We start from the raw sequence: 115343 nt of genomic DNA, 5'->3' as shown, positions 1-115343 counted from the left end.
CGCGCCGAAGTTAAGCACGCTATCGCGTATTTGCAGTTGATGGACAATCCCCATAATGATTCAGCGTTTTTGCGCGTGGTGAATTTTCCTACGCGTGGCATTGGCGCGCGCTCGATTGAACAATTACAAGACGCAGCCAAGCAATACAATATTTCACTGTACGCTGCTGTGCCTTACGTCGCGGGTAAAGCTGGTTCTTCTCTAGGTAATTTCGTTAAATTAATTGAAGGTGCCCGTTTTGAAACGCAGAACTTACCTTTGCCAGAGATGGTGCAGGTGGTGCTCGATCTCAGCACTTTGATTACGCATTATCAGAGCGAAAAAGAAGGCGCAGACCGCATCGAAAACTTAGAGCAATTGGTGAATGCGGCAACCTTGTTTGTAAGCGAGGAAGGATTTGGGCATGATGCGCCCGCATTGGCGGGGCCAGCCTCCAGGCCAGCAAATACGTTAATTGCGAATGATCAAGGTATAGAAATCATTGATGCTGATGCAGCATTGCCGACCGTGATGTCACCGCTGTCCGCATTCTTATCCCACGCCTCATTAGAAGCTGGTGATAATCAAGCGCAAGTTGGACAAGATGCCTTGCAACTGATGACTGTGCATGCTGCAAAAGGCTTGGAGTTTGATGCGGTTTTCATCGGGGGTTTAGAAGAAGGATTATTCCCGCATGAAAATAGTAGCCAAGAAGAATCTGGAGTAGAAGAAGAGCGTCGATTGATGTATGTCGCGATTACACGTGCACGTCAACGTCTGTATATGACTTTTTCGCAAACGCGGATGTTACATGGTCAAACGCGTTACAACATGCGCTCACGCTTCTTTGATGAAATGCCCGAAGAAAGTCTGAAATGGCTATCGCCAAAAATTCAAGCTACATGGTTTGCACGTCCAAAGTCAGCTTGGGACGAAGCACCTGAATCAGGTGCAAATGCGATTGCGCAACAGATCAGCAAGCATCAAACAAGCACTGGCTGGCGGATTGGCGAAAATGTCGCCCATGCAAAGTTTGGTGAGGGGGTGATTGTGAATATTGAAGGTAGCGGCAGTAATGCGCGCGCGCATATTAACTTTGGAAAATTCGGGATGAAGTTGCTCGATTTGAGTATCGCGAAATTAGAAAAATGTTGATGTTTGTGGCGTCGGTAATAGCTTAAACATCAATATAAAGATTAAGCTCAATAGGCTGCATGCCTTGCAGCCTATTGTGAATAATCATCAGTAACTTAAATGCGATAAGCAGTGGTCGTCATGACTTTCGCCATTGCTTGCATTACTACTTTGACTGGCGCAGGTAAATCTACTGCACCTAAGTCACCAGCCGCAGCGCCATGTGCAATTTCATCGACCCGCATTTGCTCAACGATCGCACGTGATTTTTGATCCAGCACTGGCAGATCTTTGAGATGGCTAGCAAGATGTGCTTCCACTTGTTTCTCTGTTTCTACCACAAAACCTAAGCTGATCGCGTCGCCGCAGCGTCCGGCAATCAGGCCGCAAGCATAAGCGCCTGCATACCAGAGAGGATTGAGTACGCTGGTATGTGAGTTGAGTTGTTTCAAGCGTTCAGCGGTCCATGCTAAATGATCTTCTTCTTCAATACTTGAGCGCGCAAATTGTCGCTTCACATCCTCTGATTTTGAAAACACAGCTTGTGAGTCGTATAAAGCTTGCGCGCAAATTTCACCAACATGATTCACTCGCATCAAGCCAGCGCTATGCTTCTTTTCCTCATCCGATAGGCTATCGTCAGCGAATGCTTTAGCAGGATTTGCCCGCGACGCACGCGCTTGACCTGAAATCACGCGCAAGGCGCGATCAAAATGAGTGATTAAACGATCAGTAGTATTGGGAAACATGGTGACCTAGTAAGCGTAGTAAGTAGATAGACCAGAAAGCAGCAATTGTAAGTTGATTGCTTCAATTGGCGCTCAAATTCAAGCTAAAAAACTTGCGCCAAGACAATGCATTGCGTTAACAGAAAAATTATACTGAAGACAGTTTTTCTGAGCGTTTTTGGTGCTTTGTTGTTGCAATGCCACATAAAATTTGAATATGTTCTATAATAGCGCAATTCTCTTTGCCCAAAACAGTGCAATTTGTTCCAATGCCACTAAGCATACGAGGCAAGAAGTCGCCATATTTTTGATAATAAGGTGCTTACAAGAGACAAGAGAGACAAAATCTTTGGTTGATATTGGGAGGTAATTTACCAATGAGTATCAAACCAAGAAAAGTTTATTAACCTTTGGAGAGTTTTTCGATGAAAAAATCACTTATCGCTTTCGCAGTATTGGGTGCATTTGCATCTGCTGCTTCTGCACAATCTTCTGTAGTGTTGTACGGTGTAATCGATGCATCTGTATCTCACATGTCTAATCAAACAGTAGCTGGTGGCAAGAAGTTTTCTTTGGACGCGAGCAACTTGTCTTCATCACGTTGGGGCCTGAAAGGCACTGAAGATTTGGGCAATGGTTTGAAAGCAAATTTCAACTTGGAAAGCTCTTTGAACGTCGACACAGGTACAGCAGGTAACTTGTTTGACCGTAACGCATCTGTTGGTTTGTCTGGTAGCTTCGGTACAGTGAATGTTGGTCGTCAAACAAACTTGGCATACGACACATTGATCCAAGTTGATCCATTGAACGTAGCACACGTTGGCACTAACCCAAATATCGCTTTGGGCGCATTGAACAACGTTGGTTTGTTCGGTACACATGGCACAAGCGTTGGTTCTTCTTCTCCAACACGCCAAAACAATTCTGTAAAATATGCATTCCCATCCGTATTGGGCGGCATCAATTTCGGCGCAATGTATGGCTTCGGTGAAAAAGCTGGTGACGCATCTGCAAGCAGCTACGCTGGTGCATCTGCTGGTTTCAGCCAAAATGGTTTGACAGCTGTGTTCTCTTACGCACAGTTGAAAGATGCAACAAATAGCTCAACAATTCGTTCATACACTGGTGGTGCGAAGTTCGTTGTAAATTCTGACTGGACTGTAAAAGTTACTTATGCAGAAAACGAATTGAACACAACAGGTCGTACAATCAGCGTTTTTGGTACAGGCTTTGACTATGCTGTATCTCCACAAACAACATTGACAGCTGCTTACTACGCTAACCGTCGCTCTGGCGATGTAAAAGGTAAAGCAGATCAATTCGTTGGTGTTGCTAAATACGCTTTGAGCAAACGTACAGCATTCTACGGTTCTTTCTCTTATGCTAAAGCAGATACAAAAGCAGCTAAAGACCAAGAATTGGGCTTGTTCATCGGTGCTGGTAACAAGACAGCAACGCGTACAACAGTTGGTGTATTGCACTCATTCTAATCCCTCGGATTTAGTTTGAAAAAAGACTGCTTCGGCAGTCTTTTTTTTTTGAACTATTTGACTATCTTTCCTTCTAAGCTGCGCCCTATTTTTTGCTGACTTTTCTCTAGTCTGCATTTCTTTTATTTGTGTTGTCCGTTTATTCAATCAGATCGACTATGAAATTTTTCCGCGTATTGTGTTTCGGTGCTTTACTGTTTTCGACTACGGCACATGCTGGTTTTCAGGCACATCAGTTGCAGAAAAATGAAGTCGTGAAGTTAGATGGCAAATTAGATGAGGCAGCATGGAAGTTGGTGACACCTCACACTAACTTCTTTCAAACGCAACCATTTGATAATGTTGCGGCGCATTTGCGTACAGAAGTGCGGGTGATGTATGACGATCGTTTTTTGTATGTGGGTGTGACTGGTTTTGATAATGATCCAAGTCAGATTAGAGATTCGTTTGCACGTCGAGACAAGATTAGTATTGATCAAGATTTTTTTGCCTTATATATAGATCCTAGTAGCGGTCACAAAGCAGCGCAGGTGTTCTATGTCAATGCGCGTGGCGCTTTGATGGATGGCATTTATAGCGATACTTCTGGTGACGACACTGCGCCGGATTATGAATATTCTGCCAGCCCAGCGCGTTTTGACGGTGGATGGAGCGCAGAATTCAAAATCCCGTTTTCTTCAATTGCTTATGACAAGCATTCGACCACACCTTGGAGTTTACTGGTATTGCGTAATATGACGCGCGATCAGCGTTATCGTATGTATAGCGGTGCGGTTACGCGCGCAACCAATTGCAATTTGTGTTTTTCGAACACGATTGAAGGCATGCAGCATTTGCCTTCGGGAATGAGCTGGAACATCACGCCACAGTTAGTTGCACGACGTGCGCAAGATCAAGTCGATGGCAAGCCCAAGCTAGCCAGTTCTACCAATGACGTAAGCTTAGATTTTAAGCTACGCCCGACCTCTGCCATCACTATCGATGCGACCTTGAATCCGGATTTTTCGCAGATTGAATTGGATTCGCCGCAATTATCAGGCAACACCCGTTTTGGTATTTTTGTTCAAGAAAAACGCCCGTTCTTTTTAGAAGGTGCGGATATTTTCCGTACCCCACTCAATGCGATCAGTACCCGTACGATCGCTAATCCTGATGTGGGATTGCGTTATACCCAACGCGATGCAGATAAAGATTTCAGTATCTTAACTAGCCGAGATACTGCTGGTGCTTTGGTCTTAGTGCCGCAAACTTATTTTACAGGTTACGCCACCAGCCAGGTTGCATCGACAGCGACCGATGCGCGCGCGAATTTCCGTTTAGGTTCCTTGTCATTGGGTGGTGTGTTGACGGATAGACAGTATGCACAAGGTGTTGGTTATAACCGAGTCGCGGGGCCTGATTTTGTGTGGCAGATTGACCGCAACCAATTGATGCGCGCACAAATTTTGATGAGTACGACAAATGCGCAAATGAACGGACAAGGTAATCTGGCACGGGCTAATACGACGAACGGCCACGCTGCTTATTTCGATTGGTCTCGCGGCAATGATGCCTGGGGTATGTCGGTCAACTTGAGGGATTTCAGCAAGGATTTTCGTGCAGATAATGGATTCTTTTCGCAAGTCGGTTTTCGCAGCATCAACTCCGAAGTGACCAAAAAATTTGGTCGCACTGGTATATTGAACGAGTTCAATACATACATCAGCGCAGAATATAAACTCGATAGTGAAGGCAATGTGCTGTCGAAGATACTCACGCCAGGTGTTCGTATTGCTGGGCCGTTTGATAGTTCTGCATACTTGAACTTGAGTCCGACTGTGCGTAGCCGCGTCAATCAAGATGGTGAATTATTTTCGATTGGGCGTGTTGCAGGTGGATTTGCTGCCAGTCCGGGAAAACAGATTGCTAGAATTGCGACGGATTTCACGGTCGGCGATGTCATCGATATCATGGCGAATCGTTTGGGCCGTGGTGGCTCTTATTCCATGAGTGCGAAACTTCGACCGATTGATCGCCTTGAGTTAGAGCCCAGTTTCGCGACCAATTGGATAGATCGGGATGATCAACAAAGTGGACAAACAAGCGAGCGCACCTACAAAGAAACTGCCTTGCAAATTAATAGTATTCTGCACTTGAGTGCGAAAGATACGATTCGGATGATATTGCAAGACGCCAGCACCAAGCGCGACCCTAAAGCCTATCAACAGGCGGTTGCTTCACATAGTAGTCGTAGCGTCAGTTCATTTGTATATACCCACCGTGCAGGCGTTGGTAGCGCTGTTTATCTGGGTTGGACCGTGACGAAAACAGATACACCAGGCTTCGTTGCCAAGCGCAAACAAAGCGAGTTATTCACTAAGTTTTCTTGGCAGATTTAATCGGACTCTATACTAGGAGCGAGTAGATCGCACTTAAAGATGCACGCTATTCGCTCTGGTCTTACGCGGCATGATCGTTATCGCCTCGAGTCGCCTTCCATGTTTGTACACCACGCCATACTTGTCTTTCTACAAGACAATCTTGCGGGAAATGCTGCATAAAATCAGCGCGCATCGCCGTCGCAAATTGTGCAAGATAGCGTTCGTAGTCGGTGAGTGATTGCGCTTGATAGCATGTGCGAAAGTGATTCTGCTCGATCTGGGCAAAATGGATTTGCACAAAGCATTGGGTCGCCCAAATTTCCGGTATGTGCTTATCTCGCATATAGTTTTCGAACTCTTGTGCCTGTGATGTTGGCAGCTTTACGCTGACCTCGTAAAAAATCATGGATACATCCTTCGCCATCAAAAATTAAGAAAAACAAAATACTGTTAAGAATTGTCAAACGCATCAAATACAACATAAGCGTTGCTTTTCTGTATCTTGCCACACAAAAACATGCATGTCGGCATTTCCCCTCGCAATACTTGAGCCTATACTAAATTTACGCGATACATGAGTTAGTCTACTGGATCGCATGTTATGTAGCGATCAGGTATCAGATTTTGCAGCTCTCAAAAATAAGGAGGATGGAAAATGGGTAGATTGAAAGCAGTCAGCATGTATAGAGCAATGCTCGCTCTAGGTTTAGTGGGTTTGGCAGGAACTAGTCAAGCCGTTGATTTCACGTATTCGGGTTTTGGTAATATCACTGCAGGTAAAGTCTTTAGCGCGTCCGGTTTAGAAGTGGGTTTTCCTGATAATAATAAATGGAAGTGCCCTTGTTATATCGCCGATTATTCTCATGGTAGCGTGTATGAATCACGCTGGTCTTTAAAGCCCGAATCTCGCTTGGGTTTGCAAGGAACCGCGACCTTTACTGAGAATTTATCGTTCACTGGTCAATTGATGGCGCGCCATGCTGCCGGTGATGCTGAGCTTGGCGTTGAGCTCGCTTTCTTGACTTATAACCTCAGCCCAAAATGGACACTGCAAGCGGGGCGCAAACGTTTACCGCTATTCTTTTATTCTGATTTCCAAGACGTTGCCTACGCCTATAATTGGACGCGTGTGCCACCGGATGTTTATGGTTGGCCAGTCGTCAATTACAACGGCGCAAACTTGACCTTCCGCGACGATATCGGCGGTTGGGCGGTAAAGTCTAGCGCTTACTTTGGTAAAGAAAATGCCAAAGAAGTTGCGATTGCGAAGCTAGGTGACCCTTCACGGGTGGATGTGCAGTGGGACAATATGTATGGCATCGATCTTGAACTCAATCGAGATTGGTTCACGGTGCGCGCTGCAGTGAATAAATCCAAGCAGCGACGTTTGCGTATGGGACCAACTGGATTGGTACAGTTCTCACCTGATATCAGCTACGGTAAACATTCGCCGCAAACATATAGTTCTTTGTCGATGAATGTCGATAAAGATGATCTAGTTGTGAGAACAGAATTTTCGAAAATTGATCAATCTTCGCAGCGTGGTAGTTACAGTGGCTACTTGATGGCGGCGGGTTATCGTTTCGGGAATTTCTTGCCTATGATGACTATCAGTCGCTTTAATTCTTTTGATGGCGTTGGTAAAGCGATTGAAGTTGATCGCAATATCGGACTGACTTTGCGCTATCAATTGAGTGACAGTAGCTTCCTTAAGTTTCAACTTGATCGTAGCCGTTGGGATTTCTTAAACGGCACCGATAACACGCGCAAGTTGGCAACGGTTTCTTATGACTTCACATTCTAGAGGAGAAATATCATGCATTTTTCCTTTTCTAAACTATGCGTAAGTGCTGCGATCGTCGGTTTGTTCGCTAGTAGCGTTGCGATTGCCGATGTGGTTGTGATCGTGAATCCTGCGAACTCAGCAGCGATTGATGAAGAGCAGATTGCAAAAATCTTTTTGGGACAAACCAAAACTTTCTCCAATGGCAGTGAAGCAACGCCGATTGATCAAAAAGAAGGTCCCTTGCGTGAAGAGTTTGGTAATAAGCTGCTCAAGAAAAATCCATCGCAGTTAAAGGCACAATGGGCAAGGCAGATTTTTACTGGTGGTGCCAAGCCGCCTAAAGAAATGGCAAGTGATGATGAGATTTTGAAATTCGTTGCGAGTACGCCGGGCGCCATCGCTTATGTAGATTCGTCTAAAGTGAACAAATCCGTGAAAGTGGTGAAGCATTAGCGCTGTGTGCAAATTTAAAACCGACATGTGTTTGCGGCGGCCATAGTGCTGCCGTTTTTTTATCCGCTAGAGTTGTCGTATTCAGCTATTTATAGCGAAGTTTCTGCACGTAGTAATTCCACCAATCTTCGTCCAGCGCGGCCTAAATTTTGATTGCGGTGGTGTACCATTTTAGGGATGAAACGATAACGCGAATCTTCGACAAATTTAACTTCAACCAATTGCTTCTCTTTTAGTTCTGTTTGAACTAAAAAACTGGGCATCCAGCCATAACCCAAGCCCATTAACAAAGCTTCTTTCTTGGCGAAAAAGCCGTCTAAGTAAAACACACGTTCGCTGCCGAATATGTGTTGATCATTGCTGCTTTGGCTGGAATCTTGTACCGATAGTTCCGTATGTTCTTGTAATTGTGCGAGGCTGATATTTCGCATTGCGGCAAGCGGATGTGAGGCACTCACACACAAAACACACTCGATTTCTGACAAATTTTCTGCACGTAGATGTGGATGTGCAACATAGTCTTTGACGATCATTAGATCAGCTTTGTCGGTTTCAAAGCGATGTTGTACACCCTGCAAAAATTCGACCTTCACTTGGACACGGGTTGGTGCGCCCTCATCGGCGAGATTCTTCAGCGCTTTGAGTATCGATTGCAGCGGCAAGATGCCATCAATGATGACTAAGAGTTTGGCTTCCCACTCTTGATTCAGTTCTTGCGCCAATACCTCTAATTGATTCGCTTGAATCAGCAGACGCCGACCTTCTGACAATATGACTTCACCAGCCGATGTGAGCTTGACGCGATATCCATCACGATCAAGCAAGCTTAAACCTAGTTGTTGTTCAAGTTGCTTGATTTGGTAGCTGATGGCTGATTGGGCGCGATGTAAACGCAGAGCTGCTTTGGCGACGCTGCCTTCACGTACCACGGTATCGAGTGCCAATAAAAAATTCAGATCTAAGCTCATGAGATTGCAGAAATGGTGGTGAACACAATCAAATAATTAGATCATGTTGTGCAAAATATTACGCTTTTTTTGTTTAAGTGTGTTGGTTACAGTGACAAGAAAATTCACTAACGCGGTGTTGGTGAACATAATTTGAATGGAGACCGACGATGACACAAGCAAATCCACTGAAGCTCAAGGGCATAGAATTTACTGAATTCTGTGGTCCATCCGCAGACTATCTAGAAAAATTATTTTGGGCTTTTGGTTTTTCGAAATTGCGTCAACATGCATCGAAAGCGATTACCTATTTCCGCCAAAATGATATTCATTTCCTTATCAATAATGAGCGTCAAGGCAATTCCGCCGCATTTGCGCAGAAGCATGGGCCATCAATTTGCGCTATGGGGTGGCGCGTCGAAGATGCGCAGTTCGCCTTGCAAGAAGCGGTGAAACGTGGTGCACGCGCGGTAGCGGATGCAGACAAGGATCATGCTTACCCAGCAGTGTACGGAATCGGTGATAGCTTGATCTATTTCATCGAGCCCAGCACCAGTGGTTTAACGATCTATGAACGCGATTTCGTCGCTTTGCCGTCGCCCTTGGTACAAGCGGATAAAGGATTCCTCTGTGTTGATCACTTGACCAATAACGTCCCATTTGGCGAGCAAGAAAAATGGGCGGATTTTTATAAGACTATTTTTGGTTTTACCGAGGTGCGTTACTTTGATATTCAAGGCGCTAAAACTGGCTTGACTAGCTACGCGCTGCGTTCTCCGGATGGCAGTTTCTGTATTCCGATTAATCAGCCGAAGAATGAACAAGATCAAATCGCCGAATATTTGCGCGATTACAACGGACCTGGCGTGCAGCATTTGGCTTTTTTGACCAAAGATATTTTGCACTCACTAGACCAATTGCAGGGCAGTGAGATTGAGACTTTGGATATCGATGACGAATACTATCAAGATGTGTTTCAACGTGTTCCGAATGTGCGTCAAGATCACGCCCGAATTGCGCAACATCAGGTCTTGGTTGACGGTGATGAAGACGGCTACTTGCTGCAAATTTTCACTAAAAATATTATTGGCCCTATTTTTATCGAGATCATTCAACGTGAAAATAATCTGAGTTTTGGTGAAGGCAATTTTGGTGCCTTGTTCCGCTCTATCGAAAAAGACCAAGAACGTCGTGGCGTAATTTAAGGAGTATGAACATGACATCGCTATCAACATCAGCAAGTTCCGCATTCGGATTGCAGGGCGTACATCACGTCGCATATCGTTGCCGCGACACCAAAGAGACAGTGGAGTTTTATCAAAGAGCTTTAGGGATGGAATTTATGCTGGCGATCTCGGAAGATCGCGTGCCATCGACAAAAGAAGAAGATCCATATATGCATGTGTTTTTGGATGCAGGAAACGGCAATGTCTTGGCTTTTTTCGAGATTCCGAATTCGCCACCTATGGGACGTGATCCGAACACCCCAGCATGGGTGCAGCATCTGGCGTTTAAAGTCGATAGTTTGGCTGGATTGATGGCGGCAAAAACGCATCTGGAGAGCTTAGGCTTGGAAGTCATCGGGCCAACGAATCATGAATTATTCCAGTCGATTTACTTCAATGATCCGAATGGGCACAGGATTGAACTGGCTGCCAATACTTCAACGCCAGAGATGTTGCAGCGCCTAAATCAATTGGCACCGCAAATGTTGGCCGATTGGACGGCAAGTAAGCGTACCGTACATCACGCTGCATGGTTACATGAGAAGGAGTTTGCTCAATAGGCGGGGCGAGATCATGAAAAACGATGCTGAGGAACTCAAGAATTGAGTTAAACATTACCCCAAGCATCAAGACATATCATCAGGCATCACGAGGCATCATTAAGCAAAGCGGAAGAAATTCAGCTTTGCTTTTTTTGCATGTGCGCTTCGATGTGGGCTTGAATTTGATCTTTTCCATTGATGTTCATCGGTGCTGTGCTATTCGGTTTCGCGTTTGTTGTTTTGTATTCTTAGATCTTCAATTTTCCGTAAATCGTCTGAAAAATTCCTGCATAATTGTTCACGTAAAAAATACGCTGAAACCCATCCAGATCGCACCTAAGTTCAGCACTGTTTTTTTCAATATAGCTACCTTAACGAGAGAGCATTGACAGTGATGCCGATCAATCCATCTATGAGCGTCGAAACCGAACAAGAAATTGCGCTATTACGCGAGCGGAATTCTTCGCTGAACATCTTGAGCGAATTTGCGATTGCCTTGTTACGCTTGCGCACCCGAGAAGAAGTATTGTGGTACACCGCGAATGAAGTCGTGGGTCAAATGGGTTTCGCGGATTGTGTGATTTACTTGTGGGATAGCCATAAGCAGCTACTGATTCAACAATCAGCATTTGGGCATAAGCTTGATGTGCAAGGTGTGATCAGCAACGCGCTCGAACTGCGCTTAGGCGAAGGAATTGTCGGACGTGCAGCATTGCGCAGAGAAGTAATTATCGTCAACGACCTCAGTGGCGATGCTGGGTATGTGGTCGACTTGCAGGAATCAGGCTCAGAGTTAGCGATACCGATTATTTATTCCGACCAATTAATTGGTGTGATTGATAGCGAAAATCTCGAGAAAAATTTTTATACACCCGATCGCATTAAGATATTAACGGCGGTAGCATCTATGGTTGCTGCGAAATTGGCACAAACCAATTTGATTGATCAGCTGGAATCGTCGATCAGTGAGTTGGAATATGCAAAGAAACTGCAAAGCGTACTCTTTAATATCGCTGCATTAACTTACGAAGATGAGAATTTCTTCACGGTGTATGAGCGTATTCATCATTTGATTGCTGAATTGTTGTACGCAAAATCCTTCTTTGTCGCGGTCTATAACGACGAAACTCGACGAATAGAATTCCCCTATTTTGTCGATGAGCGTCATCCAGATTTGCCGGCTGACATTGGCCCCATCGATACCGAGATGCGCGGTATGTCGGCATGGGTGATTTTCAATAACACTTCACTTTTGCTTAATCGTGAAGAAATCGTTGAGCGCATAGAGCGTGGCGATTTTGAATTGCTCGGTACGATTGCAGAATCTTGGCTGGGAGTGCCAATCAACGCTGGCGATGATTTAAAAGGCGCCTTAGTGGTGCAGACTTATTCGCCTTTAGTTGAATATCTCGAAAAAGATAGAGAGCTACTGAGCTTCGTTTCGCGTCATGTGTCGAATCTATTGAAGCGCAAAGTGACAGAAAAGAAATTACAACATTTAGCATTGCACGACGCCTTGACGGGTCTGGCAAATCGAACTTTGTTTCTTGATCGCGTTGCGCACGCATTGAAAAAGCAAGATCGCCAAGGACAAAGACTGTGCGCTGTTTTGTATATGGATGTGGATTTATTTAAGACTATCAATGACCGCTATGGACATGCGGTTGGTGATGCGCTGTTGACCCAGTTTGGGCGTTTGTTGACTCAGCAAACGCGTCAGCTTGATACAGTGGCACGGCTCGGTGGTGATGAGTTTGCTCTGTTTTTAGAAGATATCGAGTCGCAAGAAACTGCGGTGCAATTGGCTGACCGCATCATTCTTGCCTTGCAGCAGCCTATTGCCGCAAACGAGGTATTGATCATTTGCTCGACCAGTATAGGTATTGCGTTTGCGACTGACACTGCGATTTCCGCGAGCGAGATTATTCGTCGCGCTGATGCTGCTATGTATCAAGCCAAGTCTGCTGGTCGTGGCCATTATCAACTTTACGATCCTTTATTAGATCGTGCCAATGTGCGTGATTTGGTATTGGGTGAAGAAATTCATACGGCATTAAGTGAACAACAGTTTGTCTTGCACTACCAACCCGTGATGAATGTTGCGACTGGCGTCGCAGTTGGTTTTGAAGCGCTGTTGCGTTGGCTACATCCTTTGAAGTCTTGGATACCACCTAATGAGTTTATTGATTACGCTGAGAAGCACCGTTTAATCGAGAAAATTGATCGCTATGTTTTGCGCCAAGCATTACAACAAATGCGTGCATGGCGCGAGCAAACTGGGGTTTCACCCAAGGTTAGTGTGAATATTTCTGGTCGTCATTTTGCAAGCCCAGAGTTTATTGATACGGTATTGGCCTTGCTGCATGAATTTAAGATTGAACCGAATACCTTAGGCATAGAAATTACTGAACGTGCGGTCATCGAAAAATTTGCGATTGCACAGAACAATATTCAAGTACTGCAAAAAAATCATGTACGCGTTTTGTTAGATGATTTTGGTACTGGCTACTCGTCGCTCAATTATTTACATCAATTGACCTTAGATGTAATCAAGATCGACCGTACTTTTGTCAAAGGAAGCCGCGGCAGTAAGCAAGATAACCCCATAGTTAATAGTATCGTGGCATTAGCGTCGGCAATGAATTTAACCGTTGTTGCGGAAGGTGTAGAAACGCAAGATGAGTTAATGGTATTGCGCGATGCTGGATGTGATTTGTGCCAAGGATTTTATTTTTCAAAAGCCTTACCAGCGGATCAGGCAATTGCTTATTTCTTGACACATCAAGATTTGAACACTGCGGCTTCTCACTAAACGTTTGTGGCCAGCCAAGCTGGCGCTAGTTTGGATGCGTAATGACTACCGATGTCATGCTGATAGCACCCATCACTAATTCTTTGTTGACGATAGCGATTTGGTCCCCTTCGCGTTTCGCTCCCAGTACATAAAGCAGCGGTAAATAATGCTCTACTGTTGGTACCGACAATTGCGCATCTTGACCATATTGTGTGTAATTAACGACGCTGGCAAAGTCTTCGCGCAGTATTGCTTCTTGGATTTGTGTGTCAAAGCGTTGCGCCCAATCGTAACCATCAATCCGCATATCCAATCGTCGCAAGTTATGCACGATATTGCCGCTAGCGATGATCATGATGCCTTCGTCGCGTAAGCTCGCCAATTGTTTGCCTAAGCGAAAATGAAAGTCTTCGCCTTCGTGCAGATTCAAACTCAGTTGCACGATGGGTATATCTGCAGCTGGATACATTTTGATTAAAACCGACCAAGTGCCATGATCCAAACCCCAAGTGTGGTCTTGATGTACATGCATAGGCCCTAATAATTGGCTGATTCGTTGCGCTAGTTCAGGGCTGCCCGGTGCCGGATAGTTTGCCGCAAATAGGGCAGGTGGGAATCCACCGAAATCGTGAATGGTTCTTGGCTTCGACATCGCAGTAACCGCCACATTGTTGGTCATCCAATGTGCAGAAATTGCCAAGATTGCTTTTGGCTTAGGAAATTGTTTGCCTAGTTGTTCCCACATGGCAGTAAATTGATTGTCTTCAATCGCGTTCATAGGGCTGCCATGACCAAGAAAAATAGCAGGTTGAATCGGCGTTTGCATAAGAATTTCCTAACTAGATAAGTGGTCGAGACGATCGCGCAGCATTTCTACGAATTTCAGTTTAATTTGCAGTTGCAGTTGCAGATGAGGTTATTTCACATGGCTTCAATGCCCAGTCTGCAGCAGCACGAGCGTGTAAGCTAGTGGTATCAAATAGAGGTACTGCGACATCACCATTATGAACCAATAGAGAAATCTCGGTGCAGCCGAGGATAATTCCCTCCGCACCACTTTCAATTAGCGCAGACATGATGCGCAAATAATCTTGGCGTGAAGACTCGCGGATGATACCTAAACAGAGTTCATCGTAGATAATGCGATGGATAATTGCGCAATCTGCCTCATTCGGGATTAATACTTGTAAGCCATGTTGTTGACGCAAGCGGTCTTTGTAAAACGCTTGTTCCATGGTAAATCGGGTGCCGAGTAAGCCGATTGTTTGTAATCCTTGTGATCGAATTTCGCTTGCCGTTGGATCTGCAATGTGCAGCAAGGGGATTTTGACCGCAGCTTCGATAGCTCCCGCGACTTTATGCATCGTGTTGGTGCATAAAACGATGGTCTCTGCACCGGCACGCTCTAGTGCCTGTGCTGCTTGTGCCAAGATTTCACCAGCGGCGTACCAATCGCCTTGCCTTTGCAGTACTTCGATTTCGTGAAAGTCGACACTGAACAAAATGATCTTTGCTGAGTGCAAGCCGCCTAGTGCATGCTTTACTGCTTCATTAATTTGACGATAATAGGGAATGCTTGATTCCCAGCTCATACCACCAATTAGACCAAGCGTTTTCATTGATTGTCCTCAATTCTCTAATTTCTGCTTTGTTCGTATTGATCATTGTTGTAGAAACTTTGATTCTCCGTTTCAATCAAGCACAAAGTAGACGTCGAATTTGTATCGAGCTTACTTGAGCGTGACACGTTTCTTGATAACTTCCTTGAGATCACTAGCATTTCCAACCGCACTTTCTTCTGCCTGAATATGTAGCTCTGCTTGTTTTTCATTTTTAGACCAAATTACTTGTTTTAGTTTTCCTTTGGGCAGCTTTGGGTGATTATTCACCCGTAATTTGTCGCGATTAAAACTGGCGATTTCAAGTGAGCCACTGATTTGAAAGATGGCATAGCGACCCGATGGTGAAATACTAAACTCGGTACATTGGCAAAGATAGCGTTTATCAAAATAAAGAAATTTAAAACTTTGATTACTGTGCCAGCGGCCAGACACATTAATTTGTTTTGATTCTTGAAATCGATAGCCGTGTCCGAGATCTTTGTTGGTTTGGGTGAGTACTTGTGCGCTTGTCACCGTGCTGATCACACTCAGCGACAGCAATGCTGCTAACAACTTAGCGCTACTTTTATTGAGCTTGTTCGTCAATTTTTGGTGAAGTTGATTCAATCTGCAATTCATTCCGCCGCCATTTTTAATGTCATAGGAATAAATGCTAAACCATGCATTTCTTGTTTTTCTGCGGTGGGAACGAAACCAAATTTGCGATACATTTTTTCTGCAAATAGAGAGGAGTTGACAGTAAATATTCCCGGATTCCCATTCGCCAGTGCATACGTTTTGACGTATTGCCAGAGTTGCGTGCCATAGCCTTGCTGATGATGTTGAGGATCAACAAATAAATGGTAAAGATGGGCATTGTCACGAATACCGATGGCACCGACGATTTTTTGATGATCGTCAATTCCCAGCCAGTAGCGAAATTGGCTTGATTGCAAGCGTTCTGCCATAGCCGCAGGCGTAATGCTGGCAAAAAACGGTTCTGCTTCGCGGCCATCGGCGTGAATGGTGAGATAACTGATAACGCGATGAACTAGGTGACTCAGCACTTCGGCATCTTCTAGTACGGCGGGACGGATCAACATAAGCGGTTTTTTTAAACGGGACTGTGTGATTATGCGGCAATACTGATAGACGTTGTTAAGAACTCAGAATTTGCATTTAATCATAGACCACTTGCGCTATTTCAGGCAATCTTAGCATCACTCAGTACAGGTGATACTACGATGGTTTTTACGGGAAGAAGTCTATGTTGGGCTTAACACGTCGGCGCTATATTTTATTAGCTACTTGCATTTATGCGGTATTCGCTTGTGCGTGGATATTTCTGTCCGATCAACTACTGACGATGCTCACTGATGTCAGTTCGATGCTTTGGTTGTCTACCGTTAAAGGTATCTTCTTTGTGGTTGCAACGACTACGTTGTTTTATTTTGCGATGCATGCAGTACCAGTTGGTCGTGATCGACGTGCTTTTACTTTATCCAATAATTTGGCGGATGAACATCATTCATTGCGGCAATCGCCTTGGTTAGTGTATGGACTAACCTTGGCGCTTACCGCCGGGATGTTTGTCTTGCACCAAACCGTAGCACTAGGAGTTCATGGCGAACCCATGTTGATTTTGTTTATTTTCCCAATTGTATTGAGTGCGATGTTAGGCGGATTGTGGTCAGGATTATTGTCTACCACATTAGCAGCGACGGGAATCTATCTCTATGTATTAGACCCAAGAGGCAGTTTTGCGGTCAAGGATTCTACCGATCTCTTTCAATGGTTAATTTTTGTTGTGAATGGACTTGCCGTTAGTATTTTGAGCGAACTGCTGCAACACGCAATGGCAAAAGACGAAAAGCATAGGCGCTTACTTGATGCCATCGTTTCGGGAACTTCTGATGCGGTTTATGTTAAAAATCTGCAAGGTCGCTATGTCATGGCAAATCAGGCGATGGCGAATCATTTAGAAATACCGATCGAAGACATTCTTGGTGCGCATGATAGTGAATTATTTGATGTAAGTTCGACAGAATTCATTACGGGTAATGATCGGCGTATGCTGGCCAGTGGCAATCAACAAGAGCATGAAGCACACTTGACTACTAAAGCTGGAAAGAAATTGGTGTTTTTGGCGACCAAAGGTCCTTTGATCGATCAGCAAGGGAAAATCTTTGGTGTATTTGGTATTTCACATGAAATCTCTGAATTGAAGCGGATTGAGCAAGATTTACAACTCGTTTTGCAAGAGGCGGGTGATGCGATTTGGATTACTAACGCACGAGGTGAATTTATTTTTGCTAATCCATCTGCATGTAAGGTGACTGGTCACAGCCTTTCGCAGTTACAAATGATGTCGATTCCGGATTTACTCGATGATATGACCAAACTGAAATTGGAGGCGCATTTAAGAGAATTAGCGGTAGAGAAATTCATTCGGCGAGATTGGCCCTTATTGCGCAGTGATGGCAGTTTGGTACAAGTCGAGATGATCACTAAACGTTTGCCAGATGGTCGATATGTCGCGTTCGGACGTGATTTAAGTGAAGTACAGTTAGCGCAAAAAGCCTTGGTTGAGCGTGAAAAGCAATTGGCGCGCGTGCTAGAAGGAACAGACCAAGGATATTGGGATTGGAATCTAAAAACCAATCAATTTGAGGTCAGTGCTCGCTGGGAAACGATGTTGGGTTATGCGCCAGGTGAAATGCAGATTTCGCCAGAAAAGTCGTCTTTGTATATGCATCCCTTGGATTATCCTAAGGCATTAAAGTCGCTACAAGACCACTTGGCTGGCAAGAGTAGTTTGCATGAGTTGGAATTACGCATGTTAACCAAAACCGGCGAGTGGCGTTGGATTTTGACGCGCGGCAGAGTGGTGGAATGGGATGAAGCAGGAACGCCAGTTAGGATGTCGGGCACGCATACCGATATCGCCGAGAAAAAAGTATTAGAGCAAGCGCAGCGCGATGCGGCGACGGTATTTTCTAGTAGCTATGAAGGCATCATGATGGTGGATATTCATGGCTTGATTAGCAAAGTCAATCCCGCCTTCACACGGATCACTGGTTATTTTGATCAGGAAGTGCTTGGCAAGAGCCCAAAGATTTTGGCATCTGGCCGTCATCCTGCCGAGTTTTATCAACACCTATGGCGCGACTTAATCAAAAATGATTTTTGGCGGGGCGAGGTTTGGAATCGACGCAAGTCCGGTGAGGAATACATCGAATTGTTATCAATATCGGCAGTACGTGATGAGCTTGGAACGGTATTGCACTACATCGGTGTTTTTTCAGACATCACGCAATTAAAAGCGCATGAAGATGAACTCGATAAAATTGCCCATTACGACACCTTAACGGGTTTGCCAAATCGGCGTCTATTGAGTGATCGCTTAGGGCAAGCATTAATTCGGGCGCAAAGAGATCAAAGTTTGTTAGCCGTCTGCTTTTTAGATTTAGATGGATTTAAGTTGGTGAACGATCGGCATGGTCACCATATTGGTGATCAATTATTGATTGGTGTGACCGCGCACTTACGCAATGTGTTACGCGCCAACGATACCTTAGCTCGCATAGGTGGTGATGAATTTGTGATTTTGTTGTCGGACATTAAAAACTCGATGGAATGTATGCAAGTGCTAGATCGCGTCTTGCTAGCTGCTAGTCATTCAGTTCGGGTTGATGACATCGTGCTACAGGTCACGGCGAGTGTGGGGGTGAGTTTATTCCCCGACGATAATGCCGACGCCGATAGCTTGATGCGACATGCGGATCAGGCCATGTATGTGGCAAAGAACGCGGGCAAAAATCGTTACCATTTATTTGACCCTGAGAGTGACAGAAAAGCGCAACTTCATCGTAGCTTCCTTGAGTTGTTAAACACGGCGCTAATAAATCGTGAATTTGTTTTGTACTATCAACCAAAGGTCGATTTGCGTGATGGTCGCGTGGTTGGTGCAGAAGCGCTGATTCGTTGGAAGCATCCTGAGCGAGGCATCTTATCGCCAGCGGAGTTTTTGTCTTATATTCACGGCAGTGCTCTCGATCAGAAATTAGGTGAATGGGTGATCCAAGAAGCCTTGACGCAAGGTGAGATTTGGCATCAACAAGGCTTAGCAATTTCGATTAGTGTCAACATTAGTGCCGATCATCTTTTGCATAGAGATTTCAGCACACATCTGGCATTTGCTTTGTCACAGCATTCGGCGATGCCGGCGCACTGTTTCGAATTGGAAGTGTTAGAGACGGCTGCAATTGTCGATATCGAGCAAGCCGTCGATATCTTGCAAAGCTGCCGTCGCCTCGGTGTGCGTTTTTCTTTGGATGATTTTGGCACTGGTTATTCTTCGCTGACTTATTTGCGCAAATTGCCGATCGATACGCTAAAAATTGATCAAAGCTTTGTACGCGATATGCTGCATGATGCTGAAGATCTAGGCATCGTTGAAGGTGTGATCCGTTTAGCCAATGCGTTTCACCGTGAGGTCATCGCGGAAGGCGTCGAGACCTTAGCGCATGGTGCAGCCTTATTAAATTTAGGTTGTCATTTAGCACAAGGCTATGGTGTTGCACGACCAATGCCAGCCGAGCAATTGAAGGCGTGGTCTGAGCAATGGCAGGCCGAACAAGCATGGCTTCCGCTGTTACCAGATTTGCTGAAGGCTTCTTAGAACAGCGCAAGTGTCGAGAAATCGAGTAGCATGTCGGTTTTATGAAAATCTTAGGCTAGTTTTGTGCGCTAGCGATTTGAGAGATTAATGGTAATTCCCCCTTGATCTATGCACGTGCGGCCTGATATGTGTCGTTATAGGCGAATATAGATCGTCGCAATTTGTTGAAGAAGAAAGTGATTATGTCTGAAGAAAAAGAGAAGCAAGCCGAAGCCGCAAGTCCATTTTTGGAAGAGAAGGCATTTAAATCTCGTACCGTTTTGGTGTTCGGTACGATCAACGATAAATTAGCGGCAGAAGTGAGTAAGCGTTTGATTGCTTTGTCCGCTGAGTCGAACGAACCAATTACTTTATTGGTGTCGTCACCTGGTGGTCACGTTGAATCTGGTGATGTGATTCACGATATGATCCGTTTCATTAACGCGCCAGTGCGTGTGGTTGGTACCGGCTGGGTTGGTAGCGCAGCGGTGAACGTGTTTTTGGCGGTACCGAAACAACATCGCGTTTGTTTGCCAAATACGCGCTTCTTGATTCATCAACCTAGTGGTGGCGCTGGTGGACAGGCGACAGATATTGCGATTCAAGCACGTGAAATCGTCAAGATTCGTGAACGCATTGCTGCTTTAATCGCCAAAGAATCTGGTCAGACTTTAGAACGTGTGACTAGCGATATTGAACGTGATTATTGGATGACTGCGGTAGAAGCGCGTGATTATGGTTTGGTGTCGCGAATTATTGTGCAACAGAGTGAATTAGATGCTTAATTAATTGATCACTGAGTTGCTGAGCGATGTAAAGAAGGTGCAGACGATGTCATCGTGCTGCACTTTTTTTATCTAATCAAGTTGGATTAGCCAGCAACATTCGCTGCTTGTTTAATTGCGGTGACTTCGATTTCAATCTTCATGCGCGGATCAGCTAGACCTGCAGAGATCATCATCGCAGCAGGGCGAATCTCACCAAAATATTGCCGTAGCACGGGCCAGCATAATTCAAATTCACTGGCATCAGGCACCACGTAATTGACACGCACCACATCGGCTAGCGTGGCGCCCGCTTGTGCAAGTGCTGCTTGGATATTCTTTAAGCATTGATCAGTTTGTGTGTAGATATCGTCGGCAATCGTCATATTGCTGTAATCAAATCCCGTGGTACCTGCAACAAATACCCAGTCTCCATGCACAATCGCGCGTGAATAGGCGATTTTTTCTTCAAAAGTCGATCCTGAACTAATTCTTTGTCTGCGCATGATGTTTTTGCTTTCTCAATCAGTTTCGTTTTACTTTGTCAGTGCCTTATTGAAGCGCTGAATCAATTCATCCGGCACTTGCAAACTACACATCAGAAATCGTTCTGGACCTTGCGGCATACCTAGCGGTTTAAAGATATGTAGTTGTTCACCACCTGGTATGGTTTTAATCATATTGAGCGCTTCATCTTCAGGTACAAAGATAAAGTCAGCGCGGCGGGCGACCAACATCTTTGCCATGTTTAGAGATTCTGCAGTGGTGTTGACGACCACCACGCGCGAGCGTTCAATTGCGTCATCAATCACGCTTCCATACGATGCCGCATCTTTCTTTAACATCCTGATGCCGGGTATGCTAAGTGTGCGCAATAAATCCATGGATTTTTCGGGTTGAAAATCGCGGTGAGCAAGCATGACTGAAGGTCGGTCTGTATCATGAAAAATTGCCTGACTAAACTTGGCATATTTTTGTCGATCTTTATTTTTAAACATACCAACTGCACAGACGGCTTCATCATTCGCTTCAACCACACTGAGTTGGCGCTTGAATGGTGTTTCCACCCAGACGTAAGAAATCCCTGCATGTTGCATTGCTTGCGCGGTTGGAGTGATGACTAGTCCGGTGATTTTTCCACGGGAATCACGATAAGAAATAGGGTCACGAATTTCGTATAAAAGCTTCAGCGGTTCCGCAGCAATGGCAGCGTTTGTGATCCCTATGAAACTGAAAAATGCGGTGGAAAAAATACGGCGGAGTGTCATTCTATGGCAATAAAAAAATAAAAAATCACCATGAAATATTTCGTGGCTAGCGAAGCATACGAACTTGTCACACGCTTGTCAAAATCAATCACAATCATTGATATAAATGATTAGTCTCAATGATTAGTATCTATGAAAAGACTATGTGATTACTTTTACGATACTGCTAGATTTTCCTAGCGCCCTATCGGTGTCAAGAACGTGGTGGAATAGCATAAGTGGTCACAACATGCGCGACCAATTCATCGCTACCATCCGAATACAAACTCACTTCACCCACCGCTAAAGTTTTGCCGACTTTTATCAGCTGACAATGCGCAAGTAGGTCTTTATCTGCGCGTGGCTTGCGTAAGAAATTGATACTAAGGTTGGTGGTCACTGCCAGCGGTACGATGCCGATTTCGGCTAACAAAGCAACGTACATTGCGACATCGGCGACCGCCATCATGACGGGGCCAGAAACTGTGCCACCGGGGCGTAAATGACTTTGATCAATGGTTTGGCGCACCGATGCGCCACGCTCTGACACCGACTCAACTACCACGCTACTTTGTGGAAAATCGCTACGCAGAAATTCTTGCAGTTGCTGAACATTTAATTGTGGCATGGTGATTCGAAACAGAATGAAATAGGCTACAGCCTAGCATAATCAGCAAAGATCGCTGCACAGCTGTTCCTTAAGTTTAACTAAATGTAGCCTTGAATATTAATCGCTGTTATATGGCGCGGGTTTCGGTAGAATTTGTCACATCAATTTTGGTTTGTTTCATTTCACTTTTGCGCTTTATTGTTGATTGAAATTTGTAACTGCATATAGAAATAGGATTTGGACTATGACATCTACTCTTAAGCCCACCCGTCGTGGCTTTTTGCAAACTCTTAGCAGCTTGACTGCGGGTCTTGCTAGTTTAACCAGCCTGCAAGCGGCCGCGCAAACTGGAGCGCAAGCCAATAGCGATAAACGTCCAGCTGGTGCGAAGTACATGGGTGACTTCGCCGCGCCGAAATTGAATAAGGTGAAAGTCGCGATTATTGGTGTCGGTGCGCGCGGTTCAGGTCATGCGGCACAATTAGCCACAATCGAGGGCGTACAGTTTGTCGGTGTTTGTGATGTGGTCGAAGCGCGGGCAAAAAAATCCGCAGCAGTAGTCAACAAATTTGGGCACACGCCAAAAGTCTATTACGGTGATGAGAATGGTTGGCGCACCATGCTAGCCGAAACCAAACCAGATGCGGTGTTTATCAATACGCCTTGGAGTTCTCATGCGCCGATGGCGATCGCATCGATGCATGCTGGCGCCCATGCATTTGTGGAAGTGCCGATTGCAACGACACTGAAAGAAATGTGGGATATCGTCGATGCATCAGAAGCGACCGGGCGGCACTGCATGATGATGGAAAACGTCAACTATGGTCGAGAAGAATTGTTGTACTTGAACATGGTAAGACAAGGTGTGCTCGGTGATTTGCTACACGGTGAAGCATCGTATATCCATGCCTTACGTTTTCAAATGGAGAATGGTGATTCAACTGGTTCATGGCGCACTTTTGAATACGCGAAACGCAATGGCAATCTATATCCTACGCATGGTTTAGGTCCGGTCGCACAATATATGAACTTGGCGCGCGGTGAAGATAATTTTGGTCGCATCACTTCGTTCTCATCGCCAGCCAAAGGTCGTGCAGCGTACGCCCAGAAATCAACAAAGCTGACCACGCCAAAATTTAGAGAACTCGATTTCAAAGGCGGCGATCTTAATACTTCGATTATCAAGACGGCTTTAGGTAGAACGATTATGGTGCAGTGGGATGAAACCACACCACGCCCATACTCTCGCCACAACACGATTTGGGGTGTGAATGGCGTATTAGCTGGCTTCCCAAATCGTATCTCAGTCGAAGGCATCACCAGCAATTATCACAAGTGGGCAGAGGGCAAAGAATGGGAGGCGATTGCAGCAAAATATGAGCATCCTTTATATCTGCGTATGGGTGAACTAGCGAAGAAAATGGGTGGACATGGCGGTATGGATTTCTTAATGCTGTTCCGCATTATTGAATGCTTACGACTGGGCGAACCGATGGATCAAAACGTCTACGAAGGCTGCTTCTGGTCAGCGGTTGGCCCATTGAGTGAAAAGTCGGTAGAAGAAGATGGCAGTTCACAAGTGTTCCCTGATTTCACCCGGGGAGATTGGAAAACAACTAAGCCTTTGAAAATTATCCTTTGATAGAAAGCTCTGTACAACTTACTGCATGATTGAAATTTGTGCAGAGGGCTCTAATATTGAGTACAGAAATGGCAAACGCACCGTTGAATTTCTTAACGGTGCGTTTTTGTTTGTGTATTTGTATTTTATGCTGACTGGATTGACTGAATCTACTCAAGTACGCCGCGTATGGAATAGCTGAATGTACCGAATTTTTCGTGCTTCTGTTTTGTTGACTTCACTAAGTCAATCAATTCTTTCTTGGTGAATACCGCTTTTGCCTTCACACGAACCTCACTGCTGTTCCAAAAAAAATTCACCTTGGAAAGGCGGATAGTGCAGTCGAAACGATGAGGACTATCAACTTTGCATAATTGAGCACCCCGCTTTAGATCATCTGTCTTTAGTTGAAATTCAAGTTCTATAGGATGCTTGAAATCCATCGCTGAAGTCAGTCCATCGGTGGCGACGTCATTTATTTGATTGCAGGCGGACAGAAAGTTAAGTGAGCTGAATAGAAATACGAATAGAAAGTAATGTCGCGATTTCATTTTATGCTGTCCTTTGATGTTGATGTCATTTACATGTTTCGCGCCCTAATAATTTATCAGGGAGTAAAACTAAACTCCTTTTTTTGCGAGATTGAGTAGCTAAACGCACCCTCAGTATGATATTTCTCTTTAATCGAGGCGATTAGACGATCTAGCTCTTTTTGAGAGAATACAGCTATTGTTGTGACACTTACCTCCCCGTACTCAATGACATTGCTTTGTCCAGAAACCGTGACCTTGCACTGGTATACATCCAACCCCTCGATTTTGCATATTTTTGCCGCTATAGCCATGTCTTTCGTCACTAACTTGAGTTCAAGTTCTATGGGACGGCTTAAATCAAGTTTTACAGTACGACTGAGTTCTGCTTGTGGAAGCACATTTTTGTCTTGGGTTTCAGTTTTCTTATCACATGCAGACAGTAGGCTAAGTAAGCCGAATAGACATACGATTTGAAATGGGTATAACGATCTCATCTTACTTCGCTCTCAATTTTGCAATGTATTCTTAATAAATAATTATTTTACTATCTAAAACCTTGATCATCTTGAAATTCTTTGATCATTGCGTCGATAAACACACGGGTTCGCGCTGGCATTAAGCGCCTGCCAGGAAATACTGCCCATGCGTCAAATTCGGGTGAGTGCCATTGCGGCAAGACACGAATCAGACTGCCATCATGCAAATGGCATTGGGCGAAATGCTCAGAAATTAAGGTGATACCTAAGCCAGCTAAAGCCAGTCGTTTGAGCATTTCAGGTGAATTGGCAGTGGCGATTCCGGGTGGTACACCTTCCCAACTTTGAGCTCCATTTTTTAGCCGCCACATCGCGGGTTCACCATTGCGTGCCAGTAGGCGCAGGGTTTGATGTTCCATCAAAGCTTCTGGCTCTTGTGGCTCACCATGCTTTTCTAGATAGCTAGGAGCAGCATAAATTGCGGCAGAAAACTTCGCCAGTCGGCGTGCTGCCAGCGAGGCATCGTCGGGTAGGCTGCCCATGCGTATCGCTAAATCAAAATTCTCGCCAATCAAGTCGACCCGCCTTGGTGATAAATCTAACTCCAAGGTGATGGCGGGATATTCGCGCAAAAAGCGACTGATTAAGGCGGTCATCGTTTCATTGGCAAAATCGGCGGGCATCGAAACACGTAATCTACCACTCGGTTGGACCTGTCTTTGTTGGGTGAGCGCCAACGTCGCATCGACTTCAGAACTGACTTGCTGTGCATGCGCCAGCACGGCATTGCCAAAATCGGTTACCACAAGTTTTCTAGTTGTACGCAGGAGTAAGCGCTCGCCTAGTTGTGCTTCTAGCGCGGTGATTCTTCGCGACAGGGTTGATTTTGGCATGCCTAATTTATCTGCTGCGCGACTAAAACTTGTCTCGGCAACGACACGTGCAAATAGGAGTAAATCATTTGGATCGAGATACATGCAGCCTCCGAAATAATAGAATTGTTCTATCAATGGAACAATCATATCCATTTTAAGCTCTTCTGCATTGAATATGGAACATATAAAGTGACAGCACATTCACTCAAGTGTGCAGTTCTAAACCAGTGTCACCTTATAAAGGAGCAATACCATGAACATTTTGCAGATCAATTCTAGTGCCCGTGTAGCAGGTTCTCATTCCACCAATTTAGCTAATCAAGTGAGCGCACGCTTACGTGAACAGCACAAGGACGCAAACTTTGTGTTACGCGATCTGGCCGTGACGCCACAACCAAGTTTGGATGAAACAGCGTTGCAGGCACTGTTCACACCAGCCGATCAGCGTACGCCAGAACAAGCTGCGCGCGTTGCTTTGGATGATGCTTTGATTGCCGAAGCACAAGCTGCGGACATCTTGGTGATTGGCGCCCCTATGTACAATTTTGGTATCTCATCGCAATTGAAAAATTGGATTGATGCGATTTCTCGTGCGCAAGTCACTTTCCGTTACACCGCAAATGGCCCGGAAGGTTTATTGAAGAATAAGAAAGTGTATGTGGTTTTGACGCGTGGTGGTTTGTATCGCAACACGCCTAACGATACGCAAATGCCTTACCTGAAAAATTTCTTCGCATTTCTCGGTATGACGGATGTTGAATTCATTTATGCAGAAGGATTGGCGATGGGCCCAGAAGGCGAACAACGTGCGATTAGCGATGCGCAAGCACAAATCGAAGCAGCATTGGCTTAAACTGCGTTAATTGCAGGACTCTTGTACTAATTTTGTACTTATTTTGTACTTCATCAGAAAAGGATGTAGCAGATGAACACCTCGATTCAATTAGAAACAGTCAACTTATCACGCGCAGTCGAGCAATTGGTAGTTGGTCAAGCGACTTCTGATGGCGCAGGTGTCAAGCTGACACGCGTATTGACGCAACCCTATCAGTACCGTCTTGATCCTTTTCTGATGTTAGATGCATTTGGTAGCGACAATCCTGATGAATACATCGCTGGTTTTCCCGACCATCCACATCGTGGTTTTGAGACGATTACCTATATGCTGGAAGGGCGCATGCGCCACCGGGATAGCGCTGGCAATGAAGGTTTGTTAGAAAACGGTGGAGTGCAATGGATGACCGCAGGTCGTGGCGTGATCCACTCAGAATTGCCAGAACAAGAAAATGGGCGCATGGAAGGCTTTCAGCTATGGTTGAACTTAGCCAGTAAAGACAAAATGACGCCAGCTTGGTACCGTGATTTTAAGAGTGCAGATATTCCTGAATTCACGACCCCAGATCAGGTTATGGTGCGTGTGATTGCAGGACAAAGTCACGGTGTACAAGGCGCAATGCAAAGGGCAAGCACTGAGCCGATTTATCTTGATGTGCAGATGCCAGCAGGCGCAAGTTTTAGCCAACAGATACCGCCTGATTTTAATGCCTTCATTTATGTGTATCGCGGCAATGTTCGCATTGGTGAACAACAAGTGCCTTTGCAAAGAATGGCGATTTTAAAAAAATGGCCAAGCGCAGACGGTGTCAAAATTCAGGCGGACGAGGCGGCTAAATTTATCCTCATCGCGGGCAAGCCACTTGGCGAAACAATCGCGCAATACGGTCCGTTTGTTATGAATTCGCAAGAAGAAATTTTCAAGGCGATTGATGATTTCCGTCAGGGACGATTGGTTGCGGCAGAGCCCTAGTTTGGTCAAATAAAAAGCGTCGATTTGGAGTAAATCAAATTGACGCTTTTTTGTTTTCTATCTAGCTGAAATTGCCCGCCACTGCAGAGACTTCTTTGCCATCGCTAACCCAATATTCGTGGCTGGCGGAATAGTAGGTAATGAGAACCTTTAATTCATGTTCTGCTAATTTCTTGTCAAACGCCAGTGCGGAACTAGGATCACTAATCGAAATGGCGAGCAAAGATTCACCAGGCATGATTTTTTGTCCTACTAAAGGAGCTGCTCGCCACACTAGATTATTATTGGGACCAAAAACCGCTTCTAAGGCGGTTTTTGCATCGGCGACAGCTTGACCATCCAGATAAATTTCAATTTTCTTGATAATGGCAAAACCCGTTCCACGATTACGTATCAACACTCGAAATCCTGTCTCGTCTAACTGTTTGTTCCAACTAATGAGTGGGAATCCCAAGCCTTGGCGTTGTGGTAGCACGCGCTGACGTAGTGGCAGTTCACGTCGAGATTTCAGATAGGAGTAACCTGCGAGTATGCCAGCGACAAGAATCACCACAGAAACAATAAATGGTAGATTGCCTTGAGATAAGCTCGCTAAGTAAGGATCAAAAAGTAGCAGGAGTGTGAAAATCACCAACGGTGGTATGACGATAGAACACACTATCCAGAGGAAGTACTTCTTCACAAAATTTTGTATTTCACAATACCTTGCGAACAGATACGCTAACAAAATTGCTAGCAGTACAAAAAGTGTCAGCACCAATTGCAAATACCAGCGATTGACGCAGACAAACTTTTCTATCGTTGATGAATTATCTTCAACGATTTCTTGTGGGCGATAGTTTTTAAGTAAGCACACAGCTATTTGCTGACTCTGTAAGCAAGATTGTTCAAGGTCTATCACAGGCTTGGCAAGATTATCGAAATTTGGTGACCAAAAACCAATTCCCCCAAAGTTATCTCCGGCATACAAAATGTCATCTTCTAGCTGTTGCCAATTGCGATTGTCAAAATGAAGTACAGGCAGTAAATGGCGCAATAAGTCGCTACGGTCTGCTCCATGCAAGCTAGTCTCGCCTTCGATTGCACGACGCAATTGTTTTTTCGAATCTGTACTAGGTTCATTTAAAAGAACCAGAATTAATTCGCGCAAAGATGCTTTGTCTAGCTTATTGTTCGAACCACGGGAGTCACTTTTTTTGCGCAACTTGACTAGGTTACTTAATCCAAAAGCGGCAGACTTATTGCTTGGGTTATTGACGAAGTTATCTTGTGAAATGAGAAGATTAATTAAGACATCGTCATTCGCTAATTCTTTGCGTAAGGCAAAATAGAATTCATTAAACAATAAGGCAGAGTCCGCATCTAAGGGGTAGTTGGGGAAGTAAATCGTCACGCCATCACCACGTGTAGGTCGAGACGAGATACCGAAACTAGCATACGGTTTGATGCGTGAACTAATGTCATTGAGCGGTGCTCGTAATAGTCCTGCAATGTTTTGAATGAGCTTTTTTAGTACAGCTTGTTTATTTTCACGAGAGAATTTTCTCCAATCTCCGCTCCAATCATTTTTCTGAATCAGCCAGTCAACTTTGGAGTTGTATTGGCGGGCAGTGCGAATGAATTCATTATCTTTGGAGCTGCCATTACGGATGTCAAAAGCATGTGCTCCAAGTTTTAATTCGCCTACATTGTCGACAGTTAAGCCGTAATAGGCGACACGATTAAGTACGCTGAAGTTGACCGTTTGCGTTTTCTGTTGATTTTTCCAGTAAGGATAAAAGCCATAAACAATGCCGTTAAACTCATCGAGTGCGCAACCGCAGTCGCCGCCTTTAAGCGTGATGTTGTTAAGCTTTTCTGGAATACGCTTCTTTGCAACGTTTTCGATCGCGATCGCTAGATAAGAATGGTAAAGCTGTTGTATGAGGTTTTGCGCTTGAGTGACACTGTTATCGTCACATAAGCCAACTTGCAGGCGGAACTGATTAAGCTCAGTAAAAATACTTTCGAGACTTTGGGGGAGTCGATTCCGCCCATCAGGCGCTTGTGCTTTTAGCGCCTCTAGTTCTTTTTGTAGCAGCGCAAAGTCATCATCGCTCATACGTAGACTACTCACGTAGGCGTTATTGCTTGGTGAGTTGAGTCGACAGGCACCGATTCCCATGACGATCTTCGACACCGCAGCACTACGAAATAAATCAATCTCTGCATAGTCAACGTCTTTGATTTGCTCTAACAACTTGACGATCATCGCGGGTACGCCAGTATTTTGAATGTTACCTTTGAGTTCGTTTTTTATAGTCGCTAGTGATTGCTCGGTCAAATGAATATTATCGAATACCCGTGCGGCTTCAGCCACCGCGCGTTTCTCATCGTCGGTGAGAAATAAAGCGTCTGTGTTCAGCTTTTCTTCCAAAAAGCTATCAAATAATTCTCTATTTTTAAAGTAGATCGTACCCTGTAGACGTAATTCATCAATCACTGCGACAGGGAAGTCACTGACTTCTTTTAGTCTCTTTAATGCATCTTCATTGACAAGGTACCCATCAAAATCCGCTGCATTACGCGCAATCAAGGGCCATATTTGTTTTAGTAAATATTCCCTGCCACCCATTGCTTGCGCAGTTGCTGAACGTAAGGCCTCTGAGGAGTTAAATTCTTTGTCTTTTAGTGTTGTGAGAACTTGTATGATTTGATCTTTTCCACCCAAAACATCTAAGTCAGCTTGATTCAAGTTGTAGACAAAATAGGCGCTGGTATCAACAAAGTTTGGGGCAGATCTAGGGGCAATTTTTCGCATACCACGAAAGCGATTGACTAGGTCAATTAGTTCTTTGTCTGTACCTTGTCGTCGAATTTGGAAGTCTTGGTTCTTTGTTTTCTCCGGTTGCATGAAATCCCAGGCTTCAAATTCCGGGCTAAGTAGAATACCCAGCTCAGCACGATTCTTTTCGCCAAAACGGGCGATCCTGTCTACATTCTTTGCTAAGCTTGGCGCATAGCCTTCACCAGTATAAACCTTGAAACTAAAGCCAAATCGTTGTAGCCACGAGAGAGTAATCGGGCCAACAATCCCATCATCTAAGGGTTTGCCCTTCAATGCATAATCGTGCTGCCAATCGTTGAGATCTTTATAGATGCTCTCTAGTTGTTTTTGCATTTGCAGCACTGTTTCTTTGCTCAGTCCTTTGAAGTCCTCTTGTCGAATATTTTTGTTATAGCCGACCACGTTGACCGTTTTACTGTTCATATTGCCTGTATCTTTGCTGGTCGCAGTCTTGTTCGGTGAGACTTTATCGATCTGCGTCGAGATACTGTTAATCTCAATTTGCGCCCAACTCTTTTCGGCACTGAATGGTAGAGTAAAGAGTAGACACCAGAGTAGAGAGGTCCGGCGACTCCAATGCATTGCTGGAATCAATGTCGAAATTTTTCTGGCAAAGTCTCCGGCATACAAGCGCGAACAATCTCGCAATGTTCGCGATAAATGATCAACACCAGATAATAGTGGAGCGTTGTGTAAGTGTTTCACAATGTTTTCCCATCCTTCATTAGTTCTCTACTGATACCACGTAGCAAATCGTCCTGTGTAATTACAGGGTGATCTCTCTTCACTGCGCGAATTGCGGCATAGCGAGCTACATTTAATAAGGCACCGCCCGCTAATTCATAGCGTTCAGCGAGTTCTCGAAAATTGACATCACTGTGCAATCGTTCTTGGTTGATAAATAGCTTGTTCCATAGCCGTTCGCGCTGCTGAGCATCGGGCATCGCAAAATAAACTTCACTTTGGAAACGCCGTGAGAATGCGGCATCAATATTGGCTTTTAAGTTAGTCGCCAGAATTACCACACCAGGAAAATCTTCAACCCTTTGCAATAGATAGGAGATTTCTTGATTTGCATGGCGATCATTTGAATTACTGGTTTGGGTACGCTTGCCGAAAAGAGAGTCAGCTTCGTCAAAGAACAGAATCCAGTTCTTGTTTTGTGCTTGGTCAAAAACACTCGCGAGATTTTTCTCAGTCTCACCTATGTATTTGGAGACCACCATAGACAAATCGATACGATAGACATCGGCTTGCGTCAGTTTTCCAATCAAACTCGCCGTTAATGTTTTTCCTGTTCCGGGTGGACCATAGAATAATGTGCGATAGCCAGGCTTTAAAGATTTTTGCAGTCCCCAGTCATTCAAAATATGTCTAGAGTGTGTGAGCCATGCAACGATATGTTCTACTTCTTCCATCACCTCTTGATTGAGTACCAAGTCATCCCAATTCAATGCGGTCTGCATCAGTTTTGCCGGAAAGTTCGCGCTAAAATCAGGTTTGTGGCGTTCACCTTCGATCAATCTTTGAAGATATTCATGGCTTATCTGTAATTTTGAGCTGAACAGAGGCTCATCATTTGCTTGACTTTCGAGTCGCAAGATACCTTGTCTAATAAACGGATGCTCATCCTTGAATAGATTCGCTACATGCAGGCGTTTTTCCAAACTGCTACCAGCCAAAATGAAGGCAGCGGTTTCGCAAGTCGGCAAGAATCCTAAATGCGCTTTGCCGCGCCAACCACCAATTTCACTGAAGGGACGTGAAAGTGCTGAGTTTTGTAGCGAGAAAAAATCGAGCGCTTGTGGCCTCAAATGTGGCACCAAAGCCAGCACGAGCACAATGCGTTCAAGGTAGGAAAAATCAAATTCTCGAACAACTTCTGCATATGCGGTCTGGCTAGAGGAAAGGTCTGGCGCCGGAATCAAGCTCTGTAGATCCTTGTCACTTTCATTGTCTTTGAAATAGGCGTCAAAACGCGCATCGCAAACGCGGCTAAACCAGGCAATTTCTTGTTCTAAACATTCAGTATTTAGCATATCGATTTATTTCTCTGAAAAGCGATTAGCGCCATGTCACGTGAAGAGGCGCGAGCATCCATGGGTACTTGATCATGGCGAAACTCCACGGCAAGCGATCAAGTAGCATGTCGAAGCTTCCTTGTCTCACCTTGAGGTGCCAGCTATCCTCTATGTAGTTGAGATACCCTTCGCGTATTAAAAATGTCTCACGTAGCCCTTGTATTGAAGTCTTGCCAATGGCACTCCAATGTGTAATCACACCAGACAGCATTTGTTGGATGACCTCTTTCTCATGCGCGCTTAACTGTATTCCATTTGAAATCGGAACAACCGCGGGAATGCCACACAGCAGCTTATTTAAGGTCAACATAAATTCAGGTGAAGCTTCTTCACCTGTAACAATGTACTGTGTTAAGTGCACTGCTCGTTCAGCAGCCTGCCTATCAACGAATGCTCCGTCTTTTGTCAACGAGAGTAGTGAAAACAATCGTTGTAAATAAGGCGCGACGATAACCAAGCCAGCATTTTGTAGAAAACTACCTTGTAGAATTTGCTCGTCGTCTCCTGAAACCTTATTCGTATTCGATGATGTTCGTTGGTCGAGTAAATTGGGTTCGGGTGACCTTGCTTTTTCTTTTCTCTCTGCTATTTGCATAGAGATTCGAGTTTCTAACTGATGATCGAAATTTTTTAGTTTTTCTATGCAAGCCTCAATGGATTCGAGTTTGAAAGACAGTTGCAATTGTCGAATCAGCTGCGCTGTGAACTGCCTGATATCGAGTGGAATAGGATTCGCCAAACTTGACACGTAGATCGCTCGCCAACTGACTTTGCTTAAGTGAATCAAATTTTCATGCAATTGAATCTGCAACGCGTTCTCTAAGCGGTAGATTAGCGTTGGTAAATGTTGACTGAGACTGTTGTGCATACGTCTGAACAAAGCATCCAATTGACTCTCGCTAGCAAGCTCACATAGTCGATTAACACACAGTCGACTAACCGCGGAGTGACTTTGTAAAACCTCTTTGAGGTCTTTGAAGTGGTAAGTCGTCTGCGATAGCAATCGATGTAGTGCTTTCTGGAAATCTGCTTGCTCTCGGTAACCGATGCTTGTCTTGGTCTGTAAAATCACAAGGCAAATTGTTTCCAAGTTTTGCAGGGTAGTTGGTGTTGCAATCAATGAGCGATCATGCTTGCTGAGGCTAACTGTGTCAATTTGTGAAAGATCTAGATTGGCTAGCGCCTTCAATGCAGCTCTCAATGATGTTTGTGAACGCAAGATACGCTGATCGATTGTTTTCTCTTGGAGTGGCAGAGCAGGAGTGTTGTACGTAGTTACTTGTAGCACTTCCTCTAAAGAGGACTCTACCTTGTTGACTTCTGAATTGCAGAACGCATACGCATAGGCATTCCAAAAGGAATGCAGTTGATCTGCATTTAGCTGCATTAAACAGCTTGTTACCAAGTCATCTTGCTGCTTTGTACTGAGCTGCAAAACCTCTGGTTTTGTGGTCGATGCAGAGGCTTTAGGTGAATGGTCGTGCTGCTCGAGTCCTAACTGCGCCAGATTCGCGAATGGTCGTGTTTCAATGTCCAAGTAGTCGTTCTTATTCGATCTGTTGGTATCAAGTTCGTGTAGTTCTTGAGCGCCTTGCGCTGTTTGGTCTAGTGAGTCCGCGTCTTCAAACGTTTTGAACATGTTGACTGCATTTATATGTTCAAATACGTATTGCCAAGGTGGTGATTGAGACACATCCATCTGATAGCTGAGATGACTTAAAATCACTTCAGTATGTTTGCGATCGGTTGCGTAGATCGAAGAGATGATGAAGTCTGCTTGCACAGTAATGTCGCGGCGATGCAAAGCCATTTCAAACACGCCAGCAAAGGCTGAACGTAAACTGTGTCGTTGGAAATCTGGATATGTTTGGTATCGCCTCATTTTTGAGTCGAGCAGATCCCAATTCAGCCACAAGCCACGCAATAGTTCTGCTGAATTTGGCGCGATACTTTCAAGCATATCGACAAGCATGTTGATGGGAGTATGCGTAATCAAATGTTCGCGCAACTCTTGTTTTACTAGATATTTCCGCTGCACCTCTGCTAAAAGATGTTTATGACCCTGCAGAATTTGCGGCCAAATTTTCTCTAAGCTGATTATTCGAGCATGCAAAACAGCATCCGTTAGCTTGGCTGGAAGTGTGTCAATCTGGTGTGAAGACAGAGTATCAAATTGCCCTTGTTTTTGTTCTGACTGATGCAGCGTTGGTGCGTTGGACTCGATCTGAGTCGTTGTAGCGCCTTGTGTTGATTGCTCAATTGAATAGAGTAGGCGTAAGGGGGATTCCCAAACTTGCCTAAGTTGTTGCGTTGAATCGCTGCACGCTATCCATTTATTTAATTCTTTTAAATCCTTTTCTCCGATCTCAAAATATTGCTCACTTAGTTTGAGAATCTGTTGCGTCAGGTGTAAAGGCAGCGAATCCCTAAGTGATGACAAAACAAAAGGCAGGTCTTCTTGTTGAAGATTAGTGAGTAACGCAGCGATGGTTTTAAATGCATCATGGTACTTTGCAGTCAGCTCTTGCTGGTCATTGTTGGAGAAAGGTGTATCTCGATTTATCGGATGATTCGTCGCAGTGTCTTCGATGATTTTCCTTTGACGAAATACAACCTGCTGTACTTGGTGAATAAGCCACTGCTTCAATAGCAGCAGTAGTTCTGGAGGCTGCATTTTTCGACGCAGATCAGCTGGAAGAAGAATCTGTTCTTTCGATAAACGCGTCTTTAGCGCGAATAACTCGTCATTTTCCGGTAATAGAATTTGTTGTGTGAGACTAAGTTGGAAAACTGACTTAACTTCCGACTCTACGAAGCCTGATACTTTATTAGACAGACTACTAGCGTCAGTGCTTACTGATGAGAGTAAAGCGACTAATTGCTTGGTATCCTGCAATAACAGGTGAATCAGAATATCGGTATAACGCGCTTGTGGTGAATCACTTTGGATGGCGATGAGTTGTAACTTATGGTGAAGATCATTTTCATTGATGGTTGAATGAAGTCCCGCCGAAATATCTGTTGAGATAAAAAGATGGTCGATTTGTATACGCTCAAGTAGTCGCACAATAAATCGATGTAATTGTGCGGCTGAAATCTCTTCTCTCAGCTGTGCTTTTAGCTGAAGCATGTGTGATGTGGATCTTACACATTGTTGGATGAGTTCCGATTGAAATGCTTGCCAGTTTTCGTTGCTAGAAAATGCTGCTAGAAAGTTGGCTTGTAGCTCTGAAGTATAAAGAATCTCTGAACTGTTCTTAGCCGTCGGATTTGAGTCGTTCGTGGACCGCTGATAATATTCATCGATCGCTAATTTTAATGCTAGAGCCGATGGCGCAAAGTTCTTTTCACCAATCTGAAAAGCGTGCGCATCTAGCGCTCGTGCTTGTGCATTTAGTGAATCTAGATTGATACTCTCTCCATCACGAAGCGCGTCAAGCGTGCATGCAAGTAAGTGTTCCGGGATCGGACTTGATTGCACAGCGACTTGTATATTTTTTAGCAGCAAACTGTAGTCGATCTTATGATCGGTATCTTGATGTAAAACCCACCAGTGCAGATACATATGCAGTTCACGTAGCTGCAAATTTAAGTCGGAGACAGAAAATTTTCCCGCACGCCAAGCATGAAAGCCTCTTAATAGGGGATGGTTTGGCGCGATCAATGAACTTTGTTCTAGGTCAGTAGATGTGGTCAGAGGTCTCGATTGAAATTTATTGCCTATCTTTTTCGGAGTTGGCTTGATTTGATTTTCTTGCTTCAATACAGCGACAAAGTAGGGGAGTGCCGTATCCTCGATTTCTTCTAAGATAGATTCTTGAAAGCTTTCTCTCAAATCGCCAGGTATTCCCAATAAGCTGGCAATAAAATTCCTAAATTCGCTTACTTGCAGAGATGTTTCGGACAGCGCTAAATGCTTAATTAATTGCTGAAACAAATTTTCCTTATTGGGTATGGTGTGGGCTATCTGATTCCCAGATAGCATCCGTTTTAAGCTACTTTCTATGGCACCATAAAAACGATCGAAGTACTGGTACTGCTCTTGGAGCAATTTTCCTATATTGGGATGCAACACTTGTGTGAGAACCGCACTTTGTGTCAGCGACATTTTGTCGATGATATCTAATTTTTGTGATCGTGTTAGTTCGATAAAATGAGATCGTATTTCTCGTGACTGATCGATACTGAGATTGATGAAGAAGGGTTCAATTGTGTGTGGATTCTTGTGGCCGAATAGTTCAAGAAAGTGCTTGCTCGGTATTTTTTTAGGCGTGATGTTTTGTTCCAGCTTGTTTGTCTTTATCTTATCGAACGACGCGATCACTTTTTCAGTCGATATGTCGGATGAGAGTGAACTTTCAGTCAGATCTCCGGAGAGCGCTGACTGCGGTTTATACCATTGCTCAAACTCGGTGCTAGAGAGTTGATTCGCTGGTACGACCCAAAGATAGGCAAATAGCGCAGTATCATAGGCGCGCCGTTCAGTTGTACTTTGAATAGCATCTCTCAGTTGTTGAGATCGATATGCCTGAATGCATGCTGTAAGTTGCGGATGTATTCGCAGTAAGATTTGAACTTGATCGTTGAAGTCGAGTAATTGCCACCAACGACGCCAATGTACACGAGAGATCGCCTCAAATGCTTCAGCATGTTCGTCTAGAAGTAGATGAATTGCATTACTGATTAACCGAGGATCATCACTTGTGATGCAAATCTTGGATATTTGATTGATAGCGTCTGCAAATTTCTCTTCATGCTGCTTCCTTACTAATTTTTCGGGACGAACATTATCGTCTTTATGTATATCTTGTTTGTATTCGCCAAGGTTCGCGGCCAAATGTGATTTAAATCTTTCGAACATCGATGTTGGAATCGCGTTCGCTGGTGAAGACAAACAAGTTACTATAAATGCGTCGAGTTCCCACTGGTTTTGAAGTTTACTCGTAATGTTTTTCGTTGATAGACTAGATTGAATAAACCATGCAGCGTCATTGTGAATGACGCTGATGAGATCAAGACAAGCAAAGGTAGGGAATTTTTCTAACCAAGTAGGCCAGTAATTCGTGTGTAATTGCCGAATGTCGTTGGCGCAAAATAGTATTAACGAAGCCCAGTCCGACTCGAGCGCGGAAAAATCTCCATGCTGAAAAGCCAGTTTGTGGACTTCTGTGAATGCAAAGCGACTTGTTGTCATTGCCTGCTCAGCATTCCTAGCATTTGCAATCTCGGCACGGTATTGTTCGGCCAGCTCGTTCGCTAGTTGTGTGGATTGATCTTTTTGTTCAAAGGTGTCTCTGCCAGCGTTGACAAGGTCTGGGTTAGCTAATTTTTTGCTTATCCGTTCCAATACCTGCATTAACGCGACTCGCGTTGGCGTTGAGATCGCTGTATGGGTTTCTATGAAATATTGGTACTCAGTTTTTATCGTAGTGAGACTGCTTCCTTGAAATGCCATCCATGATTGTGCAATCTCTGCAAAAGAATTGCTACGATTTTGTATCGACGGCAAGATAAATTGCCAGAGCTTCTCTATGGCGGCTTGTTCTGAATGCTTGGTTTGTAAATGTAAAAACTCCAGTCCAAGCCAATCTAACATCAGTTCTCGCTCTTCTCTGGACCATGAGCGTAAGGCCATGTTGGTGATTTTAAATAAATCACCAACGTCGAACTGTTTAAGTAAGCGATTTAATTGGCGATTATCTCTGGTGATTTCGTGTAGAGGTAAAGGCGCACTTTTGGCATGTATGATTTCATGGAGCAAACGTTTATGCGCATGCTTTGCATCAGAAAGTCTTTCCCACTTTAATTGCCCAGTTTTGAGAAAATGCAGGAAGTCGGTATGTGCGTTATCTACCTGCTCTAGGGATGAGTTTTGTGCGCCTATTTTTGTCAGTGCTTGTCTGAGAGAATTACTGAATTGCTCATGAAGGCGTCGGACTAACTCGCGTTCAGATTCAGCGACGAACACGCTACCTAAATCAATTTCTAATGATTCAATTCGTCTAACCTGCGACGCTGAAATTTTGAACTCGCGACTAAGGTCTTCCATCACCTCGTCAATTATCGGCAATAAGCGCATCTTGACCCATTCGGCCCATACACTTGCATCTGCCTTCTCATCGCTGAAAGACAGATCAAATACCAAATCATGTATGCGATTAATGCGACGCATATTTTTATATCCAATAACGATTAGGCTGAGTTGGACGATTCTTGTTCAAGAAAGCAATAATTTGATCGGCACATTGGTCTATCAGTGTTGCATCGCCTTGATAAGCATTTAAGGTGTACTCTTGCATTGCCTTACTCCACTCTTGGTAGCGTTTCTCAAATTGTGCAAGAAAGGCGAAATCCAACCAAAAGAATTCTGGCATTAGGTGCGCAGGCAAATGTTGTGCGATTAAATTTTCTATCCAAATACGCGCCTTGTTTTCTGCGAAACGCGCAGTAAATCCAGGCAAAATTATGCTGATTCGATGCGAGTAAAATGTCGATTCGACTTCACGTTGATGTGTATCTCTGTGGGGACGGAGTAAGATATGCTCAACCAGATGGAAGCCCTCGATGTCGAGACTAATTTGTATCAGTGCTTCAGTTAAATTCGATAGAAAGACTTCAAGTTCGCCTTTTGGCAGTAAGCAAATTGGCCAATATTGTTCCACTGGCGTGCCCATGTTTTGATGATTAGATACTCGTAGACATAACCAAACATGGTGTTCGCCGCTTGATAGAGATTGATAATTTTGCCAATCAACGCCGTATTTCAATAGGGATTCACAGATTGCACTATGAGGGAATTTAAACTCATAATCTGCCCCCTGTCCCTGGTCTGTCGATGATTTTTTCGGAATTGGATTTAATTGCTTTGTTCTCAGATCAAAAGGAAAACTAATTTGCTTTTCTAATAGTGCCTTGTAGCGAGAATCGCTGATAAATTGGTATTCTTCTTGTAAGCCATGAATTAAGGAAGGGGAGTGATGTTCTGCTGTAGCAGCTACACTTCCCATAAGAATACGTAAGCGTTTCTGCAGCGAAGATTGATTGTTATTGCCCCAAGCTTGTTGTAAATTACTTGCATTACCACGTTGGCTACTTAGCTCACATAGGTGTTCAAGCAATTGTATTTTGCATCGAATGAGTTGGTGCTCGACCCGGTTACGATGGTAGCAGTCATTACGTTTAAATTCTTCGCTTGGAAATTGTTCGCCATACATTGCCAGTAGTGTATCGAGCACGCGGTTGCGGCGATCTTCAAATGCATCTTGCTCACGCAGGATCTGCGCTACTTCTTGTGGCGTAGCGTTCTGTTGATAGACGGAACGAATCGCGGGTATTTGTTGTTCATCCAAAAATTGCGAGAAATAACTACGATCAAGTTGCGGATTGATTGAGTAAATCTGGCGTACTTGCTGTAATGACGCTAAATAGTTGGCCATTAATTGTTCGAATGGATATAAATAGGCTTTCAATTGACGTGCACGTGCGTGCACTTCTGCTGGTTCTGATTTAGGGACGCCAAAGTGATTAATCCCATAAATCGCAGGGGTATCCTCGCCAATCGAACGATACTCAGAGAAGTCGCGCACGCTAGGTTTAGGTAATTCAATGAGTTTGTGAAAATCACTTCGATTTCGGCGAAACGCTTCGTACTCAAATTCATATTTCTTTAGGTGTAAACTAACTTGCTCATGAAATGCGCGAATTTCCCTCTGTGAATCATGCTTCAAGTAGTTGTTGTTTAATCGCGCTGCTAATTTGTCTTCGTCGTTTGGATTACTGTTGATGCTTACAAGCGCAGTATTTCCTTGAATTAAATTTAAGGCATGGATTTGTTGCGCGTCGCTAGGGAATTGTAGCGTCGGGCAATTTGGGTCACTGTGATTGAATTGTAGATGTTCATGTATTTGACCTTTGTCGTCAACAAGCACTAAAGATCGCACATTTTTAACGCCAGGAATATGACGTACTAAAGTAATTAGTTTGACGACGTCAATATCATAACTACCGTCTAAGAAGCTCGCTTCATCGATAAACCCGCGCTCAGTTAGTGGGCCAGTGAATAGCTGCTCCCAATCTAAGCCCTTGCGTAGCGCTTCCTCAAAGCGCATGATTTGGCTACCTGATGAGACTAATTTTGCACAGCGAAAATAGATATCCGCATAGACTTCGGCACATGCTCGCCTATCATCTATTTCGATTTCGCCTGCAAGTCTAAACATTTGTGGTTGGACGATATGAATCGCTGCCAAATCACGCCCTAGGTTGCGTTGTACCGATAATAATTCAATCACTTGCGCTCTAAGGTCTTCGTATAGTTCCGATGAAGCCTTTTGATTACGATTGATCAGTGATTGATGTGGCTTTACAAAGACAGTTAGCAGTCCAGCAAAGCTATGTGGATTTTTGTTCGAGCTAATCCAGACGTCTTCGACATCGGGTAGGTGGTCGTAAATGAGTTTGCAATAATCAAGATCTGTGACTGCTTGATTTGGAAAAATCGACTGTGGTGGATAAAGTGCTTGTGCTTGAAAATTGATGTTGCCTTGCTCGTCGCATAAAAAATCAGCTACATCAAAGTCAGTACGATAAACCAAGTCTGTGATACCGTAGCAAAGTAATTCCAATAAGGTGACACCCGGATCATGGTAGTTATAATCCGTCCACTGTTTGCCCGAAAGTTCTTGCAAAAGAGCGATCCCACGACGGCGCAGGCCATCGAAATCGAGCTGATCGGGATCAGCCTGTAGGCGTGGAATCGAATGTGGATTAGACACCGGTAGTTGCCTCTTGCAATTGTTGATGCATATTTTGTAGTAAGCGGTGCACTCGGTTATACGGCATCTCACCCAAGACCTCGAGAATCAATCTGAGCTGGTTTGGACTTAAGGTGAATACTGCTAATTCATGTCCTTGTGCTGATGGTGAAAACAGACTAGATGCTTGCTGATTTAATTCGCCGATGAGTTCAAAAACTTGTTTAAATGGACGCTCTGCTAAAGCCTCCAGAATCAAGTTTCCATTCGCTAAGCTAAGTGATAGCCTGATGTTTTGTTGTGCCATTATTTTTTTACCTTCCCTTTGGCATCGTATTGAGGTGAAGGTTGACGTAAAGGCTTTTGATCACTTTCTAGCATCAAAGTATCTGCCCATAGCTGTGTCATATGATATTTAATCCAAACATCGTCACCATAGCTACAGCCAACCCGCATTTGTAACTTAAATTCAAAGGGCTTACCGTTGTCCTCGTTGATCCAACGTAATTCGATGCGGCTGCATTTATTTCCAAAATGGGTTTGATGATGATTTATGCTGCCATTTGAATTAAACGCATTGAGTGCAACAGCATGCGTTAACGCATAGCGTCCTTCACTATCTTTTCCGCCAACGCCGGCAATAATTTCCCATGCTTGGCAACCGGTCATCGCTTCGCTTATGTCGTACCAATTACCATCTGCTGGCACTGCTAATTCGCCAGCGCGGCCTATTCTGCCGTTTGATGCAACCCAGCCTGCGACATCAAGTTCGTATCGCGGATTATTCTGACGAATACCGATAGCGTGACGATGAATGCCATCGAGCCCAGTTGTACTTGATAGCGTCAGTAACGATTGATCTCGATGATCTTGGATGCTTAGATTGTTGTTGGATTTGTCTAAGCCTATCGACCAAAGTGGATTTCCAATGTTGATATCTTTATAGAAGCTCATTAATTTGCCATCGCGAAGTTGGGCGACTTTAAAACCTGCTTCTGGCGTTTTATCAAATCCCTCATCCAACATGTTCAACATGGATTCAATCAAATCAGAAAAATCTTCTTCCGTTGGCATTTTTCCATGTTGGAATTGTTCCTGTAACATTTGTCTTGTGCGTCGGGTCATGGTTCTTTTCTCACCGGAATTATGAAAGTTGAGCCTACTTTTAGTTCGTTAATACCAATCGCTTTGGCTGGCTTTTGTTCGAAATGTTCGTTCACCACTATCCAATGTTCATTCATAGGAACGGCGATACTCCATGGATAATTAGGGCGTAAATTTTTTTCTTCGCGAATCGCTTTGGCATTGTCACGTAAGTCGTAACGCAGATTTTGCGTATCACCGAGTGGTGCTATTTGTAGTAGCGAGACGCCAGTAACTTCGTCTACGTATTCCAAGTCGTGCAGGAATGCCACAACGTTATGTTGCTGTATGGCCCAACCAAAATGTTGGGTTTGACCTCGTTGTATCCATGGAGATAAGTAATCACAAATAGCTTGATTGATCTCTTCGACATAACGTCCTGCGAAACGACTATTTGAATAGGCTGATTTTAGTTTGACGGTACAACGTACTTGAATTTCTTCGTACGTAGGATTCTCCACACTGATCGTCACATCAGCAGGAGCAAATTGTTGGATGTAGGCTTGAATTTCTTGGATTAAGTGCCCACTCAAACTAGGCTTCTGATTCGCATGTCCACCTAAACTTAAATGAGGAATAGGCACAATTAAGAGTTGTCCAGGACAGAGTCGATGATGAGGATTCTCTGCCGAGCATAAATGGGGAAAGCACTTGATTTTATATACTTGAGGGAATTGTTCGAGAATGAGTTGTTCATAATCGGCAGCCGTTAGTGCACGATTCTTATGTTTGAGTCGTTCGCTCGCCCGGATACGGAATTGTTGTGTGGTTTCTTGATCTCGTCCATTAAAGCTGCGACGTAGTTGCAGGATTCTACGCAGTCCAGGAACTTGGGTTCGACTACGTTGAATACTGAACGCTGCCAAGCTTGATTCGTTTTTTTTACCTGAATCAGGGAGGTAGTTCACCTTGATTGCTTGCGCAAACACGCCATATAAACTGCAGAACCGCTCTAATCCAAACTCAGCGGATACTGCAAGCCAATATAAGCCCGACGGCATGACAGTATTATTCTGATCGATCTCATCCGGGATTTGAATCTGAACGATACCACTGGTCATAAAGCCAAACGTGGAGTCGTCTAGAATATTCGCTGGTTGCATTTTGCGCCAACGATTTGATGATAAATACCACCAACATAAACCAGTGCTCGCCAACTTCGTCAAAGGAAGCGAATCTTCTCGGAGATAAAAATAGAGACTTAATGTTGCCCGTAATTGTGAAGCAGTGAGACCGATAAATAAGTTTCCTGCCGCCGGATATCGCGGTACCAAGGCTATGCGCTTCATATCACTATGACTCATTGCTTCCCAGCCTAGCGGATGCAAGTGCATAAATTGCTCGTGCCGACCATCGATATTTGTTAGTTGTTTTTGGTCAAAGCTAATTTTAGAAGTCGCTTGATAATTCAAAGTAATTCTACTGATTTGCGGCGTGTAGGGCGTATTTGGTAGCGCTTGAATCAAACCTAGCTTTTTGTTGCGGGCGTTATGTGTCAGAACGTGGGTCAGCAATTGAGGATACTCTTGATGACCAAATGCACCATTTGGTGAATCTAGACTGATTTTAAACATGCCATTCATGGTGGCAGATGTGTAAGCGAATGGCACCGCTCCGTCAGCTTTTGCTATGTTACTTATTTTGAATAAAGGTACCAGTTGGCTTAAGCTCCATGAACTTTCGTAATTCACCTGGTTGGATGCACTGCCATCAGGACGCGTTTCAAATTGAAATAAAGGGATAGCTTGCGTTGCGTTGTTCCATTTGCCGTCAACTAAGACAGAAATCTTTGCCAATACTGAATCTGCTTTCAGTGGCGTTTGGTAGGCGCGATAGTGACTAGGAAATCCACCTAAGTTATTGGGTAGACCTGTCCATTCCACGTCGAGAGAAATATCTTGCAATTGTTTATCTGCGACTTCTTCGCTTCCTACAACTAGATAAGAGCCAATTTCAGGTAGTGGACCAAACGGTAGGAATGGTGACAGAGCACTGAGTTGCCCAATTTGATTATGCAAAATCAAATTTCGACAGCCTTTTACCTGTGTACTTATCTCGATCTCTTGTACAAACCAGTTACGCAAAATGTCGTAAGGATAGGCATATTCATTTTGTGTCATCTCACACAGCATGACCGGCAAATTGGTCTGAAATGATTCACCGTGCGTATGGGCTTGGTAGGCACAAATAGCCGGTGCGCTAGCAGGTAAAACAAAGTTTAGCGCTAGGCAATTGGGCGGTATGTCTGCATTAAGCTCATGATATTCAGGGCGGTACTCGCCAATTGACAACCATCCTTCTGAGGTAGTTAAGGAAATCTTAAACATCCCTCGCAAAAGTTTAATAAACACATCACTTAAACGAATGCTGGTCGCGGGCTTGGATGTATTTTTCCGCTTTTGTTGAGCATGCTCGGTGATTTCCTTAATGCTTGATTCTATGGTGTACGCAGCATTATCACGGAAGCGAAATAGCACGCGCACCGCTCGTTCACCTTCTTGCATTTGTAATACTTTGCTCGCGATCGCAAAACCAAAGCGTGTAGCACGCGCCCCCGATAGATGCTCGCCAGGCTTAGGGGCGCCGAATAGCGGAAGTGGCGGCAGTTTTTCGTGATCAGTAGGGGGGCAATCGTCTGGTAATACTTCGATGGCTTGGTGGTAACTCGATTTGGTAACAAGAAGACGATTTTCTTCGTGATTTTTGTCGAAGTAGATGCTGTGTAGGGAAACCACTTTGGCATCATTGAGTTGGGTCGAACTTTCTGCTTGGTAGATGATTTCATTTTGATCTGCATCGACACCAGCGACAAATTCGTTGGTTTGATCGATCAACATTTGCTTGGTATTGGGATTTGATTGTAAAACCAGATAAGCACTATCAGGGATTTGCGCACGTGCGCGCATGCCTAAGATTTGTTGATAGTAGAAATCGATATGCTTGTCACCAAAATGATTTAAACGTGTTTTCAATTGTTCGAATAGACGGATAAATGCAATCAACAAGCTTTGTGCTGGATCGTGTTCCTCACTAAGCATAGTTACTGGCAACAATTCCCGAACACCGTTTTGTAGCATTCTGAGAGCCTGATTGAAAGTGTGAAAATTATGTCGAACTTCTCCCAAGCTTAAATTCTTGCCTTCATTATTGTTAAGAGGTCGATCCTTTGCCGGTGTTGTAGGCCAATCGCTTAGCGATTTAAATTGGGCACTAAATAGAGCCGAACTGTACGGAATCAGCACGCGCGGTGTCGCTTCGCATAGTGTTTGTACTTCCCATTTGAGGCCGCGCAGTATGCCTTCTAGTAAGCGTTTACTTTGAACTGCAGCGTTGCTTTGCAATACACTCAAAGAGAGAAGATATTGATTCAGTAGGCGTGCTAATAGCAGTGGTGAATCGAGCTGGTCTCGATAACAGACATCAATTTTCTTAATGATATCGTCCCGAAACCAATCTCGATACAGCGGCTGTGATTGTAATCTTGCTTCAAAGTGTTGAGCGTGTGTAGCGGTATCTATCGCCAAAATATTTGCCATCAGAATGCATTCATCAGCTAAAAAAAACTGATTCCAATTGCCATCCACACGCAAATCTAACTGATGAAACTTCACTAGACGTGCATATTCACTCGCTAAGCTGAGTAATTGCTCGAAACGCATTTCGTTGAGCTGGAAATAGTCTCCTCGTAACGCCTTTAACTGGCGTTGCGATTGACTTCGACCATCGCTAATGATTATTTGAGGTTTCATTTCAAGCTCGAATCTGTCTACAGTTGTACATCGGTACCTTCACGCAAATAGAATGGATAAACGATGTTATGACGCGTGTTTGTGCTAATCACACGATAGACAATGGTGAAATTAATCTTTCCCTCATACGATTCTGATATGTCACTTAGTATCATTTCTAATTTCACACGTGGTTCGAAAAATAGAATCGCTCTAGTGATTAGGTCTTTGAGCAAAGTGATAGTGCTCTCGTCGATATTTTCGTAAACATGGTGTTTTAAACCGCAACCAAAACTTGGCTGCATTACACGTTCGCCGGGGCTGGTAGAGAGCAAGATCAACAAGCTTTGCCGAATATCTTCCTCTGCGCTGACCATACTTACTTTGCCACGCTTAGAAAACTCTGGAGGAAAACTCCAACCAGTGCCAAGAAAAGAGGTATCGCGAGTCATGTTATTGTCCTTATCCACCGACGATTACGGTTGGAAAACCAAATACGACATTGCCGCCGTGTGCAGTGGTATCGCCCATACGAGCCGACGGGCGGCCGCTGATGAATACAGTAGCACTCCCTTTGACAATCGTATCCGGAGGGCCGACGCATACACACATATCTCCCACCACAGCAGCTGGTAGTCCACCGATCAGTACGTTGGGAACACAGGGGCCAGTGATCGGGCCGCCAACATGGGGAACAGGAGGCACGGCTGGCGTTACCATCGGGCAGACATGCATGTCAGTGATTCTGGAAGCGGGTGGCATGGTAGTTTCCTATGGGGGACTGTTGACTCAATTGATCATGACCATGGCACCTTTGACAGTCGTTTGGCCAGCCGCAGATAATTCGGCGCTCGCTGTTCCCTTTGCTGTCAAACTGATGTTTGCTGTACTGCTAATATTCAATCCAGTCGTGGTGACATCCATTTGCGCTGCTATCTCAACATTTTGCACCGCTGAGATAGCGACCTTTCCTAGCGCTTTGATAGTGATGTCTTTTGGACTATCAAGCAAAATACCACTAGTGCTTAATTCGACTTTGTTATTTGTTTGGTCTTGCAATAAGATGGACTGATCCTGATCGCTAATGACAATTTTGTTGTTTGCTGGCGTGATGAAAGTGATGACTTTATTTCCATCATCGAATTCCATCTTTAGCTTGCTACGCGTTACAAGTGCTTTGTAGTTATTTTCTGCGGTGAGTTCATAAGGAGGGACATGCTTGCTGCTGTACAGACTACCCAGAATGACAGGGCAAGATGGATCATTATTGAAGAATCCTAAGACGACTTCATCACCGATCTCTGGAATGATAAAACCACCAAACCCAGAGGATCCATAGAAACTGGCAAATCGTGCCCACACGCCAACTGTGCTTGCGTTCATTAAGGGGATTGACACTTGAATCTTGTACTGGCCTTCGGGGTCAGCATCGAGTTTCAATACAATCCCAATATGTAAACCACAGATGCCTGCAGTCCAGCCAGCTGCTTCTGGTGCTTGAATTTGATATTGATCTGTGAACCAATAATTAGGCATACCAAATTCGACTTCAGTGACCCAATTGCCATCGGCAATTCGATGAATCACATTACTAGCAATAATATTCCCGTTGAAATGTTTGCCAACTGCAGCAAGTTCAATCAAAACACCGGGTTTGGCCAGCGCACTTCCTTGAAATTGCATGTGACCACGGATGCGAGATAAGGCCGCTTTAGTTTGTTGCGCTTTACTCCACGCTGTAAGTGCTGCACTTTCGAGGGGCGCAGCAGTTTGCAAGCCAAAGTCGGCGATACCTAATACCTCAGCTAGTTTTTTCGCATCGAGATCGCCTTGACCTGTAAGCGTTTCGGCTTGTGCTGTTTGCTGTACGATAGCGAGTTGAGATAAATCCCAACTCGTGCTGGTTACCGAATTTAGCTGAGAACGAGAATCGAGTTCTGCTTGAAATTCAATTAGATCCATTCCATAAGTTAACTTAAGTACGGGGCTTCCGCTACCAACAGGCGCTTTGACTGTCACTTTTCCAGCATCAACGATGACGAGAAAGCCATTTACTTCCGCTCGTGTCATCATGTAATCCCAGTCGGTTACGTAGTACTGGACTAGTTCCTTGTATGTCACTGAAGTGGCATCAACGGTCGGAGTTAGACCAGGGTAAGCGCTGATGAGACTAGAAATAATCTGGTTATCCGTTTTGTTGACAAAATTTGCGTTCTTTCTGGCGACCGTCATTGCTAAAGCTTTGTCGCGGCATTCGATAATTAAACGCGCATAGTTGTCACCACTAATTTTGACCGCGTGTGAAATAACAATACCTGTGAAGATCACCGAGGTTGTATTGTCATAGCCAGCGCTAATGACGACCTCCGTTCCGGGTTTGAAGTTGCCGGCATCCGCAATTGGGAAAATTGCATTTGGCATGTCGCCATCTAATAAGGTAATCGTTGCGGAAGGAATTCGATTGGTACTATGGTTAGTTTCCACCGAGACGATTTGAATAATGTCAGGGATGGGCGCGCCGTCACAAGTGATGGTTAGACTAAGAACACCAGAACTATTAGTTAAAGGTGAAATCGACATATCAGTTCTTTTCTAAGCTTGTATTAAGGGAATCATCAGCACTTAAGCTAATGGTGGAAAGCGCAAGCTGATGCCTGGCTGTAAATTCCGAAAAGAACTTAGTCCATTGAATTTTGCGACTGCTTTGTAGTAAGCACTGTCGCGATAAATGCGTTCGCACAGTAAGGGTAATGTGTCCCCAGCTTTCACGATCACTAAATGGGTAAGATCTGGTGAGTTGTCACCTTCTTCTTTGACGATTTGTTGAGGGCTAATGTATTCAACAAAATTCAATGAAATCTTTGCTCGCAGAGGCTCGCCGTTTGGTTTAAATAAGGTGTAGTCAAATTTAAGTCCTTCCGCTCTACCGTAAAAAACAAGACTTCCCCATAGAACCTGCACAATTGGTGCTTCGTGATTGTCTCCAACATAGGTATAGACTGCATCTCGTAGGGATTCGACCTGTTGTTTCACTGTTTTATTTGTTCCAGGCACAACACCCGTGCCGTCCAACACGAGTTCTTTTAGGCTTAATTTTTCTGGTTGGCTGGCATGGAACTTGGCCTCACTTCCAGCTTGTCCCAAGGTTTGATTTTTGGAATACTTGATACTGTAATCGTGCCCATATCCTGATGGATTAATTAAGGCTTGAAAAACTGGTCGCGAACTATCAACGCTGATAGTCCCGTCTTTAGAGACACTACAACCAGATATCTTTAATAGTGTTTTTTGCCCCGACACGACTAGCGCTCCCGACGTTCACGCAAGATGCTTTGCATTAATTGGCGACATTCCGCCAAGATCTCCTCTTTGATGACTTTCTTATCGAGAAAGGCATCGTCATCTTTATCAATTGGACGATTTACTATCGTTGTTTTGATAACTAGTTCTTTTATTTCGATGGACATAGTCAGGTTCGCTTATTTGCTACGTTTGGAGTACGTATAGGCAAAGGTCATCTTCTCGATTGCCACTTCATTTTTGGTTGCGTTAAAGCCCTCGATATCCCACTTAATTGGATAGGCATTAATGAAAGCCCATGCGCGAAGCACAGTGCCATCCGCGCCATTTAATTTAACGACGATGGTTTGCGGTACGATCAATTTCATAAAATCGCCCTCCAAGGTATCTTTGCACCATTTGACAAGAGGAGAATTCAGCATGGTGATGCCGCGCTTCAACTCAAGATTAGGATGCTTGATACTCTTCGGTAATTGATGAACAAAACGATTTTCACCGCCTTCGACCACCGCTTCAGTTTCCATTTCAAGTGCAATGCCAGACACTTCGCTGAACGAAGCATCTGGCACCTGCGAACCATTGCCAAAGGTGACCGTAAAATAAAACGCGGGAGGGGGATAACCCCCCTCAAAAAATTCACCTGCCATTGCGATGCTTATTTGTTCGCAATCGTTAAGCCTTCGTGAACGATCTCAATAGATTCAATCGCCACTTCATTGCCTTCCGATTTCAAATCAGTACTAGAAATTTTTGTTGGCCATGCATTGGTTAATGTCCAAACCATCGTGTCATTACCCTCTTCATCCAACAAACTAATAGTGACCGGTACGCGTTTGATCGTGTTTAATTTGATTTGGTTAAGCCAATCCCAGAACTTGTTATCACCTTTGAATACGCCTTTTTTCATCGTGATATTGCCGTATTTTTTCATGCCCGGCATTTTGATCACGGAGAAAACTGGGCTATTGCCATGACGGTATTTGATTTCTTCGGATTGGACATCCAAGCCAGAAACTTCTTGGAACGACATTTCGTTTGAATCCCATTTCACACGGAAATAGAATTTCGGCAAAGGCCACACATTTGCTGATTGTTTTGATCCATCATCTGCCATAACAAACCTCTTTAATAAATTAGTTAAAAAGTGGAGCTACCTCGGTCTTGTTGGACGCCTAGATGCGCCATCAGACCCTTAATGTGATTAGTTGCTTCTATGATTTTTGCATTTGTTGCTGGAAGGTGATCTCAATAAACTCAGCCGGACGACTGAGTGCAACAAGAATAGTCACGCGCAAGATACCTTCTAGAATATCTTCAGATGTCATGGTTTCACCCAATCCAACATGCACACTGAATGCATCTTCAGGACTAGCACCAGCTAGGCCACCGCGTTTCCAAATGCTCGTTAAGAAGTTGCTAGCCATGCTCTTGATTGTGACCCAAGTGCCACTCACATTTGGTTCGAATACATAGGCCTTGGTTGCTAAACGTAAAGATTCTTCCAACATAATCATCGTGCGGCGGACGTTGATGTAGCGCCAATCCAAGCTATTACCATCTAAAGTACGTGCGCCCCAAACCAAAGTGCCTTCACCAATAAAGCTGCGAATCGCATTGATGGATTTACCAGCAGTCGTTACGTTTAGATCTTCTTGTTCATCATGGGTAATGTTCACTGCAGGAGAAATTACAGACGCTAAACTAACATTCGCTGGTGCTTTCCAAACGCCACGATTGTTATCAACCATGGTGTACACGCCAGCCATCGCAGCAGCAGGTGGCAACAAGTTCAGTTTTTGTTTGATAGCAAGCAGGATGTTTGCATAAGTCGGACTGACAGAGAACAAGATTTTATGTAGTTCATCGTCCGATAAATATGTTTTTGCATTGGGGTCGCGCGTTGCATCTCCTACTTGATTCAAAATGCTCTTCAAATCATCAGGCGCGTTGTCGCCACCAGCTTCCGCCAACAGTAGGCTCTTTAGTTGACTTAAATCGCTGAAACTAGAGAAATCCAAATCGGTTGTCGCGATGATTGAGGTGTTGAGCCAAGGATAATAAGCAGCAGCGTAATTTAGATAGTTAGTACCTAAGTCACCACGGAAAGTGACAATCACATCTTCTGGTGGATCTTTGCGATCTTTGTAGCCGTTATGCACATCAAGAATTGCAAAGCGATTTTTTTGTGTACCACAATGTTTCAGGCTGTATTGTTGGACTGCAATACAATCGCCTTCTTCCAACGCGACGGCGTCTGGGATGACAACCATGGTTGGTTCTTGTTCTTTTAAGAGCAAGTCTACGCCGAGTTGTAATTCACTCTTCTTGATGCCTTCGTCGGTATAAGAACCGATAGAAACGATATAGCATGGTCCGCCGCCATTTTGAAAAAACAACTGCATGCTACGGAATAGATAAAAGCGCTGCGTGTCAGATTTGCCGCCTTTACGTTTGACGACATATTCTTTGCCCGCACTTTTGAAGTTACTGACAGCGTCGTCCGCTGACTTTTCAAGAATCTCAAATTGATCGTCCGGCGCTCCACCAAAGTAATTCTGGAACTCGGACATTGAAGTAATGCGCCAAGGTTTATTGGATAAAGAAGTGCCTTTGTTGTCGGCAAATTTGGTGTAACCAATAAATGCCGGCACTGCAGTCGCGACTTCTACGACGGAGTTGGGGAAGGCATTTTTTTCATTGATATAGACACCAGGGGTTTTAAACGCGCCAGCCATATGTGTTCCTTTGAAAATTATTGATGAATATAAATCTCCGCGACGACCAGTGTCTGTCCGCCCGGAACTCCTTCTTTGCCAATTTGATGAATACTGGCGTTTGGCAATCGCCGCATTAACACTCGTCCATTGGCACCCTCTTCACGCAGCTGAAAGCGTTGTGTTGGTATGCTTCTCATCGGAAACGGCACTTTTGATAAAAAGGCTGTTCCCGTGTTATTTACTAATTCAGTCGAGCGCTGAAATAACAACTCGTCTTCTTTACTGCTACCATCCAAATTAAAAATCTCAACAGTTTTTCTACCGATCGCTCCAGTAAAGAAATATTTCCAGTGCAAAGCCTTGGCCTTTAACTCAATTTCATAGCGCGTCATACCTTGCTTGAGTACATGTGCAATTCGTATATAAAACTGCACTTGCATTGCATGCCTAGCGGTATCAACTAAACCTGCGGATCTAGATAGGTTGACCGCATTTGTATCCAATTGAGTAGCCGTCAGCCTTACTGAATCTTTGTTTTCAAATCGAATTGGTTTATCTAATTCCCATTTTGTGTAGGAATTAAATGCTGGGTCACTCGCTGTCACCGAAAAAGTGAGATTCAGCGTTGCCAGATCACCGTTCATTTCTGCTGATGCATCTCCTACAGAATCTAATCGTTGTTCTTGCCAAATCTCAAACCCCGACACGCTTCGTCTAAGTAGCAAGTTTTCTTGCTGCATGATGATCGCGCTGTCCTTATCTGGTGTAAAAACGAGCCCCATTCGATCTGGGTGTGCATCACCTTCAAAATATTCATGTTTGACTGCTAGCGCAAACACAGGCAAATAACGTGCCATAGATCAGCCTAACCAAGTAAGTTTTGGTTGGGGTCGGTGATCATTGGAACTTGACCAATGATGGCACCTGCATCAACCGTAATCATGCGAATTCTGTACAGGACAGAAGGTAGGTAGCGGCCGCCCATCAGGCTCCACAAATTGTTTAAATCAGGAATCTTGAGATTCTCCATGTCCAGTATCAGTTTTTCGATTCTGTTATCTAAGCCGGGACTGTTCTGGCGATCGAATATGGCTTGTTGCTGAAAAAAGCTAATTGCTTGCGAGATAGTTTTGAGTGCTTCGGAATAATTTCCTGCGCCAAAGTTGGCGGACATCATCACATACAGATTCAGATATAAGGGATTGCTGTGAATTGCTTGTCGATCATTGCTACGATGTGGAAGCTGTGCTCGATACGGCAAATTATCTTTCTCAATATTTACTAGAGTTAGAACTAATTTGTTGTTTGCGTTGGCAGCGGCTGAGCCATCTAGTTCAACTAGATTTGAGACCACCACAACATCTTCAGCTAATTGGAAATTGTTTTTAAATTGCTGGTTGAGTTGTAGTGCGAGATGGCTAATTGCTGCATTGATCATAGTTTTTAGGTCTTCGATGTCGATATTTTTTTGTGGTGTCAATGATCAGCTTAGTAAAAATGGCATTCTTTATTAGCCGTAAAAGATAGAATAATCTGTATACTAGATTAGCATGTAATTTATTAAATAATGAAGGTATGACTGCTGAAACAACAACAGCCAATCTGTCATTTTTTGATTGACTTTTTTAGCTTTGCAGAATGAACTGTCAAAAGAACTAAAGAACTAAAGAACTACTTCTGTCCTTGAGTGCGATTGAAGTGTTATCAGTTAGCTTTATTATTCGTTCTGGCATCGTTACGTGTAAAAGTCGAACGATATACATGTAACTTTATTTTTACTTAAATTATTTCGCCAACATTCGTTTTACTTTCAGCCTTTCGGAGAACGAGCCCAGTTGGCGTACTTCCTATAACAGTGTTTTGAAACCATAAGGTGGTGCCAACGTTACAGCTACAGTTTCGTGGAAGTCGTAAATATTTGACTTGTCACCACCGAAGTAAGCTGCTGTTGCAAAACGTATGCCAATCACTGCAAATAGGTCTTTTGTATGACGAGATTGTTATTAAGCTTCTTGATGCGCTTTTGCATTGATGAAGCTGAATTGGATGCGCAAAAGAGTACAATGACGCCTTAACAGCAATTGGTCGTTTTCATGTCCCACGGTCTCAATCAACCTCAACGCGATGCAGTCAATTATATGGATGGTCCATGCCTGGTTTTGGCAGGGGCGGGTTCGGGTAAAACGCGGGTGATTACGCAAAAGATTGCTAATCTGATTGAATTGCATGGCTACGACGCCAAACATATTGCAGCGCTAACTTTTACCAATAAAGCCGCGCATGAGATGCAAGAACGTATTGCAAAGCTCTTAAAGGAACCAAAGCAAGCAAAGCACATTACGGTTTCTACTTTTCACTCACTCGGTGTCAAAATCCTGCGACAAGAAGCACGTGCGCTTGGACTGAAAGATAGGTTCTCTATCATGGATAGCGACGATTGCTTTTCCTTAGTCCAAGACTTGGCGATCACCACCGACAAGCAATTGATACGCCGGATTCAAACCGCGATGTCTTTGTGGAAAAACGGTTTAGTCAGTCCCGAACAAGCGCTAGCCCAAGCGCAAGATGAGGATGAAGCACAAGCGGCGAGAATTTATGCAAGCTATGTAGCGACTTTATCTGCCTATCAAGCGGTTGATTTTGATGATCTGATTCGTTTGCCTGTCGAGCTATTTCGTCATAACGAAGAAGTGCGCGATAAGTGGCAGCGTCGTTTGCGTTATTTATTGGTCGATGAGTATCAAGACACCAATACCTGCCAATACGAGTTGGTGAAGTTACTTGTTTCCGGCATAGGAAAGAAACCGATGTTCACAGCGGTGGGCGACGATGATCAGGCGATTTATGCTTGGCGTGGTGCGACCATCGAAAATCTGACCACTTTACAGGTTGATTTTCCAAACTTACGCATCATTAAGTTAGAGCAAAATTACCGTTCGAGTACGCGCATTTTACAAGCGGCGAATTCGGTGATTGGAAATAATCCCAAGTTGTTTGAAAAAGCGTTGTGGTCAGAACATGGCTTGGGTGATCCAGTCAAAGTCATGGGGATGCAAGACGATGAGCAAGAAGCCGCACAAGTAGCGATGATGATTTCGGCACATCGTTTTGAGCGGCGCGCAGCATGGGCTGATTATGCGATTCTGTATCGTGGCAACCATCAAGCACGCGTGATTGAGCAAGCGCTGCGTAAAGAGAGAATTCCCTATACGATTTCTGGCGGTCAGAGTTTTTTTGATAAAGCCGAAATCAAAGACATCATTGCGTATTTACGTTTGATTGCAAATGAAGAAGATGATCCAGCTTTTATCCGAGCGATCACCACGCCACGTCGCGGCGTAGGGCAAGCAACCTTAGAGGCGCTGGGCTCGTTTGCCGGACAATGGCAATGCTCCTTGTTTGAAGCGGTGTTCAAAGGTGGCATCGAAGCCTTGTTAACCGAACGCCAGCTAAGACCGTTGCGTGAATTCTGTACCTTCATCAACAATGTTGAGGCGCACGCCCATCGTGAAGGACATGCCGAGCAATTGCTCGACGATCTGATGAAAGAAATTAATTACGAATACTATTTGTATGACAATTTCGATGATCGTGCGGCACAGGCGAAGTGGCAAAACGTGATCGACTTCACCCAATGGCTAAAGCAAAAAGGCAATGGCGGCAAAGATGGCACCGACGATCATCGCAGCTTGCTCGATTTGACGCAGATGGTTGCCTTGATGAGCATGATGGAAGGTAAGGACGAAGATCCCGATGCAGTGCGCATGTCGACCTTGCATGCGTCCAAAGGATTGGAATATCCGCATGTATTTTTGGTTGGCGTGGAAGAGGGCATCTTGCCGCATAAAGGTGATCCCGACGCTCCGGTCGAAACGATTGCCGCGCGTATCGAAGAAGAGCGACGTTTGATGTATGTTGGTATTACCCGCGCACAACGTAGCTTACATATTACTTGGTGCAAGAAGCGCAAACGCGCTGGTGAATCGGTGCATTGCGATCCTTCCCGCTTTATCAAAGAGATGAAGTTAGATGAAGGGGACGCGGTTCCCACGGATGATGAAGTCATCACGCCGCAAAATCGTCTAGCAAATTTAAAAGCTTTGCTCAGTCGCCCTAAAGAATAATTTGGTACGACTTAACATCAATCCTAGATTGATCCTAATTAGTAAATCTGGCAAATTTGCAGCGATGTCGCATCATCAACCCTAGCAAAATTATCGCAAGATTTGTCAAATCACTCCATGCTATTGTTCTCGTCATTGCAGATGCTTAGACGGGAATAAGATGACAGCCGAACTCACCACCATTAGCGCCCACCGCGCCAGCTATGAACGACGTTTTCAACGCGTGATTGACTACGTCCATGAGAATTTAGATCGTGAACTCGATCTCATCCAATTGGCTGAAATTGCTTGCATGTCGCCTTATCACTGGCACCGTATTTACCAATCGTTTTACGGAGAAAGCTTGACCGCAACGGTGAAGCGCTTGCGTTTGCAACGAGCGGCGGCTCTGCTGGCTAAAACAGAACAGCCAATCGAGCAAGTAGCACGTGCCTGTGGCTATCCCAATTTGCAATCATTCACACGTATTTTTTCTAGTGTATATGGCATGCCACCAGCAAAGTATCGTAAGCAGGGCAGCCATGTGCAATTTTCTGCCTCACCAACCATTAGGAGTAGCACGATGTTTACAGTCGTTATTAAAGAAATCGAAGCTTTGCATTTATTGGGTTTGCCGCACCAAGGTGATTACATGGGTATTGGACAAGCGTTTGACCAGTTACAAGGAATCGCAGCGAGTCGCCAGTTATTTGGCCCGCATAGTCGATCAATCGGTATCTATTGGGATGACCCATCTTTGGTAGAAGAAGCGCAATTACGTTCTTATGCTTGCTTGGTGGTCAGTGCAGAGCAACAAGCAAATCAAGCGAAAGCACCTTTGCAAGCTTATGACATTGCTGCGGCTAAATGCGCTGTCTTGCAATGTCAAGGACCGTACTCAGATATGCACGCTGCGTATGAATGGCTGTTTGGTGTGTGGTTGCCAGCATCCGGTTACGAAGCCGCTGATGTGGCCGTGTATGAAGAATATTTAAATGATCCGCGCGAAACTTCGCCGCTTGAATTGCGTACGGATATTTATTTGACCCTGCGAGTGGATTGAATCTGAACAGATTGCTTAGGACGATGTTGAATCTATGTTCTGTATTAAGGCGGAAAAAAAGCGTAGATCACGCGATCTACGCTTTTTAATTTATCACTTTAATCTAATTAACAAGCTGTAGTAGTCGCTACAATCGTTGGTGCAGCGCCTACTGCGGCTTCTGTATAAACCACCGAGCAAGTGCCAGCAGTCTTGGCAGCTGAGCTTGCACTAATTGGAGAGATCGTAGTAGCAGTCGCAGTTGAAGTGATGGTGTAATCTGTTGCGGTAATACCTGCACCAGCAGCAATTGTTGCTGCACTTGGATAACCATTGACAACAGCAACCGAAACGCCCTCTAAGGTGACGGTTGCAGGTGCTGGACTTCTAACCAAGAACGTACCATGCACCATTGCTGAAGTTGCAGACAGCGAGCCGCGCGCAGCATTCACACTCGCTGTTCGAGCATCAGCACCCAAATCCGCAAAACGTGGCAATGCAGTTGCCGCCAAAATACCCAAAATAACGATCACAACGATCAATTCAATTAAGGTGAAACCCGCTTGTTGTGGACTAATTTTTTTCATCATATTCTCCAAGTTCTCAATGCGAATCTATCGTCGTTCGCATATTTGATGTTACGACAGTTTATTAAAAAAATGCATTTTTCAAAGGCATTATTTGCTTCAAATCAGCGTTTTTAACGGTTTATGACAGTTTCTTACAGTTAGGCGCCATTGCTTTAAAGCATTTTATTCATTATCCACCGAATTTCAGCTAAAACTCAACTGAAACTCGTCAAAACCGACGAATTTATTACCAGAAATGCACACATGGAGAGCGCCAACTTGGGATAACACCCGCGCTCAGTTACTCGCCAACTGGCGTGCCAAGCGCATGCCACCGACGCCGACCATCTTCCGCGTTCTTGTATGTTTGATTTTCGCAAGAGGTTTTGCTGCCGGAGTTTGTCCTATATCTGTGCTGTTTTTGCTATGAGGATCAATCGTAAAAGCAGCTACCGCATCGGTTAGTTTGCTGGCTTGTAAGCGCATGCTTTCTGCCGCAGCGGCAGCGTGCTCAACCAAGGCAGCATTTTGTTGTGTAATCAAATCGAGTTGGCCTAGTGTTGCGTTTACCATTTGTATGCCATCGCCTTGCTCAACGCTGGCATCCGTGATTGCATGCATATTGGCATTCAGGTTGACGATAGAGGCGACAACTCGCTGCATAGTGTCGCCAGCTTGTTGCACTTGACGATTTCCTGCTTCAACTTGTTTTACTGAATTGCCGATCAGTTGTTTGATTTCTTTTGCCGCCGCTGCAGAGCGCTGTGCTAGATTGCGCACTTCGCTCGCTACCACAGCAAATCCACGTCCTTGCTCACCAGCGCGAGCCGCCTCGACTGCTGCGTTCAAGGCCAAGATATTGGTTTGAAAAGCGATACCATCAATCACCGCGATGATGTCATTAATTTGTTTTGATGATTGCTGAATACCTTCCATCATCGTCGTCATTTGTTTGACTGCGACACCGCCATCTTTGGCAATATCCGAAGCGCTGATCGCTAATTGATTGGCTTGCTGTGCGCTTTCGATATTCTGTTTTACAGCGATGGTTAATTCTTCCATCGAAGCTGACGTCTCTTCTAATGAGCTTGCTTGTTGTTCGGTGCGTGTTGATAGATCCGCGTTGCCATTCGCGATCTCTTCCGACGAGCTAGCAATTTGTTCGGTACTAGTGCGAATGTTTTTGACTAAGCCAATTAAAACCAAGCGCATTGATTCAAATTCCGTAATCAATAGTGCGACTTCGTCTTTTCCTTTGGATTGGCTCGCCACACTTAAATTGCCATCGCTAATGCGATGCACCGCGTTAGTTAATTGGCGCAGTTCACGTGCAAATGCGATATAAAATCCGGCCAACAAATAGACCGCAACAAAAATCACTGTCGCAATTGCGAACAACATCGCATTCCGATTCCACACATGGTTTTGCAATCGTTGATCGAGTTTATGAGCGATAAATCCAGCAATCGTGTTACTCAAATCGCGCCATTGATTGATGGTTTGTTGGCCTGCTTTGAGATAGTCATTGCCACTGGTTTGGTTGAGTGTACTTAGAATCTCGCTTTTGGTTCGTTCAAGAAACGCTAAATGCGCAGCGCTGACGGCTTGCTGTTGCTCATTTAGATTTTGCAAACTTGGATGTGCTCTTAACACTTCCTCTAATTGTGCTTGTACCTTGGGCAGATCGCGTTGGCTGAGCATCACATTGGCGTTGATTAAGACATCTTCGTTCGGCTCCAACAAACCTGTATCAATATAAGGCGCGCCGCGCGCAGCGGTATCTGCCAGCACATTGCTTAATTCCGGCAAGGATTTGCTGTACAAACCAATTAAATAATAGGTATCAACTTGTGGGTCGAGATTTAAATTGCTGTGGTCGGCGATTTCGGTTGCGATTTTTTGTAGCTGCCCTAATAGTTGATTGTGCGCGGCATAAGTCTCACGCGCTTTGGTGTTTTCGATTGCCTTGCTGAAGTTTAACCAAGCTTCTTGCAGCTCTTGCAAAGCTTTATTCGACACCAAATCGGGATGCTGCTGTAGTTGCTGCAATAGTTGTTGCGATTGCGGCGCTAAAGATTCGCGCAAGTTGAGTGCGGCTTGCTTTGCGCTGGCATTGCCCGCCAAGCCTAAATGTTGGAGGCCGCGATGTTCTTGTACTTGCTGGCGAATCTCTTGCAATTGGTGCAGTTGTTGCAATCCGAGTTGTTCGGTCTCGGTTAAGCGTATCGCTTTGTTGAGTTCGGCAATAAACAAACCAGACACAACTAAGGCAGGAATCGCGAACAAGCAAGCAACGATTAAAAACTTAGGTAATAGTCGCAAACCTCGCATAAAAGTCACGGCAGGTGAGAGAAAAGCTTGCATACAGTCTCCGAAAAAAGTTGGCGACGAGAAATAAAGTTCCTCTCAATGTACGCAATTTTTATGACTAGCTTGTGACAGTTGGTGTTGAGTTTAGACGCTATTCAAGATGGCAAGCGACCACCGATGCTCCCATCAAATCAGCTTGTAAATGCAGGCTCTGTAATAATTTTTGTCGTTGCGTCGGATCTTGTGGCAGCGCCAGTTTTAAATGTAGATAGTGATACTCAGCCGGTGGCGTAGCAGGATTGCTGATACCAACAGCATCGGTGGTATTACTTGAATTGGCTTTCATCGGCAACGACGTCACTTGCGGCGCGGTTTCGAGCAAACCTTGCTTCTGCATCTCAGCTACCACCGCAGCGAGTGGAATCGTGATGCAATCATGTGGCTCTAACCAGCGCTTGGTGCCACTCGCGGTACTGACAATGCCACCCGTAAGTTCAACCGCAGAATCAGAAATCTTCTCGTAATGAAACGCCTCCCAATCCGGCAAACCACGCTGGCGCTTGGCAATCTCTGCCATGATTTGCGCAACTTGACCGCCATGCGCAACCATGCCCACTGGCAGCATTTCTGAAAAATCTATCATTCGCTATATCCTCCAAAAGCGGCGTATTTGCCTACCAAATATTCAAGTGACATTTTCCATTCATCAATAAATGATCAAGAAAATGCCCGAAAAGCCATAATCGCTGCGAATTTTAAGTGTAATTAGCAAATCAAAGGTAAAATTCGCAATCGCTTTTTTCGGATTCGATACCTGAGTTGATGCGAGAGCTGAATTTGTAATTTCATTTTCACGCTTTGTTCGACTCAAAATGCTGGAAGTATTGTTTTACTTAAAATCACTGCAGCCTATGCTGCTTTATAAAAATTTCGAAAATCATAAAGGAAGACCAAGATGTTGAAGAAATCTCGTTTCGTGATCGGAAGTGCAATGGCAGTATTGGCATTATCCGCATGCTCAAAAGGTACTGACGCTCCAGCCGATGGCGCAAAAAGCGTGATCGCAGCTACCGTCAATGGCAAGCCAATTAGCACAAAACAAGTTGACATGATCATGAAGCAACAAGGGGCACAAGGCATGCCAGACACACCAGAAATGCGCAAAATGGTGATCGACAATTTGGCAATGGCATCTTTGGTTGCACAAGAAGCAGTCAAAAAAGGTTTGGACAAATCAGGCGATGTTGCTGACCAACTCGAAATGATGAAAACCAATGTATTGGCGCAAGGTTATGTTGATGACTACCTCAAAAATAGCCCAGTAACCGACGCAGAATACGCAGCAGAATACGCAAAAATCAAAGAAGCAACGGCAGGTAACGAATACTCTGCACGTCATATCTTGGTGGATAAAGAAGAAGACGCAAAAGCTATCATTGCAAAATTGAAAAAAGATGTTAAACAATTTGCTGGATTGGCAAAAGCACAGTCTAAAGACCCAGGTTCAAAAGACAAAGGCGGTGAATTAGGCTGGTTCGATCCACGCAGCATGGTGCCAGAATTTGGCAATGCCGTATCCAAATTAGAAAAAGGCAAATTCACTGAAGAACCAGTGAAATCTCAATACGGCTACCACGTCATCATCGTTGACGACAGCCGCACAAAAGAAGCGCCAACTTTAGAACAAGTAAAACCACGTTTGACACAACAAATCCAACAACAAAACTTGAAGAAGTTCTTGGATGGTTTGAAAGAAAAAGCGAAGATCGAAATCATCGGCGAAAAAGCAGCATCAGCATCCGCCTCAGCAAGCGCAGCAGCATCCGCTCCAGCGGCAGCAGCACCAGCAGCTAGCAAGTAATTTCGCAGCTAGTTTATAGCTATAAAAAACCGCCTTCGTGGCGGTTTTTTTAATCTGAATTCTGTCTATGCGCATGAACGCTATTAAGGACTTCACTACAAGCTCGGAGCCCCACCCATCTAATTATGGTGAACTTGGCATTTTGAATCAATGGCCATTTTCTATCGATTACGTTGATTGATACTCAAATCTCAAATAGTCAACAAGTCGCATCGCCTCATTAATACCATCGTGAGGAATCAAGAGATAACGCCATTCTTTACCCCCAACAGACTGCGTATACTTAGAAGCCTCTTTACACCATTTCACTGCGGCGGAAGCTTTCGCGAGGACTTCGTCAGACGTTATATCCGCTCGCTTTTTAGTCTCCGCCATCCAGATCGTCGTGTCTGTTTCCACCACAAAGTCGGGAATATATTCCGGCTGCTCATTGCCAAGTTTGTAGTAAATTTGAAATTGCCCTTTAGCTGGTTTAAACCATTTCAAAGCTTCTTTCTCAAGGATGACTGCGAATCTGCGTTCAGTGTCAGAATCAAATTTCTGCAAAGGATACAAGCACCGTTGAAATCCTCCGAAAAGCATTTGCTTAATCTTGCCTAATTCTTCAACTGTTTCTCGATAGTTACGAATAGAATCTCCTTCTATAGCCGTGTAATTACAAGACTTAAGTGCTGAAAAACCTTTGTGTACCTGGGCGACATAATCAGTCGCTTTCTCCCAAAAATGATTCATCATCTCCGCACGAATGAGGCGTGCTAAATCAGCGCCATAGGTATCAAAAATTTCGTGTAATTCTGCTTCTGAATAGTTTTGTTCTTGGTAGCGTGCAACCGCCTGACCAGCAAGGTCGTAGAGCAATTCGGCTTGAGTAAAATAATCGATGTCGTCAAAATCAATTAGTTTTTTAACGATGTAGTCCTCAAATCTTTGCTCTTTGTTCCCGCTCTCGCGGCTCATGGTGAATTGCTGATTGGTGCGTAGTTCTTGCCCAACAATCTCACGTTGTCCCGGCTGAAAGTTCGGCAAAATACCAAGTTGGAAAGGATTAAATCCCGTGGTCACTTCACCAGTCGGTACGACAGTAATTTTAGGAATATCGATGGTTTGTTGAACCACAACTTGCGTTGTTTTTGCGATGACTGCGGATAAATCTAAACTAGGTGATGCTATATCCGCTTCCGCAATGAGATTACCTTGTACTGGTCTAAGTCGCTCGGTGACTTCCGCTAGGATGCTTGCTTGTACGGTAGGCGTAAGCAGCGCATTACTTGTTGGTACTAGTTCACGCTTCACCTCATATTCTTCAATCACCTGCATCACCATCACCGCGGCTTGGCGTTCTTGTGGCGTAGCAAAAACAGAGATTGATGTGCTAAGTGATTGCGCTGAAGTAGTAGCTAGTGTTTGCGGTAGCGGCGACCCCATTTCAACAAGCCCAAGCTGAGCGCGTGCACCTGATGGCACTTGAATACTGACTTTCTTATCATCCGCACTTGGTGCTTCCAAAATCACTTGTTTCAATCGTATAGGTGAATCACCGCGATTAGCTTCGTCGATAATCTCTTGAAACTTATCGTGTGCCACAATATTCAAGCGATCCACCGCCGCGACACCAGTACGTTTCCCATAAGGCAGACGCAAGCCGCGACCAATCGATTGTTCGATCAAGGTACGAGCATTCGCAGCGCGTAAAGGAACGATGGTGTAAAGGTTGGTCACGTCCCAACCTTCTTTCAGCATATTGACGTGGATAACAATTTCAGTAGGCTCGTCCACACTCTCAACCGCCAGCAGCTTAGCAATCATCTCTTCTTCTTCAGCACCCGTGCGGCTAGAATCAACCTGAATCACCTTATTCGCATAACGCCCCTCGTAGAATGCGCTTGACTCAATTAGTGATTTTAATTGCGATGCGTGTGTCGTATCGCGTGCAATCACCAACATAAAGGGCTTCACCACATTGACGCTATTTTCACGCGCATAAGTAAGCAGCTCAACTTTGGTCGATTCGTGCAAACGAATACCATCTTCGAGCTTGATCTTTTCAATTTCCTCTGGCGTATGCGCTCGCGCATCGAAATTACGTTGGGTAACCGCGGCGGGTTCTTTGACAAAACCATCTTCCATCGCCCGCGCTAAAGGGTAATCCATTACCACGTTCTTAAATGGCACTGGGCCACGCGATGATTCCACGAACGGTGTCGCCGTGACTTCTAAGCCAAACAAAGGCTTTAACTCATTAATCGAACGCACGCCAGCGCTAGCGCGATAACGATGCGATTCATCCATTAGCAAAACCAAGTCAGGCAGTGTTGCCAAATGATTGAAATAACTGTCGCCAAGAACTTCCTTCATGCGCTTAATACGCGGTTCCTTTCCACCACGAACTTCAGAATTAATTTTGGAAATATTGAAAATATTGATACGCACATCGTGGGCAAAACCAGAAGGCTGATCTTGCACCACAGCTCCTGTTTGGTCATAGTTATCGCCTGTAATGATCAGCGGCGCTTGTTGTGCAAATTCGGCGATGCCCTTAAACACATACTTAGTCGTATTTGGCGTAAAGTCGCTAATCAGCTTGTTGTAGATCGTTAAATTTGGTGCTAGCACAAAGAAATTATTAATACCATGTGCTAAATGCAGATAAGCGATAAATGCCCCCATTAATCGAGTTTTCCCCACGCCAGTTGCGAGTGAAAAACACAGAGAAGGAAATTCACGTTCAAAATCTTCTAATGTTGGGAATGCCGCTTTTAGCGTACTTAAAATCGCAGCAACATCACGCTCTTGTTCCAGCATCTCGGGCGCCGCCTCTAAGGCTGAAATGAGTTTCGTTAAAGACTCCGCTTGCGGCGGTCGCAAAGATAAACGACCCGTAACATGATTCTGTACTCGTGCATTCATAGTTTTACCCGTCTATTTGTTCTTGTTCTTACTTGTTTTTGCTTTGTCATTTGCCTGCGCCCCGTGTTGCGCCGATGCGCTGCACCGGCTTAGCAATTGCCTCTTCAAAATCGCGCTCAACTTGGCTGGTGCCTGATAGTCTTTGTTGCTCAAACAAAGCGAACTGTGCTTCGGATTTGGCTTGCGCGACTTTTGCCATAACTTTGCCCGCGTGGCTGAGTACCTCGCGGCCTGTCATACGTAAAAAATCATCGAGCCGATTGATCCAGTCTTGCATAGTCATACTTTGCCGCGCTTGTGCTTGTAATTCAGCGACCTCGATGTACGCAGTCACGATGCGGTTCAGCATGCCGAGTTCTTCTTCATTTAAATAATTTTTGGCAATCGAGACATCCGCTTTGCGTACGGGCAAACCTTTTGCCTGTCCTGACCAATTGGTGAGCCCCATATTGTTTTGACCTGCATCAGCTCGGTCTAACACTAATTCTGATGCAGTGTGGCCATGCGCAGCCCAGTGCATCTTGTTTTGAACAGTCGCAAAAAACTTCTGCGCAGCATCGGTACGTGCGTCGTAGTCGATACTCGTCGCAAAAATATCCAGCACCTTACGCCAGAACTCTTTTTCAGAAGAGCGTATATCGCGTATGCGGGCAAGCAGGCGCTCAAAATACTCAGTATCTTCACCAGTCTTAAAGCGCGCGTCGTCCATCGCCACACCTTCGACCAGATAGCTCTTGAGCAACTCAGTCGCCCAGCGCCGAAACTGTGCACCACGGTGTGAACGTACCCGATAACCAACTTGTAGCACCACGTCTAAGTTGTAGTGATCGGTCAGCCGCTCTATATTCCGCGCGCCTTCCAGGGCAACTATTCGGAATTTCCGAATAGTTCGTTCTGCATCCAATTCCCCATCACCATACAGCGTACGTAAGTGACCATTAATGGTCGGCACCGATACTTGATAAAGTTCTGACAATTGCTTTTGGGTAAGCCAAAGCGTACCGTCGGTCAAGCGTATCTGTACTCGGGTTTGTGCATCTTCGGTTTGATACAGCAGAAAATCACCTTGCGCCTTAGGTAATTCGTTCATGCTTTATCCTCCCCAAATAGTGTGGTTTTATCCAAAAATTTCGGATAACCGCATTTTGAGTTCTCTGCGTCATTATTCCTGCCCCTCTTCGGCATCCATGCTAAACAGATCAGGCGTGCTACTCACGGCTTTTTTCGCGCGCGGCTTTGCTTTGACAGTGGCTTGTGGAGCGGGCTCTTCGTTCTGTTCCGCCATCGGCAAATTAGCGACATTCAGGCTGTAGTCATCATGTCCCCATTCACAGCGCGACAACACCATTTTTGGGATTTTCTTTAAGGTGAGATTCGGCCAGCGTTCAGATGCTTTAGCCGCTGTCACGCCATGAAAGGCTGCGCAGCAGACCAGCAGGCTACGTTCAACACCCACTTCATCGGACAAGGCTTGCAACTGTTCTGCTGAGAGATTTTGCGTCGTCACATAAATAAAATCACGCTCGCTAGAATGGCCATGCTGCCACCACGCGGTCTCAGAAGGCGCATAGCTAAAGCCTTCTAATTTCGCTAATGCCTCAGATAATTGCGCCGCATTGTATTCAGGATTAATCACCGGATTGCCCCAGCGGTCGTTGATGATCAAGCTTGGGGCAAGACGGTAGTAACGGAAACCTCCGCCGCCTTGCCATCCAACTGCCTTTGAAATACCACTTTGATCCATTCCATCGATAATTGCCCGCAATCTAGGGATTACGTGGGTGTGACAATGTTCGCCCAACTCAACCATGAGCCACCGGCGTCCCATTTTGTGTGCAACAGCGCCTGTTGTTCCTGACCCGCCGAATGAGTCGAGAACAATATCTCCAGGCTGAGTTGAGAGTTCAAGGCATCTCTTAATTAATGCCTCTGGCTTTTTGCCGTTAGGGAATGAAACGCCGCCTTCGTTGTGAAGGTTGTTTGATAGTAAATCATCCCAAAGGTTGGTTAGAGGCGAAGCTGTGACGGTGACTCCATCAATTACCCGCGTTTTGGACTTGTAAAAAACAAGCTGTTCGCCGCCAAGGAAGTAATAGGCATCTTTTCCTTCTCTTGGTGAACAGAAAACACGTGTTCGGTCTTCAGCTGACTTTTCGAGCGCCTCTCTGGCCGATTCATTAACATCTTTAGCTGCCACCCGTGCAGTGCGAACTATTCGATGAGCATTTGAAACAACAAATTCGGATAATTTGACTTCGAGCTTGTCGGCAAACTTCGCCTTGGCCACGTCCCATGATTCTAGTTTTGCGCTTCGAAGGAATGCTTCACGCAGCCCGATCAGTCTCCAGCCGCTGAAATGATCTTCGAAGTTTTCAATGCACTTTGAATATCGGTCGTCGCGTTCGCCAGGAACAAACACACGATTTGGTGACCATGCGCTTTTGTTCTTGGTGTAGTAGAGCAGGTAGTTGTTAGTTGTTACCAGTCCTGGGTTAATTGCCTTGGGGCCAGATGCGGAACTTTGCTTGAATGTAACAATGCCGATTCGGTTGGCTCGTCCAAATACCTCATCGAGCAATACAATTAGATAGCCAAGTTCATTGTCATCGATGTGAACAAAGAGAGATCCATCGTCAGTCATGAGACGACGAATGACCTCAATACGGTCTCGGATTAAACCCAGCCAGATCGAGTGCTCGTACCCGTCGTCGTAATGCTCAAATGCTTGTTGAGTGTTGAATGGAGGGTCAATGTATACGCACTTGATCTTTCCTGAATATTCCTGCTCCAGCGCCTTCAAGGCCAGCAGGTTGTCACCGAAAATCAACCGGTTGTCAAAGATGTCGTTTTCGGTCACGCGGTGTCTGGCGTGATATGACCGCTCTTGATCTTCGACCAAAATTCGCGGTTCCAGCTTGGGTCGTTTTCCCTTGCCGATCCAGGTTAGTTCTAGTTTTTGTTTGCTCATGGTGATGTCACCTTAGTTCTTGTGCAGGCCAAGCTTGTCAAACAGGATGCGATTGCGACGGTTCGCATCCTTGATAAGTTTGTCGTAGGAGAGAATTTCGATATAGCCGTTGCCAGTCGCCAAAGGTGAGAAATAGCCCTCGTTGTCGGCGGTGCGGTGGTAGCGTCCGAATACCTGTCGATGTAGGGACGGCGTTAAATCAGCAATCAGGTAGCCGGTGTACCGAAGGTTCGCAGGATTGATTTGGCGGCCGTCCACATCGGCGACGCCTCCTTCAGCGATCTCGCGGAACCGCTGAATGATCTGATCTGCCGGGTCCTTGTCATAGTTGTCCCGACCGGGCCGCTTGAACTCAATAATGACCACGCCTCCACCGGGTAGGTTGTCAGGCTCAGCGACACCGATAGGGGTGTCATAGAAGAAGGCAAATATGTCTGGCTCTCGCCCCGACGTGTCATCGAGCCCTGCAACGCTCTTGAGTTTCTTGTCGGATGTGAGCAGCGTGTGATAGCAAAGCCGCTCGTCAATTACCCATAGATTCTGCTGCTCGAAGAAGATGTCCTTCGAAGTCATGCCCATGGGGAAAATCATTTTATGTAAGACCCTTTCGAGAGGGTACTTGTCATCCGTGCGTTTCTTTTTTAGGCTATTGTTGACCAGGTCGAGAATTGTTCGTCGATGCGCGATGTATGCGGCGAGTTGAGCCTTTCCAATCTCGTTCGCCTTTTCGGCAATTTCTTTGAACTTCTCCTGGTACTGTTCGAAGGTCTCAGTTTCAAAAAGCGCTGCGACGTGTTTAGCCTCTTTGCGTACTTCGTCCTCGACGGTTCGCTTCACGTGCAGCATTTCTTCATCGAGCTTTTCGGCGGATAGACCCGGCTGAATCCGCTGCTCAAGAAGTTCTCTGTAGCGAGGATGCGTGAGTGCGCGGTACTCGGGGGCATGCTCGATAAACTTTTCGATCTGGGCACGCTTCTCTTCGTTGGTTGACTTCAGGTCGCCCGAGAGCAAAGGGCGCAATGCGCCTGTGATGCCTTGGTTCAAGGTGCGGCGAGAAACCAGCGTTTGCTCCAGCTCGGGCTCGTCGTCGCTTTGGAAGGCGATGCGCGTGCGCTCTTGGTTGGCATGGTCGTCCAGGTACTCCCCGGTCACCAGTATGATGAGGGTGTAGGGGGACTGCTCGTCATCCAGAAACTTCTCGGGGAGCTCGGGCAGCAGGTCTCGCAGCTTGGTGGTGGTGACTTCTCGCCCGTTGGCGCACAGGTTCAGCTCATGTCGCGAGCGGCCATCACGGTGTCGATAGGCCTGCAAGGCAAACGTGTGGCCGGACACATCGAAGAACTGCTCTTCAATGTGAGTCAGCACCGTGGACTGGAACAGTGCGTGCAGGTCAATCGGCGCGTGACCAGGTGATTCCAGCGTCATCGGCGGGCAAGAGCGAGCCGCAAAGCGGATCAAGAAATGAGCGATCACGCGCTCGGCAATCGTCTCGGGCTGGGTGGGCCACCCAGCGCGGAACTTCTCGTTCATGCCGCGCAGAGAGGTCTGCGTGCCGCATTTCTCGGTGACCTCGGAAGTGACATCCGCGCCCTTCAACTCATCTTCAATGCTGAAGTCGAACTCGCGAAGCAGCGCCTTGCCCTCGCGCTTGAAAACGCTGCGAATGCGGACGGACGAGAACACCTTCAGAAAGGTGAAGCGGCCGACCCCTCGACCACCCAGCTTCACCTTCGACAGGGTGTGGGCCTCCTTGAAGGAGGCCAGGTTCTTGTCGTTGAAGCCAACGCCATCGTCGATGACATCGAAGCCGTCAACGACCAGCGTTCCGTCTCCGCCCTGGTGGACGAGGTCATTGGACGCCACCATCCGTATACGAATCGAGTGGTTGATGAAACCATCTTGGTGCTCTTCAATGGCATCAATAGCGTTGGAAATAGCTTCATACAGAGGCATCATAGCCTTGGCTTGAGAGAGCTCTAGTCTATCCACCAAACCTTTGATATTCGCTTGCACTATTAGTTTCCTCGATGGCTTTGTTGTACTAAGGCCGCCATTAAGCGGTTCTTCACTGTTCCACAGTCGGTCTTATTTTCAAAAACACTGCGAGCTTGCTTATTCCATTGGATAGCTTGTATTACCTGTATCATGCAATTGGCAACAAGATCCACTTCCAAAGATAGTCTATTGTCTTCTTCGCTATTGATGTACAAATCTGATCCATTTTGCAATTGTAGCCTAATGAAGATGATATGCAGAATCATCCAAACACCCTCACGGAGAATCTCTTTTGCAGGCAAAGTTCCAGTAGAGAAGTTGCTCGGATCCGTTTCTGCGCGAGATCTGTCTCGAATCTTTTGAATTACCATCCTCCCAATTTGAGTGATTCGCCACATCTTTTTTGCGGTAAGTGAATCTGGAAATACATGGTCGTACGCATGACGCAATGGGTCGGATGTGGCTACCAATCCATCACGTCCAAAAAGTTTCTTTTTGTCAGACTTTGCTGCAATCAAATAGTCTGGCCAATCGTTCGAAGTTATCGTGCATGCTAAATAGGGTGCAAGCTCTCGCGCGCTAAAGCAAGAATTTAACGATGAAGGATCATCTTGACCATGTTTCACGATGTATTCAATGCCGGCCATTTTTAACGTTTGTTGCCACATTGTCTGCCGCTCATCTAATGCAGCAAAATCTTCCATATCTACCGCATTTTGTCGATTACGAGATTGAGTAACTTGATCCCCAAAACCATCTGGTGTGTTGTCTAAGCATACGAAAGTCGCCATAACTGTCGCTGGCTTCACGTCATAATGAGCTAATGGTTGTCTAGCTATAGCTCCAACCGTTTGTGCACCATTAATAATGGATATGCCACGAACACGGAATTTACCATTTCCTCTGTGCGGATCGCGTGGATGAAGTTCATCTATGGATTGACAGAGGAAAGTAACACCATTGTTGAAATAGAAAAAATGTTCAGCTTCATTTTCTAATGTTTCTGAGAGTCCTTTATTGACCGTAGTGGTCCCTTTGAAGCGACGGATGTTTCTATCAACCAATCTGTCTTGGTAGGCATGCCATAGTTCTGCAAGCCGTTTTGCTTCTATACGCCCATAAAATGCTCTATATGGCTCTTGCGTGTGACCATAGTCTTTTAAAATCAAAGTTTCTTCTATAGTTTGTGCTGAACTGCTATCTAAATGTAGGTCATGAAGTGAAGTTAGACCAAATGCTTGACAGCGTAAGAAAGCAGGTGTCGTTTGATTAAATGCACGCTCAAGATCAGCAAAAAGGTTACGCCTATCATCCGAGATTGCGGTTCCGGTGTAAGCAAGTATGACACGCACTTTACACACCCCGCTGTTTAGGGCAGCAGTGATTTCGCTTCGTCGGCTCTGCAATGCATAATTAAAACGACCCCAATGCCCACAAATGAGATCAGTGACGCCATCGCGGAATTTCGAAACGTCACCAAGATCTGGTTCTCCGGACCCAGAATCTTTGTATTTTGATTGTATTAGCCAAATTGTTTGGTCACTGGTAACAAAAACCGAATCAATTCCATGATCAAGGCCTCCGTCTATACTTGCCGCGACGGCTGCCTCGAGAGAGGCGCCCGCCGCAGTGTTAATTACAAAGGCTGCGATGGCTTTAGACATAAAGTTGGAACGGCGAGATTCCGGTGTAGTCCCTGTCCCTATTATTAGTGAAGAATAGTCCGAATCTAATTTTTGACATAATAGGTCAAGTTCAAGAGGTCGAGTTGGTGCGGAGGACATTACATCAACTCCCACTCAACGTGAAACAAAGTTTGATTTTGAACATTTTGTTTTAAACTATTTTCGAGTTCGTTGATTAAGTCATTCCGTTCCAACTCAATTTCATCCTGACGATCAAAAAGCTCACGTCGAAGTTTTGTTCTTTTTGCTTCAAGCTCGCGTTGTTGTTTTTGCCAAGAGAGTTTTTGATCAAGGGTAAGTGCGCTTGTCGCGGTGCGTCGCACTTCTTTGATTTGTCGATCTATTTCTTTAATCTCTTCTTCGATGCCAAGTTTAAGATCATCTGCCCAAGCATCCAACTTTTGAACTTCTTGTTCGAAGTAAACTAAATTGCGTTGATTGATCTCATCAAGTAAGTTGGCTTGCCGCTCTGATAGATCTTGCTTGAGTGAAGAAGGGGCTGTATTTGATTGAATGGACTCCAGGCTTTTTGCTGGCAGGCGAAGTAGTTTTTCTGGATCATCTTCTTCCAATATTTTTCCATCCGCAGTAACTGCGGCAATGATCAATCGTTGCTCCAAATTGCCGAGCGCTTCAATTGTAATCAGCCGTAACGCCAAGTAACCGCGCTTGCCTCGATACGGTTCAAGCGTGCTGATTTTTGTGCCATACGCCTCGTAATCAAAAATGATTTTGGCTGGGGCTAATATGCGGTTCTTTGCTTGGTTGGTCGCCCATTGTGCGAGAGGGTGATTGATGCGATACAAATGCGAATCACCTGAACGTCTTGGTAGTTCATAACGACCTAACTCAAGCTCGTCAAGGTCGGGGGCTGGTAGGCTATTTAAAACAAAACCGTGCTCGTCAAACTGGGCATGCTCATGCAACTCTGCGCGCGTGAGTTCGAGTAGCATGTGTTCGTATTTTCCGCGAATGGCTTGGCTATCATCCGCGCGAACACGCAATTTTGCTTGGACTTCTTCGTCGAAATTCTCTAATAAGATCTGGCGGGTCTTCACCATAGCCTCGTTGATCTCGCTCGAAAGATCACGTTGCAACTGTTCAAAGCTGGCTTTGATGGCGCTTGGTTCGCGGCAGTTTTGATAGATGTCGGCGATGCGTCTTTCAAAGTCGACACCCGAGCCAATCGCACCAAGCACTTCATCACTGGCGCCGAACACGCCTTCAAATAATTGGAATTTCTGCGCGAGTAATTCATAGACGCGTGCATCCGCCTCGTTACTACGATCTACAAAGTTGACAACGACCACATCAAATTTTTGCCCATAGCGATGACACCGACCAATGCGTTGTTCGATGCGTTGTGGGTTCCATGGCAGATCATAGTTGATGACAAGCGAACAGAACTGCAGGTTAATCCCTTCCGCACCTGCCTCCGTTGCAATCATCACTGTGCCGCGTTCTTTGAAATGTTCTACAAGTGCTGCACGCGTATCAGCGGTTTTTGATCCAGTAATGCGGTCGGTACCTTCGTGCCGTTTAATCCAATCCTTGTAGATTGCTTGCGCGCGTGCATCGCTATTGGTGCCGTTGAAAAGGACAATACCTTCGCCGTAATGTGTGTCTGCGAGGAGTTTGAGCAAATAGTCTTGGGTACGCTTGGACTCGGTGAAGATGATGGCTTTTTTAGGCGCTTCCAGTCGTTCCAATTCTTCGAATGCTCTGCCCAAGGCTGTGAGTAATGCTGTCCCTTTAGCGTTTTCTCGAATATTGCTTGCTAGGTTCTTAAAATGAAGCAGTTCAGAGATTTCACTTGCTACCGCATCGCGCTTCGTAGCATCTAGTTCGTTTGTGTCGTGATCTGTTGTGCCCCATTCATCGGCCGTCTCTTCTAATGACTCGTAATCATTGTCGAGCACTTCAGCAATGTTGGGGATATTCTCGGCCTCGGTGAGCTCAGCTTGCAAGCGGGTCGCCATCGTTTCAAGTGCACCTGCAATTGCATGCGTTGATGAAGCAAGCAGTTTCCACAATACGAGAGAAATAAGTTGTCTTTGCCCATCAGGTAAGGCATTTAGATTCGGCCGGCGCAGATAATCCGCTACTAAACCTGACAACTCTCGTTCTTCCACAGAAGGCGTAAATTCTTGCACGATTGCTCTACGCGCTGTGTAGGGGACGTACTGTTGCACATGACTACGAAGAGTTCGTTTGCAAACATTTTTCAACCTTGCTTGTAATGCGGCGAACGCTTGTTCACGAGGTTGCGCTGTGAATTGCGAACGGAAGCTATCAACATCACCAAATACACGATCGTCAATGATACTAACCAGACCGTATAGCTCTAGTAAGGAATTCTGAAGAGGGGTCGCCGTCAGCAAAACTTTGGAATGGACATGCTCCAATGCTTCTTTCAAAGCTTTGGCAATGACATTGCTAGTTTTGTAGACATTGCGCAGGCGATGAGCTTCATCGAGCACCACCAAGTCCCAGGCGATCGCTTTGAGATCTTTTGCTTTTGATTTGGCGAATTGGTAGGAGCAAATGACAGGGCCTGTTCCTAGGTCAAACGGACTCGTGCGCTTTTCTTTTTTGATTGCGTTATAGCTCTTCGCTTCTAGGATCACCGACTGTAAATTAAACTTATCCTGTAGTTCCTGATGCCATTGCTTGCGAAGATTTGCGGGCGTGATAATCAAGATGCGACGACGACGTTCAGCCCAACGCTGCGAAATGACCAAACCAGCTTCAATCGTTTTTCCGAGGCCAACTTCATCAGCCAAAATCACACCACGCGATAAAGGATTTGAGCAAGCAAAGAGCGCTGCTTCTACCTGATGCGGGTTGAGATCAACTTGGGAATCGACAAGTGTGGATGCGAGTGATTCGACTGAGTCGCCAGCCGTTCTGCGCGTGAGTAGCCATGCGTAATAAAGGCTCTGTTGATGTGTAAGTTTAAAACTCGATGTCAATTGCGGTGCCTCAAGTAGCTCATCAAATTATAGAGCTGCAAATAGTAGCACTTGTTCGTATGTCGACAAAGGTAATATCAATGTTTTTTAGGACTGTTTTAAGCCTAGGCAATCGTCTATTTTTCGATCTAAATTTTATTGAATTTTTACATGCAAACTTACATGTAAAAAACCGCCTCAAGGGCGGTTTTTTTGATTACAAATATTTGACTTGCATCAAACCTTTTTGCCTCGAGTGACCCCTTTTACATTCTCAAATCGGCTACTACTACCACCGCGTGCAGTGGCTGGTTTTTTGACGCGTGGCGCTGCATCTTTCTCAGCCACACGGCGATTGCCGCCAGTAATGCGCTCTTTCAGAGGAACGGGCTTCGCATTGACCAACATCGTGCTGGTGCCGATTTCTTTGATCTCTAGTTTTTTGCCTGCGACCCAGACGCCTTTGAGGTGATTGAGAATGTCTTTTGGCATGCCGATTGGTAGATCGACGGTGGAGTAGTCGTCAAACAAGCCGATGTGACCGATCAGCTTGGCATCGAGTCCCGCTTCGTTGGCGATGGCGCCGACGATGTTGCCTGGTGTGACTGCGTGTTGTTTGCCGACTTCGATGCGGAAGGTTTGCATTGGGATCGCGACTTTGCCTTTTGTTTCTGCGCGTTTTTTATCGGCTTTGGCTGGCGCTTCTTCGTCGGGAAGTGATGCTGCGCGGGCGACGACTTGATCTAGTTTGCTGCGATCAGATTTCTTTTCAAACTGATCATCACGCGGCGCGCGTTCGGCTCTTGGCGTGCGTTCTGAACGCTCAGTACGTTCGCTACGCTCATTTGATCTACGTGGTGCGGCATCGGTATGCGTCGCAGCTTCACCATCTGCTCGAATATTTAAAGCTTGCCCTGCAACGCGCACGCTCTTTAAATGTGTGAGCATGTCTTTTGGCAAATCATCGGGTAAATCTAAGACGGTGTAATCGTCGTAGATGTCGATGCGGCCGATAAATTTGGATTCGATATTCGCTTCATTCGCAATCGCGCCAACGATATTGCCGGGCTTGACGCCGTGTTCGTGTCCAACGGCGATGCGGAAGGTGCGCATGCCAGGTTCTGCCACTCGTGGGCTGTGCTCGCGACGTGGGCCACGGCTTTCGCGCTCGCCGAATCGGTCTCCGCGGTCGCCACGATCGCCACGCATAGGGCGATCACCGCGTTCGCTGCGGCTGCCGCGTGAGCTGACTTCATCGCGCCAGCTGTCGTCGTTTTTGACTTCGCGTCTATTTTTATCGAGTAGCAAAGGCTCGTCTCCGCGTGCCATTTTGGCGAGCGCTGCAGCGATTTCGATTGCGGGCACATTGTGTTCTTGTTCGTAAGATTCGATCACGCTGAGGAATTGTTCGAGTTCGCCTTCTGCCAGCGTATTGGTGATTTGATCTTTGAAGCGTGCAATACGCACATCATTAACCGCTTGAATCGTCGGTAATTCGAGTGGTGATACCGGTTGACGGGTAGCGCGTTCGATCGCTTTTAAGAGATTTTTTTCACGTGGAGTGATAAACAAAATCGCTTCGCCGCTGCGACCTGCACGACCGGTACGGCCAATGCGGTGGGTGTAGCTTTCTGGATCGTAGGGCACATCGTAGTTAACCACATGGCTAATTCGCTCCACGTCGAGACCACGTGCTGCAACATCGGTCGCAACCAAGATATCAATCTTGCCGTCTTTGAGCTGTTGAATCGTGCGTTCGCGTTGTGCTTGTTGAATATCGCCATTGATCGCAGCAACAGAGAAACCGCGCGCGGCCAATTTGTCGGCGAGTTCTTCGGTACCGAGTTTGGTGCGGGCGAAGATGATCATGCCGTCGAAGGTTTCGGCTTCGAGAATACGAGTTAAAGCATCGAGCTTGTGCATGCCGCTGACCAACCAATAACGTTGGCGAATATTGTCGGCGGTGCCGGTTTTTGCTGCGACTGTGATCTCAGCTGGTTTGTTCAAATAGGTTTGCGCGATGCGTTTGATCACCGATGGCATCGTTGCGGAGAACAGCGCGGTTTGATGGCCTTCTGGTGTCTCTTGCAAGATGCGTTCGACGTCGTCGATAAAGCCCATGCGCAGCATTTCGTCGGCTTCATCAAGCACGAGGGTTTTAAGTTGCGATAAATCGAGTGAGCCTTTATCCAAATGATCGATCACACGACCCGGAGTACCAACTACCACGTGTACGCCACGGCGCAGTGCAGATAATTGCGGACCATAACTTTGACCGCCATAAATTGGCAAGACATGAAAGCCAGGGATATAACGTGCATACGTCTGAAAAGCTTCCGCCACTTGAATTGCCAACTCGCGCGTTGGTGCTAACACCAGTGCTTGTGGTGCTGTTTGGTGAATGTCGATATTCGACAAAATAGGCAAGGCGAATGCAGCCGTTTTACCCGTACCTGTTTGCGCTTGACCTAAGACATCACGACCATCTAACAATGTAGGAATCGTTGCAGCTTGAATCGGCGATGGCGATTCGTAACCAACGTCGCTCAATGCGCGTTGGATGGCATCACTCAATTGCAGGTCGGCAAAGGTGATAGAAGGGGATAATTGGGCTTCAGACATGGGGCGGGCTCACTAGAGGAACATCGGGTACAAGAGGCGCGTTTTTCACTGGATGCGAAAAAGCATAAGGCCGTAGTTTACTCTTAGATACCGTTTCTGCCTAATGGCTTCGCTATTTTTCGCTTAAAAATCATGGAATTAGCTTGGAATAGCAAGTATTTCGGTAGTAAAAAAATATCTTCTGTAAAAATGACAATGCCGCGTCGAATAAACCGCGGCATTTCTTTTAACGATGGAGGTTAGTTCTTGCTTATTGCGTTTAAGCGTTTATCGCAGTTCTATAAGCTATTGATAAACTCAGCCAACTTTTCCTGAAACACCTGCGCTTGGTCATACATGGGGAAGTGGCGGGCGCCGGCGATTGGTACCATGCGTAATTTCGGTGTACCTTTCATTAAGCCTTCGTAATAAGCGTGTTTTGCCTCGGCGGTGAGATTTGATGCCGCAAAATCTGGTGCGTAGTAGGGTGATACCATCGCCAGTGGCACGCCGATTGCTGGCAAGTCTTTGCGCAAATCGAGGCGAAATAAATCTGCCATGTATTCGGCGCTAGCAGCTGGATCACTTTGTGCACTCAAGGCGGCGATCTTATCGGCTAATTGCACATCAACTACGCCCATTGTGCGCATGTATTGGACTTGTTGCTGTGCATAGGTCTTTTGATCGGCGCTACCCATTTGCACGCGCAAATTATCTGCCATTGCATTGCGTTGATCTTGATTCATATTTTCTGAGCGTGGGAACACGGGCAAACCATCGACGCCAAACACACCACGAATTAAATCGGAATGTGATTGGGCGAACCAGATCGATAAAGCTGAGCCCAAACTATGTCCAACCAACACTGGCTTGTGAATTTTTTGGGTTTGGATCAAGGTCAATAAGGATTCTTTTGCCTTTGCCATCTTTGGGCCAGCCATCGCAGGTTTGCCATTAAAACCTGCCAATGTAATGACATATAGTTCGTGCTCTTTCTGTAGATGTTTGACCGTGTCATCCCACACATAACCACCGCTCGATAAGCCGGGAATCAAAATGACTGGAGCACCTTTCGCATTCGGATTCGTATATTTTTCCACATACATACTGCCCACTTGAAATTGTTCGGCTTTGGTGGTGGCGCTTGCAGTTGCAGCTGTAGTTGTTGTGGTTGCTGGCGCTGCCATCGCTACTTGGTAAGCTGTCGCCACGGTGCAAGCGACAAATACAATGGTAGAAAAACTGATTTGGATTACTTTGCTCAATGTCATGGTGTTCTCGATTCTTAAAAAGATGTTTGGGTTTGAGATCATTGGATAGAACTAAAATTAAGACTGAAATTAAAACTGAAATTAAAACTGAAAGTGTTTGCGCACACTGTTAATGCCGCACAGACTAATTGCGAAACAAGAATAGATAGTGATCGCGCTGATTTGTGTAAAACCACCGCCAGCCGCTTGACTGAAGAATGCAGCAAACAGACTTGTCGCCAATCCAGCTGCAACGATGTTTTGCGTTTGCTGTTTTACTTGTTCAACCGCAATACGTTTGTAGTGGCGAAGTAAAGCCATACTAAAAATTGTCACAGGCAATAAAGGCAGCAAGTTCAATGCATGACGGCTGTGAGTGGTAACAATTTCATCTGCAAAAATCATGATCAAAGACCAGATCAGTGCTGCCAAAATAATTGCTGCGTTGAGTTCGTTGCGAGATTGTGTGTTGATCGTGAGCTTGTTCATGGTGTTCTCCTTAAATGAATGAATTGAATGTTTTTGCCACTGATGTAAAGTAAAGTTGACACAGCGGGCGATAAAAAAAGCAGGGAATCCAAAGACACCTTGCTACTAAAAAAAGACTACGTAATTTCTTCTGCTGCTACGCTTACTTGCATGTAAAGCACGCTTGACATGCGAATTTAAAAAATAAGCAGCGATGGAAAATTCCCTGATCAGCTGCTAATTGAATCTTATTTTGCTCTCTACTTCGCTCATTCAGCACTACTAGCATTTCGCTGCAATTCGCTTAATGTGTAAAGCATGTTTGACATATTAAACCAAAAAAAAACTTTGTCAAGCATCCTTTACATAAATTTTTTAACTTGTGGCGAAAAAGTGTTACATGGTAGTTTATTGAATAGCTTTGACAATTAGGATGCGTATGAATATCGAAAAAGCGAATTCCGGAATTGAGGAAAAGTTTGTGATGGATTTCACGACATGGATTTCTTTAATATTTGTTGCAGTAATGACGTTCTTGATCACCCGACCAACTCCAAAAATGCCGCAGCAGGTGTCTTTGTATATGCCAACGTGTGTTGGGATGTCGGTTAATTCAGGTATGCCTAGGGAGGAAATCAATATTACGATCGATTTTGACGACACACTTTTGTGGAAAGGGAAAGCAGTTAGTCAAATTCAATTTGAGAAAAATCTAACGAACTTGTGGGCAAATCATAGCTATGTTTACTTCGTCTTGAACATTAATCCGCTGGCGTCCAATAGAGTAACATTTGATACGCTACAAAAAATGCAAGCACATCAGAAAGAGTATGTGGTGCTGTCGAACAATTTTACTTTGTACTAAGCGCCATACTAGTTGAGATCTGCAACGTTTTTTCACGGCTCATTGCTTGGGTTTAGTGATCTTTGTGCCAATCCTTAGATACTTAATTTCGTTTCTACGATCGTACGAATAATTCCACAATCGAGCGTTTTAACGAATTTTCTTCCAAAAATCGGTTCTTGGGCATGGTTCAACCATGCCCAAAACCTTATGCTATTTACTCAACAACACAGGCTCACCCAAGCCCAATTCTTTCATACGAGGTAATTGGGTTTTTGCATCACCTACTACCAACCAAATCATCTTATTTGGATCAAGGTATTTTTGTGACAGTGCTTTGATTTGATCCACCGTCATGGTTTTGACGATTTGCTCGCGCTCTTTCACGTAATTTGCGGTCCAGCCGTATTTGCTGATGTTATCTAACATGCCGAGTTTGGCTGATGCAGTTTCAAATGCGCGCGCATTGCTCTTGATGAGGAAACTCTTCGTCGTTTCTAAATCGGCATCTGAATAAGTGACAGTGAAGTCTTGCAGGATTTTTTTGATCAATTGGGTTGACTCAAGCGTCACATTGGTGCGGACACCGCTGCTAATGCTGAAATCGCCGACGCTCTTGGTGCCGCTAAAGCCAGAGCGAATACCATAGGTGTAGCCTTTACTTTCGCGCAATTCTTGAGTGAGGCGCGAAGCAAAGCCGCCGCCACCTAAGATATAGTTCATCACATTCGCTGGGTAGTAATCTTTATCGGTTGCCGCCAGTGCAGGATAGCCAATCTGTAAAACGGATTGTTTCGCGTCAGGAATATCTACAAAATATACTTTCCCTTGCGTTTGTTGCGCATCTGAAGCCGCTAGATTCGCTGCAGGTAATTCAACTTTCTTCGCCTGCCATTTCGTCGCCAATTGCGCTAATGACTTCTCGACGGTCGCTTTTGGTAAGGCACCGACCACATGCATACGGGTTACCGATGGCGATAGATTTTTTTGGTAATACGCTTTCAAATCATCCATCGTGATTGCTTTAACCGTTTCTTCTGATCCCAAGATGTTGCGTGAGCGAATATTTTTATCGCCATAAATCAGCTTGTTATAAGCATTCGCTGCAACAACGTTAGGATTGGCTTCTTGTTGGCGAATTTGGCTAAGCATGTTTTGCTTTAGCAAGGCAAATTCTTTTTCATCCCAACGCGGCTCTAACAGAATTTCTTCAAGCAAGGCCAAAGTTGCTTGGTAGTTGCGGGCTAAAGTATTGACCGTAATACGAATGTCTTCAGTGCGTGCATTTACCGCAATCGATGCGCCCAACTGTTGTATTGCTTCTTCTAATTCTTGCGGTGTTTTCTTCGCGGTACCTTGTGTCATCATGCGTGCCATTAAATTGGCGACGCCGACTTTGTTGATGTCTTCCAAAAGTAAGCCACCATCGATTTGCATTTCAAACTGCACCAATGGCACTTCATCATTTTGGATGCCATACACACGCAAACCATTTTGCAGTTTGCCTTCCCATACCTTAGGCACTTTCACCTCGGCTGCAGCGCCGTAGGCAGGCTCTTGATCGCGTTTGATCTTCGATGGGGTTTTGGTATAACTGGCATTGATATTTGGATCGACTGCCGCTTCCGCACCTTGTACAATTTTTTCTTCTACCACTTCGGCTTTGCTTGATCCGCTTAACGCCAGATTGACTTTGCCTTTAGGTACAAAACTGGTCGCTACATAGTTTTTGCCTTTGATGTACTTCTCATAAACACGCATTACATCAGCGGGCGTCACCGCCAAAATGTTTTTGATGTCTTGCTCAACAAAGCCAGGATTGCCCGTCAAGTAATTGTATTCGGCCAATTGCGCAGATTTGCCGAGCACGCTAGAGAGCGAATTGTAAAACTGCGTTTCTTGTCCTGCTTTAATTCGGTTGAGATCTTTGTCTGAGATGCCTTCTTTCTCAAATTTTGCAAAGGCTTGGCTCACTCCAGCAGCCACTTCGTCCAGAGATTTGCCATCAAATGCGCGCACACTCAACATAAATTGCCCAGCTAATTCACCTGTGCGATTGCCGATGCTGACGTTGGATGTGAGCTTTTTATCTTCAACCAATACTTGATAAAACGGCGCCTTTTTACCGCGTGATAAATACTGACTCAATACATCGAGTGCATAAGAATCGGCATGCAATTGTTCGACCGCAGGCCAGACCATGGTCAACGCAGGAACGCGTGCAAAATTATCTTCGTGATAGAGCTTGACGGTTTCTTTCACTACGCCAGCGCGTTTTGGTAGAGGTTTGATTTCTTCACCGCGTTGGATCTCGCCAAAATATTTCTCTACCCATTTTTTCGCCTGGGCAGGATCAAAATCACCAGCAATCACCAAGCTCACATTGTTTGGTACATACCAACGGCGGAAAAATTCTTTGACATCATCTACGGTCGCGTTTTGTAGGTCTTCTAGCGAGCCGATCACTTGCCAGTTGTAGGGATGATCCGCAGGGTAGAGCGCTTTGTCGATCACGTAGGAAGTATGACCGTAAGGATTATTGTCAACACTTTGGCGCTTCTCGTTTTTAACGACTTGCTTTTCTTTCGCTAATACTTGATCCGTCACGGTATTGATAAACCAGCCCAGCTTGTCGGCTTCTGCCCAAATCATTTTTTCTAAAGCGTCTTTGGGCACGGTTTGCAAATAATTGGTGCGGTCTTGTGAAGTCGAACCATTGGCGCCAGAGCCGCCAATGCGCGCTGACATTTTATCTAAGCCGCCTTTACCTAGATTTTCAGATTCTAAGAACAATAAGTGTTCAAACAAATGCGCAAAACCAGTACGGCCAGCTTTCTCTCTTGAGGAGCCAACATGCGCAGTTAGATTGACTGCCACCACAGGATCAGAACGATCGACATGCAAAATCACATCAAGCCCATTCGCGAGCGTGAATTTTTGGTAGTCCACTTTCAGGCTGGCTTTGGCTGCTTTATTTTGATTTTTAGTCGCGGGCTTTTCAGTTGATGCTGTAGCTGCGTTGACTGGTACTGGTAGTGTGACAGAGCTGCCTAATGCCGCAGCGATCAAGAGGGAAAGACTTAAAGGTTTCATTCGATTATTCCTCAATCAGAGTTCTATTTAATTGGCCGTATTGTTTTCGTGAAATTTTAAATTGGCAACGACGGCTAGTATTCCTTACCCGCGTGTTTATCGCAAGTGAATCGCTTGCTGTTCTCGTTAGTGAATTAGATCAGGTAAGCAGATGCGTATCACTGCAAGGCAAACATTTTTATCGAGCTTGATGAGCTTAGTCCTTTATGGTCAATCTTAGTTCCTTGGCATATCACTGGCACAACTTATGCATGCCCATCTTCAAATGAATTTTCAGTGTCGCGCCTTAGCCTCAAAAGCGTGGAGTAAGAAGAAAAATTCATTTGTTAATCAAAATGACACTCGTTTTTATTAAATTTTATTGCTATTGTTCTTTAGTCCAAATTAAAAGCGCAGGCTATCCAAAGTATTGATCAGGGAGGGAAATAACCATGAGTCATCTAGTAAGACAATTTGAAGCAAGCAGACCGATGCAGCAATTGCCCTTGTTCCGTTTGTTAGGTTTATTGGCAGCACAAACGCGACGCGCGGTTTTGTGTGGGTTTGCTGTATTGACACTAAGCGCATGTAGCACGATGCAAAACGGTGGTGCGCCTGCGCCTGCGTTTAGTTACGATGAAGATTTAAAAGCTTTAGAAACCATGTATCAAACTGCTGCCAAGCTTTCAACCTATGGCAGCAATCCGACTGCGCAACAGCGAAACGAATTTATTAATGGTCGATTGGCTTTATACAATATTCGGTATCAACGTTTTGTACGTGATCTCGGCGTAGACAAGCAACATCTAGATGCGGGTACCGATGGCGTATTGATAGGCTTGAATTTAGCCAGCGCAGCAACCGGTGCGATGCGCGCTAAGACCAATATTGCTTTAGCTGCGGCAGGCATCACCGGTGGCAAGGCCACTATCGACAAATACTTTTACTTTGATAAAACAATTCCAGCCTTAGTTGCGACCATGAACGCGCAGCGCAAACAAGTCTTGATTGAGATTTTAAAAGGCAGCGCCAAGAGCATAGAAGATTATCCCTTGACCAGAGCGCTAGATGATTTGAATGCCTATGAAATGGCAGGCACTTTAATCGGTGCGATTGATGCGATCCAAGTCGATTCATTCAACAAAGACAAACAAGCGACGCAAAACATTCGTGAGTTGAGCGTGCCCACCGAAGCGCAGTTAGCAGAGACCAAAAATTTAGCGGATGCATTAAAAACTTTGGCCGCAGATACACCAGAGAATCTGCAAAAAATCAATGCGGTGTTGAGCAAAGTTACCGGAGCACCTGCAACTTACACCGACTTTGCCACAGCTAAATCAGCGATCTCGCGTGAATTCCGCAATTCTGGCAGCAGCAAAGATAGCCTATGGCGAGATGCGCTTACCGCTGCGGGTATCGCTGTCAATTCTTCAGAACAGGGTAGTAAGTAGCCACTTAAAAACAGTAACAACAATGATTTGATCGCAATCAAATCCTCGATATAAGGGAGCAAAGTATGGCAAACATACAAGCGCAAAGTGATGGCAATTTGTCCTTACAAAAAACAGAACTAGCAATTACCAATTTTGAATTAAGGTTCGCGCAATTTCTTGATGCAGCAATGGTCAGTACGCCGACAAAAAATATAAACCAAATGAATTTCGAAGAACTCGATTTAGCGCAACCAAACGCGCTCAAATTGAGTTTGAGTACCGACCAGCCGCCTGCTGGCTATAGCAAGATTTGGTCGGGGATGATGTTTATTGAAAACGTACCCGCCAATGTGACGGCGTGGCGCAAAAATACCTAAGTAAAACGTATCACCCATACCAAGCAATAAAATGATATGGGTAATGCAAATGTGCGGTGTGAATAAATAAAGCGAATCAATAAAGCGAGATGAATTAAAACGAGCGCAAGGCCGCAGCAAGTGTGGCGCGCGCTCGTTGGTAATTGCCCATGCGGCTAATCTGTTCATCATTGACCGGCATTTTACTGACCACAGAAGCATGTTCTGCGACATCGGCTTGTTTGACACGGGTTGCTAGCGGCACTTGGATCACCCGTTGAATGTATGTGTCGTAGCTTTCATCTGGGCGCCCAGTTAAGGTTTGCACCGCCTCGATTACTTCTTCCGTAAAGCCAGCAGCACGCAAATCTTCTGGTGTTTTTCCACCATCTTCAATCACATCATGCAAGATGGCGGTTTGACGTTCTAGTTCATCTTGCAAGCGCAACATTACGCGCATAGAGTGAAAAATTTCAGGATCGCCATCTTCACCAATACGCCCAGCATGGGCGCGGGTGGCAAATTCAATCGCTGCTGCAAGTGTGGACATGAAAATACTCTCTATGCTGGTTAGCGTGTTAACAATTAACGGTAAAACGGCTCGACAACACCTTTTACCTTAATCATCATTGGCATGCCTTTGCGATCCAAGGTTTTGCCAGCAGGTACGGTGATCCAACCTTCGCTAATGCAGTATTCTTCAACGCCAAGACGCTCTTTGCCGTTTAATAAAATACCAACTTCGTGCTCGAAAATCTCAGCAACATAAAATTTACTACGAGGATCAACCGAGAGGCGGTCAGGAAAGGCGGGTTTGTTCGTATCAGTCATATGCGTACTACCTGTAAAAAATAATCAAAAATTAAATCCTTAGCGCAAGGCTAAGGATCAAAGGCGCTAGTTTATCTGTTTTTATGTGCGCGTTGTTCGAATCTGCGCGCGACTGATCGGGTTTCGAATGGGGATTGTTTTACTTGATTTGTGCCCGCAGATCGTACAATTGCTGATGAGTGGCATCATTTAGATCAAGTGGACGTTGTTGTTTCGCGCTTAAATAGTGTTCCGTGAACACATCTAAATAAGCGGACAAGGTTTGCGCTGCCAGATGTTCGCCCGCTAATTCTAAACAGAGCGCTGCTACTTCAGAGGTACATAAGTGATCGTCACGCCGCGAACGTCGCAGGCGATAACGTGATAATTGATCGGGTTTCAGACTTAATACCGGCAAGTTATTCAGATAAGGGCTCTTTTTAAAGATCTTGCGCGCCTCGGGCCAGGTTGCATCAAGCAAAATAAATAATGGACGCTTACCCGTATTCATTTCGGGATGACGTTCTTCGTCAGTGAGTAGCTCAGACACGACACGTTCTGGTTCAACAAACTCCCCAGGAAACACCACATAAGCTTGCCATTGGGGATCTGCCAATAATGCGAGTAAAGCCGGATCGACACTGGTGCGCGCCCAGCCAAACGCGGTGGTTTCTGGGATCACATCTGCGATTATCCAACCAGTGTTACTTGGCTTGAGCGTCTCATGTTCCGCCATCAATAAGCAAACCGCAGCGCGAGTGAGTACGATTGTTCTTAGCGCACAAAAGCAGTGGCTCAGTATCAAACGACACCCTGGGCATCGCTCACCACTTGGGCCGCCACGTGCGAGAAAAGGGCGCGTGCTACGTTCTAAACGTGCAGAACGTAAACGTGAGACAGCGTGCGGAGGATGTTTCAAAATCATGTTAGGTGGTAGCGTCGCCACAAGCTCGTGGTGAAATGCCGTTGAAAATGCAAGAGACCAGCATTTTAGTCGAATGTGACCATCACAGCAGGTTTATCAAAAATTGGTATTCAGTTGATTTCTTGTCTTTGAATGCGACACTTTGCACCACAGATCGCAGCATAATTCATTCTGCAAATAAGTTTTTGCATGAAATTTCGGCTAGCAACACCGCCATCTGATGGAGAACTGGTTTACTATCTAAGCACAATTCTGGAGACTTAAGTGGTAATCAAAACGAAAGCCTTGTTAAGGTGGCGTTTGGCGCTGATCATCTTTCTATGCTTACTTGTTCCTGGTAGCGTCATCGTCGGCCTCGCCTATTTTACAGTGCATCATGTAACCCGCAGTCATGCGATTGAGGTGGTTGGCACTTCTGCGCAGCATCGTTATGAACACTTGAGTAGTCTGCTACAACAAAATCAACAACGTCTTGATACAGAACTCACGCAATTGCAGCAGCGCTGCCCTCCATCACAGGCAAATCCAAAGACCGATCGTGCTTGTATCGAAGCTAGTTTAACCAGCCTGATACAAAGAGAACTCGCCGAAGGAGCGATTTTTGTTGGCGCCGACAAGACAACAATACAGGTCGGTGAACTACGCCCTAGTACGCAAGTAGATGTGCCATTTCTGCCCGACCAATTAGCCTATTTTTTGCCGCGCGAGCAAGGGCGAGTTCCTAGCTTTTTAATGCGCGCACAAGTTCAAAATCAAGATCAAAATCAACAGCATCAAAGTATATTGACGCTCAGCTATTCGGCGAGTTCATTGCAATTTATTTTTGTGCAGCCGCGTGAGCTAGGCAACTCGGGTGAAGCATTTTTGACGAACGCCAAAGGTTTTTTTATTACGAGTGCCAGATACAAGTCATTGCAAGGACATGGTACTGAAGCGATTTCGACCAATCCTATGCAACGTTGTTTGTCAGACGAAAATGGCGAAACACTCGATCTAGATTATCGTGATGTGCCGATTATTCAAGGCTTCCGTTATGTGAAAGAAATCGGTGGTGGTTGCATCATGGCGCATGTCAATCAAGCAGAGGCCTTTATGCCAGCACAGGCTTTGAGTGGCATCGCGTTTTTGATCTTGATTTTACTGAGTGCTCTAGGTGCGATTTTTGCGGTGGCCTTATCGAATAAAATCGCTAAACCTATCGAGGATATTACGCGCAATATCGCTAGCTTTAATTTAGATGCAGATCACACGCGACAAGCGATGCCAGTGATTGATCCAACCTATCGTGAGATCGAGCAACTCGCCGAGACCTTTAATCACTTAGCAAACAAATTGGGTGAAGCAGTGCGCGATAAAGATGCGCTACTTAACGCCCTGAACTTACATGCAATCGTCTCGGTGTCCGATCCCGATGGAAATATCTTAGATACGAACGAGGCGTTTTGTCGTCGTAGTGGCTATTCTCGCGATGAGCTCATCGGCAAGAATCATCGCATCGTTAGTTCGGGAATGCAGGATCGTCATTTTTGGGAAGAAATGTGGAACACCATCTCTAGCGGCCAAGCTTGGCGTGGAGAGTTATGCAATCGATCGAAAGATGGTTCGATTTATTGGGTCGACACTTTCATTGCACCGATGACTAATGCACAAGGTGAGATTGAAAAATACATTTCTATTCGAGTTGATATCACCGTCAGCAAAAACAATGCCTTGGCGATGCAAGCATCAAACAGAATTACGAGCATCGCCTTAGAAGAGATGCGGGTAGCAGAAGAGCGCTTAGCATTTGCCTTTGATGGCAGTGGCGATGGTGTGTGGGACTGGGATTTACAAATCAATAAAGTGATTTTATCTAAGCGTTGGAAGTCGATGCTGGGATACGAAGAACATGAGATTGGTAATGAATTGACAGAGTGGTCGAGCCGAGTACACCCCGACGATTTTCCGCAAGTGCTGGCAGATGTTCAGGCAAACTTGGATGGCACTACAGAATCGTTCTTTAATGAACATCGGTTTCGCTGCAAGGACGGTAGCTATTTGTGGGTATTAGATCGCGGTAAAGTGGTGGTGCGTGACGCCGATGGAAAAGCATTGCGCATGATAGGAACCCATACCGACATTTCGCAACACAAGGAGTTAGAACGGATTAAAGCAGAATTGATTTCTACCGTGAGCCATGAGTTACGCACCCCAGTGACCTCGATACGCGGTGCCTTGGGTTTGCTAGAAGCTGGCGTACTTGGAGAGTTGCCAGCCAAGGCGATGGATTTTGTCAAAGTCGCGCATCGTAACAGCCAGCGGCTATTGGTGTTGGTGAATGATATTTTGGATATGGATAAATTATTATCCGGCAAAATGACTTTGCATTTAGATGACATTAACGTCAATGCGATGATGCAAGATGCTATCACGGTTAACTCTCCGTATGCGGCGAATTATCAAGTGCAGTACGCGTATAGCCCCGACCCTAGTTTGCCTTTAGTGCGTGCTGATTATCAAAGACTGATGCAAGTGATGGCGAATTTGATGTCGAACGCAGCCAAGTTCTCTGCGCCAGAAAAGTTAGTCGATATTCGTGTTCAAGCATGTGGTAAACAGTTGCGAATTGAAATTCAGGACTATGGTTGTGGTATGCCTGTCGCGTTTCATTCACGTGTGTTTGAAGCATTTTCGCAAGCAGACAGCGCAAGCACCAGAAAGCAGGGTGGAACCGGTTTAGGCTTGAACATCACCAAGAAGATTGTCGAAGCGATGGGTGGTGAAATTGGTTTTACATCAGAAGTCGATGTGGGTACACAATTTTGGTTTACTTTGCCGATTGTTGATGAAGAGGCAGGTACAAATACTTCAGCACAAGTTAATCCAAATTAAAGCTAAAAATCAGTAAAAAAATCGGAGGCGAGTGCCTCCGATTTTTTAACTACTGAATGTATCTGCTTAAGGTATCTACTTAAGGTATTTACTTGCGAGACTATGCTGCGCACCCAATACAAAATATAAGCTTAGATTATTTCGCAAACTTAGCGTAGTAAGCGACTACCGCTGGATGTTCTGCAATACGTTTAGCATGCGCATTCAAGGCTGGTGCGACTTTTTCTACTAGATCGGTTGGAATATGATCAAGGCGACCAGAGTTCAGCGTGCGTACATCAACAAACACTTTTAAATCAGCTACCGTCAAACGATTATCGGCAAAATAGTTACCGCCGTTTGCCTGCAATTTCTTTTCTAACCAAGCCAAATACACAGGCATAGAGCTATTGACCAAAGCCAAACGCGCCGCTTTTTGTTCTTCGCCAGTCATGCGGTAGGTTGGCCCCATCTTGACGCCAGCTTCTTCCACCACATACATCACTTCATCACATAACAGCGCTTGATAGGCGTCTTCTGGGTACAAGCCAGCCAGCTTGCCAGCGTAACGCAGCATTGAATCGCATTGGGTAATCTGCACGCCATCAACTTCTAGCGTTGGTACTTGACCAAATGGCGTAGTCTTACGAACTGCGGCAAACTCTGGATAAGCAAAGCGGTGATCTTCAAAATCTACACCGCCAATCGCCAATGCAAGGCGAACTGGTTCTGCACGGCCGCCGTGCATGTCGAAATAGGTGATTTTAAGTTTTGGCATAGAAATTCCCTGAATTAGGTGGAAGGAACAAAGCAAATAAGCAAAGTTGATTTACTTATTCAAAAAGCGAAAAAGATCATATCACGCATCAATTTTCTTTTCAGAAGCCCACCGATTTTTCAAGGCAGAGACAAAACCTAAATCCGAGAATTCTGACAAACGGTGCGATTTGTGTAAGTCCACACATGCTTTCAATCTTCAGCCTCACCATCATTAGCTTTAAATAGATTCTCTAATGCCGCTCGGTTACTTAAGGATTGATTATTCACGCGACTGCGTTTGCCATGAAACTCTTCCTCAATATTGTCGCGATAAAAACTCCATGCTGTGCTCGATGACGCTGTTGATAAACGACGCCAAGTTTCTTGACCAACACCAGCGTAATCAATCGCCGTGCCATCATCAAGCTCGACCCGCAGTGTGCGTTCGCGCAGGTCATAGCCGATCGCACGTAGCTTGCCTGCATTAATTCGTTTCATTTCCATAGTGATTTCCTGACGATCATGAGTGGAAATATTCTAATCGATTGCAAGGTGGTGAGCGATGATTTTAACGCGCCAGCTTTACACTGATTTTTCAAAACAAACGCTATTTGCCATGCCCTGATATTGACCATAATTGGGCACAACTTGATACCCGTTTTTTTGATACAAACGAATCGCTTCAAGCTGTTTCACGCCCGTTTCTAAAAGACATTTTTGTTGCGCTAGCTCACGCGTCCATGTTTCTAGTTCTTGCAAAATAATCGACGCCACACCTTTACCGCGCGCGACAGGTGCCACATACATGCGTTTTACTTCCATCACTGAATCTGCATAGGGCTTGATCGCACCGCAGCCGATTGCTTGCTCGCCGTCAAAGGCAACCACCACGTATTTCAAACTATCTGATTTATTGTACTGCGCATAAAACGCGTGCTCATCGCCATCGGTGGTAGCCAAATAACGATCAAGCTCGATTACCAAGTTTTGAAAATGCGGGTCTTGCGAGTCGGTTCTGATTAGTTGGATCATGTTGCGCTCCTAAATTTGTTTGCTTAATGCAAGCAAGGTCATGAATAAATACACCCCGTTCAAAAATGTATTAGCAAAGGCTTCTTTTTTATAGGTGTAATAAATCAAGCAGCAGCATCCAAATACATTCATCAATAAAAAAGCCAGTGAAGTACTTGTGATTATTTCTTGTGTATTTAATCCATACGCGATTAAGCAAACGATGCCGCCGCTCCAGCCTAAGCTATTTAAATAGCGATCTTGTTTGATGGCCTGCTTTTCCATACATTGTCCTTGGGTTGGTATTCATGCCGATTGTGCTGATGTCGATCGACTAAGTGAATAGGTAAATCGCTGAACAGAGGCTTAATGTACACTTCTGTTTAATGCATAAAAATGCTAAATTCGATTTGATTAATGCGGATAGTGAATTAAATTGATCTATGCCATGTTCAGCTAGAGAGTAATCACAATGAATTTTCAACAAATCCAATACTTTCTGATATTGGCGGATGAACTACATTTTTGGAAAACTTCAGAAAAAGTCTTCATCACCCAATCTGCCCTCAGTCGACATATCAAAAGCATGGAACAAGAACTTGGCTTTGATTTGTTCGAACGCGATAAGCGCAATGTTAAATTGACGCCCGCAGGTGAATTTTTGCGCGATCAATATGCCAAATTATTAGCCGACTACGATAGCGTAACGCGGCGCGCCAGCATGATTGCATCGGGCGAAGTTGGAGCGATACGGATAGGGCATCCAGCCTCGATTACCTTTTCTGTACTGCCCGATTTGCTGCTGGCCTTACATCAGCAGCACCCGCATATCATCGCTCACATGCTTGAGGTTGATGCAGCTGATGTTGATCCATTTTTGCAATCGCACCGAATTGATATTGCCTTCAATCGCGAAACCGCAAAAGCTAAAGATTTGCGCTCAACCCATTTAATGACAGAGAACTTTGCATTGGTAGTCCCCGCCCAACATCGTTTTGCCAATAAAACAGAATTAAAGCTAAAAGACTTGTACAAATTACGACACGAAGAATTTGTCTTGCCCGCGTTAAATGGTAAGAGTGAACACGCATCGCAACTCAGGGCGATATTTCAAGAAGCTGGATTTAATCCTATCATTTATGCCGAATCAGATTTTGGTGTCACCTTGCTTGGCTTAGTGGCAAAAGGGTTGGGCATTTCCATCATGCCGATTTCATACTCGCATCACTTAAAGCATGCAGTTAATTTCATCAAAATTCCACCCACCTCGGATCTACTCGCGCTATGGCGTGATGGCGATAATAATCCTGCCTTGCAAATATTTTTGCAGGTGATTAATGAGTTTGATTTTAGTTTGGGATATCAAAGCTAAAGCGCGTAGCCGTGATTGCGCAGATGCGGAATGGTTTGAGTTTGCACGCACCACATCGATGTTTGGCATGATGTGATGCGCGTATTTGCAGTGCTTTTGTGCTGCTTACTTGTACAGCTTACATACCTAATGAACGCAGCAATTCATCACTGTCATCATCACCAGCGGCGGCCGCAGCGGGTGCCGATTTGCCTTGATTTGCTTGTTGGAATTCGAGCAAATCATCTGGATCTGGCACTTCACTGACATCAAAATCATGCAGCTTAATGAACTCGGTGCGATCGATCGCCAATTCGAGATAAAAGATATTATTGTTCTCGGTGAAGAAGGACACGCGGCGGATCTCTGGGCGATCTAACGGCGTATCCACACTCAACATCACTTGCTTGGTCAACACCAACATTTTTGGTTGGTTTTGGGTGATATTGGTTTGCAACTCGCGACGGATTTTTCCAGTGAAATCGCCAACGATTTGGTTCATCAATTCACCCAAGATATTCGCGACTTCATCCGAGGTAAATGCCGATGCCAATTCAGATTCTGGCATACCCATCGTCAGCATGTATTTGGCATAAATTTCCATCGCCGCTGGGCCAGAAAAATTCAACACCACCAAGCCAGAAAAACCACCATCAAACAAAACGAAACAACCGATATCCGGTTTCAAGCCAATCTTGGTAATACGTTGCACCATGGCGGAATAATGAATCTTACTTTGCGTGGCGACATTCAGTACCCGTGTGACCGAATTGCACAAACCGGTGAGCAGGTCTTCTGTGCCATACACGACATTTTTTTCATTGTGATCCATTACAAACTCCTCTACAAAAATACTGCGATTTCAAGCGATGCGATTAAACATCTGCGACGCTCGAAATAGGTTTAATCTTTACACCGAATATCAGCGAACTGAAGGCTTGCCCCGTACTGATCGACACGTAGAACGATCAACACAATAGCGAAAAAACCTTGGTAGTTGCCCGATATTTGATAAGTAGCGCGAAAACAGTTGCGATTCGCCTAAGATAAAAATAGCAATTATATGGTTGAAATGCGCCAAATTATCGAAGACACAAGGTGAACAAAGTATGCACTTAGCTGCAACTATTTGCCATATTGAAAGAATATGCAATGGCGCATCGTCCGTCTAGTAATTTCACCATTAATGTGGGATTTGTGGCGTAGCCGAGGGAGATCGAGCTTAATTTGCAATGTATTCGCAAGTTTCAACGCTGCAATAGTGGTCAGCAAACGGTATAGGTAGAAAGTTGTAGCTAAGAACTCATAACCGACAACCAATGAAACACTTCACCATCCGCCTCATAACTTAATTGCAACGGATTATTGCTAGGAAAGTAACAAGTCTCTTGGCGCCTGTAGTGATCAGTAAAGTAAGGCGCCACATCAACGCTAGTCAAAGCTGTGATCACCTAGCCAAAATGAATGGTGCTAGTTTGCGATGCTGTGAAGGTTTGGCGAATCAACTCGTACTTATTGTTTTTCATTTTTTGAACGAGTTAGGAGTGTGACGCATAGTCCGTAGACATGTCCAGTACGGTCGTGCAACATCGTTGTAATATCAAAATGGAGAAACGACTATGCGAACAATCAAATCACATAGAGGCTACACTGAACATGCGATTGAAATGGCGAACTACGAGATTTATATCGAAGCGAACCCTGACTCTTGGAGGGGCGGATTTGTTTGGTCTGTTAGTTTCGACAATAGAGAGCTTGCTAGTGGGTTGGAGCGTTCTTATAGAGAAGCACAAAGGACTACAAACAAATTGATTTGTCACTTCCTTTGTCTCCAATAGTGATGCGCCCTAGAGGCAAGTTTCCCATCTTAGCACTAAGGAGCAGGGGCCCGACTGGTCTCAGGCAGCATCGCACGAACCAAGTTGCACGCTATATTTCTGATAACATTTACAGCGACAGAATTACCAAACTGCTTGTATAGCTGAGCATCTGACACACCGACCTCTTTGGCCTTCACAACAATTTGGTCAGGGAACCCTTGGAGCCTCGCCGCTTCGGTAGGAGTTAATTTGCGCGGATTCTTACCTTTTTGTTCAACCAATATCTCCGACCCATCTTTGTAGTATCTTGCGGAAATCGTGTTCACATACTCAGATTTTGCGTTGAACAAGCCATAGCCAAAACCATTACCTTTTGTCGCATGCATTTCTTTTCTGCGCTGATGGCCACTCCACAACTTATCGGAAATTGTGTATTTCGGATCGACACGTTTTTCCAAGATATCGCCAAACTTCACTGTTTTTGGTATCGGCTCGGGGAAAGCAAACCGATTAGCATGTTCCTCACTCAGGAAGCCCACAATGTATATCCGTTCCCGATTTTGAGGCAGGTTAAAATCTCGTGCTGCGAGTATTCGAGTTTGTACTTTATAGCCAATCGACTCCAAGGTCTCTACGATGATGTTGAAAGTTCTGCCTTTATCGTGATTCCGCAAACCTTTCACGTTTTCTAGCAAGAATGCCTTTGGGAGATGAGTTCTCAGAATATTTTCGATGTAGAAAAACATTGTGCCGCGAGTATCGTTGAAGCCTTTCTTGTGTCCAGCTTGGCTGAAAGGTTGGCACGGAAATCCTGCTAATAGTAAATCGAATTTCGGAATTTCAACTGGTGCAATTTTTGTTATATCACCATGCGGAGAATCCTTGTAAAAAGACTGATACGTCAACTTCGCGAATTTATCGATTTCAGAGCTAAAAACACACTCACCACCAAGCTCTTGAAATGGCAAACGAATTCCACCAATTCCAGCGAATAGGTCAATAAATCGAAATGACTCCGATCCTGTGGTGTTCGATTCGATGGCGCTTTGAAGATTTTGCACTACAAAGTCCTGCATCGACACATTGTTCTCCGCGCAAAGAACTCGTAATTTCGTGTGGGTTTCATCATTCATCTTAATATGTATCTGCTTCATGACAGAGAAAAAAAGTGTACCCAAGGTACATTATTTTACCCTGCTTTTTCTTAGGCTCGACAACATATTTTGAAATTGCACGATTTCTCATTACACTGCGTGCATGAAAATTCTCAATATTAAAATCACACCTCCTAACTCAGTCACAAATGATAGATCCCTCGCGCTTTGGGATGAGTTCTTTCTGCCCATTTACAATCTTTTGTTTCAGCGGCTGGACGTGACGACGAGCAATTATCCTCACATAGACTTTGATTTATTGCGACCAGCGATTATCAGCATTCTTGGTGTCCTCTCGGATAGCCAAATCGCTACTCTGAGAAAGCTCGGCGAAAAGAACATCTCCGCAAAGGACTGGGAGAATGCACCAGAAAACAAAGCGATGATGGTTTTTCTCTGGAATTTCCCTATCTTCGCGAACCTCTTACAAAACATCCACCTTTTGTCATCACTCGCAATCAGGTCGACCGAGATTTACAACGGATTCAAGATTACACCCGCAACTTTTGTGCAGGCAAAACAGTTCATCGACAAAATGAACTTTCAACGTTGGACACGTCAACAGACGGACAACGAGAAACAAAGCGGTGTTTCGAACCTTGGTGGTGTGTCTGAGACTCTGCTAGAACTTGCAATGACCTCTCTAATCGATGGCACGAACTTCTTCAAGACAAGCAATCAAAAAGTTCAATCGTACGGCGATTTTGTTTTGATGTGCCTACCGAACAATTTGTGGCTGTCTGTCAAATCTAACTTTGCTCGAGAACGTTTGCTCGCCTCTGGATACACCACCGACATCCTTGGTGTTGGGTTCTTTACAAGCAAAGACGAATTCACAAGTCAATCGAAAATCCGAAATTTTCAAAGAGTAGGTTTCTTGGCGATGTATCTTCCTGATATCGCGGTCTCTGACGACCAAGTGCGAAGCAATACGAATACTTTTCAAGAGGTGGTTGACGAATACGCCGCTAGAGGGGCTGCGTTACCACTGAATATTAACGGCACATCCTTTCTACGGCCACTCTCACAACTTCATTCGGATTTGAAAAAAATATTGGATGTAGAAGACGTAAAAAAGAGGACCACGTTGGACTTTTAAGTATGTTATTTTCTGACGATACGGCTTGATTATGTTTTCTCAATCGGATAAGTTAAAAATTTCCGCTCTTGAATTCATGCATGTTCTCATTGCGAACAACGTTTTGAGCGAATCTGCATATGTCTCTAGATATAAAGGCTTCGGTGCCGAATACGAACTTGCGACACTTCTAAAAAAAAGGAATCCCGACAGGAGAATCTACTCATCATGTTGGTTAATTCCAACTGTCAGAAAAGCCGAGTCGACGAATATGCCCGTTGTTTACATGATCGACCAACTCGAACCTGACCATTCGTTACAAAACCTATACTCAACGCTCGATAAGCTCCCAAACAAAGGGCTATTTTATGTTCAAAATTTATCGGATTTCTCCGATTTTGAAAACTGGGATCGATCTGATGTTATGAAAATCGGCACACCATTGCCAATTCCAAAATTTCGAGTTTTCACGTTCGTAGACGGCAACTTTCAAATTACAAATTTGTCTGAATTGTTGGGGAAGTTTGAAGATTGCGGGCGAAATCCGAATGTCGTTTCAAGAGTAGAAAAAGCGACTAAAGATGTTTGGTTAAAAAAATGCGCCCAGTATCCAATTGAATACCTCATAGACCTTTACGTTGATCGACTTCTCGTTGACGGTTTCCTAGGATTTGGAAAAATTAAAGGGCAACCAGCGGACATTGACTTGATACATCCCAACAAAACTTACCCAGATGGCTTCACTTTTATAGAGGTGAAAGAGAAGGATTTATCCAAGACGCCCCCTGTGGGTTTTGGCTTAGATGTTCCTCGTTTTAAATGCATGAAGATTCTGAAGGATCTATCATATCCAAAAACCGATTATGCGTATGTTGTAAAGCAAATTAGTGACCAAACTAAGAGAGAATTTGTCGATTGGCTTTGTATTTCATTGACGAAATTTGATTCGAACAAAGAGGAAAAAGTTGTACAGGGAAGGCCAGGAATGAGGGCAAAGAACACCCCGAGTCCCGTCTACATTTGTCAGAAACAACATTTCCAACAATTGTTCAAGGCCAGTAGCTGATATTTCGAAAGAAAGTAGATGCGAAGACTATTGCGAATGCCACGGAAGGGGCCGCAACATCGGTTAAATGTAAGCTGTTCCTTAGGACAGCTTCACCTCAGATTTCTAGTGTTTTATTTTGTTTAGACTTGATGTCCACAATCTCCTCGTATTTCTTAATGAAATCAGAGTGATATGTTCGCGCTTGGGTTAAGAGGTCGCTGTAGGACTTGATTTCGAAATTACCAGCCTTTCTTAGTGCATCAACCATATCTTCGATGCCGGGACCATATTTATGATTCTCGGAGATCAAAATTACTTTAACTGTTGAAACGCCATGTGGAAGTTTGCTTCTGATAAACTCCAAGTACTGTGTGCATTGATTCAACTCTTCCAAGCCAATCTTGATTCTCGGGCGTTTAAGTTCAATTATGTGGATCGCCCCATTAGTATTCGAGCACAAAAAATCGATTCGCTTATTGCTCCCCTCAAGTTTATCCTCTGGGAACTTTTCTTTTAACCAGTTACTGTATGTGACTTCCCGCTCAAAGTTGTTCATTCGAGGATCGAGTATCCAAGGGAAATTCTCCAAAAATTTCTGCATCACTTTAGTTTCAGATACGTTTTGCTGAATGTATTTTTCAAACTGATTTATTGTACTAATTCTGCCTTCTGATAGTTTCGCCATTTCCTTGGCTTCAATAAAGCCCCAGTCATCTAGAAGTTTGATGGCATTAGAATCGTCTAAAGCCCCCAAGTCATCTAATTTTTGTGCAAATTCTTGAAATCCCTGTAATGAGAAGGCATCTTGAATATGCGCAAAGAGAGCCGCAGCTTTTTCTCCGTCTAAATTTTCATTACCTAAAATTGAATGAGCGATCTTCGTTGCCAATGGTTTCTCAACTGGGCTCAACTCTTGAAGCCATTGATCTAGGTCTACTTTATATGTCTGTTTAAATTTTTCTTTTTTAGCCACAAGACGGCGACTTCGCCATTCTTTTGAAACAAACTTAAGGATATTGTTTAAATGCTGTTTGAGCTCTTCTAGTTCACTACCTTCCCAAATCAACGATTTGCGATCCGTCGAGACGTTATCCAGCTCGTTATCTTGATCGATAAAGTCGATTTCCAAATATCCATACAGATAGGAGTGAAAATAATCGTTAGATCTGTCGTCAAAGTAGGCGTTTTCTTGAACCAACTTCTTCCTAGCGAGTAGGGTGACTCCTTGCTGCAACTTGTTTAGAGGAGTATGAGAAGTCAACAACTTACCAGTGATCCCTCGGTTAATACAATAATCTAAGCTATCAAAGCCATTCTGAAAATCGATCGGGAAGTTCCATTCAAATTGCTTACTTATGCCTTCGAAAAGATCTGTATTAGAAACCGTCGCTTCTAAAGTTCCATTACGATAAATCTGTACATGGAGTTCATCGAAAATCGAGAAACGTTTTGGCAAACTATTTGCTAGTGCTCGGGAATCAAATGGAGATTTTCTTTTGATCTCATCAAGTTCAATGACTGTTCCATCTGCCTCACTAGTGTGTTGCCGCTTGATTAAAGGATTCGGCAAATAACGTCCACCACTAGATTTCATAGTCGGATAATGCATTTCAAAAGCATTCTTCTCGGAATTCTTTATGGTCGTTATCTTGATCTTTTCAGCGATCCCGAACATCGAAAGTTTTCCAATGCCCTTTTTTCCCAACACAGCTCTCCCGGATTGACTTACACCAGATTGAGTAGACAAACGACGATTTCGGCCAACGGTAAGAAAACAATCGTTCAACTCCTCGGCGGTCATGCTATGACCATTATCGGACACGATAATTTTTTTGTTACCTTCATCAAATAGCTCAATCTTCACTACTTTCGCATCAGCATCCCAAGAATTTGAAATCAATTCGGCAATCATTGGAGGATATTGCGTGTACAGCTTGACCCCTAAATGTTCAAGTGTGTTCAGATCGAACTTCATTTCCCAATTAATGTCGGTCATTCTCTTCTCAACTCTTTTAAAAATATCTCAAAACACACTGACTTCACCCAACAAAATTGGCACATGGTATTTGTCACATATGACAACCGATCGGCCTGACACAATAAAGGACAATAGGCCGAAATGAGCGCCCAAAAAAAACCCAACTCTCGTTGGGTTCTAATTTATCTGATCAAACGTCAATATTCCCAGCCCGCAAAGCATTCCCCTCAATAAACGCACGACGTGGTTCTACATCGTCGCCCATCAAGGTTGTGAAAATCTGATCTGCTGCGATCGCGTCTTCGATTTGTACTTTGAGTAAGCGGCGAACGGTTGGGTCCATCGTTGTTTCCCACAGTTGTTCTGGGTTCATTTCGCCTAGACCTTTGTAGCGCTGTTTGGAGACGCCGCGTTCGGCTTCTTCGCGTAGCCAGCCCATGGCTTGGTGGAAGTCGACGACGTTGGCTTCTTTCATGCGGTCGCCTTCGCCGCGGCGGATGGTGGCGCCTTCGCCGAGTAGGCCTTTGAAGGTGTTGGCGGCATCGGCCAATACGCGGTAGTCGGCGCCGTGCACGAAGTCGGAATCGATGCTGCACACTTTGACGTTACCGTGCACCATGCGTTCGATGCGAATGCTGAGGTTGCCGGAGAGTTCGTCGGTATGTACCGCGGTTTTCACGGTGAGGTCGCCAATCGCTTTTTGCAAAGCAGCGGCCGAGGCTTGTGCGTTGTCCATGGTGTCGAGCTGCAAGCTGACGCCAGTCATGATGGCGGTGAGGGCAGCGCGGTCGATGACGCGGGTTAAGCGCATCATGACGGCGTTGGCCAAGTTGTATTGACGGACCAATTCACCCAGCGCTTCGTCGACGATGGGCTCAGCCCCCGATTGTGGAATCAAGGAGGCGCCATTCAAAGCCACCGTGGTCATGTAGCTAGCTTCTTCGGCATCGTCTTTCAAATAACGTTCGTCGCGGCCTGCTTTGACTTTGTACAGCGGTGGTTGCGCGATGTAGATGTGGCCGCGTTCAACCAAGGATGGCATTTGGCGGTAGAACAGCGTCAACAACAGTGTACGAATGTGGGCACCATCGACGTCCGCATCGGTCATGATAATGATGCGGTGGTAGCGCAATTTTTCGACATTGAATTCGTCTGGGCCGATGCTGGTGCCGAGTGTGGCGATCAAGGTGGTGATCTGTTCGCTCGACAGCATTTTTTCAAAACGTGCTTTTTCGACGTTCAAGACTTTACCGCGCAAAGGCAGAATCGCTTGGAATTTACGATCACGACCTTGTTTGGCTGAACCACCCGCAGAGTCACCCTCGACGATGTAGAGTTCGCACAGCGCTGGATCTTTTTCTTGGCAGTCGGCCAGTTTGGAAGACAAACCCAAACCATCCATCACGCCTTTACGACGGGTGAGTTCACGCGCTTTACGTGCGGCTTCACGGGCACGTGCGGCTTCAACGATTTTGCCGCAAATGATTTTGGCGTCGTTCGGTTTTTCCATCAAGAAGTCGGTCAAAGTTTTAGTGACGATTTCTTCCACTGGGCCACGTACTTCAGATGACACCAACTTATCTTTGGTTTGTGAACTGAATTTTGGTTCTGGTACTTTCACCGACAACACGCAAGTCAAACCTTCGCGCATATCGTCGCCCGAAACTTCCACTTTCGCCTTCTTGGCGAATTCGTTTTCTTCGATGTACTTGTTGATGACGCGCGTCATCGCTGCACGCAAACCAGTGAGGTGAGTACCACCGTCGCGTTGCGGAATATTATTGGTAAAGCACAGCACTTGTTCGTTGTAGGCGTCGTTCCATTGCATGGAAACGTCGACCGTGATGTTAGTGCCTTGATCGGATACTTTTTCTCCGGTCGCTTGGAAAATGGTTGGGTGCAAGACCGATTTGTTTTTGTTGATGTATTCAACGAAGCCGCGTGTACCACCTTCGAAGGCAAACAATTCTTCTTTGCCAGTGCGGTGGTCATTGAGCTTAATGCGCACGCCATTGTTCAAGAAGGACAATTCGCGAATACGCTTCGACAAAATTTCGTAATGGAATTCAACGTGCGTGAAGATTTCTTCGTCGGCCCAGAAATGCACTTCGGTACCGCGCTTGTCGGTTTCGCCGATCACTTTAATCGGGGAACATTGCACGCCATCGATCATTTCGAGTTCGCGATTTTGGACCACACCTTTGGCGAATTCCATAGTGTGGACTTTGCCATCACGACGAATCGTTAACTTCAATAATTTGGACAATGCGTTCACGCAAGACACACCCACGCCGTGCAAACCACCGGACACTTTGTAGGAGTTTTGGTCGAACTTACCACCAGCATGCAACTCGGTCATGACGATCTCAGCCGCGCTACGTTTTGGTTCGTGCTTGTCGTCCCACTTGATACCGGTTGGAATGCCGCGACCGTTATCGGTGATGGAAATCGAATTGTCGGTATGAATCGTGACGTTGATTTCGGTACAGTGACCGGCCAAAGATTCGTCGATGGAGTTATCCAAGACTTCGAAAACTAAGTGGTGCAAACCGGTGCCGTCAGAAGTATCACCGATGTACATCCCTGGACGTTTACGAACGGCTTCGAGACCTTCCAGAATTTGAATCGAGGACGCACCATATTGAGCCGATGCTGCGGCACTTGCTGGTTCTGGAACGGCTGGTGTGTTGTCTTGGGTATTCTCTGACATGGCTACCTTCTGAAATTAACAAGCAGCTTTTGGCTGCGATTTTTTAGTGCTTTGTTTTGTTTTTTAGCTCCCTCTCCCGCTAGCGGGAGAGGGTTGGGGTGAGGGTGGTTGAGTACGTAGAAAAACCAAAATTGTGATGGAATCTTAAGATTGATTTCTTTCACACTCATGGATTGCTGAACGCCCCTCATCCCCGACCCTTCTCCCGTGCCCGGGAGAAGGGAGGTTTGTTACATCAAATCCGCATCGGCATGACAACGTATTTGAAATCACCATTCTCAGGAATTGTGATCAAAGCAGATGAATTGGAATCACCCAAAGCGACATTGATTTGATCGACTTTGAGGTTGTTCAAGACATCTAACAAATACGTCACGTTAAAGCCGATATCGACGCTATCGCCGCCGTAATCGATTTCGATTTCTTCAACCGCTTCTTCTTGATCCGCATTGGTGGACAAGATGCGCATTAAACCTGGTTCGATCACGCAACGTACGCCTTTGAATTTGTCCGAAGTCATAATCGCGACACGTTGCAAAGAGCGCAGGAGTTTTTCACGGCTTAAGGTGAAATTGTTTTTGTAACCTTTAGGGATCACACGATTGAAGTCAGGGAATTTGCCTTCGACCAATTTGGAGATTAATTCGATATCAGCAAACGTCAATTTGACTTGATTGTTGGCGATGTCGAGTTGAACTGGTTCGTCTTTGTCTTCTAACAGACGCTGTAATTCCAAAATCGTTTTGCGTGGAATGATGACTTCTTGACGCGCGAATTCTTGTTCGACTTCGACTTGTGCATACGCCAAACGGTGACCATCGGTTGCAACCGCAATCACGTTTTTACCATCAACGACTAATAACAAGCCGTTCAAGTAGTAACGAATATCTTGCTGCGCCATGGAGAAATGCACCATGTTGAACAAATGCTTCAAAGCTTTTTGTGGCAAGCTGACACTGGCATTGAAATGTTCCGCTTGGGCGACGGTTGGAAATTCTTCCGCTGCCAAAGTCTGCAAAGAGAAACGCGATTTGCCGGATTGCACGGTCATCTTCTTGTTGTCGAGCTTCAAGGTGACGTCATTGTCATCAGGCAGTGCGCGCAAGATGTCGAGTAATTTGCGTGCTGCAACCGTGGTCGCAGTCACTTCGCCACCCGAACCGATTTCCGCATGCGTAGTAATTTGGACTTCGATATCGGTCGATAAAAAGGACACTTTTTCGCCGTCTTTGCGGATGAGAATATTGGCCAGAATCGGCAAAGTGTGCCGACGCTCGACAATACCACTTACAATTTGCAGGGGCCGTAAGAGGGTATCCCTGTGGGTTTTGACCAATTGCATTTTATATCCTCACTTGTTAATTCAATGTTAAAGGATGCTTCATCATAGGTCTTACGAAAAACAGACGCTGGTGTTGTTGCGTTCGCCTCGCCGTGCAAATGCACTGTCTTCGGCTCCGCGCCTAACCAGCGCAATTTTGCGTAAGCACTACGTCGCCTACTTTGCTACATTGGGAGGACTTGCGAAAAACTGCCCATCATTCGTGTGGCCAATTTTACGTAAATCCTACGCCGGGTTTGCTGCTAATTACTACTTATTCTTGCTTGCTCTCCCTTCTCCCGCAAGCGGGAGAAGGGTAGGGGATGAGGGTATTTCAGAATCCAGTAATCGCATTGCCTAGCGTTAAAAATATTGATCCTTCACGCCAACTATACTAATACTCTTTCTTCTTGCTGAACTTCCCTCACCCTAACCCTCTCCCGCTTGCGGGAGAGGGAACATTCCAGTTGCTAATTACCCCTTCAAAGTCTGTTCCAACACATGAATCTCATGGTTGCATTCAGGACTTTTCGCTCTATCTGCCGCAATCTTGCGGACCGCGTGCAGCACGGTCGTATGATCGCGTCCACCAAACAATTCACCGATTTCCGGCAAACTCTTTTGCGTTAGTTCTTTTGCCAAATACATCGCAATCTGACGTGGTCGCGCGATATTCGCTGGCCGACGTTTGGAATACATATCCGCGACTTTGATATTGAAAAAATCGGCGACTGTTTTCTGAATATTTTCAACCGAGATTTGGCGGTTTTGTACTGACAATAAATCTTTCAAGGCTTCTTTGACGACATCAATCGTGATGTCTTTGCCGTGGAAGCGAGAGTACGCCAAGATCTTGCGCAATGCACCTTCTAGTTCACGCACATTGGAGCGCAAATGTTTGGCGACGAAGAAGGCAACGTCATCCGAAAACTGTACGCCTTCGGTGTAGGCTTTCTTTAATAAAATCGCGACACGCATTTCTAGTTCTGGTGGTTCAATCGCCACCGTCAAACCCGAATCAAAGCGTGAAATCAAGCGGTCATCCATGCCCGAAATTTCTTTCGGATAGGTATCGCTGGTGATAATGATTTGTTTCTTGGCGGCGATCAGCGCTTCAAACGCATAGAAGAATTCTTCTTGCGTGCGGCTCTTGCCACCGAAGAATTGAATATCGTCGATTAGCAATAAATCGAGTGAATGGTAATAACGTTTGAAATCGTCGAACCCTTTTTTCTGATACGCCGTCACCACGTCACGCACATATTGTTCGGCGTGGATGTAACGAATCCGGGCATTTGGTTTGTCGTGCAAAATTTGATTGCCAATTGCATGAATCAAATGCGTTTTACCTAAACCAACGCCACCATATAAAAATAGTGGGTTATACGATACGCCAGGATTATTTGCGACTTGAATTGCCGCTGCGCGCGCCAATTGATTCGCTTTACCAGTGACAAAGCTATCAAAAGTCAGATCAAAATTAATCCGTGAATTGTCACGACGTGGTGCTGTTTCTGGGATTGGATCTGGCGCGACTAAATCATTACTACCAATTTGCGAGGTGCGCTGACCGTGATCAGCCCCATTACCTTGACCAGCGTTAGCGGGTGGTGTTGTGGTTGAGATTGGTTTTTTGCCAGCGCGTGGATCAATGATGAATTCGACATTCACCGTATCATCCCAAAACTGCGCGGCGAACTCAGCGATACGACTGGCGAATTGGGCTTTGACCCAATCCAGTTTAAAGCGATTAGGTGCGCCAATACGCAGCAGACCTTCTTCAAAGTCCACCACGGTTAATGGCTTAATCCAAGCACTAAATTGTTGAGGCGTGAGTTCCTGTTCGAGTTGTGAGGAGCAGGCTTGCCAGAAATTTTCCATGAATCGCTTTACTGTTTACTTAATGCTTAAGTTTTTGTTCTTTTCAAAATCGACTCCTTAATATCGCGTCTTCTTATTAGCGCGCTTACCGGTGAGCGATTTCCACTTTTAATGAGTAGTTGCCTTGGCTTGCATTCATTGCTGTTCCTATCTTATTTTGTTCGAGCCAAGCAACATCGTCCAAATTGTCGCTTAATTATAGCGGAGCAAATTGCCCTGATTTATGCAAATTCGCCATTAATTCAGCGAATGTGTGTGGTGGCTTACGCAAAAAATAAAATTGAAATTTTGTTCAGATGACGCTGTGTTACGGCAATACTTCAGACCCCGCTATTCTACTCTTCGCAGCCAGAGTTATCCACAGGCGAGGTGAAATTTCTTTTCGTTAATACTCCTTGAAAACGAATAAAAGCGGTCAAATGGATTGACAGTCGCTTGAAAAATAGTGTCTAATTACGGGTTCCCTACCCTGTTTTGTTAGATGTGTGCTTTTATTGTCTTGACGCTATCTTGATAGTTTGTTGATGATAAGAGCGAAACCACAAGATGAAACTAAGCATGAGCAGCGGTTTTGGGGCAGTAATCGTGTGAATAGCGTGTTGCTATTGTTTATTGGGTGCTCTTCCATAACAGGGCCACATCAAGGCAACGGCGCATGCACTATTACCCGTAATTCCGATTTATTTTTTGCTCAAATAGTGAGATCAACATGAAACGTACTTATCAACCTTCCGTAGTTCGTCGTAAGCGCACTCACGGTTTCCGCGCTCGTATGGCAACACGTGGTGGCCGCGCAGTTTTGAACGCACGTCGTGCTAAAGGCCGTAAGCGCCTAGCAGCTTAATCGGCATCCAATAAATCCAATTCTAGGGGATATTGCCGCGTTGTTTGTCCTCGCAATACTCAAGTATTGCTGCGGGAAACGCCTTGCACTATCTCCCTATAATTGAATTTCTTGAATACCGAGCGACTAGTCGGATACATCGTCAATTAGTTGATTCAATAGGTTTAAAAATTATTGTGACTAATTTGACTGCCAATCCTGACCTAGCTCAATATCAGTTGTCCGGCGGTAGTTTTGCCCGGGAGCGACGAATTCTTAAAGCGGATGAGTTTTCATCCGCTTTTCGTTTACGTCCTGTGCAAAAAACAGCGCATTTTGTATTATATGCGCGCCCAAACGATTTGCCGCATGCCCGTCTTGGTGTCGTTGCGGCAAAACGTTTTGCACCGCGCGCAGCGACGCGCAATATGATCAAGCGTGTGACGCGTGAGATTTTTCGACAGTCTAATCTAGTGAATGTGGATTGCATTGTGCGTTTATCGAAGCCAGTCAATAGTAAAGCCGGTCCTGCGACCAACGCGCAATTGAAGCGTGATTTGCGGGTTGAGGTTTTGCGCCTGTTTGTCTCGCAAAGGGCTTCTTTGAAGCCGATCAATTCATCTCCCAATTTAACGATATCGAGCGCACCATGAAAAAGCTGCTGCTACTGATACTTCGTGGATATAAGCTCGCGATTAGTCCTATGCTAGGACAAAATTGTCGTTTTTATCCTAGTTGCTCAGAATATGCAGCGGATGCAATTCGTGAATATGGCGCGGCTAAAGGTTCGCTGATGGCTTGCAAGCGGGTTTGCAAGTGTCATCCTTGGCATCCTGGCGGAATTGATCTCGTGCCACCTAAATCGGGCCAAGATTCTGTAGTGAGTGGGGATGAAAAATCAGTAAATGCCTCCACATCAAGTCTCAGTCAACATAGTTAACTTTTTCGATCTTTAACACATACACAAGTGGATAAAATGGATATAAAGCGTACCGTCCTCTGGGTTATTTTCTCGATGTCTCTGTTACTCCTATGGGATAACTGGATGCGTCATAACGGAAAACAATCCATGTTTTCTCCCGCGACTCCTTCGCAACAAGCGAAAACAGCGAATGCTTCTGCCGTTGCGGGTGCTGCTTCCGCAAGTGCCCCAACTACAGCAGCTCCTGCGAATGCAGCGGCGGCATCGACTGAAGTGAAGAGTGAAACTATCACGATTACTACCGACGTCGTGAAAGCGGATATTGATACGATTGGTGGCGAGATTAAGCGTCTGGAATTGTTGAAGTATCCTGATAGCGTTGATGCAAGCCAAAATGTGGTTTTATTCGATCAACGTGGTGACCAGATTCGTAAAGAAAAAACAGGTTTCTTTGGCTTGTTTAGTGGCACTAAAGATGTGGTTGTCCCAGCGCGTATTTACAAAGCACAGACGGGTTTAGTGGGCGGTAATTTCCCCAATCATAAATCTGGTTTCGTGGCGCAACCAGGCAATCGTACTTTGGGCGATGCGAAGGAATTGAGCTTGGTCTTGGTTTCTGAACAAAATGGTGTGACTCTGACGAAAACTTACACTTTCAAAAAAGGTGAATATTTAATCGATGTCAAACATGCAGTGACAAACAATTCTGCGGCACCGATCGCACCATCTTTGTACATGCAATTGATTCATGACGGTACCAAGCCAACTGGCGGAAGTATGTTCACCGGTAACGTGGAATTCTACGCGCCTGCTGTGTACACCGATGCAGAGAAATTCCGTAAGTTAGATTTCGAGAAAATCGAGTCAGGTAAAGAAGTTTTGTCGACGAAAGCGAATGACGGTTGGGTTTCTGTGATTCAGCATTTCTTTGTATCTGCATTTATTCCGCAAGACAAAGTGGCACGTGAGGTATTCACGAAAAAAGTGGACACCAACTTGTATGCGGTTGGCAGTATTGTTGCGTTGGGCAATGTCGCGCCTGGTGCCACCGCCACAATGGATTCGCGTTTGTATTCTGGTCCACAAGAATCAGCAGTGTTAGAAAAAATTGCACCAGGTTTGGATTTGGTTAAAGACTACTGGTACTTCGCGATGATCGCGCAACCGATGTTCTGGATTATGGAATTTATGCATAAATTCCTCGGCAACTGGGGTTGGACTATCGTGGTATTTACGATTGCGATTAAGTTGGCTTTGTTCCCATTGTCTGCGGCTGGATATCGCAGTATGGCGAAAATGAAAGTCGTCACGCCAAAAATGACGGCTTTAAAAGAGAAGTACAAAAACGAGCCACAAAAATTGAATATGGCGATGATGGAGTTGTATAAAACCGAGAAGATTAATCCACTCGGCGGCTGCTTACCTATCTTGATTCAAATGCCGATTTTCTTGGCTTTATATTGGGTCTTGCAGGCATCGGTTGAAATGCGCGGCGCACCTTGGATCGGTTGGATTACTGATTTGACTAAGCCAGATCCATATCTTGTGCTGCCAATTTTGTACATGATTTCGATGTACATCACGACTAAGTTGAGCCCAGCACCTGCTGATCCAATTCAGGCAAAAATGATGTTGTTTATGCCTTTGTTGTTCTCGGTGATGTTCGTGTTCTTCCCATCTGGTTTGGTATTGTATTGGGTTGTGAATAATATTTTGTCTATTGGTCAGCAGTGGGTTATTAACAATAAAATAGTGCCACCTGAACATCGATAAGCAGTTCATCGATCACATCAAAAAAGCCCATAAATATGGGCTTTTTTGCTATTAAAGAAGGCTTTTTTTGCTGCAGATCATGTCGTGTTTACGATACATCACTCAGCATAGAAGGCGGCAAAATTTCAACAACTCTCTTGTTGGCAAGGATAGAATTTCCCCATGACACATTCTTATGACAGTACGCCTATCGTTGCAATCGCTACCGCTCCAGGTCGTGGCGGTATTGGCGTGGTTCGTATTTCCGGTAAAGATCTCAGTGAGATCCTACACAATTTGTTTGGTAGCTCCGTCTTGAAACCAAGACATGCGACCTATCTTGATTTCACACAAACGGATGGCACGGTGATCGATCAAGGTTTGGCGATTTCGTTTAAAGCACCACATTCCTATACTGGTGAAGAAGTTCTCGAATTGCAGGGACATGGTGGACCAGTGGTGATGCAGATGCTACTAAGTCGCTGCCTAGAGGCAGGTAAAGAAGTTGGTTTGCGTTTGGCTGAACCCGGTGAGTTTACGCAACGCGCTTTCATGAACGATAAGCTCGATTTGGCGCAAGCCGAAGCGGTCGCTGATTTGATTGAAGCATCGACGGAAGCCGCTGCCAAATCGGCATCGCAATCGATGTCGGGGGCGTTTTCAAAAGTGATTCATCAGTTGGTTGAAAAAGTAGTGCACTTACGCATGCTGGTTGAAGCCACTTTGGATTTTCCTGAAGAAGAAATCGATTTTTTAGAAAAATCCGACGCACGTGGTCAACTCAGTGAAATTCAAAAAGCCTTACGTGCAGTTTTTGAACAAGCAGCGCAGGGCGCTTTGTTGCGCGAAGGTTTGAATGTGGTGCTAGCAGGGCAACCTAATGTCGGTAAATCCTCTTTATTGAATGCCTTGGCCGGCGACGATATCGCGATCGTGACACCGATTGCTGGCACGACGCGTGACAAGGTCACAGAGACGATTCATATTGAAGGAATACCACTCAATATTATTGATACCGCTGGTATCCGCCACGATTCGGATGAACCAGAGTTTGGCGAGACCGTCGATAAGATTGATGCGGTAGAGCGCATAGGCATAGAGCGTACTTGGAACGAAGTACAAAAAGCCGATGTGATTTTGCATTTGCTTGATGCGAGTCGCGGTCCCACCCGTGCCGATGAGGAAATCGCGGCACGCTTTCCCGATGACGTTCCGGTGATTTGTGTTTGGACCAAAATTGACATTTCCGGCCATCATCCTAGTGTCGATACTGTCAATGATTTGACGCAAGTGTACTTGTCGGCGCAAGAGCATTTGGGTATGGATTTGTTACGACATGAACTGTTGCGAATAGCAGGTTGGCAGCAGACTGGTGAATCATTGTATTTAGCGCGTGAACGTCATTTAATTGCCTTAAAACATGCGCATGAGCATTTGGAACAAGCTGCTGCGTATGCCGCGCAAAATGATCAATCCTTGGATTTATTTGCAGAAGAGTTGCGTTTGACGCAGGATAGGTTAAATAGCATTACGGGCGAATTCACCTCGGATGATTTGCTGGGCGTCATTTTTTCACGGTTTTGTATCGGGAAATAGTTTCGTTATTTAAGGTTTGTTTTGATCTCGACGACTTTGCGTCGAGATCAAAAAGGGATTTCCAAGCTAAATGTTGGCAGCTCAAGTAATTTGACCTGCGACGCTAACTTGGTTATCCTTCGCACATTGCGCCGATTTGAAATCAGCTTGCGGGCGCAGTTTGATTATCTAAATAGATAGTTAAGCAAATAAATACGGCTAAAGCGAGCTTGAATGCGGCAGTACCTTCCTCCATTCAGCCCCTCTTTTAGCCCCCTTTTAAATTAGAACTTATACAAATAGACGTTGACGTCGTCTCGTTCGCCGTGCCTAGTCAACGCAATTTTGCTTAAGTCCTAGAAGATGTTTTTTAAAGTTGAGACCCTTGGTCTCTAGGGAATAGCTTATGTCATCCGTTGGAATCGTCACGCCACAAGCGTATCGCTTCACCGAAGCTTTGCCATTGCAAAGCGGCGCGAGTATCGCCGACTACACTTTGATGGTGGAAACTTACGGCACGTTCAATGCCGATAAATCAAATGCAGTATTGGTCTGTCACGCGCTGAACGCCTCGCATCATGTCGCTGGCTATTATGCAGATCAACCAAAAAATGTTGGTTGGTGGGACAACATGGTGGGGCCAGGTAAGCCGCTCGATACGAATAAGTTCTTTGTGATCGGGATCAATAATTTGGGTTCATGCTTTGGCTCAACGGGGCCTATGCATACCAATCCCGCGACTGGCAAGCCTTATGGCGCAGATTTTCCGGTTGTTACGGTAGAAGACTGGGTACGCGCACAAGCGCGTGTCGCTGATGTGCTGGGAATTACGCAGTTTGCTGCTGTGATGGGTGGATCACTCGGTGGCATGCAAGCTTTAGCTTGGAGTATTTTATTTCCTGAGCGTTTGCGTCATTGCGTGGTGATCGCCTCAACGCCAAAATTATCTACACAAAATATTGCATTTAATGATGTTGCGCGTCAGGCGATTTTGACTGATCCCGATTTTCATGGCGGCGATTTTTATGCGCATCAAGTTGTGCCTAAAAATGGATTACGTGTTGCTCGTATGATAGGCCATATCACCTATTTATCGAATGACGATATGGCAGAAAAATTTGGTCGTGAATTAAAAACAGGCGACTACCAATTTGGCTATGGTGTCGAGTTCGAGATCGAATCTTATCTACGCTATCAAGGGGATAAATTCTCGGATTATTTTGATGCGAATACGTATCTGTTGATTACCAAAGCACTCGATTATTTTGATCCAGCACGCGAGCATGGCGGTGATTTGAGTAAGGCTTTGGCCGTGACGAAGGCGCAATTTTTGTTGGCATCGTTCACTACCGATTGGCGCTTTTCACCTGAGCGTAGTCGTGAAATTGTGAAGGCTTTGGTGGATAATCGACGTACTGTTAGCTATGCAGAAATTGATGCGCCTCACGGACATGATGCCTTCTTGTTAGATGATGCGCGTTACCTGAATTTTATTGCTGCTTATTACAATCGCATTGCGCAGGAGTTTGCATGAACGTTCAAGAATTGAAGTTGTTACGACCAGATCTAGCGTTTATTGCCGATTGGATTGCGCCACAGGCTCACGTATTGGACGTTGGCTGTGGTGATGGCGTCATGCTTGAGTATCTGCAAACCGATAAGCAATGCACAGGCTATGGTATAGAGATCGCCGATGACAAAGTCCTAGAGTGCGCCAAGCGTGGTATCAATGTGATTCAACAAGATATGGAAAATGGCTTGAGCATTTTTGCCGAACATGCGTTCGATACTGTTTTGTGTTTATCGTCTTTGCAAATGATGAAGCACGTTGAGCCTTTGCTGCGCGACATTGCACGGGTTGCCAACGAAGCGATTGTTTCATTCCCCAACTTTGGATATTGGCCTCATCGCACCGCATTGTTGCGCGGCAAAATGCCAGTGTCGAAATCCTTGCCATTTGAATGGTACGATACACCAAACGTACGCTGTGCAACGATTTATGACTTTGCCGATTTAGCGGATGATGTTGGCTTAGAAGTGATGGAATGCGTCGCTTTACATGAAGGCAAACAGATACACTGGTTACCGAATTTGCGTGGTAGTCTTGCGGTTTTCCGTTTACGCAAGAAGTCTGCATAATGAATCAAATTGAACCTGCTGCGAAATCGCATTTATTACGTTCCAAATTGTTCTGGGTAAGTCTTTTGTATTTTTCAGAAGGCTTTCCTTTGGGATTGTTTTACGATTTATTTCCCGTGTATTTTAGGCAGCAGGGGGTTGAGTTATCGAAGATTGGTTTGCTCAGCTTGCTTGGACTGGCGTGGTCACTGAAGTTTTTATGGGCACCGGTTATTGACTACACGCGCCGGCATCGTTATTGGATGGCTGCGGTCGATATTGGCATGGGCTTGGTGATGATGTATTTCGCCTATAACGCTGGCTTTGGTTCTGGTGTTTGGGTAGCGATCGGTGTATTCACGGTATTGTCAGCAACCAATGATATTGCGATTGATGGTTATACGATAGAAAGACTCGATAAGCGTGAGTATGGATTAGCTAACGGATTTCGGATTGGGTTTTACCGTGTCGGCATGTTAACCGCAGGTGCTTTGTTATGGTTCTCGGATTATGCTGGATGGAATGCGACTTATTGGTTGTCAGCTGCGATTTTTGTTGGCATGGCGATACTAAGTTTGACAGCACCGAAAGAAGATGCGCGTAATCCGAATTTAAATCAAGTTAGTGCAAATCAGGAATTTGGTTTTCTTACTGAAAGCCCTGCACTCATGCTGTCGATCGTGATGTTTATTTTGGCCTTGTTGTGGCCGATTATGAATGCGCTAAGTATTGAATCCATCGCCGTATTGAAAAAAACTTGGTGGTTTAAATCGATTCCTGTGGCCTTGATTTTATTGGCTGCATTTATTTTCCGTTATGGATTTCAGCGCATCTCTGCGACACATTGGGAATCATTGCAAAACGGTCCCGTCTTCGGTGCATTGATTTCACTGCTAAATCGCAAGCATGCGTTTGTGATTATCTGCTTTATTCTCATCTTCAAATTAGCCGATTCCTCGATTGGTTTTATGATTAAACCATTCTGGGTTGATAGTGGTTTTACGAATACGCAGATCGGTATGATTTCGGTTAACTTGGGCTTGGCATTGTCGATAGCAGGTGGTGTGATTGGTGGCTGGTATACCGATCGCGTTGGCATTTACAAAGGTTTGTGGTTGCTTGGATTAACACAAGCATTTTCTAATTTAGGCTATGTCATCGCGGCGATGTCGATTCCGCAAGTTGCGCAAGGTAGCGAAATCGCATTGTCACATCAGGCGATTATGTATAGTGCGAGTGCGATTGAGTCATTGACACAGGGATTGGGTACTGGTGCATTCTTGGCGTTTATGATGGCGATTGTCGACAAATCGAAAGCCACAACAGAATATGCGATCTTGTCATCCATTTTTGCTTTTTCACGTTCAATTGCTGGTTGGGCAGGTGGGGTTGGTGCGCAAGAGATGGGATATACCTCCTACTTCTTGTTGACGTTTGTACTTGCGTTCCCTGCTTATTTGATGCTGCCTTGGATTAAGCAAGTATTAGAAAGCGCGAACAACGCAGGTAATGCAAGCAAGGTAAATGATGCGGCATCTGCTTCAAAATTGATTGCTTGATACGCCTGTGTGCTTGAGACCTTGTTGGCATTGCGAACATTTGAATTCACAATACTTTGCAGTCAGAAAAAATGGAGAGTGTTATGATGAAAATACTTAAACATCATCATTTTGCTATGAAATCTTTATCTACTTCTTTGTTACTTGCCGCTGGTTTGATCTACGGCTTACCTGTGTTGGCGCAGAATAATGCGCCGCAAGAGGGAGTGAATGTCGGCAAGATGTCGATAATGCGTAAGATTGTTCCCAGCGGTGCACTAGAAGGGCAAGCTGCGCAACAATATATGCAGACCATGCAAACCGCGCAGCAAAAGCGTGAGCTAGCGCCGGATAATCATCCGCAAGTGATACGCTTACGCGCAATCGCAAAGAAGATGATCCCATTCGCTTTGCCGTGGAATCCGCGTGCGAAGGAGTGGAAGTGGGAAGTCAATCTGATCGCCTCGACACAAATTAACGCCTATTGTATGCCTGGCGGAAAAATCGCTTTCTACACCGGCATTCTCGATACACTCAAGTTAACAGATGATGAAGTGGCGATGATTATGGGACATGAAATTGCCCATGCATTACGTGAACACGGTGCAGAGCGAGCAGGCAAATCGATGGCAATGAGTGGAGCAGCAAAACTGCTTGGTATCTTCGCTGAATCGAAAGGCTATGATGGTAACATGGTTGCTGGAATTGCTGGTACTGCCGGTAATGTGGCGATGCTCAAATTTTCTCGTGAAGACGAAACAGAAGGCGACATCGTTGGGATGGATTTAGCCGCACGTTCAGGATTTGATCCACGCGCTGGTGTGACCTTATGGCAAAAGATGGGTTTGGTGAATCAAAAAGCACCACCGAAATGGTTATCCACTCACCCTGCTGGTGAAGATCGAATTAAAGAAATCCGTAAGCACTTTCCTGAAGTCATGCCCTTATATGCGCGCGCCAAAGGTGTTAGTTTGGCGAACTTGCCACCATATCGTAGTAATGTAAAAGGTATACCTGACGTGCAGTGATCGCATCTGTTTCTAAACAAAAAAGCTTGGAGATGAAGTGACCCCAAATAGTTGGACAGTTTGTTAGTTATGCATAGGAGGGCTGATTTCTGTATTGAACAGGACTCAGCCCTTTTAGTTTTAGTTTGATTCGCTCATGATTATAGTAGTGAATGTATTCTTTGATACCCCGTTCAAGTTGCTCGACACTTGTGAATTTATTGAGATAAAAGAACTCTGTCTTTAAAACGGCAAAGAAACTCTCCATCGCGGCATTATCGAGGCAATTACCTTTGCGTGACATACTCTGGATTA

89 protein-coding genes (1 of these 89 running past the window's edge) are annotated in these 115343 nt (G+C 45.1%); 32 read left to right on the top strand and 57 right to left on the bottom strand.

The genetic code is table 11. From position 1 onward, the window contains the following. Window positions 1-1134, top strand: partial view of a UvrD-helicase domain-containing protein gene (locus tag KDM92_RS03740; RefSeq protein ID WP_212683075.1) — the 3' end only. 1143 nt of this gene lie to the left of the window's left edge; the window shows 1134 of its 2277 coding nt (coding positions 1144-2277); its start codon lies off the left edge, out of view; its stop codon occupies window positions 1132-1134. Window positions 1135-1229: 95 nt separating this feature from the next. On the opposite strand, the gene coq7 is transcribed toward KDM92_RS03740, so the two are convergent. Beyond that, on the bottom strand, window positions 1230-1862 hold the full coding sequence (coq7, locus tag KDM92_RS03735) for a 2-polyprenyl-3-methyl-6-methoxy-1,4-benzoquinone monooxygenase (RefSeq protein WP_212683074.1): 633 nt from the start codon (window positions 1860-1862) through the stop codon (window positions 1230-1232). A gap of 404 nt (window positions 1863-2266) precedes the next feature. On the opposite strand from coq7, the gene KDM92_RS03730 reads away from it, so the two are divergent. Together KDM92_RS03730 and KDM92_RS03725 are read left to right on the top strand one after the other, a co-directional pair. Continuing rightward, the gene (locus tag KDM92_RS03730) at window positions 2267-3331 is read left to right on the top strand and encodes a porin (RefSeq protein WP_212683073.1); all 1065 of its coding nucleotides are present in this window, start codon (window positions 2267-2269) and stop codon (window positions 3329-3331) included. Window positions 3332-3489: 158 nt separating this feature from the next. Next, window positions 3490-5709, top strand: coding sequence for a carbohydrate binding family 9 domain-containing protein (locus KDM92_RS03725; RefSeq protein ID WP_212683072.1), 2220 nt, complete (start codon window positions 3490-3492; stop codon window positions 5707-5709). Between the two features lie 61 nt (window positions 5710-5770). Here KDM92_RS03725 and KDM92_RS03720 read toward each other — a convergent pair whose 3' ends face one another. Then, window positions 5771-6097 carry a DUF4286 family protein gene (locus KDM92_RS03720; RefSeq protein WP_212683071.1) on the bottom strand — a complete coding sequence of 109 codons (327 nt, stop codon included), beginning with the start codon at window positions 6095-6097 and terminating at the stop codon, window positions 5771-5773. Window positions 6098-6346: 249 nt separating this feature from the next. Between KDM92_RS03720 and KDM92_RS03715 the strand changes: the two genes are divergently transcribed. Further along, a complete protein-coding gene (locus tag KDM92_RS03715) occupies window positions 6347-7495 on the top strand; it encodes a hypothetical protein (protein ID WP_212683070.1) in 1149 nt (382 codons plus the stop codon). 12 nt (window positions 7496-7507) lie between these two features. Beyond that, window positions 7508-7930 carry a substrate-binding domain-containing protein gene (locus KDM92_RS03710; RefSeq protein ID WP_212683069.1) on the top strand — a complete coding sequence of 141 codons (423 nt, stop codon included), beginning with the start codon at window positions 7508-7510 and terminating at the stop codon, window positions 7928-7930. Between the two features lie 89 nt (window positions 7931-8019). On the opposite strand, the gene KDM92_RS03705 is transcribed toward KDM92_RS03710, so the two are convergent. Beyond that, on the bottom strand, window positions 8020-8898 hold the full coding sequence (locus tag KDM92_RS03705; protein WP_212683068.1) for a LysR family transcriptional regulator: 879 nt from the start codon (window positions 8896-8898) through the stop codon (window positions 8020-8022). 149 nt (window positions 8899-9047) lie between these two features. Here KDM92_RS03705 and hppD point away from each other — a divergent pair, with 149 nt between their 5' ends. The 3 genes from hppD to KDM92_RS03690 all read left to right on the top strand — a co-directional run bounded on the left by hppD (window position 9048) and on the right by KDM92_RS03690 (window position 13457). After that, entirely contained in the window at window positions 9048-10082 is a 1035-nt protein-coding gene (hppD, locus tag KDM92_RS03700) for a 4-hydroxyphenylpyruvate dioxygenase (RefSeq protein ID WP_212683067.1), read from the top strand. Between the two features lie 11 nt (window positions 10083-10093). After that, window positions 10094-10663, top strand: coding sequence for a VOC family protein (locus tag KDM92_RS03695; RefSeq protein ID WP_212683066.1), 570 nt, complete (start codon window positions 10094-10096; stop codon window positions 10661-10663). A gap of 394 nt (window positions 10664-11057) precedes the next feature. Beyond that, the gene (locus tag KDM92_RS03690; protein ID WP_212683065.1) at window positions 11058-13457 is read left to right on the top strand and encodes an EAL domain-containing protein; all 2400 of its coding nucleotides are present in this window, start codon (window positions 11058-11060) and stop codon (window positions 13455-13457) included. Between the two features lie 25 nt (window positions 13458-13482). On the opposite strand, the gene ygiD is transcribed toward KDM92_RS03690, so the two are convergent. The 4 genes from ygiD to KDM92_RS03670 form a co-directional block, all read right to left on the bottom strand. Continuing rightward, the gene (gene ygiD / locus KDM92_RS03685; protein ID WP_212683064.1) at window positions 13483-14265 is read right to left on the bottom strand and encodes a 4,5-DOPA-extradiol-dioxygenase; all 783 of its coding nucleotides are present in this window, start codon (window positions 14263-14265) and stop codon (window positions 13483-13485) included. 61 nt (window positions 14266-14326) lie between these two features. After that, entirely contained in the window at window positions 14327-15058 is a 732-nt protein-coding gene (locus tag KDM92_RS03680) for an aspartate/glutamate racemase family protein (RefSeq protein WP_212683063.1), read from the bottom strand. A 111-nt stretch (window positions 15059-15169) separates the two neighbouring features. Continuing rightward, window positions 15170-15667, bottom strand: coding sequence for a hypothetical protein (locus KDM92_RS03675; RefSeq protein WP_212683062.1), 498 nt, complete (start codon window positions 15665-15667; stop codon window positions 15170-15172). Between the two features lie 8 nt (window positions 15668-15675). Further along, a complete protein-coding gene (locus KDM92_RS03670) occupies window positions 15676-16143 on the bottom strand; it encodes a GNAT family N-acetyltransferase (RefSeq protein ID WP_212683061.1) in 468 nt (155 codons plus the stop codon). A gap of 164 nt (window positions 16144-16307) precedes the next feature. Here KDM92_RS03670 and KDM92_RS03665 point away from each other — a divergent pair, with 164 nt between their 5' ends. Next, the gene (locus KDM92_RS03665; protein ID WP_212683060.1) at window positions 16308-19721 is read left to right on the top strand and encodes an EAL domain-containing protein; all 3414 of its coding nucleotides are present in this window, start codon (window positions 16308-16310) and stop codon (window positions 19719-19721) included. A 182-nt stretch (window positions 19722-19903) separates the two neighbouring features. Then, window positions 19904-20485: an ATP-dependent Clp protease proteolytic subunit gene (locus tag KDM92_RS03660; protein ID WP_189345532.1), complete on the top strand. Its 582-nt coding sequence runs from the start codon at window positions 19904-19906 to the stop codon at window positions 20483-20485. Between the two features lie 86 nt (window positions 20486-20571). Here the strand turns inward: KDM92_RS03660 and KDM92_RS03655 are convergent, their stop codons facing one another. The 3 genes from KDM92_RS03655 to KDM92_RS03645 all read right to left on the bottom strand — a co-directional run bounded on the left by KDM92_RS03655 (window position 20572) and on the right by KDM92_RS03645 (window position 22339). Beyond that, entirely contained in the window at window positions 20572-20970 is a 399-nt protein-coding gene (locus tag KDM92_RS03655; RefSeq protein ID WP_212683059.1) for a RidA family protein, read from the bottom strand. 30 nt (window positions 20971-21000) lie between these two features. Next, window positions 21001-21732: a substrate-binding periplasmic protein gene (locus KDM92_RS03650; protein ID WP_212683058.1), complete on the bottom strand. Its 732-nt coding sequence runs from the start codon at window positions 21730-21732 to the stop codon at window positions 21001-21003. Between the two features lie 193 nt (window positions 21733-21925). Next, the gene (locus KDM92_RS03645) at window positions 21926-22339 is read right to left on the bottom strand and encodes a PaaI family thioesterase (RefSeq protein WP_212683057.1); all 414 of its coding nucleotides are present in this window, start codon (window positions 22337-22339) and stop codon (window positions 21926-21928) included. A 226-nt stretch (window positions 22340-22565) separates the two neighbouring features. On the opposite strand from KDM92_RS03645, the gene KDM92_RS03640 reads away from it, so the two are divergent. Then, window positions 22566-23963: a Gfo/Idh/MocA family protein gene (locus KDM92_RS03640; protein WP_212683056.1), complete on the top strand. Its 1398-nt coding sequence runs from the start codon at window positions 22566-22568 to the stop codon at window positions 23961-23963. 149 nt (window positions 23964-24112) lie between these two features. Here KDM92_RS03640 and KDM92_RS03635 read toward each other — a convergent pair whose 3' ends face one another. The 3 genes from KDM92_RS03635 to KDM92_RS03625 all read right to left on the bottom strand — a co-directional run bounded on the left by KDM92_RS03635 (window position 24113) and on the right by KDM92_RS03625 (window position 25979). Further along, on the bottom strand, window positions 24113-24493 hold the full coding sequence (locus tag KDM92_RS03635; protein ID WP_212683055.1) for a hypothetical protein: 381 nt from the start codon (window positions 24491-24493) through the stop codon (window positions 24113-24115). A 56-nt stretch (window positions 24494-24549) separates the two neighbouring features. Further along, window positions 24550-24873: a hypothetical protein gene (locus KDM92_RS03630; RefSeq protein ID WP_212683054.1), complete on the bottom strand. Its 324-nt coding sequence runs from the start codon at window positions 24871-24873 to the stop codon at window positions 24550-24552. 146 nt (window positions 24874-25019) lie between these two features. Further along, window positions 25020-25979, bottom strand: coding sequence for a LysR family transcriptional regulator (locus tag KDM92_RS03625; protein ID WP_230408159.1), 960 nt, complete (start codon window positions 25977-25979; stop codon window positions 25020-25022). Window positions 25980-26079: 100 nt separating this feature from the next. Here KDM92_RS03625 and KDM92_RS03620 point away from each other — a divergent pair, with 100 nt between their 5' ends. After that, window positions 26080-26679 carry an FMN-dependent NADH-azoreductase gene (locus tag KDM92_RS03620; protein WP_212683053.1) on the top strand — a complete coding sequence of 200 codons (600 nt, stop codon included), beginning with the start codon at window positions 26080-26082 and terminating at the stop codon, window positions 26677-26679. A 72-nt stretch (window positions 26680-26751) separates the two neighbouring features. Continuing rightward, window positions 26752-27633, top strand: a complete 882-nt coding sequence (locus KDM92_RS03615; RefSeq protein WP_212683052.1) for a pirin family protein — start codon at window positions 26752-26754, stop codon at window positions 27631-27633. 61 nt (window positions 27634-27694) lie between these two features. Here the strand turns inward: KDM92_RS03615 and KDM92_RS03610 are convergent, their stop codons facing one another. The 17 genes from KDM92_RS03610 to KDM92_RS03530 all read right to left on the bottom strand — a co-directional run bounded on the left by KDM92_RS03610 (window position 27695) and on the right by KDM92_RS03530 (window position 53662). After that, entirely contained in the window at window positions 27695-31165 is a 3471-nt protein-coding gene (locus KDM92_RS03610) for a hypothetical protein (protein ID WP_212683051.1), read from the bottom strand. Then, a complete protein-coding gene (locus tag KDM92_RS03605; RefSeq protein WP_212683050.1) occupies window positions 31162-32499 on the bottom strand; it encodes an ATP-binding protein in 1338 nt (445 codons plus the stop codon). Before KDM92_RS03605 ends, KDM92_RS03610 begins: the two co-directional genes overlap by 4 nt. Window positions 32500-32524: 25 nt before the next feature. Further along, window positions 32525-38713, bottom strand: coding sequence for a contractile injection system tape measure protein (locus KDM92_RS03600; protein ID WP_212683049.1), 6189 nt, complete (start codon window positions 38711-38713; stop codon window positions 32525-32527). A 4-nt stretch (window positions 38714-38717) separates the two neighbouring features. Further along, window positions 38718-41315 carry a hypothetical protein gene (locus KDM92_RS03595; protein ID WP_212683048.1) on the bottom strand — a complete coding sequence of 866 codons (2598 nt, stop codon included), beginning with the start codon at window positions 41313-41315 and terminating at the stop codon, window positions 38718-38720. Then, window positions 41308-41601 carry a hypothetical protein gene (locus KDM92_RS03590; RefSeq protein ID WP_212683047.1) on the bottom strand — a complete coding sequence of 98 codons (294 nt, stop codon included), beginning with the start codon at window positions 41599-41601 and terminating at the stop codon, window positions 41308-41310. Before KDM92_RS03590 ends, KDM92_RS03595 begins: the two co-directional genes overlap by 8 nt. After that, complete coding sequence (locus KDM92_RS03585; protein WP_212683046.1) at window positions 41601-42419, bottom strand: hypothetical protein; 819 nt, start codon at window positions 42417-42419, stop codon at window positions 41601-41603. Before KDM92_RS03585 ends, KDM92_RS03590 begins: the two co-directional genes overlap by 1 nt. After that, the gene (locus KDM92_RS03580; RefSeq protein WP_212683045.1) at window positions 42416-46186 is read right to left on the bottom strand and encodes a baseplate J/gp47 family protein; all 3771 of its coding nucleotides are present in this window, start codon (window positions 46184-46186) and stop codon (window positions 42416-42418) included. Before KDM92_RS03580 ends, KDM92_RS03585 begins: the two co-directional genes overlap by 4 nt. A 17-nt stretch (window positions 46187-46203) precedes the next feature. Further along, window positions 46204-46617, bottom strand: a complete 414-nt coding sequence (locus tag KDM92_RS03575) for a GPW/gp25 family protein (RefSeq protein ID WP_189345563.1) — start codon at window positions 46615-46617, stop codon at window positions 46204-46206. Window positions 46618-46627: 10 nt separating this feature from the next. Beyond that, window positions 46628-46927: a PAAR domain-containing protein gene (locus tag KDM92_RS03570; RefSeq protein WP_212683044.1), complete on the bottom strand. Its 300-nt coding sequence runs from the start codon at window positions 46925-46927 to the stop codon at window positions 46628-46630. 27 nt (window positions 46928-46954) lie between these two features. Beyond that, on the bottom strand, window positions 46955-48745 hold the full coding sequence (gene vgrG / locus KDM92_RS03565) for a type VI secretion system tip protein VgrG (protein ID WP_212683043.1): 1791 nt from the start codon (window positions 48743-48745) through the stop codon (window positions 46955-46957). Window positions 48746-48787: 42 nt separating this feature from the next. Then, the gene (locus KDM92_RS03560; protein WP_212683042.1) at window positions 48788-49465 is read right to left on the bottom strand and encodes a CIS tube protein; all 678 of its coding nucleotides are present in this window, start codon (window positions 49463-49465) and stop codon (window positions 48788-48790) included. Window positions 49466-49467: 2 nt separating this feature from the next. Continuing rightward, on the bottom strand, window positions 49468-49632 hold the full coding sequence (locus tag KDM92_RS03555) for a DUF5908 family protein (protein WP_189345570.1): 165 nt from the start codon (window positions 49630-49632) through the stop codon (window positions 49468-49470). Window positions 49633-49644: 12 nt separating this feature from the next. Continuing rightward, on the bottom strand, window positions 49645-50112 hold the full coding sequence (locus KDM92_RS03550) for a phage tail protein (protein WP_189345572.1): 468 nt from the start codon (window positions 50110-50112) through the stop codon (window positions 49645-49647). A gap of 8 nt (window positions 50113-50120) precedes the next feature. After that, a complete protein-coding gene (locus tag KDM92_RS03545; RefSeq protein WP_189345574.1) occupies window positions 50121-50579 on the bottom strand; it encodes a phage tail protein in 459 nt (152 codons plus the stop codon). A gap of 97 nt (window positions 50580-50676) precedes the next feature. Beyond that, window positions 50677-52200, bottom strand: a complete 1524-nt coding sequence (locus KDM92_RS03540; protein WP_189345576.1) for a phage tail sheath family protein — start codon at window positions 52198-52200, stop codon at window positions 50677-50679. A gap of 17 nt (window positions 52201-52217) precedes the next feature. After that, window positions 52218-53039, bottom strand: a complete 822-nt coding sequence (locus KDM92_RS03535; RefSeq protein WP_212683041.1) for a hypothetical protein — start codon at window positions 53037-53039, stop codon at window positions 52218-52220. A gap of 8 nt (window positions 53040-53047) precedes the next feature. Further along, a complete protein-coding gene (locus KDM92_RS03530) occupies window positions 53048-53662 on the bottom strand; it encodes a Pvc16 family protein (RefSeq protein ID WP_230408158.1) in 615 nt (204 codons plus the stop codon). Window positions 53663-54275: 613 nt separating this feature from the next. Here KDM92_RS03530 and KDM92_RS03525 point away from each other — a divergent pair. Both KDM92_RS03525 and KDM92_RS03520 read left to right on the top strand, forming a co-directional pair. Then, window positions 54276-56306 carry a UvrD-helicase domain-containing protein gene (locus tag KDM92_RS03525; protein WP_189345581.1) on the top strand — a complete coding sequence of 677 codons (2031 nt, stop codon included), beginning with the start codon at window positions 54276-54278 and terminating at the stop codon, window positions 56304-56306. 160 nt (window positions 56307-56466) lie between these two features. Further along, complete coding sequence (locus KDM92_RS03520) at window positions 56467-57348, top strand: AraC family transcriptional regulator (protein ID WP_212683040.1); 882 nt, start codon at window positions 56467-56469, stop codon at window positions 57346-57348. Between the two features lie 107 nt (window positions 57349-57455). Here the strand turns inward: KDM92_RS03520 and KDM92_RS18840 are convergent, their stop codons facing one another. The 3 genes from KDM92_RS18840 to KDM92_RS03505 all read right to left on the bottom strand — a co-directional run bounded on the left by KDM92_RS18840 (window position 57456) and on the right by KDM92_RS03505 (window position 60849). After that, complete coding sequence (locus tag KDM92_RS18840) at window positions 57456-57914, bottom strand: type II secretion system protein (protein ID WP_212683039.1); 459 nt, start codon at window positions 57912-57914, stop codon at window positions 57456-57458. 279 nt (window positions 57915-58193) lie between these two features. Further along, window positions 58194-60260: a methyl-accepting chemotaxis protein gene (locus KDM92_RS18835; RefSeq protein ID WP_212683038.1), complete on the bottom strand. Its 2067-nt coding sequence runs from the start codon at window positions 60258-60260 to the stop codon at window positions 58194-58196. 97 nt (window positions 60261-60357) lie between these two features. Further along, a complete protein-coding gene (locus KDM92_RS03505; protein ID WP_212683037.1) occupies window positions 60358-60849 on the bottom strand; it encodes a hypothetical protein in 492 nt (163 codons plus the stop codon). 312 nt (window positions 60850-61161) lie between these two features. Between KDM92_RS03505 and KDM92_RS03500 the strand changes: the two genes are divergently transcribed. Then, window positions 61162-62067 carry a peptidylprolyl isomerase gene (locus KDM92_RS03500; protein WP_189345590.1) on the top strand — a complete coding sequence of 302 codons (906 nt, stop codon included), beginning with the start codon at window positions 61162-61164 and terminating at the stop codon, window positions 62065-62067. Between the two features lie 168 nt (window positions 62068-62235). On the opposite strand, the gene KDM92_RS03495 is transcribed toward KDM92_RS03500, so the two are convergent. The 9 genes from KDM92_RS03495 to KDM92_RS03455 form a co-directional block, all read right to left on the bottom strand. Further along, a complete protein-coding gene (locus KDM92_RS03495; protein WP_212683036.1) occupies window positions 62236-64974 on the bottom strand; it encodes a DEAD/DEAH box helicase in 2739 nt (912 codons plus the stop codon). 46 nt (window positions 64975-65020) lie between these two features. Next, window positions 65021-66064 (bottom strand): virulence RhuM family protein, encoded by a 1044-nt coding sequence (locus KDM92_RS03490; protein ID WP_212683035.1) that lies wholly within the window; start codon window positions 66062-66064, stop codon window positions 65021-65023. 72 nt (window positions 66065-66136) lie between these two features. Continuing rightward, entirely contained in the window at window positions 66137-67942 is a 1806-nt protein-coding gene (locus tag KDM92_RS03485) for a site-specific DNA-methyltransferase (RefSeq protein WP_230408157.1), read from the bottom strand. Window positions 67943-67954: 12 nt separating this feature from the next. Further along, window positions 67955-69955 (bottom strand): ATP-binding protein, encoded by a 2001-nt coding sequence (locus KDM92_RS03480; protein WP_329603122.1) that lies wholly within the window; start codon window positions 69953-69955, stop codon window positions 67955-67957. A gap of 2 nt (window positions 69956-69957) precedes the next feature. After that, entirely contained in the window at window positions 69958-71601 is a 1644-nt protein-coding gene (locus tag KDM92_RS03475; protein WP_230408156.1) for an AIPR family protein, read from the bottom strand. Window positions 71602-71720: 119 nt separating this feature from the next. Beyond that, window positions 71721-74594, bottom strand: coding sequence for an SNF2-related protein (locus KDM92_RS03470; protein WP_212683033.1), 2874 nt, complete (start codon window positions 74592-74594; stop codon window positions 71721-71723). Between the two features lie 216 nt (window positions 74595-74810). Next, complete coding sequence (locus KDM92_RS03465) at window positions 74811-77195, bottom strand: DEAD/DEAH box helicase (protein WP_212683032.1); 2385 nt, start codon at window positions 77193-77195, stop codon at window positions 74811-74813. Between the two features lie 278 nt (window positions 77196-77473). After that, window positions 77474-78445 carry an alpha/beta fold hydrolase gene (locus KDM92_RS03460; protein ID WP_212683031.1) on the bottom strand — a complete coding sequence of 324 codons (972 nt, stop codon included), beginning with the start codon at window positions 78443-78445 and terminating at the stop codon, window positions 77474-77476. Window positions 78446-78526: 81 nt separating this feature from the next. After that, window positions 78527-78913, bottom strand: coding sequence for a hypothetical protein (locus tag KDM92_RS03455; protein WP_212683030.1), 387 nt, complete (start codon window positions 78911-78913; stop codon window positions 78527-78529). Between the two features lie 418 nt (window positions 78914-79331). On the opposite strand from KDM92_RS03455, the gene KDM92_RS03450 reads away from it, so the two are divergent. Beyond that, the gene (locus KDM92_RS03450) at window positions 79332-79757 is read left to right on the top strand and encodes a hypothetical protein (protein ID WP_212683029.1); all 426 of its coding nucleotides are present in this window, start codon (window positions 79332-79334) and stop codon (window positions 79755-79757) included. Window positions 79758-79949: 192 nt separating this feature from the next. On the opposite strand, the gene KDM92_RS03445 is transcribed toward KDM92_RS03450, so the two are convergent. Further along, a complete protein-coding gene (locus tag KDM92_RS03445) occupies window positions 79950-82829 on the bottom strand; it encodes a M16 family metallopeptidase (protein ID WP_212683028.1) in 2880 nt (959 codons plus the stop codon). Window positions 82830-83260: 431 nt separating this feature from the next. On the opposite strand from KDM92_RS03445, the gene KDM92_RS03440 reads away from it, so the two are divergent. Both KDM92_RS03440 and KDM92_RS03435 read left to right on the top strand, forming a co-directional pair. After that, a complete protein-coding gene (locus KDM92_RS03440) occupies window positions 83261-84259 on the top strand; it encodes a hypothetical protein (protein ID WP_212683027.1) in 999 nt (332 codons plus the stop codon). A gap of 65 nt (window positions 84260-84324) precedes the next feature. Then, window positions 84325-84618 carry a hypothetical protein gene (locus KDM92_RS03435; RefSeq protein WP_189345599.1) on the top strand — a complete coding sequence of 98 codons (294 nt, stop codon included), beginning with the start codon at window positions 84325-84327 and terminating at the stop codon, window positions 84616-84618. A 94-nt stretch (window positions 84619-84712) separates the two neighbouring features. Here the strand turns inward: KDM92_RS03435 and KDM92_RS03430 are convergent, their stop codons facing one another. From KDM92_RS03430 to KDM92_RS03420, 3 genes are all read right to left on the bottom strand, one after another. Further along, window positions 84713-85147: a GTP pyrophosphokinase gene (locus tag KDM92_RS03430; protein WP_212683026.1), complete on the bottom strand. Its 435-nt coding sequence runs from the start codon at window positions 85145-85147 to the stop codon at window positions 84713-84715. 35 nt (window positions 85148-85182) lie between these two features. Next, window positions 85183-85428 carry a DUF3297 family protein gene (locus KDM92_RS03425; protein ID WP_212683025.1) on the bottom strand — a complete coding sequence of 82 codons (246 nt, stop codon included), beginning with the start codon at window positions 85426-85428 and terminating at the stop codon, window positions 85183-85185. Between the two features lie 139 nt (window positions 85429-85567). Then, entirely contained in the window at window positions 85568-86332 is a 765-nt protein-coding gene (locus KDM92_RS03420; RefSeq protein WP_212683024.1) for a tRNA-uridine aminocarboxypropyltransferase, read from the bottom strand. A gap of 264 nt (window positions 86333-86596) precedes the next feature. Between KDM92_RS03420 and KDM92_RS18830 the strand changes: the two genes are divergently transcribed. Continuing rightward, window positions 86597-89203: a PAS domain-containing protein gene (locus tag KDM92_RS18830; RefSeq protein ID WP_212683023.1), complete on the top strand. Its 2607-nt coding sequence runs from the start codon at window positions 86597-86599 to the stop codon at window positions 89201-89203. A 136-nt stretch (window positions 89204-89339) separates the two neighbouring features. Here KDM92_RS18830 and KDM92_RS03410 read toward each other — a convergent pair whose 3' ends face one another. The 4 genes from KDM92_RS03410 to KDM92_RS03395 form a co-directional block, all read right to left on the bottom strand. Further along, window positions 89340-89960, bottom strand: a complete 621-nt coding sequence (locus KDM92_RS03410) for a glutathione S-transferase (RefSeq protein WP_212683022.1) — start codon at window positions 89958-89960, stop codon at window positions 89340-89342. Window positions 89961-90151: 191 nt separating this feature from the next. Beyond that, on the bottom strand, window positions 90152-90445 hold the full coding sequence (locus KDM92_RS03405; protein ID WP_212683021.1) for a KTSC domain-containing protein: 294 nt from the start codon (window positions 90443-90445) through the stop codon (window positions 90152-90154). Window positions 90446-90523: 78 nt separating this feature from the next. After that, entirely contained in the window at window positions 90524-90973 is a 450-nt protein-coding gene (locus KDM92_RS03400) for a GNAT family N-acetyltransferase (protein ID WP_212683020.1), read from the bottom strand. A 9-nt stretch (window positions 90974-90982) separates the two neighbouring features. Next, window positions 90983-91237 (bottom strand): hypothetical protein, encoded by a 255-nt coding sequence (locus tag KDM92_RS03395; RefSeq protein ID WP_212683019.1) that lies wholly within the window; start codon window positions 91235-91237, stop codon window positions 90983-90985. A 187-nt stretch (window positions 91238-91424) separates the two neighbouring features. Here KDM92_RS03395 and KDM92_RS03390 point away from each other — a divergent pair, with 187 nt between their 5' ends. Next, on the top strand, window positions 91425-92324 hold the full coding sequence (locus KDM92_RS03390) for a LysR family transcriptional regulator (RefSeq protein ID WP_212683018.1): 900 nt from the start codon (window positions 91425-91427) through the stop codon (window positions 92322-92324). A 118-nt stretch (window positions 92325-92442) separates the two neighbouring features. On the opposite strand, the gene KDM92_RS03385 is transcribed toward KDM92_RS03390, so the two are convergent. Then, entirely contained in the window at window positions 92443-93135 is a 693-nt protein-coding gene (locus tag KDM92_RS03385) for a DUF3334 family protein (RefSeq protein WP_212683017.1), read from the bottom strand. A gap of 1041 nt (window positions 93136-94176) precedes the next feature. Then, a complete protein-coding gene (gene dcm, locus KDM92_RS03380; protein ID WP_212683016.1) occupies window positions 94177-95277 on the bottom strand; it encodes a DNA cytosine methyltransferase in 1101 nt (366 codons plus the stop codon). Window positions 95278-95380: 103 nt separating this feature from the next. Here dcm and KDM92_RS03375 point away from each other — a divergent pair, with 103 nt between their 5' ends. Beyond that, window positions 95381-96376 (top strand): hypothetical protein, encoded by a 996-nt coding sequence (locus tag KDM92_RS03375; RefSeq protein WP_212683015.1) that lies wholly within the window; start codon window positions 95381-95383, stop codon window positions 96374-96376. Between the two features lie 31 nt (window positions 96377-96407). Continuing rightward, window positions 96408-97421, top strand: a complete 1014-nt coding sequence (locus KDM92_RS03370; RefSeq protein WP_212683014.1) for a hypothetical protein — start codon at window positions 96408-96410, stop codon at window positions 97419-97421. A 97-nt stretch (window positions 97422-97518) separates the two neighbouring features. Here the strand turns inward: KDM92_RS03370 and KDM92_RS03365 are convergent, their stop codons facing one another. The 4 genes from KDM92_RS03365 to dnaA all read right to left on the bottom strand — a co-directional run bounded on the left by KDM92_RS03365 (window position 97519) and on the right by dnaA (window position 105293). After that, window positions 97519-99399, bottom strand: coding sequence for an ATP-binding protein (locus KDM92_RS03365; protein WP_212683013.1), 1881 nt, complete (start codon window positions 99397-99399; stop codon window positions 97519-97521). 172 nt (window positions 99400-99571) lie between these two features. Further along, on the bottom strand, window positions 99572-102091 hold the full coding sequence (gene gyrB, locus KDM92_RS03360; RefSeq protein ID WP_212683012.1) for a DNA topoisomerase (ATP-hydrolyzing) subunit B: 2520 nt from the start codon (window positions 102089-102091) through the stop codon (window positions 99572-99574). 235 nt (window positions 102092-102326) lie between these two features. Then, window positions 102327-103433 (bottom strand): DNA polymerase III subunit beta, encoded by a 1107-nt coding sequence (gene dnaN / locus KDM92_RS03355; RefSeq protein ID WP_189345617.1) that lies wholly within the window; start codon window positions 103431-103433, stop codon window positions 102327-102329. A 453-nt stretch (window positions 103434-103886) separates the two neighbouring features. Further along, a complete protein-coding gene (gene dnaA / locus KDM92_RS03350) occupies window positions 103887-105293 on the bottom strand; it encodes a chromosomal replication initiator protein DnaA (protein WP_189345618.1) in 1407 nt (468 codons plus the stop codon). Window positions 105294-106002: 709 nt separating this feature from the next. Here dnaA and rpmH point away from each other — a divergent pair. From rpmH to KDM92_RS03305, 9 genes are all read left to right on the top strand, one after another. Further along, a complete protein-coding gene (rpmH, locus tag KDM92_RS03345) occupies window positions 106003-106137 on the top strand; it encodes a 50S ribosomal protein L34 (protein WP_061535510.1) in 135 nt (44 codons plus the stop codon). A 176-nt stretch (window positions 106138-106313) separates the two neighbouring features. Continuing rightward, entirely contained in the window at window positions 106314-106769 is a 456-nt protein-coding gene (locus KDM92_RS03340; protein WP_329603121.1) for a ribonuclease P protein component, read from the top strand. Then, window positions 106766-107056, top strand: a complete 291-nt coding sequence (yidD, locus tag KDM92_RS03335; RefSeq protein ID WP_212683011.1) for a membrane protein insertion efficiency factor YidD — start codon at window positions 106766-106768, stop codon at window positions 107054-107056. The genes KDM92_RS03340 and yidD overlap by 4 nt, the downstream gene beginning before the upstream one ends. A 36-nt stretch (window positions 107057-107092) precedes the next feature. Next, the gene (gene yidC / locus KDM92_RS03330) at window positions 107093-108811 is read left to right on the top strand and encodes a membrane protein insertase YidC (RefSeq protein ID WP_212683010.1); all 1719 of its coding nucleotides are present in this window, start codon (window positions 107093-107095) and stop codon (window positions 108809-108811) included. A gap of 162 nt (window positions 108812-108973) precedes the next feature. Then, window positions 108974-110386 carry a tRNA uridine-5-carboxymethylaminomethyl(34) synthesis GTPase MnmE gene (gene mnmE / locus KDM92_RS03325; RefSeq protein ID WP_212683009.1) on the top strand — a complete coding sequence of 471 codons (1413 nt, stop codon included), beginning with the start codon at window positions 108974-108976 and terminating at the stop codon, window positions 110384-110386. A 385-nt stretch (window positions 110387-110771) separates the two neighbouring features. Continuing rightward, the gene (metX, locus tag KDM92_RS03320; RefSeq protein ID WP_212683008.1) at window positions 110772-111899 is read left to right on the top strand and encodes a homoserine O-succinyltransferase MetX; all 1128 of its coding nucleotides are present in this window, start codon (window positions 110772-110774) and stop codon (window positions 111897-111899) included. Continuing rightward, the gene (gene metW / locus KDM92_RS03315) at window positions 111896-112504 is read left to right on the top strand and encodes a methionine biosynthesis protein MetW (RefSeq protein WP_189345627.1); all 609 of its coding nucleotides are present in this window, start codon (window positions 111896-111898) and stop codon (window positions 112502-112504) included. The genes metX and metW overlap by 4 nt, the downstream gene beginning before the upstream one ends. Beyond that, window positions 112504-114042, top strand: coding sequence for an MFS transporter (locus KDM92_RS03310; RefSeq protein WP_212683007.1), 1539 nt, complete (start codon window positions 112504-112506; stop codon window positions 114040-114042). Before metW ends, KDM92_RS03310 begins: the two co-directional genes overlap by 1 nt. A gap of 83 nt (window positions 114043-114125) precedes the next feature. Beyond that, window positions 114126-115049 (top strand): M48 family metallopeptidase, encoded by a 924-nt coding sequence (locus KDM92_RS03305; RefSeq protein ID WP_230408155.1) that lies wholly within the window; start codon window positions 114126-114128, stop codon window positions 115047-115049. A gap of 67 nt (window positions 115050-115116) precedes the next feature. Here KDM92_RS03305 and KDM92_RS03300 read toward each other — a convergent pair. Next, a partial coding sequence (locus tag KDM92_RS03300; protein ID WP_212683006.1) for an IS3 family transposase occupies window positions 115117-115343 on the bottom strand: 227 nt, incomplete at its 5' end.

It is taken from the genome of Affinundibacterium baiyunense (assembly GCF_018139645.1).
Lineage (GTDB): Bacteria > Pseudomonadota > Gammaproteobacteria > Burkholderiales > Burkholderiaceae_D > Undibacterium > Undibacterium baiyunense.
The sequence above is the reverse complement of the archived record's forward strand: the minus strand, read 5'-3'. Positions and strand labels throughout refer to the sequence as shown.

Coding starts and splice junctions, on each gene's coding strand:
- coq7 (WP_212683074.1), bottom strand. CDS start 1,862: ATGTTTCCCAATACTACTGATCGTTTAATCACTCATTTTGATCGCGCC.
- KDM92_RS03730 (WP_212683073.1), top strand. CDS start 2,267: ATGAAAAAATCACTTATCGCTTTCGCAGTATTGGGTGCATTTGCATCT.
- KDM92_RS03725 (WP_212683072.1), top strand. CDS start 3,490: ATGAAATTTTTCCGCGTATTGTGTTTCGGTGCTTTACTGTTTTCGACT.
- KDM92_RS03720 (WP_212683071.1), bottom strand. CDS start 6,097: ATGATTTTTTACGAGGTCAGCGTAAAGCTGCCAACATCACAGGCACAA.
- KDM92_RS03715 (WP_212683070.1), top strand. CDS start 6,347: ATGGGTAGATTGAAAGCAGTCAGCATGTATAGAGCAATGCTCGCTCTA.
- KDM92_RS03710 (WP_212683069.1), top strand. CDS start 7,508: ATGCATTTTTCCTTTTCTAAACTATGCGTAAGTGCTGCGATCGTCGGT.
- KDM92_RS03705 (WP_212683068.1), bottom strand. CDS start 8,898: ATGAGCTTAGATCTGAATTTTTTATTGGCACTCGATACCGTGGTACGT.
- hppD (WP_212683067.1), top strand. CDS start 9,048: ATGACACAAGCAAATCCACTGAAGCTCAAGGGCATAGAATTTACTGAA.
- KDM92_RS03695 (WP_212683066.1), top strand. CDS start 10,094: ATGACATCGCTATCAACATCAGCAAGTTCCGCATTCGGATTGCAGGGC.
- KDM92_RS03690 (WP_212683065.1), top strand. CDS start 11,058: ATGAGCGTCGAAACCGAACAAGAAATTGCGCTATTACGCGAGCGGAAT.
- ygiD (WP_212683064.1), bottom strand. CDS start 14,265: ATGCAAACGCCGATTCAACCTGCTATTTTTCTTGGTCATGGCAGCCCT.
- KDM92_RS03680 (WP_212683063.1), bottom strand. CDS start 15,058: ATGAAAACGCTTGGTCTAATTGGTGGTATGAGCTGGGAATCAAGCATT.
- KDM92_RS03670 (WP_212683061.1), bottom strand. CDS start 16,143: ATGTTGATCCGTCCCGCCGTACTAGAAGATGCCGAAGTGCTGAGTCAC.
- KDM92_RS03665 (WP_212683060.1), top strand. CDS start 16,308: ATGTTGGGCTTAACACGTCGGCGCTATATTTTATTAGCTACTTGCATT.
- KDM92_RS03660 (WP_189345532.1), top strand. CDS start 19,904: ATGTCTGAAGAAAAAGAGAAGCAAGCCGAAGCCGCAAGTCCATTTTTG.
- KDM92_RS03655 (WP_212683059.1), bottom strand. CDS start 20,970: ATGCGCAGACAAAGAATTAGTTCAGGATCGACTTTTGAAGAAAAAATC.
- KDM92_RS03650 (WP_212683058.1), bottom strand. CDS start 21,732: ATGACACTCCGCCGTATTTTTTCCACCGCATTTTTCAGTTTCATAGGG.
- KDM92_RS03645 (WP_212683057.1), bottom strand. CDS start 22,339: ATGCCACAATTAAATGTTCAGCAACTGCAAGAATTTCTGCGTAGCGAT.
- KDM92_RS03640 (WP_212683056.1), top strand. CDS start 22,566: ATGACATCTACTCTTAAGCCCACCCGTCGTGGCTTTTTGCAAACTCTT.
- KDM92_RS03635 (WP_212683055.1), bottom strand. CDS start 24,493: ATGAAATCGCGACATTACTTTCTATTCGTATTTCTATTCAGCTCACTT.
- KDM92_RS03625 (WP_230408159.1), bottom strand. CDS start 25,979: ATGGATATGATTGTTCCATTGATAGAACAATTCTATTATTTCGGAGGC.
- KDM92_RS03620 (WP_212683053.1), top strand. CDS start 26,080: ATGAACATTTTGCAGATCAATTCTAGTGCCCGTGTAGCAGGTTCTCAT.
- KDM92_RS03615 (WP_212683052.1), top strand. CDS start 26,752: ATGAACACCTCGATTCAATTAGAAACAGTCAACTTATCACGCGCAGTC.
- KDM92_RS03605 (WP_212683050.1), bottom strand. CDS start 32,499: ATGCTAAATACTGAATGTTTAGAACAAGAAATTGCCTGGTTTAGCCGC.
- KDM92_RS03600 (WP_212683049.1), bottom strand. CDS start 38,713: ATGCGTCGCATTAATCGCATACATGATTTGGTATTTGATCTGTCTTTC.
- KDM92_RS03590 (WP_212683047.1), bottom strand. CDS start 41,601: ATGGCACAACAAAACATCAGGCTATCACTTAGCTTAGCGAATGGAAAC.
- KDM92_RS03585 (WP_212683046.1), bottom strand. CDS start 42,419: ATGACCCGACGCACAAGACAAATGTTACAGGAACAATTCCAACATGGA.
- KDM92_RS03580 (WP_212683045.1), bottom strand. CDS start 46,186: ATGAAACCTCAAATAATCATTAGCGATGGTCGAAGTCAATCGCAACGC.
- KDM92_RS03575 (WP_189345563.1), bottom strand. CDS start 46,617: ATGACTCGCGATACCTCTTTTCTTGGCACTGGTTGGAGTTTTCCTCCA.
- KDM92_RS03570 (WP_212683044.1), bottom strand. CDS start 46,927: ATGCCACCCGCTTCCAGAATCACTGACATGCATGTCTGCCCGATGGTA.
- vgrG (WP_212683043.1), bottom strand. CDS start 48,745: ATGTCGATTTCACCTTTAACTAATAGTTCTGGTGTTCTTAGTCTAACC.
- KDM92_RS03555 (WP_189345570.1), bottom strand. CDS start 49,632: ATGTCCATCGAAATAAAAGAACTAGTTATCAAAACAACGATAGTAAAT.
- KDM92_RS03550 (WP_189345572.1), bottom strand. CDS start 50,112: ATGGCAGGTGAATTTTTTGAGGGGGGTTATCCCCCTCCCGCGTTTTAT.
- KDM92_RS03545 (WP_189345574.1), bottom strand. CDS start 50,579: ATGGCAGATGATGGATCAAAACAATCAGCAAATGTGTGGCCTTTGCCG.
- KDM92_RS03540 (WP_189345576.1), bottom strand. CDS start 52,200: ATGGCTGGCGCGTTTAAAACCCCTGGTGTCTATATCAATGAAAAAAAT.
- KDM92_RS03535 (WP_212683041.1), bottom strand. CDS start 53,039: ATGGCACGTTATTTGCCTGTGTTTGCGCTAGCAGTCAAACATGAATAT.
- KDM92_RS03525 (WP_189345581.1), top strand. CDS start 54,276: ATGTCCCACGGTCTCAATCAACCTCAACGCGATGCAGTCAATTATATG.
- KDM92_RS03520 (WP_212683040.1), top strand. CDS start 56,467: ATGACAGCCGAACTCACCACCATTAGCGCCCACCGCGCCAGCTATGAA.
- KDM92_RS18840 (WP_212683039.1), bottom strand. CDS start 57,914: ATGAAAAAAATTAGTCCACAACAAGCGGGTTTCACCTTAATTGAATTG.
- KDM92_RS18835 (WP_212683038.1), bottom strand. CDS start 60,260: ATGCAAGCTTTTCTCTCACCTGCCGTGACTTTTATGCGAGGTTTGCGA.
- KDM92_RS03505 (WP_212683037.1), bottom strand. CDS start 60,849: ATGATAGATTTTTCAGAAATGCTGCCAGTGGGCATGGTTGCGCATGGC.
- KDM92_RS03500 (WP_189345590.1), top strand. CDS start 61,162: ATGTTGAAGAAATCTCGTTTCGTGATCGGAAGTGCAATGGCAGTATTG.
- KDM92_RS03495 (WP_212683036.1), bottom strand. CDS start 64,974: ATGAATGCACGAGTACAGAATCATGTTACGGGTCGTTTATCTTTGCGA.
- KDM92_RS03490 (WP_212683035.1), bottom strand. CDS start 66,064: ATGAACGAATTACCTAAGGCGCAAGGTGATTTTCTGCTGTATCAAACC.
- KDM92_RS03485 (WP_230408157.1), bottom strand. CDS start 67,942: ATGAGCAAACAAAAACTAGAACTAACCTGGATCGGCAAGGGAAAACGA.
- KDM92_RS03475 (WP_230408156.1), bottom strand. CDS start 71,601: ATGTCTAAAGCCATCGCAGCCTTTGTAATTAACACTGCGGCGGGCGCC.
- KDM92_RS03465 (WP_212683032.1), bottom strand. CDS start 77,195: ATGTCTGAAGCCCAATTATCCCCTTCTATCACCTTTGCCGACCTGCAA.
- KDM92_RS03460 (WP_212683031.1), bottom strand. CDS start 78,445: ATGACATTGAGCAAAGTAATCCAAATCAGTTTTTCTACCATTGTATTT.
- KDM92_RS03455 (WP_212683030.1), bottom strand. CDS start 78,913: ATGAACAAGCTCACGATCAACACACAATCTCGCAACGAACTCAACGCA.
- KDM92_RS03450 (WP_212683029.1), top strand. CDS start 79,332: ATGAATATCGAAAAAGCGAATTCCGGAATTGAGGAAAAGTTTGTGATG.
- KDM92_RS03445 (WP_212683028.1), bottom strand. CDS start 82,829: ATGAAACCTTTAAGTCTTTCCCTCTTGATCGCTGCGGCATTAGGCAGC.
- KDM92_RS03440 (WP_212683027.1), top strand. CDS start 83,261: ATGAGTCATCTAGTAAGACAATTTGAAGCAAGCAGACCGATGCAGCAA.
- KDM92_RS03435 (WP_189345599.1), top strand. CDS start 84,325: ATGGCAAACATACAAGCGCAAAGTGATGGCAATTTGTCCTTACAAAAA.
- KDM92_RS03430 (WP_212683026.1), bottom strand. CDS start 85,147: ATGTCCACACTTGCAGCAGCGATTGAATTTGCCACCCGCGCCCATGCT.
- KDM92_RS03425 (WP_212683025.1), bottom strand. CDS start 85,428: ATGACTGATACGAACAAACCCGCCTTTCCTGACCGCCTCTCGGTTGAT.
- KDM92_RS03420 (WP_212683024.1), bottom strand. CDS start 86,332: ATGATTTTGAAACATCCTCCGCACGCTGTCTCACGTTTACGTTCTGCA.
- KDM92_RS03410 (WP_212683022.1), bottom strand. CDS start 89,960: ATGCCAAAACTTAAAATCACCTATTTCGACATGCACGGCGGCCGTGCA.
- KDM92_RS03405 (WP_212683021.1), bottom strand. CDS start 90,445: ATGGAAATGAAACGAATTAATGCAGGCAAGCTACGTGCGATCGGCTAT.
- KDM92_RS03400 (WP_212683020.1), bottom strand. CDS start 90,973: ATGATCCAACTAATCAGAACCGACTCGCAAGACCCGCATTTTCAAAAC.
- KDM92_RS03395 (WP_212683019.1), bottom strand. CDS start 91,237: ATGGAAAAGCAGGCCATCAAACAAGATCGCTATTTAAATAGCTTAGGC.
- KDM92_RS03390 (WP_212683018.1), top strand. CDS start 91,425: ATGAATTTTCAACAAATCCAATACTTTCTGATATTGGCGGATGAACTA.
- KDM92_RS03385 (WP_212683017.1), bottom strand. CDS start 93,135: ATGGATCACAATGAAAAAAATGTCGTGTATGGCACAGAAGACCTGCTC.
- dcm (WP_212683016.1), bottom strand. CDS start 95,277: ATGAAGCAGATACATATTAAGATGAATGATGAAACCCACACGAAATTA.
- KDM92_RS03375 (WP_212683015.1), top strand. CDS start 95,381: ATGAAAATTCTCAATATTAAAATCACACCTCCTAACTCAGTCACAAAT.
- KDM92_RS03370 (WP_212683014.1), top strand. CDS start 96,408: ATGTTTTCTCAATCGGATAAGTTAAAAATTTCCGCTCTTGAATTCATG.
- KDM92_RS03365 (WP_212683013.1), bottom strand. CDS start 99,399: ATGACCGACATTAATTGGGAAATGAAGTTCGATCTGAACACACTTGAA.
- gyrB (WP_212683012.1), bottom strand. CDS start 102,091: ATGTCAGAGAATACCCAAGACAACACACCAGCCGTTCCAGAACCAGCA.
- dnaN (WP_189345617.1), bottom strand. CDS start 103,433: ATGCAATTGGTCAAAACCCACAGGGATACCCTCTTACGGCCCCTGCAA.
- dnaA (WP_189345618.1), bottom strand. CDS start 105,293: ATGGAAAATTTCTGGCAAGCCTGCTCCTCACAACTCGAACAGGAACTC.
- rpmH (WP_061535510.1), top strand. CDS start 106,003: ATGAAACGTACTTATCAACCTTCCGTAGTTCGTCGTAAGCGCACTCAC.
- yidD (WP_212683011.1), top strand. CDS start 106,766: ATGAAAAAGCTGCTGCTACTGATACTTCGTGGATATAAGCTCGCGATT.
- yidC (WP_212683010.1), top strand. CDS start 107,093: ATGGATATAAAGCGTACCGTCCTCTGGGTTATTTTCTCGATGTCTCTG.
- mnmE (WP_212683009.1), top strand. CDS start 108,974: ATGACACATTCTTATGACAGTACGCCTATCGTTGCAATCGCTACCGCT.
- metX (WP_212683008.1), top strand. CDS start 110,772: ATGTCATCCGTTGGAATCGTCACGCCACAAGCGTATCGCTTCACCGAA.
- metW (WP_189345627.1), top strand. CDS start 111,896: ATGAACGTTCAAGAATTGAAGTTGTTACGACCAGATCTAGCGTTTATT.
- KDM92_RS03310 (WP_212683007.1), top strand. CDS start 112,504: ATGAATCAAATTGAACCTGCTGCGAAATCGCATTTATTACGTTCCAAA.
- KDM92_RS03305 (WP_230408155.1), top strand. CDS start 114,126: ATGATGAAAATACTTAAACATCATCATTTTGCTATGAAATCTTTATCT.